Annotated in this window: 103 protein-coding genes and 1 tRNA gene (2 of these 104 only partly in view); 41 read left to right on the plus strand and 63 right to left on the minus strand. The window is 67.0% G+C overall.

From position 1 onward, the window contains the following. On the minus strand, positions 1-486 hold the 5' end (the start) of the coding sequence (locus QWG60_RS04575; RefSeq protein WP_146909448.1) for a TonB-dependent receptor. Its footprint begins 1,659 nt before the window's first position; the window shows 486 of its 2,145 coding nt (coding positions 1-486); it begins with the start codon at positions 484-486; its stop codon lies beyond the left edge, outside the window. 225 nt (positions 487-711) lie between these two features. Between QWG60_RS04575 and QWG60_RS04580 the strand changes: the two genes are divergently transcribed. Both QWG60_RS04580 and QWG60_RS04585 read left to right on the plus strand, forming a co-directional pair. Next, the gene (locus QWG60_RS04580; RefSeq protein ID WP_146909446.1) at positions 712-2,376 is read left to right on the plus strand and encodes a multidrug ABC transporter permease/ATP-binding protein; all 1,665 of its coding nucleotides are present in this window, start codon (positions 712-714) and stop codon (positions 2,374-2,376) included. A 132-nt stretch (positions 2,377-2,508) separates the two neighbouring features. Beyond that, positions 2,509-4,572: a TonB-dependent siderophore receptor gene (locus QWG60_RS04585; protein ID WP_146909444.1), complete on the plus strand. Its 2,064-nt coding sequence runs from the start codon at positions 2,509-2,511 to the stop codon at positions 4,570-4,572. Between the two features lie 91 nt (positions 4,573-4,663). Here the strand turns inward: QWG60_RS04585 and QWG60_RS04590 are convergent, their stop codons facing one another. The 5 genes from QWG60_RS04590 to QWG60_RS04610 form a co-directional block, all read right to left on the minus strand. Further along, positions 4,664-5,668: a nickel/cobalt transporter gene (locus QWG60_RS04590; RefSeq protein WP_246124700.1), complete on the minus strand. Its 1,005-nt coding sequence runs from the start codon at positions 5,666-5,668 to the stop codon at positions 4,664-4,666. Next, positions 5,653-6,351, minus strand: a complete 699-nt coding sequence (locus QWG60_RS04595; RefSeq protein WP_052719345.1) for a DUF1007 family protein — start codon at positions 6,349-6,351, stop codon at positions 5,653-5,655. The genes QWG60_RS04590 and QWG60_RS04595 overlap by 16 nt, the downstream gene beginning before the upstream one ends. Beyond that, positions 6,348-8,351, minus strand: a complete 2,004-nt coding sequence (fhuB, locus tag QWG60_RS04600) for a Fe(3+)-hydroxamate ABC transporter permease FhuB (RefSeq protein ID WP_146909442.1) — start codon at positions 8,349-8,351, stop codon at positions 6,348-6,350. The genes QWG60_RS04595 and fhuB overlap by 4 nt, the downstream gene beginning before the upstream one ends. Then, the gene (locus QWG60_RS04605) at positions 8,341-9,189 is read right to left on the minus strand and encodes an ABC transporter substrate-binding protein (RefSeq protein ID WP_246124698.1); all 849 of its coding nucleotides are present in this window, start codon (positions 9,187-9,189) and stop codon (positions 8,341-8,343) included. Before QWG60_RS04605 ends, fhuB begins: the two co-directional genes overlap by 11 nt. 98 nt (positions 9,190-9,287) lie before the next feature. Beyond that, positions 9,288-10,055: an ATP-binding cassette domain-containing protein gene (locus QWG60_RS04610; RefSeq protein WP_146909438.1), complete on the minus strand. Its 768-nt coding sequence runs from the start codon at positions 10,053-10,055 to the stop codon at positions 9,288-9,290. A gap of 259 nt (positions 10,056-10,314) precedes the next feature. Between QWG60_RS04610 and QWG60_RS04615 the strand changes: the two genes are divergently transcribed. The 3 genes from QWG60_RS04615 (at position 10,315) to QWG60_RS04625 (ending at position 15,264) form a co-directional block, all read left to right on the plus strand. Next, entirely contained in the window at positions 10,315-10,926 is a 612-nt protein-coding gene (locus QWG60_RS04615) for a superoxide dismutase (RefSeq protein WP_146909436.1), read from the plus strand. A 156-nt stretch (positions 10,927-11,082) separates the two neighbouring features. Beyond that, positions 11,083-12,882, plus strand: a complete 1,800-nt coding sequence (locus QWG60_RS04620) for an ABC transporter ATP-binding protein (RefSeq protein WP_146909434.1) — start codon at positions 11,083-11,085, stop codon at positions 12,880-12,882. A gap of 264 nt (positions 12,883-13,146) precedes the next feature. Continuing rightward, entirely contained in the window at positions 13,147-15,264 is a 2,118-nt protein-coding gene (locus QWG60_RS04625) for a TonB-dependent siderophore receptor (RefSeq protein ID WP_246124696.1), read from the plus strand. Positions 15,265-15,416: 152 nt separating this feature from the next. Here the strand turns inward: QWG60_RS04625 and QWG60_RS04630 are convergent, their stop codons facing one another. The 8 genes from QWG60_RS04630 to QWG60_RS04665 all read right to left on the minus strand — a co-directional run bounded on the left by QWG60_RS04630 (position 15,417) and on the right by QWG60_RS04665 (position 26,688). Continuing rightward, positions 15,417-17,516 (minus strand): TonB-dependent siderophore receptor, encoded by a 2,100-nt coding sequence (locus tag QWG60_RS04630; RefSeq protein WP_146909429.1) that lies wholly within the window; start codon positions 17,514-17,516, stop codon positions 15,417-15,419. Between the two features lie 106 nt (positions 17,517-17,622). Further along, on the minus strand, positions 17,623-18,561 hold the full coding sequence (locus QWG60_RS04635; RefSeq protein WP_146909416.1) for a helix-turn-helix transcriptional regulator: 939 nt from the start codon (positions 18,559-18,561) through the stop codon (positions 17,623-17,625). Next, positions 18,558-19,334, minus strand: coding sequence for a siderophore-iron reductase FhuF (gene fhuF, locus QWG60_RS04640; protein ID WP_290130924.1), 777 nt, complete (start codon positions 19,332-19,334; stop codon positions 18,558-18,560). The genes QWG60_RS04635 and fhuF overlap by 4 nt, the downstream gene beginning before the upstream one ends. Positions 19,335-19,404: 70 nt before the next feature. Further along, positions 19,405-19,941, minus strand: coding sequence for an RNA polymerase sigma factor (locus QWG60_RS04645; protein WP_146909414.1), 537 nt, complete (start codon positions 19,939-19,941; stop codon positions 19,405-19,407). A gap of 151 nt (positions 19,942-20,092) precedes the next feature. Beyond that, a complete protein-coding gene (locus tag QWG60_RS04650) occupies positions 20,093-22,597 on the minus strand; it encodes a GNAT family N-acetyltransferase (RefSeq protein WP_146909412.1) in 2,505 nt (834 codons plus the stop codon). A 3-nt stretch (positions 22,598-22,600) separates the two neighbouring features. Next, complete coding sequence (locus tag QWG60_RS04655) at positions 22,601-23,785, minus strand: MFS transporter (protein ID WP_146909410.1); 1,185 nt, start codon at positions 23,783-23,785, stop codon at positions 22,601-22,603. Further along, positions 23,782-25,110 carry a lysine N(6)-hydroxylase/L-ornithine N(5)-oxygenase family protein gene (locus tag QWG60_RS04660; protein ID WP_107181688.1) on the minus strand — a complete coding sequence of 443 codons (1,329 nt, stop codon included), beginning with the start codon at positions 25,108-25,110 and terminating at the stop codon, positions 23,782-23,784. The genes QWG60_RS04655 and QWG60_RS04660 overlap by 4 nt, the downstream gene beginning before the upstream one ends. 18 nt (positions 25,111-25,128) lie before the next feature. Beyond that, a complete protein-coding gene (locus QWG60_RS04665) occupies positions 25,129-26,688 on the minus strand; it encodes a pyridoxal phosphate-dependent decarboxylase family protein (protein WP_146909408.1) in 1,560 nt (519 codons plus the stop codon). A 334-nt stretch (positions 26,689-27,022) separates the two neighbouring features. Here QWG60_RS04665 and QWG60_RS04670 point away from each other — a divergent pair, with 334 nt between their 5' ends. Next, positions 27,023-28,060: a hypothetical protein gene (locus QWG60_RS04670; protein WP_146909406.1), complete on the plus strand. Its 1,038-nt coding sequence runs from the start codon at positions 27,023-27,025 to the stop codon at positions 28,058-28,060. A gap of 78 nt (positions 28,061-28,138) precedes the next feature. Then, positions 28,139-28,215 (plus strand) — tRNA-Ile (locus QWG60_RS04675). Positions 28,216-28,286: 71 nt separating this feature from the next. Here the strand turns inward: QWG60_RS04675 and QWG60_RS04680 are convergent. The 12 genes from QWG60_RS04680 to QWG60_RS04735 all read right to left on the minus strand — a co-directional run bounded on the left by QWG60_RS04680 (position 28,287) and on the right by QWG60_RS04735 (position 36,070). Beyond that, complete coding sequence (locus QWG60_RS04680) at positions 28,287-29,276, minus strand: phage integrase (RefSeq protein WP_146910393.1); 990 nt, start codon at positions 29,274-29,276, stop codon at positions 28,287-28,289. Continuing rightward, positions 29,273-30,493: a hypothetical protein gene (locus QWG60_RS04685; protein ID WP_290130925.1), complete on the minus strand. Its 1,221-nt coding sequence runs from the start codon at positions 30,491-30,493 to the stop codon at positions 29,273-29,275. The genes QWG60_RS04680 and QWG60_RS04685 overlap by 4 nt, the downstream gene beginning before the upstream one ends. Before the next feature lie 228 nt (positions 30,494-30,721). After that, positions 30,722-31,402 (minus strand): TraX family protein, encoded by a 681-nt coding sequence (locus tag QWG60_RS04690; RefSeq protein ID WP_290130926.1) that lies wholly within the window; start codon positions 31,400-31,402, stop codon positions 30,722-30,724. Next, complete coding sequence (locus tag QWG60_RS04695) at positions 31,399-32,238, minus strand: zonular occludens toxin domain-containing protein (protein ID WP_290130927.1); 840 nt, start codon at positions 32,236-32,238, stop codon at positions 31,399-31,401. Before QWG60_RS04695 ends, QWG60_RS04690 begins: the two co-directional genes overlap by 4 nt. Position 32,239: 1 nt before the next feature. Continuing rightward, a complete protein-coding gene (locus tag QWG60_RS04700) occupies positions 32,240-32,530 on the minus strand; it encodes a hypothetical protein (RefSeq protein WP_146910331.1) in 291 nt (96 codons plus the stop codon). 2 nt (positions 32,531-32,532) lie between these two features. Further along, positions 32,533-33,732: a virulence factor TspB C-terminal domain-related protein gene (locus tag QWG60_RS04705; protein ID WP_146910333.1), complete on the minus strand. Its 1,200-nt coding sequence runs from the start codon at positions 33,730-33,732 to the stop codon at positions 32,533-32,535. 66 nt (positions 33,733-33,798) lie between these two features. Beyond that, positions 33,799-34,020: a major capsid protein gene (locus QWG60_RS04710; protein WP_046079106.1), complete on the minus strand. Its 222-nt coding sequence runs from the start codon at positions 34,018-34,020 to the stop codon at positions 33,799-33,801. A gap of 5 nt (positions 34,021-34,025) precedes the next feature. Next, positions 34,026-34,241, minus strand: coding sequence for a hypothetical protein (locus QWG60_RS04715; protein ID WP_035593878.1), 216 nt, complete (start codon positions 34,239-34,241; stop codon positions 34,026-34,028). Further along, positions 34,238-34,570 (minus strand): hypothetical protein, encoded by a 333-nt coding sequence (locus QWG60_RS04720; RefSeq protein ID WP_146910335.1) that lies wholly within the window; start codon positions 34,568-34,570, stop codon positions 34,238-34,240. Before QWG60_RS04720 ends, QWG60_RS04715 begins: the two co-directional genes overlap by 4 nt. A gap of 376 nt (positions 34,571-34,946) precedes the next feature. Beyond that, positions 34,947-35,174, minus strand: a complete 228-nt coding sequence (locus QWG60_RS04725) for a hypothetical protein (RefSeq protein WP_146910338.1) — start codon at positions 35,172-35,174, stop codon at positions 34,947-34,949. Positions 35,175-35,282: 108 nt separating this feature from the next. Then, positions 35,283-35,867: a hypothetical protein gene (locus QWG60_RS04730; RefSeq protein ID WP_146910340.1), complete on the minus strand. Its 585-nt coding sequence runs from the start codon at positions 35,865-35,867 to the stop codon at positions 35,283-35,285. After that, positions 35,864-36,070, minus strand: a complete 207-nt coding sequence (locus tag QWG60_RS04735) for a MerR family transcriptional regulator (RefSeq protein ID WP_186810101.1) — start codon at positions 36,068-36,070, stop codon at positions 35,864-35,866. The genes QWG60_RS04730 and QWG60_RS04735 overlap by 4 nt, the downstream gene beginning before the upstream one ends. A 111-nt stretch (positions 36,071-36,181) precedes the next feature. On the opposite strand from QWG60_RS04735, the gene QWG60_RS04740 reads away from it, so the two are divergent. The 4 genes from QWG60_RS04740 (at position 36,182) to QWG60_RS04755 (ending at position 38,214) form a co-directional block, all read left to right on the plus strand. Further along, positions 36,182-36,466: a helix-turn-helix transcriptional regulator gene (locus tag QWG60_RS04740; protein ID WP_046079101.1), complete on the plus strand. Its 285-nt coding sequence runs from the start codon at positions 36,182-36,184 to the stop codon at positions 36,464-36,466. A gap of 94 nt (positions 36,467-36,560) precedes the next feature. Beyond that, the gene (locus tag QWG60_RS04745; protein ID WP_290130928.1) at positions 36,561-36,872 is read left to right on the plus strand and encodes a hypothetical protein; all 312 of its coding nucleotides are present in this window, start codon (positions 36,561-36,563) and stop codon (positions 36,870-36,872) included. A 60-nt stretch (positions 36,873-36,932) separates the two neighbouring features. Continuing rightward, the gene (locus QWG60_RS04750; protein WP_146910344.1) at positions 36,933-37,784 is read left to right on the plus strand and encodes a hypothetical protein; all 852 of its coding nucleotides are present in this window, start codon (positions 36,933-36,935) and stop codon (positions 37,782-37,784) included. Next, the gene (locus QWG60_RS04755; RefSeq protein ID WP_146910346.1) at positions 37,774-38,214 is read left to right on the plus strand and encodes a hypothetical protein; all 441 of its coding nucleotides are present in this window, start codon (positions 37,774-37,776) and stop codon (positions 38,212-38,214) included. The genes QWG60_RS04750 and QWG60_RS04755 overlap by 11 nt, the downstream gene beginning before the upstream one ends. 63 nt (positions 38,215-38,277) lie before the next feature. On the opposite strand, the gene QWG60_RS04760 is transcribed toward QWG60_RS04755, so the two are convergent. Beyond that, complete coding sequence (locus QWG60_RS04760; RefSeq protein WP_290130929.1) at positions 38,278-40,032, minus strand: retron Ec67 family RNA-directed DNA polymerase/endonuclease; 1,755 nt, start codon at positions 40,030-40,032, stop codon at positions 38,278-38,280. A 676-nt stretch (positions 40,033-40,708) separates the two neighbouring features. Between QWG60_RS04760 and QWG60_RS04765 the strand changes: the two genes are divergently transcribed. From QWG60_RS04765 to QWG60_RS04785, 5 genes are all read left to right on the plus strand, one after another. After that, a complete protein-coding gene (locus tag QWG60_RS04765) occupies positions 40,709-43,375 on the plus strand; it encodes a bifunctional acetate--CoA ligase family protein/GNAT family N-acetyltransferase (protein WP_146908283.1) in 2,667 nt (888 codons plus the stop codon). Positions 43,376-43,533: 158 nt separating this feature from the next. Next, positions 43,534-44,382, plus strand: a complete 849-nt coding sequence (locus QWG60_RS04770; protein ID WP_246124652.1) for an ATP-binding cassette domain-containing protein — start codon at positions 43,534-43,536, stop codon at positions 44,380-44,382. A 4-nt stretch (positions 44,383-44,386) separates the two neighbouring features. Next, positions 44,387-45,277, plus strand: a complete 891-nt coding sequence (locus QWG60_RS04775; RefSeq protein ID WP_046079099.1) for an ABC transporter ATP-binding protein — start codon at positions 44,387-44,389, stop codon at positions 45,275-45,277. Continuing rightward, on the plus strand, positions 45,274-46,830 hold the full coding sequence (locus tag QWG60_RS04780; RefSeq protein WP_246124653.1) for an ABC transporter substrate-binding protein: 1,557 nt from the start codon (positions 45,274-45,276) through the stop codon (positions 46,828-46,830). Before QWG60_RS04775 ends, QWG60_RS04780 begins: the two co-directional genes overlap by 4 nt. Before the next feature lie 10 nt (positions 46,831-46,840). Beyond that, positions 46,841-48,637 (plus strand): ABC transporter permease subunit, encoded by a 1,797-nt coding sequence (locus QWG60_RS04785; protein WP_146908287.1) that lies wholly within the window; start codon positions 46,841-46,843, stop codon positions 48,635-48,637. A 58-nt stretch (positions 48,638-48,695) separates the two neighbouring features. Here QWG60_RS04785 and QWG60_RS04790 read toward each other — a convergent pair whose 3' ends face one another. The 11 genes from QWG60_RS04790 to QWG60_RS04840 all read right to left on the minus strand — a co-directional run bounded on the left by QWG60_RS04790 (position 48,696) and on the right by QWG60_RS04840 (position 57,459). Beyond that, complete coding sequence (locus QWG60_RS04790; protein WP_046079098.1) at positions 48,696-49,127, minus strand: DUF7282 domain-containing protein; 432 nt, start codon at positions 49,125-49,127, stop codon at positions 48,696-48,698. A 111-nt stretch (positions 49,128-49,238) separates the two neighbouring features. Then, positions 49,239-49,991, minus strand: a complete 753-nt coding sequence (locus QWG60_RS04795) for an anti-sigma factor (RefSeq protein WP_046079097.1) — start codon at positions 49,989-49,991, stop codon at positions 49,239-49,241. Beyond that, positions 49,988-50,530 carry a sigma-70 family RNA polymerase sigma factor gene (locus QWG60_RS04800; protein ID WP_052719341.1) on the minus strand — a complete coding sequence of 181 codons (543 nt, stop codon included), beginning with the start codon at positions 50,528-50,530 and terminating at the stop codon, positions 49,988-49,990. The genes QWG60_RS04795 and QWG60_RS04800 overlap by 4 nt, the downstream gene beginning before the upstream one ends. 105 nt (positions 50,531-50,635) lie before the next feature. After that, a complete protein-coding gene (locus tag QWG60_RS04805; RefSeq protein ID WP_146908290.1) occupies positions 50,636-50,980 on the minus strand; it encodes an AzlD domain-containing protein in 345 nt (114 codons plus the stop codon). Then, positions 50,973-51,701 (minus strand): AzlC family ABC transporter permease, encoded by a 729-nt coding sequence (locus tag QWG60_RS04810; RefSeq protein WP_146908293.1) that lies wholly within the window; start codon positions 51,699-51,701, stop codon positions 50,973-50,975. Before QWG60_RS04810 ends, QWG60_RS04805 begins: the two co-directional genes overlap by 8 nt. After that, the gene (locus QWG60_RS04815) at positions 51,698-52,225 is read right to left on the minus strand and encodes a helix-turn-helix domain-containing protein (RefSeq protein WP_046079093.1); all 528 of its coding nucleotides are present in this window, start codon (positions 52,223-52,225) and stop codon (positions 51,698-51,700) included. The genes QWG60_RS04810 and QWG60_RS04815 overlap by 4 nt, the downstream gene beginning before the upstream one ends. A 368-nt stretch (positions 52,226-52,593) precedes the next feature. Further along, positions 52,594-53,820, minus strand: coding sequence for a serine/threonine transporter SstT (sstT, locus tag QWG60_RS04820; protein ID WP_046079092.1), 1,227 nt, complete (start codon positions 53,818-53,820; stop codon positions 52,594-52,596). A gap of 281 nt (positions 53,821-54,101) precedes the next feature. Next, positions 54,102-54,359 (minus strand): hypothetical protein, encoded by a 258-nt coding sequence (locus QWG60_RS04825; protein WP_146908296.1) that lies wholly within the window; start codon positions 54,357-54,359, stop codon positions 54,102-54,104. 276 nt (positions 54,360-54,635) lie between these two features. Beyond that, positions 54,636-54,962, minus strand: a complete 327-nt coding sequence (locus QWG60_RS04830) for a YnfA family protein (RefSeq protein WP_107181671.1) — start codon at positions 54,960-54,962, stop codon at positions 54,636-54,638. 46 nt (positions 54,963-55,008) lie between these two features. Beyond that, positions 55,009-56,748, minus strand: a complete 1,740-nt coding sequence (locus QWG60_RS04835) for an isocitrate/isopropylmalate family dehydrogenase (protein WP_146908299.1) — start codon at positions 56,746-56,748, stop codon at positions 55,009-55,011. A gap of 93 nt (positions 56,749-56,841) precedes the next feature. Beyond that, complete coding sequence (locus QWG60_RS04840; RefSeq protein ID WP_046079089.1) at positions 56,842-57,459, minus strand: gamma-glutamylcyclotransferase; 618 nt, start codon at positions 57,457-57,459, stop codon at positions 56,842-56,844. Positions 57,460-57,644: 185 nt separating this feature from the next. Between QWG60_RS04840 and QWG60_RS04845 the strand changes: the two genes are divergently transcribed. From QWG60_RS04845 to QWG60_RS04860, 4 genes are all read left to right on the plus strand, one after another. Then, positions 57,645-58,085 carry a YtoQ family protein gene (locus QWG60_RS04845; protein ID WP_046079088.1) on the plus strand — a complete coding sequence of 147 codons (441 nt, stop codon included), beginning with the start codon at positions 57,645-57,647 and terminating at the stop codon, positions 58,083-58,085. A gap of 27 nt (positions 58,086-58,112) precedes the next feature. Then, entirely contained in the window at positions 58,113-58,601 is a 489-nt protein-coding gene (locus QWG60_RS04850; protein WP_046079087.1) for a phosphatidylglycerophosphatase A family protein, read from the plus strand. A 109-nt stretch (positions 58,602-58,710) separates the two neighbouring features. Then, a complete protein-coding gene (locus tag QWG60_RS04855) occupies positions 58,711-59,106 on the plus strand; it encodes a DUF2946 domain-containing protein (protein ID WP_052719340.1) in 396 nt (131 codons plus the stop codon). Positions 59,107-59,200: 94 nt separating this feature from the next. Beyond that, entirely contained in the window at positions 59,201-60,574 is a 1,374-nt protein-coding gene (locus QWG60_RS04860; protein ID WP_046079086.1) for a PepSY-associated TM helix domain-containing protein, read from the plus strand. Between the two features lie 11 nt (positions 60,575-60,585). Here the strand turns inward: QWG60_RS04860 and QWG60_RS04865 are convergent, their stop codons facing one another. Further along, positions 60,586-62,547 carry an alkaline phosphatase D family protein gene (locus QWG60_RS04865; RefSeq protein WP_146908302.1) on the minus strand — a complete coding sequence of 654 codons (1,962 nt, stop codon included), beginning with the start codon at positions 62,545-62,547 and terminating at the stop codon, positions 60,586-60,588. 139 nt (positions 62,548-62,686) lie between these two features. Further along, on the minus strand, positions 62,687-63,214 hold the full coding sequence (locus QWG60_RS04870; protein ID WP_035592901.1) for an HPP family protein: 528 nt from the start codon (positions 63,212-63,214) through the stop codon (positions 62,687-62,689). A gap of 130 nt (positions 63,215-63,344) precedes the next feature. Here QWG60_RS04870 and QWG60_RS04875 point away from each other — a divergent pair, with 130 nt between their 5' ends. Then, on the plus strand, positions 63,345-64,301 hold the full coding sequence (locus QWG60_RS04875; RefSeq protein ID WP_146908305.1) for a cation diffusion facilitator family transporter: 957 nt from the start codon (positions 63,345-63,347) through the stop codon (positions 64,299-64,301). Between the two features lie 61 nt (positions 64,302-64,362). Here the strand turns inward: QWG60_RS04875 and mntP are convergent, their stop codons facing one another. Together mntP and QWG60_RS04885 are read right to left on the minus strand one after the other, a co-directional pair. Further along, entirely contained in the window at positions 64,363-64,941 is a 579-nt protein-coding gene (gene mntP, locus QWG60_RS04880; RefSeq protein WP_035592903.1) for a manganese efflux pump MntP, read from the minus strand. Positions 64,942-65,273: 332 nt separating this feature from the next. Beyond that, positions 65,274-66,926: an FMN-binding glutamate synthase family protein gene (locus QWG60_RS04885; RefSeq protein WP_146908308.1), complete on the minus strand. Its 1,653-nt coding sequence runs from the start codon at positions 66,924-66,926 to the stop codon at positions 65,274-65,276. 169 nt (positions 66,927-67,095) lie between these two features. Between QWG60_RS04885 and QWG60_RS04890 the strand changes: the two genes are divergently transcribed. From QWG60_RS04890 to QWG60_RS04915, 6 genes are all read left to right on the plus strand, one after another. After that, positions 67,096-67,695, plus strand: a complete 600-nt coding sequence (locus tag QWG60_RS04890; protein ID WP_046079082.1) for a CBS domain-containing protein — start codon at positions 67,096-67,098, stop codon at positions 67,693-67,695. Between the two features lie 93 nt (positions 67,696-67,788). Continuing rightward, positions 67,789-69,444, plus strand: coding sequence for a GMC family oxidoreductase (locus QWG60_RS04895; protein WP_246124654.1), 1,656 nt, complete (start codon positions 67,789-67,791; stop codon positions 69,442-69,444). A 121-nt stretch (positions 69,445-69,565) separates the two neighbouring features. Next, positions 69,566-69,772 carry a cold-shock protein gene (locus QWG60_RS04900; protein ID WP_035592907.1) on the plus strand — a complete coding sequence of 69 codons (207 nt, stop codon included), beginning with the start codon at positions 69,566-69,568 and terminating at the stop codon, positions 69,770-69,772. Between the two features lie 145 nt (positions 69,773-69,917). Then, positions 69,918-71,687, plus strand: coding sequence for an SLC13 family permease (locus QWG60_RS04905; RefSeq protein WP_035592908.1), 1,770 nt, complete (start codon positions 69,918-69,920; stop codon positions 71,685-71,687). Between the two features lie 72 nt (positions 71,688-71,759). Further along, on the plus strand, positions 71,760-72,428 hold the full coding sequence (locus QWG60_RS04910) for an alpha/beta hydrolase (RefSeq protein WP_107181665.1): 669 nt from the start codon (positions 71,760-71,762) through the stop codon (positions 72,426-72,428). A gap of 145 nt (positions 72,429-72,573) precedes the next feature. Then, positions 72,574-72,792, plus strand: a complete 219-nt coding sequence (locus tag QWG60_RS04915; protein ID WP_035592910.1) for a hypothetical protein — start codon at positions 72,574-72,576, stop codon at positions 72,790-72,792. A gap of 95 nt (positions 72,793-72,887) precedes the next feature. Here QWG60_RS04915 and QWG60_RS04920 read toward each other — a convergent pair whose 3' ends face one another. The 6 genes from QWG60_RS04920 to QWG60_RS04945 all read right to left on the minus strand — a co-directional run bounded on the left by QWG60_RS04920 (position 72,888) and on the right by QWG60_RS04945 (position 80,984). Next, a complete protein-coding gene (locus QWG60_RS04920; protein WP_107181664.1) occupies positions 72,888-74,303 on the minus strand; it encodes a PhoH family protein in 1,416 nt (471 codons plus the stop codon). Positions 74,304-74,590: 287 nt separating this feature from the next. Further along, positions 74,591-74,965 carry a nitrite reductase small subunit NirD gene (nirD, locus tag QWG60_RS04925; RefSeq protein WP_046079077.1) on the minus strand — a complete coding sequence of 125 codons (375 nt, stop codon included), beginning with the start codon at positions 74,963-74,965 and terminating at the stop codon, positions 74,591-74,593. 173 nt (positions 74,966-75,138) lie between these two features. Further along, entirely contained in the window at positions 75,139-77,679 is a 2,541-nt protein-coding gene (gene nirB / locus QWG60_RS04930; protein WP_146908315.1) for a nitrite reductase large subunit NirB, read from the minus strand. Continuing rightward, positions 77,676-79,079, minus strand: coding sequence for an NAD(P)/FAD-dependent oxidoreductase (locus tag QWG60_RS04935; RefSeq protein WP_146908366.1), 1,404 nt, complete (start codon positions 79,077-79,079; stop codon positions 77,676-77,678). Before QWG60_RS04935 ends, nirB begins: the two co-directional genes overlap by 4 nt. A 241-nt stretch (positions 79,080-79,320) precedes the next feature. Next, positions 79,321-80,352 (minus strand): CmpA/NrtA family ABC transporter substrate-binding protein, encoded by a 1,032-nt coding sequence (locus QWG60_RS04940; protein WP_146908318.1) that lies wholly within the window; start codon positions 80,350-80,352, stop codon positions 79,321-79,323. Beyond that, positions 80,349-80,984: an ANTAR domain-containing response regulator gene (locus tag QWG60_RS04945; RefSeq protein WP_307725200.1), complete on the minus strand. Its 636-nt coding sequence runs from the start codon at positions 80,982-80,984 to the stop codon at positions 80,349-80,351. The genes QWG60_RS04940 and QWG60_RS04945 overlap by 4 nt, the downstream gene beginning before the upstream one ends. Positions 80,985-81,303: 319 nt before the next feature. On the opposite strand from QWG60_RS04945, the gene QWG60_RS04950 reads away from it, so the two are divergent. The 3 genes from QWG60_RS04950 (at position 81,304) to QWG60_RS04960 (ending at position 87,278) form a co-directional block, all read left to right on the plus strand. Next, a complete protein-coding gene (locus tag QWG60_RS04950; RefSeq protein ID WP_146908321.1) occupies positions 81,304-84,114 on the plus strand; it encodes a nitrate reductase in 2,811 nt (936 codons plus the stop codon). A gap of 25 nt (positions 84,115-84,139) precedes the next feature. Continuing rightward, positions 84,140-85,066, plus strand: a complete 927-nt coding sequence (gene cobA, locus QWG60_RS04955; RefSeq protein ID WP_290130938.1) for a uroporphyrinogen-III C-methyltransferase — start codon at positions 84,140-84,142, stop codon at positions 85,064-85,066. Between the two features lie 79 nt (positions 85,067-85,145). After that, positions 85,146-87,278: a PhoX family protein gene (locus tag QWG60_RS04960; RefSeq protein ID WP_146908323.1), complete on the plus strand. Its 2,133-nt coding sequence runs from the start codon at positions 85,146-85,148 to the stop codon at positions 87,276-87,278. 120 nt (positions 87,279-87,398) lie between these two features. On the opposite strand, the gene QWG60_RS04965 is transcribed toward QWG60_RS04960, so the two are convergent. The 5 genes from QWG60_RS04965 to QWG60_RS04985 form a co-directional block, all read right to left on the minus strand. Further along, the gene (locus QWG60_RS04965; RefSeq protein WP_035592917.1) at positions 87,399-87,827 is read right to left on the minus strand and encodes a GFA family protein; all 429 of its coding nucleotides are present in this window, start codon (positions 87,825-87,827) and stop codon (positions 87,399-87,401) included. 21 nt (positions 87,828-87,848) lie between these two features. Further along, positions 87,849-88,337 carry a peroxiredoxin gene (locus tag QWG60_RS04970; protein WP_046079069.1) on the minus strand — a complete coding sequence of 163 codons (489 nt, stop codon included), beginning with the start codon at positions 88,335-88,337 and terminating at the stop codon, positions 87,849-87,851. Positions 88,338-88,370: 33 nt separating this feature from the next. Further along, the gene (locus tag QWG60_RS04975; RefSeq protein ID WP_107181658.1) at positions 88,371-89,060 is read right to left on the minus strand and encodes an SDR family oxidoreductase; all 690 of its coding nucleotides are present in this window, start codon (positions 89,058-89,060) and stop codon (positions 88,371-88,373) included. Between the two features lie 130 nt (positions 89,061-89,190). Continuing rightward, the gene (locus QWG60_RS04980; RefSeq protein ID WP_035592921.1) at positions 89,191-90,540 is read right to left on the minus strand and encodes a NarK family nitrate/nitrite MFS transporter; all 1,350 of its coding nucleotides are present in this window, start codon (positions 90,538-90,540) and stop codon (positions 89,191-89,193) included. A 295-nt stretch (positions 90,541-90,835) separates the two neighbouring features. Next, positions 90,836-91,567: a murein L,D-transpeptidase catalytic domain family protein gene (locus tag QWG60_RS04985; protein WP_052052335.1), complete on the minus strand. Its 732-nt coding sequence runs from the start codon at positions 91,565-91,567 to the stop codon at positions 90,836-90,838. A gap of 198 nt (positions 91,568-91,765) precedes the next feature. On the opposite strand from QWG60_RS04985, the gene QWG60_RS04990 reads away from it, so the two are divergent. Beyond that, complete coding sequence (locus QWG60_RS04990; protein WP_246124656.1) at positions 91,766-93,418, plus strand: L,D-transpeptidase family protein; 1,653 nt, start codon at positions 91,766-91,768, stop codon at positions 93,416-93,418. On the opposite strand, the gene QWG60_RS04995 is transcribed toward QWG60_RS04990, so the two are convergent. Beyond that, the gene (locus QWG60_RS04995; RefSeq protein ID WP_046079066.1) at positions 93,407-94,357 is read right to left on the minus strand and encodes a LysR family transcriptional regulator; all 951 of its coding nucleotides are present in this window, start codon (positions 94,355-94,357) and stop codon (positions 93,407-93,409) included. The genes QWG60_RS04990 and QWG60_RS04995 overlap by 12 nt on opposite strands. A 245-nt stretch (positions 94,358-94,602) precedes the next feature. Here QWG60_RS04995 and rhmD point away from each other — a divergent pair, with 245 nt between their 5' ends. The 9 genes from rhmD (at position 94,603) to QWG60_RS05040 (ending at position 103,501) form a co-directional block, all read left to right on the plus strand. Then, positions 94,603-95,787 carry an L-rhamnonate dehydratase gene (rhmD, locus tag QWG60_RS05000; protein ID WP_046079065.1) on the plus strand — a complete coding sequence of 395 codons (1,185 nt, stop codon included), beginning with the start codon at positions 94,603-94,605 and terminating at the stop codon, positions 95,785-95,787. Between the two features lie 34 nt (positions 95,788-95,821). Continuing rightward, positions 95,822-96,148, plus strand: a complete 327-nt coding sequence (gene rhaM / locus QWG60_RS05005) for an L-rhamnose mutarotase (RefSeq protein WP_046079064.1) — start codon at positions 95,822-95,824, stop codon at positions 96,146-96,148. Beyond that, positions 96,148-97,038: an amidohydrolase family protein gene (locus tag QWG60_RS05010; RefSeq protein ID WP_046079063.1), complete on the plus strand. Its 891-nt coding sequence runs from the start codon at positions 96,148-96,150 to the stop codon at positions 97,036-97,038. The genes rhaM and QWG60_RS05010 overlap by 1 nt, the downstream gene beginning before the upstream one ends. Before the next feature lie 77 nt (positions 97,039-97,115). Continuing rightward, on the plus strand, positions 97,116-97,886 hold the full coding sequence (locus tag QWG60_RS05015) for an SDR family NAD(P)-dependent oxidoreductase (RefSeq protein WP_046079062.1): 771 nt from the start codon (positions 97,116-97,118) through the stop codon (positions 97,884-97,886). Between the two features lie 56 nt (positions 97,887-97,942). After that, positions 97,943-98,743: an HpcH/HpaI aldolase family protein gene (locus QWG60_RS05020; RefSeq protein ID WP_046079061.1), complete on the plus strand. Its 801-nt coding sequence runs from the start codon at positions 97,943-97,945 to the stop codon at positions 98,741-98,743. 47 nt (positions 98,744-98,790) lie between these two features. Then, entirely contained in the window at positions 98,791-100,230 is a 1,440-nt protein-coding gene (gene aldA / locus QWG60_RS05025) for an aldehyde dehydrogenase (protein ID WP_146908329.1), read from the plus strand. Between the two features lie 37 nt (positions 100,231-100,267). Then, entirely contained in the window at positions 100,268-101,803 is a 1,536-nt protein-coding gene (locus QWG60_RS05030; RefSeq protein WP_202020699.1) for a purine-cytosine permease family protein, read from the plus strand. Between the two features lie 4 nt (positions 101,804-101,807). Next, positions 101,808-102,011: a hypothetical protein gene (locus tag QWG60_RS05035; protein ID WP_146908332.1), complete on the plus strand. Its 204-nt coding sequence runs from the start codon at positions 101,808-101,810 to the stop codon at positions 102,009-102,011. Between the two features lie 134 nt (positions 102,012-102,145). Then, positions 102,146-103,501: a GntP family permease gene (locus tag QWG60_RS05040; protein ID WP_046079058.1), complete on the plus strand. Its 1,356-nt coding sequence runs from the start codon at positions 102,146-102,148 to the stop codon at positions 103,499-103,501. Between the two features lie 113 nt (positions 103,502-103,614). Here QWG60_RS05040 and QWG60_RS05045 read toward each other — a convergent pair whose 3' ends face one another. The 6 genes from QWG60_RS05045 to QWG60_RS05070 form a co-directional block, all read right to left on the minus strand. Then, positions 103,615-104,457: a sugar phosphate isomerase/epimerase family protein gene (locus QWG60_RS05045; protein ID WP_146908335.1), complete on the minus strand. Its 843-nt coding sequence runs from the start codon at positions 104,455-104,457 to the stop codon at positions 103,615-103,617. Positions 104,458-104,635: 178 nt separating this feature from the next. Further along, a complete protein-coding gene (locus QWG60_RS05050; RefSeq protein ID WP_046079056.1) occupies positions 104,636-105,637 on the minus strand; it encodes a TRAP transporter substrate-binding protein in 1,002 nt (333 codons plus the stop codon). A gap of 62 nt (positions 105,638-105,699) precedes the next feature. After that, positions 105,700-106,839 carry a beta-galactosidase BglB gene (gene bglB / locus QWG60_RS05055; protein WP_146908338.1) on the minus strand — a complete coding sequence of 380 codons (1,140 nt, stop codon included), beginning with the start codon at positions 106,837-106,839 and terminating at the stop codon, positions 105,700-105,702. Between the two features lie 35 nt (positions 106,840-106,874). After that, the gene (locus tag QWG60_RS05060; RefSeq protein WP_146908341.1) at positions 106,875-108,173 is read right to left on the minus strand and encodes a TRAP transporter large permease; all 1,299 of its coding nucleotides are present in this window, start codon (positions 108,171-108,173) and stop codon (positions 106,875-106,877) included. Between the two features lie 2 nt (positions 108,174-108,175). Then, entirely contained in the window at positions 108,176-108,661 is a 486-nt protein-coding gene (locus QWG60_RS05065) for a TRAP transporter small permease (RefSeq protein ID WP_046079053.1), read from the minus strand. 120 nt (positions 108,662-108,781) lie between these two features. Next, positions 108,782-109,591, minus strand: coding sequence for an oligogalacturonate-specific porin KdgM family protein (locus QWG60_RS05070; RefSeq protein ID WP_161796808.1), 810 nt, complete (start codon positions 109,589-109,591; stop codon positions 108,782-108,784). A gap of 195 nt (positions 109,592-109,786) precedes the next feature. Here QWG60_RS05070 and kdgR point away from each other — a divergent pair, with 195 nt between their 5' ends. Continuing rightward, a complete protein-coding gene (kdgR, locus tag QWG60_RS05075) occupies positions 109,787-110,596 on the plus strand; it encodes a DNA-binding transcriptional regulator KdgR (RefSeq protein WP_046079051.1) in 810 nt (269 codons plus the stop codon). A gap of 71 nt (positions 110,597-110,667) precedes the next feature. Here the strand turns inward: kdgR and kduD are convergent, their stop codons facing one another. The 3 genes from kduD to QWG60_RS05090 form a co-directional block, all read right to left on the minus strand. Further along, positions 110,668-111,429: a 2-dehydro-3-deoxy-D-gluconate 5-dehydrogenase KduD gene (gene kduD, locus QWG60_RS05080; protein WP_146908344.1), complete on the minus strand. Its 762-nt coding sequence runs from the start codon at positions 111,427-111,429 to the stop codon at positions 110,668-110,670. 16 nt (positions 111,430-111,445) lie between these two features. Beyond that, complete coding sequence (gene kduI, locus QWG60_RS05085; RefSeq protein ID WP_046079049.1) at positions 111,446-112,282, minus strand: 5-dehydro-4-deoxy-D-glucuronate isomerase; 837 nt, start codon at positions 112,280-112,282, stop codon at positions 111,446-111,448. A 222-nt stretch (positions 112,283-112,504) separates the two neighbouring features. After that, positions 112,505-113,674: the 3' portion of an ABC transporter ATP-binding protein gene (locus tag QWG60_RS05090; protein ID WP_146908371.1), read on the minus strand. The gene runs 630 nt beyond the window's last position; the window shows 1,170 of its 1,800 coding nt (coding positions 631-1,800); its start codon lies off the right edge, out of view; its stop codon occupies positions 112,505-112,507.

Raw genomic sequence — 113,674 nt, forward strand, 5'->3', positions numbered from 1 at the left:
GATGCCGCCGGTGGCGCCCAGGCCGTGCTCGGCGCTGGCGCCGTGGATGACCTCGATGCGCTCGACCATCGAGAGGTCGATGGTGTAGCTGTCACGCCCGCTGTCGCGCAGCGGGTTGGACTGGGGCACGCCGTCGACCAGGAACAGCGGCGCGCGGCCGCGGAAGGTCTCACCGGCGTTGGAGAGCTTCTGGCGGCTGGGCGAGTAGGAGGGAATCAGGTTGCTGAGCACCTGGCCCGGGTCCTGGGTGATCGCCAGCTGCTGCTCGATCTGTTCGCGGGTGATGACGGTGACCTTCTGGGGTGTCTCGTCCGCGCGGCTTTGATTACGCGTGGCGGTGATCACCAGCGGGTTCATTGCCTGGGCATCGGTCGCGCTCGGCGCCTCGCCGGTGGACTGGGCCAGTGCCGTGACGGGCAGGGCGGAACCGAGGACGAGCGGCAGCAGAGGCAGCCGCTTGAGGTGCGGTTGTCGGGGAGTGGGCATGTCGTGAAGATCCCTTGTTCGATCCGGGGGATGGTTATCGTTATGTGTCGAGGTCGGTAGACCGTCTCGATGTTGCAAACGATAATGCTTTTCATTGTGTTGCGCAATTCGGGAAAGTGCGTTTCGCGTGACGCAAGAGGGCGGCATCACCGAGCCCCGCATTGACGCATGCCCTCACAGGCGGACAATGCCTCCTTTCTTATCGCCCCAGAACAAGGATGCATCGTGGAACTGCTGCGCGTCGTCTATCGCCATTACCGCTGGCCCTTCCTCGGCGTGATGCTGCTCAGCCTGGCCAGCGCCGGGCTCGGCATCGGTGCCATCGCCTTCATCAACCGGCGGCTGATCGACACGGTCGGCGATCCGGCTGGCGTGCTGCCGGCCTTCCTCGGCGTGATCGTCGCGCTACTGGTGGTGACGCTGGCCTCGCAGCTGGCGCTGACCATCCTCGGCCACCATTTCGTCCACGGGCTGCGCGGGCGGCTGGTGAAGCAGATCCTCGATACCGATGTGGAGCGCCTCGAGCGCCTCGGCAGCGCCGAACTGCTGGCCAGCCTGTCGAGCGACATCCGCAACGTGACCATCGCCTTCGTGCGCCTGCCGGAGCTGATCCAGGGCCTGGTGCTGACCGCCGGCTCGGCGCTCTACCTGGGCTGGCTGTCGCCGGGCCTGCTGGCGGTCACGGCCGCCTGGCTGGCGGTCACCATCGCCGTCAGCTCGTGGCTGGTGAAGCGGGTCTATCGGCATCTCTCGCGGGTGCGCGAGAGCGAGGACCGGCTCTACCGCGACTACGAGGCGGTGATCCACGGGCGCAAGGAACTGGCGCTCAACCGCGGACGGGCGCGGCGCCTCTACGACGAGCGCTACGAGGTCGATGCCCGCGACTACCGCGGCCAGATCATCCGCGCCGACACCTATCACCTCAGCGCGATCAACTGGTCGAACATCATGATGCTCGGCGCCATTGGCGTGGTGTTCTTCCTTGCCAACGGCCTGGGCTGGGCCAGCACCTCGGTGGCGGCGACCTACTCGCTGACCCTGCTGTTCCTGCGCACGCCGCTGCTGCAGGCCATCGGCGCGCTGCCGACGCTGATGAGCGCCCAGGTGGCCTTCGACAAGATCGCAGCGCTGGAGCTGGCCGAGGCCGAGCGCGATTTCGCGGTGGCCGAGGCCGAGCCGGGCGACTGGCAGACCCTGAGCCTGCGCGGCGTGCGCTTCGCCTACACCGGCGCGGGCGGTGAGGCCGGCTTCGCCGTCGGCCCCCTGGACCTGACGCTGCGGCGTGGCGAGATGGTGTTCCTGATCGGCGGCAACGGCAGTGGCAAGTCGACCCTGGCCAAGCTGCTGACGGGCCTCTATCGGCCCCAGGAAGGCGAGCTGCTGCTGGACGGCGAGCCGCTGAGGGATGCCGCGTCCTACCGGCAGCGTTTCTCCGCGGTGTTCAGCGATTTTCACCAGTTCGCGGACCTGGTCGGGCCCGAGGGTGCCCAGGCCGACCCCGCCCTGGTCGAGGCGTGGCTGGAGGAGCTGGCGATGCGCGACAAGCTGGCCTTCGACGGCCAGAGCGTGACCAATCCCGAGCTCTCCCAGGGGCAGCGCAAGCGGCTGGCGCTGCTGATGGCGGTGGCGGAGGAGCGCGACCTGCTGCTGCTCGACGAGTGGGCCGCCGACCAGGACCCGCAGTTCCGCCGCGTCTTCTACCGCGACCTGCTGCCGCGGCTGCAGGCGATGGGCAAGACGGTGTTCGCCATCAGCCACGACGACCACTACTTCGATCACGCCGACCGGCTGCTGGAGATGCACGGCGGCAGGCTGAGCGAACTGACGGGCGACCAGCGGCTGAGCGTCAGCCGGGACGCGGTGGCCCGGCTCGACGAAGTGAGGGGCTAGCCGGTCGGAGGGACGGGATGCGTCATATTTGTTTTCGCGAATAAAAGCCATTAGCATCTGTGTGCCGCCGTCTCGAACGTGGCGTTCCGCGCTGGCGGCTCCCTTGTCCCCCGAATCGTAAGGCACACACCAATGACTCGCGTATCCCGCCGCTCGTGGCGGCTGTCCCCCCTGACCGCCGCCGTCCGCTATGGCCTCGGCTTCACCCTCATCGGCGCCGCCGGCGCGGCGCTGGCCCAGCAGGACGCCACGGAGGTCGAGACCGACACCGTCGTCGTCAGCGCCACCGCGCTGAAGGTCGCAACTCCGTTGGTGGAAACGCCGAGGGCCGTTTCCTCAGTGGATCGCGAGGAGCTGGAGACGCGTAACGTCCAGCGACTTGATGAGTCCTTTCGTTATCGTTCTGGTGTGCTTGCAGGGCACTACGGTGCCGATAACAACACCGATTGGTTCAAGGTGCGGGGATTCGATCAGTCGACCTATCAGGATGGCCTGCGCATCTACCGCACCGGTTATTACCAGTGGTTGCCCGAGCCCTATGGCCTGGATCGTGTCGAGGTTTTCAAGGGGCCAGCCTCGATCCTCTACGGGGAGGCGCCCTCCGGCGGCTTGATCAATGCGGTTAGCAAGCGTCCTACCGCGGAGCAGCAGGGTGAAATCCAATTGCAGGTGGGCAACCGGCATCATCGCCAGTTTGCCGTCGATACCTCGGGGCCGGCTACTGAGAGTGGCGACGTGCGCTACCGCCTGGTGGGGCTCTATAAGGAGCGCGACGGTGACCTGAACGACACTGAGAACGAGCGCTACTATTTCGCGCCGAGCCTCGAGTGGGACATCTCAGATGACACGCAACTGACACTGTTGGCCAGCTTTCAGAAGGATGACGGGGTTCCCGTTAACCCGTTCAAGCTGTCTTATGGGACCGTGCAGGACACGCCTTTCGGCAAGGTGGATCCGCAGACAAACTACGGTGCGCCATCCTACGACAAGGATGAGCATACACAGACGGCCATCGGCTATGAATTCCGCCATTTCCTTGATGACACCTGGAAGTTTGAGCAGGATTTCCGCTACAGCCAACTCGATCTGGACCTGCGCAGCACCTACATGATGTCGGGCACTGGTGACGGACGCACGGCTAATCGTGGCCACCTACAGCGTGACGGAGAAATCGACAGTTTCACCATCGACAATCGCATGGTGGGCCAGTGGTATACGGATCGCACCGAGAATACCTTGCTGTTCGGTGTGGACTATCAGGACCTGAGCCTCGATGGTAAAGAGTTCGATAGCTTTGGTTATGACACCGTAGACATCTTCGATCCTCCGGGCAGTATTACCCCAGTATCAGGCGATCAGTTGACTCGCCGTCAGATTGATAAAGAGCAGCTGGGTCTTTATCTGCAGAATCAACTGCGCATCGATAATCGCTGGGTGTTGCTGGGTGGTGTACGCTATGACAGCGCCGATGTTCGCAATGAGTCAGAGCTTAACGCAGTCACAGTCGACGAAACTCAGTCCGCCACGTCATGGACCGGGGGGGTAATGTATCTCGCCGACAACGGTCTGAGTCCATACCTCAGTTACACCGAGTCCTTCCAGCCCGTTGCTCAAACGGCGGCATCCGGTGCTGTCTTCGAGGAGATCGAAGGTGAACAGTGGGAGCTGGGCGTCAAGTATGCGCCTTCTCATTGGGATGGTTATGTGACGGCAGCTGTTTTCGATCTAGAGGAATCTAATTCCTTTGCGACCAGCCCGGCTGGCTATCAGAGCCAGGAAGGAGAAAAAACTTCTACCGGTTTTGAGCTAGAAGGTGTTGGCTATTTGACCGACGCGCTCAAGCTTACAGCGGCCTATACCTATACAGACACGCGTGATGCCGACGATAATCGTGCTGCCCTGATTCCGCGTCATATGGCATCCGCCTGGATGGACTATGACTTCGAGGGTACCGCACTAGACGGGCTGAGGATCGGTGCCGGAGTTCGTCATGTAGGCGAGTCGGTGGATGGTAGTATCACGGTGCCGGATTACACGGTGGGTGATGCTATGGCCAGCTACGAATTTGGCAACCAATGGACGGCCCAGGTCAACGTCAATAACGTGACCGATGAAGAGTACGTCGCCAGCTGCGATTTCTGGTGCTACTACGGCGAATCGCGCAGCGTGATCGGCAGCCTGAGCTACCGCTTCTGAGTCACGCCTTTCACCATGCCAAATGCACCGCGCCCGGCCATTTCAATGGCCGGGCGCGGTCGTTACGGGGCTGGCTGTCGTGCGCGAGGCGCTAGCCGCCGAACGGCGAGGGCGAGGTCGTGGGGGCGCCCTCGAGCAGAGGCGGCGCGTCGGGTGACTGGGCCGCGGCCACGAACAGTGAAAGCCCCAGCATCAGGATGAGGGCACCGCCTGCGAAGCCGGCCGCTCTCAGGCAGCGTTCCAGGGTCGCGCCACGCGTCGAACGCTGCAGGTGGCGCTCGGCCCAGCCCCGGGCCATCACGCTGGCCAGGGCCAGCGCCGAGACCGTCAGGGCGGTACCGGCAGCCATGGCCAGCACCGCCAGCACACCGCTCCAATAGTGCCCCAGCAGCGAGGCGGCGCCGACCAGCAGCACGCTGCCGCTGCAGGGACGCATGCCGATCGAGGCCACCACGGCCAGGGCACCGCGCCAGTCCGAGGCCTGTTGGGGCGTCAGATGGTGGGCGCAGTCACACTCGTGCGGGTCATGGTCATGGTCATGGTCATGGTCATGAGAGCCTGGCGCGTGCCGATGGCCGGCCAGGGCCCGCCAGCACAGCCAGAGCCCGAGTGCCGCGACGAGCAGGTAGCTGGCCTGCTCCAGCCATACCACCGAGCCCATGGCCTGGCGGGTCAGCCAGCCCAGCCCATGGACCAGCACCGTGACCAGGCCGATGGCCACCAGGGCCTGCAGCAACGAGGCCAGACAGGAGAGCAGCAGGGCCCGGCGCAGCGCGCCGCCCTGGCTGAGCAGGTAGGTGCCGAGCACCGCCTTGCCGTGGCCCGGGCCGGCGGCATGGAAGACCCCATAGCCGAAGCTGAGGCCCAGCAGGCCCCACCAGGCGGCCGCCGTCGGGGCGGCGTCGAGGGCCGCGATCGCCTCCGTCAGGGCGCGGTGAAGGTCGCGCTGCCAGGCGACCAGTCGCAGGCTGGCCTCCTGGCCCAGCGTGACCCAGGCCGCGGCGAGCAGCGCCAGGGCGAGTCCGCCAAGGACCGCGGGGCCGAGCCACCGGGGGCGAGGCCGAGCCCTGTCGGCTGGGTTCATGGATGATCGCATCGTATCTCTCCCGTTTCCGCGAAGAAGCGGCCGAGCCCTTCTTCCGCCTGTTCGCCGCGATCCAGCATGGCCGCCTCGGCGACCTTCGCCGGATCGGGATCGGCGGCGATGATCCGGGTACGGCAGCCGTCTTCTTCGACCGTCAGCGCGTCCGGCCTGGGCGTGTCGCCGTCCGCCTCGTGCACTACCTCGAGGTAGTAGGTCGGGTCATAGATGCGGTAGCGCACCGGCGACTCGTCCAACGGAAGGGGATTGGCCAGCGGTAGTCGAAACATCAGCTCGACGCGACCGCCGCGTGCCAGGGTGGTGAAGTCGTCGACGTCGCCGAGCTCGACCGGCTGGCCGGCCCGGGTCACGTGGGTGAAATAGCGCTTCGGGGCCAGGGTATTGCGGATCTCCACCCCCAGCTGGTCGAGGCGCGCCGCCATCGGTTCGTCGCCCTGGGCGGCGCGAAGTTCCTCCAACAGCAGCTGGCTGTAGAACGGATCCAGTCGCCAGCGCTGCTGAAGGGCCTCGGCACGTCCCTGGGTATCCGTTATCACCTTCACCGAGACGTCCACCCAGCCGTGGGGGTGCGCGGCCCCCGTCAGCGGGAAAAGCGCCAGGGCGCAGGCGATGCCACAGGCGAGCCGGCCTTGCCAGCGATCGGCCCATCGGCGGGCCCGGTTATCGAGATGGCTCATAGCCGTCGCATCCCCCACATGAAATAGGCGCCGCCGATCAGCGAAGCGGCCAGGCCGGCAGGAATCTCCTGGGGGAACAGTAACTGGCGGCCCAGCCAGTCCGCCAGCACCATCAGCAACGCGCCGGTCAGGGCGGCCCCGGCGAGATGCGTCCGGGCGCGGGTGAAGCCCAGCAGCCGTGCCATGTAGGGAGCGAGCAGGCCGACGAAGGACAGCGGCCCGACCACCAGGGTCGCGGCGGCGGTCAGCAGGGCGACCAGCAGCAGCAGGCCGAGCCGCGCCCGACGCAGCGGGATGCCGAGCGCGGCGGCGGTGGCGCCGCCCAGCGGCAGGATGTCCAGCCAGCGGGCGAGCGGCGCGGCGATGATCGCCAGCACCACGGCCGCGCCGGCGACCGTCACGGCGCTCGCCGCATCGACGTAGTAGGTGGAACCGGAGAGCCAGGCGATGACCTGCTGGCCGCGCGGATCGCCGCCGGCCAGCACCACGGCCTTGACCGCCTCGAACAGCGCCGTGATCGCCACCCCGGTGAGCAGCAGCCGTTCGGGCTGAAAGCCGCTCTTGCGGTTGACGATTACCAGCACCGCCAGGGCGGCGAGGGCGCCCAGCACCCCGGCGCCGACCAGTGCCAGGTTGCCCGGCGACGGCAGCAGGAAGATCGCCGCCATCAGGGCGATGGCGCTGCCGCCGCTGATGCCCAAGATCTCGGGGCTGGCCATGGGGTTGGCGGTGAGGCGCTGGATCAGGGTCCCGGCGACGGCCAGCATCAGCCCGCAGCCGGCGGCGGCGAGCAGCCTGGGCCAGCGCCACTCGAGCAGGTCGGTGTTCAGGGGTGAGGCCCACTGCCAGCCGTCGGCGCCCTGACCGGCCAGCACCGCCACCGTGGCCATCGCAACCAGGGCCAGGGACAGGCCGACGATCAGCCGTCGTGGGGCGGGATGCCGCATGGCGGGCGTGCCGGCGTGGCGCGGCGGCGCCGAGCCGTTGAGGCGCAGGCGCGGAATCAGCCACAGCAGCAGCGGCGCGCCCAGGGCAGCGGTGGTGGCGCCGGTGGGAATCAGCGTCGGCAGGGTGTCGGCGTAGCGCTGCAGCAGCTGGTCGGTGGTGGCCAGCAGCAGGGCGCCGAGCAGCGTCGACCACAGCAGCCGCGTGCCCAGCCGCCGGGCCCCGGCCAGGCGCACGATGTTGGGCGCCGCCAGGCCGATGAAGCCGATGACACCCACCGTGCTGACCACGCAGCCGGTGAGGAACACCGCCAGGCCGAGCCCGGCCAGGCGCAGCCACTTGAGCGACACGCCGAGGCTGCGGGCGCCGGCTTCGTCGAGCTCCAGCACCGCCAGCGGGCGCAGCAGCCAGAAGGCGCCGAGAGCGCCCAGCGCCAGGCGCGGCGCCAGGAAGGCGGCGTCGCTCCAGCCGTTCTGGGCCAGCGAGCCGGCGCCCCAGATCAGCAGGCCCTTGAGCGCCTCCTGATGGAACAGCAGCAGCACCATGGCCAGGGCGCCGAAGTAGAGGTTGACCACCAGCCCGCCGAGCACCACCACCACCGGCGACAGCCCGCGACGCCAGGCCAGGGCGAACACCAGGCCCATGGCCAGCCCGCCGCCGGCCAGCGCCACCCATTCGCGGCCCAGGGCCAGCAGCCCCGGCGCCAGCAGACTGGCGGCCATCAGCGCCAGGTTGGCGCCGCTGGCCACGCCCAGGGTGGTGGGCGCCGCCAGCGGGTTGCGCAGCACCTGCTGCATCAGCACCCCGGCCAGCGCCAGGCCACCGCCGGCCATCAGCGCCATGGCCAGCCGCGGCCACCAGGCGAAGTGCAGCACCAGGGCCTCCGACGAGGCGTCGGGAATCGTCACCAGCGACGACAGTCCGGTCACGAGCCCCGTGCTCGATGCCAGATGGGCCAGAGCGAGGCCCGCGGTGAGCAGGCCCAGCAGCAGGCAGGCGCGGCCCGGCGTCAGCCGGCGTGAAGGTGTGGCGTGGGCAAGCGCATCAGCGGACATCGTCGTTCTCCAGGGCGGTGGCCAGCTGTTCGGCGAAGCGCTGGGCGGAGGGCAGAGCGCCGAAGCTCCACACCGGGGGGAGGATCAGCGGCTCGCCGCGGCTGCGTTCGACCAGCCGCCGCCACAGGCCGCTGTCGGCCAGGGTCTCGCGCACGCCGGCCGGATAGGGTTCGACCACCACCAGCCGGGCGTCGAGGCCGGCCAGGGCCTCGATGCCGACCAGCGAGAAGCCCCAGGCGTTGGTGACGCCGTTCCAGGCGTTCTTGAGCCCCAGGCGGTCGAGCACCGCCTGATAGAGGCCGTTGTCGCCGAACACCCGTACGTGGCGGGCGTCCATGAACTGCACGACGAGCAGCGGTGGGGCGTCGTCGCCGAGGCGCTGCTCGAGGCGCGTCAGGCGCGACTCGGTGTCCTCGATCAGCCGCTCGCCGGCCTCGGGCCGTTCGACGATATCGGCGACGCGGCGCGTCAGCTCGCGCATCTCCGTCCAGGTGTCCCGGCCGGGGGTATAGAGCGTCAGGGTGTCCACCGGGGCGATCGCCTCGAGGCGCGGGGCGAGGTTGGCGAACATCGGCGAGATCAGGATGCGCTCGGGATCGAGGTCCGCCAGCAGCTCCAGGTTGGGCTGGGAGCGCAGGCCGAGGTCGATCACCGCGTCCGGCAGCGCCGGCTCGCCCACCCAGGCGTGATAGGCGTCGAGCTGGGCCAGCGCCGCGGGCGGAGCCTCGAGGGCGGCCAGGGTCTCGGCCAGGGTCCAGTCGAGGGTCGCCAGCCGCGGTGATGCCAGATGTGGTGAGTCGGCCAGCGCCGGCAGGGCGGTGAAGAGCGTGAGCAGCATGACGAGCGGGCCGGCGAGCCAGCGGCGGGCCCGTCGACGAAGGCGGCGCGGAGGAGACAAGCGGAACTCCATGAACGAGTGACGAGCGAGTGATGGAATCAGTGGGCGATGGCGACCCGATGCTCGCCGACGGGATGGTGCATCACGTGCATGGGAATGCCGTAGATCGCTTCCAGGGTGTCGCCGGTCATCAGCTCGGCCGGCGTGCCCTGGGCCAGCACCCGGCCGCCGTGCAGCGCCACCAGGCGGTCGCAGTAGCGTGAGGCCATGTTGATGTCGTGCAGCACGATGATCACGCCGAGGCCCAGTTCCTGGGAGAGCCGGCGGGTCAGGGCCAGCACCTCGACCTGGTGGGCGATGTCCAGCGCCGCCAGCGGTTCGTCGAGCAGCAGGAAGCGGCTGCCCTGGGCCAGCAGCATGGCGAGCCACACGCGCTGGCGCTCGCCGCCGGAGAGGGTGTCCACCAGGCGGTCGGCGAAGGCTTCGGTGTGGGTCAGGGCGATGGCGCGCTCGACCTGCTCACGATCCTCGCGGGTATGGCGCCCCAGCAGGCCGCGCCAGGGGTAGCGGCCGAAGGCGATCAGCTCGCGGCAGGTCAGGGTCTCGGCGCTGGGCAGGTGCTGGGGCAGGTAGGCCACCTGGCGGGCGAACTCGCGGTGGCCCCAGTCGCCGAGCGGCCGGCCGTCGAAGCGGATGACGCCCTGGCTGGCGGGCTGCTGCTGAGCCAGCAGCTTGAGCAGCGTCGACTTGCCGGAGCCGTTATGGCCGATCAGGCCGTGGACCCGGCCTTCCTCGAAGCGAAGATCGGTGGGATGCAGCAGGCGTTTGCCGTTGACCTCGAAGGTCGCGGTCTGGGCGTCGAACATGGTGGGCTCCGTGGATCGTCGGCGGCGCGAGGGCATCACGATGGGCGAGGGCTGCGCACCCGCGTGAGGTTACCTTCGATACGAATGGTTATCAAATCTCGTCGGGATGGAGCTGGCTATTTATTGATATTGGTTTTCATTTCGTTTTGTGAGGCGTAGTCTGAGGCTTGGTCGTTCGTTTCATCTCTCGTCTCTCTACGTCTCTCTACGACTCTCTACGACTCTCTCGACCGACCCTCTCGAAAAAGGAGCCGCCGCCATGCCGCATGCGTTGCCCGAACTGCCCTATGCCTACGATGCCCTCGAACCGCATCTCGATGCCCTGACCATGGAGATCCACCATGCCCGGCATCATCAGACCTACGTCAACAACCTCAACGCCGCCCTGGAAGGCACCGGCCTCGAGGACGTGCCGGTGGAGGCGCTGGTCGCCGATCTCGACCGGGTGCCCGCCGACAGGCGCCAGGCGGTGATCAACAACGGCGGCGGTCACGCCAACCACTCGCTGTTCTGGCGGGTGATGTCGCCCGAGGGCGGCGGGGCGCCGACCGGGCGGGTGGCGGCGGCCATCGAGCGAGAGCTGGGCGGCGTCGAGGCCTTCCAGCAGGCCTTCACCCAGGCCGCCGTCTCCCGCTTCGGCAGCGGCTGGGCCTGGCTCAGCGTGACCCCGCAGGGCGCGCTGGTGGTGGAGAGCACCGCCAATCAGGACAGCCCGCTGATGCACGGCAACACGCCGGTGCTGGGCCTGGATGTGTGGGAGCACGCCTACTATCTGAAATTCTGGAACAAGCGCCCCGAGTACATCGCCGCCTTCTACGAGGTGGTCGACTGGAGCGAGGTCGAGCGGCGCTATCTCGCCGCCATCGGCTGAGCGGCGATCCTTCCGCCATCTTGTCCTCCCGGGCCCTGCCGGGAGGACAGTCCCGCGACGACGGGGTATGGTAGCCGTCTCGTCCAGACCGCCGGGCCTCCCAGGGCCCGGCGGTCTCGTGTCGTTCACCGGACAGCCGCCACAGAGAGAGTCCCCATGTCGAATATGAGAAGCTTCGAGGCGCTGGGCCGCCTGCTTCGCTATGCCCGCGGACACCGGCGTCGGATCGTCGCCGCGACCGTCTGCTCGGTCATCAACAAGCTGTTCGATATCGCCCCGGAGATCCTGATCGGGGTGGCCATCGACGTGGTGGTCAACCAGGAGGACAGCTTCGTCGCCGGGCTGGGCTTCACCACCGCCCGCGAGCAGATCCTGATCCTCGGGGTGCTGACCTTCTTCATCTGGGCCGGCGAATCGCTGTTCGAGTATCTCTACCAGATCCTGTGGCGCAACCTGGCCCAGCGGCTCCAGGCCGAGCTGCGCCAGGACGCCTACGAGCACGTCCAGCGCCTGGACATGGGCTTCTTCGAGTCGACGAGCTCCGGGCAGCTGGTGGCGACCATGAACGACGACGTCAACCAGCTCGAGCGCTTCCTCGACGGCGGCGCCAATTCGATGATCCAGGTCGGCGTCACCGTGGTGGCGGTGGGCGCGGTGTTCTTCGTGCTCTCGCCGCTGATCGCGTTGCTGGCCTTCATGCCGATCCCGTTGATCGTGTGGGGCGCCTTCTACTTCCAGCGCAAGGCCGGGCCGCTGTACGCCGAGGTGCGCGAGCGGGTCGGCGAGCTCTCCAGCCGACTGGCCAACAACCTGGCGGGCATCGCCACCATCAAGAGCTTTACCGCCGAGGCGCGCGAGGCCGAGCGCCTCAAGGCCGCCAGCGAGGCCTACGTGCAGGCCAACCGTCGCGCGATCCGCATCAGCTCGGCGTTCATCCCGGTGATCCGCATGGCGATCCTCACCGGCTTCCTGGCCACCTTCACGGTGGGCGGCATGATGGCGCTGAACGGCGAGCTCAACGTCGGCGCCTACGGGGTGCTGGTGTTCCTCACCCAGCGGCTGCTGTGGCCCCTGACCGGCCTGGCTCAGGTGATCGACCTGTTCGAGCGCGCCATGGCCAGCACCCGACGCATCCTCGACCTGCTGGCCACGCCGATCCGGGTGCGCGACGACGCCGGCCAGCCCCTGGCAGAGCCGGTGCGCGGCGAGGTGCGCTTCGAGGGCGTGTCCTTCCGCTACGGCGAGTCCGGCGCCGGGGTCGAGGGCATCGATCTCTCGGTGCCGGCGGGCCACACCCTGGCGCTGGTGGGCGCCACCGGCTCCGGCAAGTCGACGCTGATCAAGCTGCTGCTGCGCTTCGTCGAGCCGGCCGCCGGGCGGGTGTGCGTCGATGGCCAGCCGCTCGACGAGGTGGCGCTGGCCTCGCTGCGGCGCTCGATCGGCCTGGTCAGCCAGGACGTCTACCTGTTCGAGGGCTCGATCCGCGACAACATCGCCTACGGCAAGCCCGATGCCGATGACGCCGAGATCGTCGAGGCGGCGCGCACCGCCGAGGCCTGGGACTTCATCCGGGCGCTGCCCGAGGGGCTCGACACCGCAGTGGGCGAGCGCGGCGTGCGCCTCTCCGGCGGCCAGCGCCAGCGGCTGTCACTGGCCCGGGCGCTGCTCAAGGACCCGCCGATCCTGGTGCTCGACGAGGCCACCAGCGCGGTGGACAACGAGACCGAAGCGGCCATCCAGCGCTCGCTGCGCCGCATCGGCCACGGCCGCACGGTGATCATGATCGCCCACCGGCTGTCGACCATCGTCCACGCCGACGAGATCGCGGTGATCGAGGCGGGCCGGGTGGCCGAGCGCGGCACCCACGCCGAGCTGCTGGCCCGCGCCGGGCGCTACGCCGCCCAGTGGCGGGTGCAGACCGGCGAGCTCGAGCCGGCCGACATGCGACTGGCCTGAGTCACCGCCTTCTTTCCTTACCCTTGATCCTGCCGGCGCCCTCTGGGCGCCGGCGTCGTTTCCGGATATCGCGAGCCGACCGGCATTCCTGGGCGGGTGCGGGAATGCTTACACGGCTAATCAAATGAGAGTCGTTATCATTGCCACAAATAATGCGAGTCATTACCATGCGCATTCCCGCACAACACAATAACCCAGAGGCTTGTTCACTCCATGTCCCATCCTGCATCCCGCCCGATCGGACTCCACCCGGTGACCCGTGCCGTGCGCCGTGCTCTCGGTCTGGCCACCGCCGGTTCACTGGCGCTGATCTCCCCCGCGCTGCTGGCCGACGAGGCCGAGTCCGCAGAGGCCCTCGAGACGGTGACCGTCGAGGCCGAGGCGCTGTCGCTGGTGACCGAGGGCAGCGACAACTACCGCGTTTCCCGCACCAGTACGGCGACCAAGCTCGACCTGACGCCCCGCGAGACGCCGCAATCCGTCTCGGTGGTCACCCGTGCCCAGCTCGAGGACTTCAACCTCGACACCATCAATGATGCCCTGGAGAGTGCGCCGGGCGTCACGGTGGAGCGAGTCGAGACGGACCGCACGTACTATTCGTCCCGCGGTTTCGAGATTTCCAACCTGCAGGTCGATGGCCTGCGCCTGCCCATGCCCTACAACAACGTGCATGGTGACATCGATACCGCCGTCTATGACCGGGTCGAGGTGGTGCGCGGTGCCACCGGCCTGATGTCCGGCTCCGGCAACCCGGCGGCCACCGTCAACTTCGTCCGCAAGCGGCCCACCGCGACGCCGCAGGCCTCCGTCAGCGGCACGCTGGGCAGCCACGAGCATCGTCGCCTGGCGGTGGACGTCTCCGGGCCCCTGGACGACGAGGGCCGGGTGCGTGGCCGCCTGGTGGCCGCGGGGCTGGATGCCGACGCCTACCTGGATCGACTGCATCGAGAGCGCGGCGTGCTCTATGGCGTGCTGGAAGCCGACCTCACCGACAGCACCCAGCTGGCGCTGGGGCATACCTGGCAGCGCAACGATACCGACAGCAACATGTGGGGGGCGCTGCCGCTCTACGACTCGGCCGGCAACCCCACCGACTATGATCGCTCGACCTCGTCGGCGCCCGACTGGTCCTACTGGAACGGCGAGACCCAGCGCAGCTTCGTCGAGCTGACCCAGCGGCTCTCCGACGACTGGTCGCTCAAGGGCACGGTGACCCATCTGGACATGGTCTCCGACACCGAGCTGTTCTACATCGGCAGCGTGCCGGATGCCGACACGGGGCGGATTCCCAACAGCTTCACTCTGAGCAAGTACGATCGGCACCTGGAGCAGTGGGTGGCGGACGTGCATGCCAAGGGTGATGTCGAGGCGTTCGGGCGCACCCATCAGCTGGTGCTGGGATCGGACTGGAGTCAGAGCCGCAACCAGCAGAGCTCGCTCTACGCGGCCGCATCCGAGGACCTGCCGCCCCTGGACGACTGGGACGGCGACTATCCGGAGCCCGAGTTCGGCGATCCCGACTTCGTCAACGATGCCACCATCAAGGAGCGCAGCCTCTACGGTGCCGGCAAGCTGGACCTGGCCGATCGCTGGACCGCCGTGGTGGGCGCGCGGATGAGCTGGCTGGATACCGTGGGCGAGCAGTACGGCAGCTCTCAGGACACCACCCTCGACAACGAGCTGACGCCCTATGCCGGCCTGATCTATGACCTCACCGATCAGGCCTCGCTGTATGCCAGCTATACCGAGATCTTCAATCCCCAGACCGAGATGGACCGCGGTGGACAATATCTCGACCCCATCGAGGGCAGCAGCTACGAGCTGGGGCTCAAGGCGGATGTCTTCGACGGGGGGGCCGATGCGTCACTTGCCGTGTTCCGCACCGAACAGGACAATGTCGCCCAGCCTGACGGCCAGGTGAATGGGCGGGATGTCTATCGGGCGGTTGATGGCATCACCAGCGAGGGCGTGGAGGTCACCCTGGCCGGCGAGCTCGCGCCGGGCTGGCAGGCCAGCGCCGGCTACACCTACCTGGAGATCGAGGACGCCGACGGCGAGGCCACCAATACCTATATTCCGCGCAACATGGTGAAGGTCGCCACCAGCTATCGGCCGGCGTCCCTGGAATCCCTGAAGGTCGGCGCCCGGCTGCGCTGGCAGGACGATATCGAGCGCGAACGCGACAACGCCGATGGCAGGACCCGTCAGGAGGCCTATGCGCTGGTCGACCTGATGGCGAGCTACGACTTCAGCGATAGCCTGACCGGCTCGCTGAACGTCAATAACGTCACCGACGAGAAGTACCTGACCAGCCTGAAGTGGGATCAGGGCTACTACGGCGCGTCGCGCCACGTGATGGCCAACCTGACCTGGCGTTACTGAATCGGTCGACGACCGAGCTGAGCGAACAGGGCCCATCCCGCTGACGGGATGGGCCCTTTGCGTCTGGGTGGCCCGGGCAATGGCGAGGCAGGAAACAAGAACACCGGCGGCCCTCGGGCCGCCGGTGTCGTCTTGCCGATGGTCGTGGCGGATCAGAAGTCGTAGCTGACGGTCGCCTTCACGCTGCGTTCGGCGCCGAAGTAGCAGTACTGCAGGGAGTTGCAGGAGGCCACGTAGTCCTTGTCGAGCAGGTTGTTGACGTTGAGGCGGGCGTTGACGCCGTCCAGGCCGAGCTGGCCGAGGTCGTAGCTGAGGGCGGCGTCGACCAGGGTGTAGTCCGGCACCTGCTCGGTGTTGGCGCGGTCGGCCTGGATGTCGGCGTGGTAGCGCACGCCGAGGCCGGCGCCGAGGCCCTCGAGGGCGCCGTCCTGGACCGCGTAGGAGCCCCACACGGAAGCGATGTGGCGCGGCGCGTAGATGGCGTGGCTGCCTTCCTCGCTGTCGTCGTCGCTCTTGGCGTAGGTGATGTCGGTGTAGCTGTAGCTGGCCTGGAGGCGCAGGCTGTCGGTCAGCTGGGTGCGGGCCTCGAGCTCGACGCCCTGGGATTCGATCTCGCCGATGGAGCGGTAGGGGTCGGTGGGCTGCTCCTTGGTGGCGACGTTGTCCTGCTCGATATGGAACAGCGACACGCTGTACTGGTCCTGGGTGCCGTTGGGCTGGTATTTCAGGCCGGCCTCGAGCTGTTCGCCTTCCATCGGTTCGAGCACTTCACCATTGGCATCGACGAAGCTGGTCGGGGTGAAGGCGGTGTTGTAGCTGATGTAGGGCGCCACGCCGTTGTCGAACAGGTAGAGCAGGCCGGCGCGGCCGCTGAAGTAGGTCTCGTCGAGGGTGTCGTCGTTGCCGGCCAGCTTCTGCTCGTTGGTGATCGAGACGCGGTCGTAGCGCCCGCCCAGGGTCAGGCGCCAGCGATCGTAGGCCATCTGGTCCTGCAGGTAGAAGCCGGTCTGGCTCAGCTCGTGGCGTTCGTCGCTGACGGTCGCGATGTCACCGATCGGCTCAGCACCGTACTCGGGGTGGAAGGCGTCGAGAGTCGGGAAGGTGCCCGAGGTCCACTTCACGTCGGTCTCGCGATGCTGGTAATCGGCGCCGACCAGCAGGGTGTGGTCCACCGGGCCGCTGCTCAGCTGTGCCTCGAGCTGGTTGTCGAGGGTCCAGGCCTCCATGGACTCCTCGCCGCCGGAGTAGTAGCGGTTGAGCTCGGTGTCGCTGGCCCAGCCGTAGCCGTAGACCTGGTTCATGGTCACGTCGGTATTGAGGTAGAGCAGCTTCTGGCGGCCCGTCCAGTCGTCGTTGAAGCGGTGCTCCAGGTCGTAGCCGAACAGCCGCTGGGTACGCTCGAACTTGTCGTAGTCTTCCTCGCCGTCGAAGAAGGTGTTGTCGATGTGGTGGCCATTGCGGCTGTCCACGGCGCCTTCATAGGGCACACCGGAGTGGTAGCCGCCCTCCGGGTCCTTCTGCAGGTAGGCATGCAGGGTCAGGCTGGTGTCGTCGGTGATGTCCCAAGTCAGCTGGGGCGCGATGGCATAGCGCTCCTCTTCCACATCGTCGAACTGGGTGTCGGCGCTCTCGGCCAGGCCGGTGACGCGATAGGCCACCCGGCGCTCGTCGTCCAGCGGGCCGGTGAGGTCGAAGGCGGCGCTGCGCTGGGCGTTGTTGCCGACGCCGAGCTGGACCTGGCCCGAGCGCTCGAACTCCGGACGCTTGCTGGTCATCGACACCAGGCCGCCGGGGGAGGCGCGGCCGTAGAGCACCGAGGCTGGTCCCTTGACCACCTCGATGCTCTCGAGGAAGTACGGATCGATGACCAGCGAGCTGTAGGAGTTGGCGTCTCCCATCAGCTTGAGGCCGTCGAGGAAGGTGTTGCTCAGGCTGCCGTCGGAGAAGCCGCGCAGCACGATGTAGTCATAGCGGTTGGAGGCGCCGACCTGGTTGGAATAGACCCCCGGCGTGTAGTTCAGGGCTCGCTGTACCGACTCGGCGCCGCGCTCTTCCCATTCCTCCCGTTCGACCCGCGAGGTGGCCTGGGGCGTCTCGTTGAACGGCGTCTCGGTCTTGGTGGCCGCCTGACCGGTGACGGTCACGGTGGAGAGGTTCTCGGTGTTCTGAGGCGCGTTCTGGGCCTGGGCGGAGAGAGCGACGCCGGCGGCGGCGAGGGCGATGGCCAGCGCCAGGGGACGTGGGGTCGGCATGCAGAAGTTCCTGTGACGATGATTTGACTCATTAACTAATGAGAATTATTGCTTTTTGTGTCACCGGCTGAGGTATGCGCAGCGCTCTCTCGTCTATGCGCAGCGCTCAGGAGGTTTTCGTCAGGGAACTCGGCGCGACGCCGTAGCGGCGGCGGAAGGCGGTGGCGAAGTTGCTGGCGTGGCGATAGCCGCAGAAGTGCGCGGCCTGCTGCACGCTGAAGCCGCGGCTCAGGTAGTCGTGGGCGAGGCCCAGCCGGCAGTCGCGCAGATAGTCGAAGACGCTCACGCCGAAGGCCGCACGGAACTTGCGGCGCAGGCTGGCGGGGCTCATGGCGGCGAGCTCGGCCAGGGCGCTCAGGCTGTGCTCCGCCGCGGGATCGTCTTCCAGGGCGGCGCGTACCCGCTCGAGGCGCCGCTGTTCCCGTGGCGGCAGGCGTGATGCGTTCGCGTCATCGAGCGTGTCCTGCGGCAGGCCGAAGGCCACCAGCTGCAGCCCCAGGCCCTCGAACAGCAGCCGCTGGGCCGGGGCGGGCAGTGGCGTGGTGAGCGCCTGCTCGAGCCCCTGCAGCAGCGAGATCGGCGGTCGCCAGGCGTGCATCCGCGAGCCGTCGTGGCCGGGCTGCGCCGGGCCCAGTTCGGCCAGCCGTGTCTCGCTGAGGCTCAATGTCAGCGCACGCAGGCGCTGGCCGGCGGGCTGGGTGGCCCGCAGGCCGTGGCGCGCATCGAGGCGCAGGCTCAGCGCCATGCCCGGGGTCAGCGTCAGGGTGCGTCCCTCGAGGCTGACGTCGGCGCAGCCTTCCAGCATCACCACGATCGACAGCGGTGAGGGCGCATGGGAGTGAGAGTCGTAGCGGTGCAGCACCTCCACGTCGGAGGCCACCAGCTCCATGCCCTGGCCCAGCGACAGCTCGCGTACCTCGCCGCGCACCACCGGTTCTTCCTCGCGGGAGGCGAGCGCCGGCACCCGGTAGTCGATGCCGTAGCGCCGCCCGTAGGCCTGCAGGTCGCGGGCGGAGTGCTGGCGCACGCCGGCCGCCGTGCTCACGAAGCCGCCCGTTCGAGTGTCGCTGCCTTCTCCGCCTTGGAAGCCTTGCCCTGGCGCCGGCATTCCAGCGGGCAGTTGGCGCAGTAGCCGAGCTCGTCGATCAGGTAGCGGATGCAGCACTGTCGCCGGACGCGGCTCGGGGCTTCAGGGGTGGCGGGCTCGACATAGCGCACCGGCTGGTAGAGCGGGTTGCGGCGCCCATCGGGCAGGTGGCGGCTCGTGATCAGGGCTCGGGCGGGATCGACCGTCCCCGCGGAGGCCATGGGATGGTCGGCGAGGGCGTTGGTGAAGTGTTCGATGTAGTTGCCGGCATTGCTCCAGAACACCTTGGGCGAGGCGCCGCTGATCGAGGCCAGCGCCTCGATCAGCGGCGCCAGGTGGTCGTCGACCAGGGTGGCGAAGCGCGACAGCCCGTCGAGATCACCGAGCGGGCGGCCGGCATGGCGCAGGCTGAAGCCGGCGGTCTGTCCCTCGTCCGTCTGGATCACATGCAGCGTGTCGATCCCCAGGGGCAGGTCACGTTCCAGCAGCAGATTGGCCGCCAGTCCGTGGGCGGCCAGGCCGGCGAAGTGCCACTTGGACCACAGCGAGGCCACCGCCCGGCGGTCGCCGTGACCGTACTGGGCGCCGAAACGCGTGAACAGCGCCTCCAGCCTGGCTGGGTCGAGAAGACGATGTGCGGGGAGGGTGTCCGCGCCGGGAGTGGCCTCGACGCGCGGTGGCGTCAGGAAGTCGAGGGGGCTGAGATAAAGCTGCGACAGCGCGAGGGTCATGGCGCATTCACCGGAAGAAGCGTTCGGGCATGGTAGATCAAATGGGAATCGTTATCAAAGTGGCGCGCTGTCAGATCGCCGGCGCGGTCAGCCGGTCGCGACAGTGCGAGATGGCCTGCCTGACGTAGCGCCCTGCCATGCGCTCCGAGACGCCGAGGCGACGGCCGATCTCGGCCTGGGAAAGCCCTTCCAGTCGATGCCAGACCAGTGCCTGGCGCAGGTGCGGTGGCAGGCCCGCCATGGCGCGCTCGAGGCCGCGACGGCACAGCCGGCGCTCGGCGGCGGCCTCGGGGTCCGAATAGCGGGCGGCATGGGGGCAGGCCAGACACGCGATGTCATCGTCCTCCGTCGGCCGGTCGCCGGGGCGTGCCTGGCGGCGGCGGTGATGGTCGATGAGCAGGTTGCGGGCGATGCGGAACAGGTAGGCACGGGGCTGTTCCAGTCGCGTGCCGGACGCGCTGGCGTCGAGTCGCTGCCGGCCGAGGCGCAGGAACACCTCCTGACACAGATCGTCGGCCAGGTCGGGGCAGGGCAGCTGGTGTCTGAGAAAGGCGGTGATGTCCCGGGCGTGGGCGCGGAACAGGGTGTCGAGGGTCGGGGAATCCATTCGTGGAACGCTCCGTACGTTGTGCCGGAACGGTGATTCTATTCAATAATGATTATTATTATCAAATATAATCGCCCAGGAACGCGGTTCCCGGGCGAAGCGTGTGCTCGCTGACGTCAGGCCGAGCATGATGCGCGGCGATACCGAGCGATCAGCTCGGTGTGGCCTCTGTCTCCTCACGGGCTCTCTCTCGATTTTCCTCACGATCTTCCTCACGATCTTCCTCACGCGCCGCGGCGGCGGGGCGGTAGTCGGCGATCGGGTTGTCGAGGGTACCGGCGAACTGCAGGTTCTTGGCCGGGTCGGCGAGGTCGATCATCTGCTGGTGGTTGTTGAGCTGAAGCCGGTTCAGGCAGGAGCGGGTGAACTCCGGGGCGAACAGGTCGTGACGGGCGAACTTGTCGGCGAACTCGGGATGGTCCCGCTGGTAGTCGATCACGCAGTCGGCCACCAGCGCCCAGAAGCGCGACTCGGTGATGTCGCCCTGTTCGACGAGGATCGACGACATGAAGCGCAGGAAGCAGTCGAAGACGTCGGTGAAGATCGACAGCACCTTGAGCGGCTCCGGCACGTCCACGGCGATGCGGGCGATGGCCTCGGGCAGCTCGGCCTCGACGTTCATGATGCCGATCTCCTCGGCGATGTCCTTCATGATCGCGCGTACCGGCACGCCGTCCTCGAGCTGCAGGATCAGGTTCTCGCCGTGGGGCATGAACACCAGGTCGTAGGCGAAGAAGCAGTGCAGCAGCGGGCGGAAGTAGGCCCGCAGGTAGCGCGACAGCCAGTCCTCGGTGGCGAGGCCCGAGCGTGCGATCAGCCGCGGCAGCAGCGCCCGCTCGTCGCCGTCGACGTGGAGCAGGGCGGCCATGGTCATCAGCCGCTGGCCGTTCTGCTGGTAGTGCACCGGGCTCTCGCGCCACAGGCAGGCGAGCATCTTCTTGTAGGCGCTGTAGGTGTCGAAGGCCGGCTCGACGGCGTCGCGGCGAACGCCGATGGCGGCCTCCTCGCGCAGCACCGTGAAGCCCTGGGCACGCAGTTCCGGGTCGCCGTCGACCAGGCGCTTGATCCAGTCGTTGATCGCCGGCGTGGCGCGCATGTAGCTCGGCGAGAGGCCGCGCATGAAGCCCATGTTGAGGATCGACAGCGCGGTCTTCACGTAGCGCCGGCTTGGCTGGCTGGTGTTGAACCAGGTGCGGATCGACTGCTGGGCACGATACTGGTCGCTGCCGTAGCCCAGGCAGACGATGCGGTGGCGGGCCACCTCGCCGGCGAAGGTGATGGCCAGCTTGTGGAACCACTGCCAGGGATGCGCCGGCATCAGCAGGTAGTCGGCGGGATCGAGCCCCCGGGCCTCGAGGCGGCGGTGGAAGTCGCCCAGCGTCGCCTCGCCGAGTTCGTCACGCAGCAGGGCCTCGTAGTCGAGCCCCTCGATGGCGCTGTAGTGGGCGTCCTCGCGGTGCACGGCGAGCCACACCAGGGTGATCGGCGCGGCGGCCTCCGGGGCATAGGCGTGATAGTCCACGGCGTCGAAGCCCATGCGGCCGTTGTTGGCCACGAACACCGGATGGCCCTCGGTCATGGCGGCCTCCAGGGTCTGGAAGTCGGCGTCGACCAGGCCCTCGGCGTCCGGGCGGGTGCCGTCGAGCTTGTAGGCGCCGCCGAACAGGGTGCTCGCCACTTCCTCCAGATAGAGCGGCAGCATCGCCTCGCCGATGCCGAGCGGGACGCGGAACTCGAGGATGAACTGCTGGGCGTCGAGCTCGGCGGGGACGCCGTCGACGCGCTTCTCCAGCGAGTCGAGCTCGATCGCCCAGTGGTCCAGCGCCCGGCGCCGGGCGCGGAAACGGTACTCGATACCGCCCTCGGGGGCGCTCAGTCGATAGTCGGCGGCCTCGTCGTCGCCTGTCGGGTCGGCGTTGACGGCCTCGGGTTCCAGCAGCCGCTCGTGGCTGAACTCGGCGATCGCCTTGCGGATCAGCCAGCGGTTGGCCCGGGCCCAGAGCTCGGGGCGCAGGTGGCCGGCGGCGCGGGCCGGATCGGAGGAGAGTGCCGGATCCAGGCGTGGACTCTGCCGGCTCACCGCCGCGGCGAAGCTCTGACGATCGCAGAAGGCCAGGTGGGCGGTCTTCTCCTCGAGTTCGACCTCGCGGTCGTAGACGAAGCCGACCCGGCGGTTGAGGGGATGAATCTGGCGGTTAGTGACGTCCGGTTCCACGACCACCCTTTGGGTGCCCACGTCTTCGAACATAAAGGCCAGGATGGCGGTGATCACCTGGGTGCTGAAGCCGGGCAGCGGCGTCTCGGCCGGGGCCACCAGGAAGTGCATGCCGCGGTCGCCCTCGGCGACGTCATAGTGGTGGCCGATGGGGTCGTGGCGCGGGTCGTAGCACTCGACCAGGAAGGCCGGCCGGCCGTCGAACAGCCCCAAGTAGCCCTGGGCGTGCTCGCTCTCCTGAAGCTCGCGATAGAAGGCCTGCACGCGCTCGAGCGAGTGGCCCTGCATGCCCCAGAAGTGGGCCCGCGGCGCGGTGACCCACTCGTGGATCAGCGCCAGGTCCTCGGGCAGGTGCAGCGGGCGCAGGCTGAAGGTGCCGAGCCCCTGGGCATGGCGCGAGTAGAGGGGCTTCGTGGTCGGCGTCGGTTGGAACAGGGTCATGGATCAGGTCCTTGCAGAAACGGAATCGGAAGGTGCGGCCGGGCGCGTTTCGGCGCCGGCCAGCAGCCGCCGGTAGGCCAGGGCGCACAGCGCCAGGCCGGTCGCAGCGACGAGGAAGGGGGCGGTCAGCCCGAAGGCCTCGACCAGGCGGCCGGCGCCCCAGGAGGCGACGAGCACGCCGAGGCCCTGGAAGACGTGGACCTTGCTGAAGTCGCTGGCGTAGCGGTCGGGCGTGCTGAGCAGGAACAGGCGCAGCTCCAGGCGCACGGTGACGCGGAACAGCGCCCAGCCGAACAGCACCCGGCCGGCCAGGATGGCGGCGACCTCGCCGCTGGCCTGCAGCAGCAGGCCGACGAGGCCAATGGCCAGCGGCAGCAGGATGGCCTGGCCGGCGGGGCGGCGCGCGAGCAGGTCGAGCGCCAGCAGGGCCACCGCCACGGCGCCGGGAATGGCGAACACCGCGCCGGCCAGCACCTCGCCGGGCAGCCCGGAGGCCAGCTCCCAGTAGCGGGCGAAGAACGGCCGTGCCAGATAGGCGCTGAAGTAGAACAGCAGCATCACCAGGCCCAGGCGCAGGATAGCGGCGCTGGAGGCCGGCGCCCGCTCGGTGGTGGGGGCCGCATGGGGTGTAGAGTGAGGCGCGCGGCCGCGGCGGATCAGCCAGGCGCAGACCGCGACCTGCAGGGCGTCGCCCAGCGCCATCACGCGAAACACCTGGGCCGCGGCCCAGTGCTCCAGCACCAGGCCGCCGACCATGGCGCCGAGGATGCCGCCGGCGTGCACCACCACCGAGAGGGTGCCGATCAGGGTCGCGTGGCGATCCTGGGGCTCGAAGTGCATCAGGTAGGGGTAGACCAGCAGGTAGCTGGCCTTGGCCACCAGCATCGCCAGCGACAGGCCCCAGAACCACGGCAGCGAGGTGACCACGGCGCAGGAGAGGCTGAGCCCGCCCGCCACCAGCTGGGTGACCAGCAGCAGCGGCAGGGTGCCGACCCGGCGCGCCAGGCGCGCCCAGCCGGGCAGTGCCACCAGTACCACCAGGCAGCTCATCGCCAGGTAGGCGCCGACGTGGGACGGGTCCGTCACGCCGAAGCGCGCGGCGAAGAACTGCGGGTAGAAGGGCAGCAGCATGGCATCGCTGATCACCGCCACCGCGGTCACCGCCACCAGCCAGGGCGTCGGGGTCATGCCGGCTCCGTGCGCTCGGGTTCGAAGACCGCCTCGTCGGGCGCGCCGAAGCGCTGATAGGCGATGCGTCGCTCCACCGGGTAGATCTCTTTCCCGGTCATGGCGCGGATCAGGCAGGCGTTGCGATAGGGGCCCATGCCCAGGTCCGGCGCCGCCAGGCTGTGGGTGTGCAGCTCGGCGTTCTGCACGAACAGCTGGCCCTTGCCGTCGTCGATGTCGTAGAAGCGGCCCACCGCGAAGCGCCCGGCCTCGTCGAAGGCGATGCGCGAGGCGATCGGTGCCAGGAAGTCCGGCATGTGGTAGCGGTAGCCGGTGGCCATGACCAGCGCCTGGGTGCGATGGCGATAGTGGCGCTGCTGCTCGGTGTGCCACAGGGTCAGGTCGTACTCGCCGCGCTCGGCATCGAAACGGCAGGTCTCGAGGCGGGCGTTGGTGAACAGTTCCGAGCGCACCTCGCCGATCAGCTCCTTGGCGTAGCGCAGGTCGTAGATGTCGTTGATCAGGTCCTCGTTGATGCCCTTGTAGAGGCCCTTCTGCTCCTGCGTCAGCACGTTGCGCGTCTCTTCCGGCAGGCCGTGGAAGTAGTCGATGTAGTCCGGCGAGGTCATCTCCAGGGTCAGCTTGGTGTATTCCAGCGGGAAGAAGCGCGGCGAGCGGGTGATCCAGTCGAGCCGGTAGCCGAAGCGGTCGATGTCGGCGAGCAGGTCGCGGTAGATCTCGGCCGCGCTCTGGCCGCTGCCGACCACGGTGATCGCCTGCTGGCGCTGCAGCTCGGCCTTGTGCGCGAGGTACTCGCCGGAGTGCACCGGGCGCGGTTCGACGTCGCGGCAGCCCTCGGGCAGCCAGGGCGTGGTGCCGGTTCCGAGCACCAGGTGGCGGGCCAGGTACTCGCGGGCCTCGCCGCTCCCGGTGTCGCGGCAGCTCACACGGTAGAGGCCGCTGGCGTCCTCGAACTCCACCCGCTCCACCTCGGTGGAGAAGCGCACGCTGTCGAGCTGTGCCACCGCCCACTGGCAGTAGCGGTTGTACTCGTTGCGCAGCAGGAAGAAGCTCTCGCGGATGTAGAAGTTGTACAGCCGGCCCTGCTGCTTCAGGTAGTTGAGCACGCTGAAGCGGCTGGTGGGGTCGGCCATGGTCACCAGGTCGGCGAGGAAGGGCGTCTGCAGGGTGGCGTCCTCCAGCAGCATGCCGGGGTGCCAGTCGAAGCCGTCGCGGCGTTCGAGGAACAGGCCGTCGAGCTCCTCGATGGGATCGGTCAGGCAGGCCAGCCCCAGGTTGAAGGGCCCGAGGCCGATGGCGATGAAGTCGTGAACGTGCTGGGTCATGGGGCAATCTCGCGAGTGTCAGGAGGCGGCGGCATGTGCCGGGGAGGTGGCGGCGCCGTCGCACCAGGCACGGCCGTGGGCGACGATGCGCTCGACGATGGCGGTGAGGTCGTCGACGCGGGTCTCCGGGTTGAGCAGGGTGAACTTCAGGTAGCGACGGCCCTGGACCCGGGTGGCGGCGATTACCGCCTCGCCGTGGCGCGACAGCGCGGTACGCACGTGGGCGTTGAGGGCGTCCAGCGACGCGTCGTCCAGGTCGATGTCCTCGGGCCGGTAGCGGAACACCAGGGTGCTGAGCGGCGGCTCGAGCAGCACCTCGATGTCCGGCCGGGCGGACAGCCGCGCGTGGGCCTCGCCGGCCAGGTCCATGACCCGCTCGAGCATCTCGCCCAGGGCGTCGGCGCCCATGATGCGCAGCGTCATCCACAGCTTGAGGGCGTCGAAGCGCTTGGTGGTCTGCAGGCTCTTGTTGACCTGGTCCGGGGTGCCGGCCAGCGCCTGGCACTCGGGGTTCAGGTAGTCGGCGTGATGGGTGACGTGGCGCAGGTCGCTGCCGCGGCGCACCAGGAAGGCGCTGCAGCTCACCGGCTGGAAAAAGGTCTTGTGGTAGTCGACGGTGACCGAGTCGGCGTGCTCGATGCCGGCCAGGCGGTGGCGCTCGCGGCGCGAGCACAGAAGGCCCCCGCCGTAGGCGGCGTCGACGTGCAGCCAGATGCCGTGCTCGCGGCACAGCGCGGCGATCTCCTCGAGCGGGTCGATGCTGCCGAAGTCGGTGGTGCCGGCGGTGGCCACTACCGCGATCGGGATCAGGTCCAGGGCGATGCACTCCTCGAGGCGCGCCTTGAGCGCCTGCGGGTCCATGCGGTAGTCCGCGTCGGTGGCCACCGGCATCACCGCCTGGTAGCCGAGCCCGAGGATCGCCGCCGACTTCTGCAGGCTGAAGTGGCCTAGCTCCGAGCCGAGGATGCGCAGCCGCTGATGGTCCGCCGGCAGGCCCTGCTGCTTGTTGCCGCCGGGGCGGTCCTGGTGCGCGCCGTGATGGTCGCGGGCGATCATCAGCGCCATCAGGTTCGACTGGGTGCCGCCGCTGGTGAACACGCCGTCGGCGTCCTCGCCGAGGCCTATGCGCTCCGCCGTCCAGTCGATCAGCGACTGCTCGATGAAGGTGCCGCCGGCGCTCTGGTCCCAGGTGTCCAGCGAGGAGTTGATCGGCGCCAGGATCGCCTCGGCTAGCACGCCCGGCAGCACCACCGGGCAGTTCAGGTGGGCCACGTAGCGCGGATGATGGAAGTAGACGGCGTCGTCCAGGTAGACGTGCTCCAGCTCCTCCAGGGCCGGGCGCAGCTCGCCGAGCGGCGCGTCGAGATCGATGGCCTCGAAGCGGCCGCGCAGCTCCTCGGGGCGCGCGCCGGTGAAGGGCCGCTCGACCTCGGCGACCTTGCGCCGCACCAGGTCGATGCAGCGGGTCGCCTGCTGCCAGTAGGCCTCGGCGTGCCGGGCGTTGAACAGCTGATGGGATTCCAGCGGGGCGGGCTCGGTACCGAGCCGCGGCCCGGGCGCTTCTATCCGTGATGTCATGGGCACCTCGTTCTGTCTGCCTGGCCGGGCCCACATGGCCCGGCACCTGATGCCTCGCGAGCACGAGACGATGCTCCCTTGCGAATAAAACTCTTTATCATTATTGGCGTGTGCAGGAGTGATGACGCAGGCGAAGCGCAGAACTGAACCGCGAATGAGAAATTTTTATATCGGGTGAGGGGTGAGGGGGAAGGAGCAAGGGGCGAGAGGCGAGAGGGCAGGCAAATGCGCAGCGAAGAAGGAGACGAACCGGCGTGGGTGGTGTCGTATCGCGTGCGGCCCGCCGGGCGTACTAGTCTGAGCGGGCTCGACATTTTCCGACGGAGATCGACCCATGGCCCAAGCCCGGATTCTTCAGCAAGGCACGATCCACTGCTTCCCCGCCGGCCTGCGCGACGAGGCCGGCGAGCTCGTCAACGCCGAGATCTCCGCCGTGCTGTACGACGGCGAGCGGCTCTTGATGGCCAGCGACAAGCCGGTGCCCGGCGACGAGCGCTCCGCGGTCTTCGCCCTGCCGCTGACGCCCGAGGGCCCGGACGACACGCAGCTGGAATACCTCGCCGCCGCGCGGCTGCAGCAGGCGGTGAAGTACGAGGACTTCGCGCTGACCACCGACGGCCGCCACGTGCTGGCGGTGACCGGCTTCGACCGCATCGAGGACCGGGGCCACGGGCTGAACGACTACAACCACCTGCTGATCTGGCCGCTCGGCGCCCCCGAGGAGGTGCAGGTGGTGGACCCGGACCCGCGCGACGGCGTGGAGGGCTCGCTGGAGCTTCGCCGCAAGCTCAATCTCGCCATCGGCTACCCCTACTACAAGCTCGAGGGGCTGGCCACGGTGCCCGGCGAGCGCGGCGACGGCCTGCTGCTGTTCGGCGTGCGCGAGCAGGGCAACGCCCACGACGACTTCGAGTACGTCAGCCGCGTGGTGGGCGCCCACTACCAGATCACCGACAGCGGCAACATCGAGTTCGTCGACGCCCTGCGCGAGCACTTCCGCTTCGTGCCCCACGAGCAGGACGGCGTGCGCTTCGAATGCGGGCTCTCGAGCCTGGAGTACGATCCCTACCACGCCAGGCTCTACTTTCTGACCAGCTTCGAGGTCGAGGAGGGCGGCGAGGAGCGCATCGGCGGCTACCTGTGGGAGCTCGGCCTGGAGGAGTTCCGCGACGGCGTGACGCCGCGGCTGGTGACCACGCCCGAAGGCGAACCGCTGGAGTTCGAGCACAAGGCCGAAGGCCTGGCCGTGCTCGACCGCGAGCGGCTGTTCGTCGCCTACGACAACGACCGCAACCTCGCGCTCGGCAGCGTGGACGAGCGCGACGAACGCCACGCCTGCGAGGCGCCCTACACCGTGCTCGGCCTGGTGTGACGCGCCGACGCCATATTCGACCCGGACAGCCGCTGGCCTCGGCCGGCGGCTTTCGCTATCATACGCAGCCGCTGATAAGGGCCTATAGCTCAGTTGGTTAGAGCAGGGGACTCATAATCCTTTGGTCGCAGGTTCGAGTCCTGCTGGGCCCACCATCATTTCAATGGGTTACGCCCACTTCCCTCCGAAATCCCCCCTGCACTTTTCTGTACTGTCTACATTCTGTCTACGGCGCTTTCGGACCGAATTTCACCGCTTCCGAGAGATGATCGGGCGACAGGTGCGCATAGCGCATGGTCATCTGAATCGACTGGTGGCCCAGGATCTTCTGCAGCGTGAGCAGGTTGCCGCCGTTCATCATGAAGTGGCTGGCGAAGGTATGCCGCAGGACGTGGGTTCGCTGGCCTTGGGGTAGCTCGATGCCGCTGCGTTCCAGGGCGCGAGTGAAGGCGAGATAGGCGTCACGCTGGAATAGCCGTCCCATTCTGGGACCATGCTCGAGGAGCTGCTGGTAGAGATCCTTGCCGATAGGCACCGTCCTGGTCCGGCCGTTCTTGGTGTTGGCGAAGGTGATGCGCTGCTGACGAACGTACTCGGCCCGCAGGGTCTGGGCTTCGCTCCAGCGAGCGCCGGTCGTGAGGCAGATTGAGGCGATCAGCACCACATCGTGGTTCCGGGACTGGCGCAGTTCGTGAAAGAGCGCGTCGATCTGTTCCGGCGTCAGGTAGGACGGGGCGCGCTCGGGGATCGGCAGGGCCTTGAGCTTGGCGAAGGGGTTGTCGCCGTGCCATTCGTCCATGCGGATGGCGAAGTTGAACACGGCCCGCAGGTAGCTGACATCGTGGTTGACGGTGTTCGGAGAGAGCCCTTGTTCCAGGCGCTGCTGACGGAATCGGGCGGCGTCGGAAGGGGTGATGCTGCTGGCGATGGGGTTGCCCATCTGGCCGGCGAGCTGGCGCAGCTTGTTCAGCCGTGAGTGATTATCGCGCAGGGTGGAGCCGTGCATGTCGTACCAGTACTGGACGAGATCCAGGAGCCGACGGCGATCCCGTTTCGGTGGCATGTAGGGCTCACCCATGGTCGCTTTGCCCTTCACGTAGTCCTCGAAGCGCTTGGCTTCGCCCTTCGACTTGAGGATCTTCCGCACGCGCTTGCCGTAGCGGCCCTCGGGCCACACATCGACCTGCCAGCCGGTGGGGACTTTCTTGATGCTCATGCCGCTTTCCCCAGCAATCGCCGCTCGATGAGCTTCTGTTCCACCAACTGCCGGAAGGCGCCGGCCTGGATGCCGCGTCGGCGGTAGTAGTGCTCGAGGTCCTGCCACATGCCGGAGTCCTTGAGGTATTCGATGGCCTGGCGGGTGGTGAAGCCCTGGCGGGCGTAGATCGAGATCAGGTTGCCGAAGGCGAGGCAGACGTTCTTCTCGTTGCCCAGGCCGGGTTCCTTGCGGGCGCGCTTGTACATGAACGCGGGTTCGTGGGCGTAGAAGCGTGGGTCGTCCTGGAGGCACTGCCACACGGGGTCGATCAGGTCGCGGGAGTGGTCGAGGCGGTAGCTCTGCATCGCGCTGCGCCAGATCCCGGTGAGGTGGGGTACGGTGTCGGTGAAGCGCTGGAAACCGTGGGCGTCGTCCAGCACCTCGCCGGTGTCGACGTTGCACGGGATCCCGCGAGCGAACTCGGCCAGCACCGACTGATGAAAGCGCATCTCGATGCGCCAGACGTCGCGCTCGGGATCGTAGACCGGGGCGAGGTCGTCGTCGGTGGCGTTGCGCCAGATCCCCTGCCAGAAGTGCAGCTTGTCGCGGTGGTGGGCTTCCTTGGTCTTGTTGTAGATCGCGCACTGGAGCGCCCCGGCGGTGCCGAACATGAGGGTTTCGGTGCGTCCGTAGCTGGTGGCAATGTTGCCGTGATCGAAGCTCAGGGTGTCGATGCCGTCGATCTTCATGACCTTCTTCGAGCGGGTGACGAAGCGGTCCATGAAGTCCTTGGGCGGTTCCCAGCCCTGGACGTCGAGGGCGAGGTGGATGGCACAGCCGGCGGGTTCGACGTGATCGAGCAGGCCGCAGGCGATCAGGGTCATGAAGCGCTGGCAGTCGTCGGGGCTGCGCTCGTGCAGGTAGTGGGGGGACAGCTCGATCTTGAGGTGCGTGCCGATGTTGTCGGTTTTCACGTGCCGGGCCTGAAAGAACACGATCACGCCGAGGTCGTTGTTCTGCAGGCGGTAGCGGAAGCCGGACCCCGACGCGCCGGCCCCGACGGCCCAGGTATAGCCCCAGAGGTCGATCATGGCTCCGCGACCCTCATGGTAGGCGCTGATGATCTTGTCGAACTGAGGCAGGCAGGGAAGCCCGCGATAGAGCTGACGCACCGTGTCGACGCCGGCATGCAGCAGGTGGAGTCCGTCGAGGTTCACCTGGCCCTTCGGACTCATGAACAGGTTGCCGGCGGGATCTTGCTGTCCCGTTGCCAACGATTCCCTTGAGTAGCGTTCCCAGCGTTCCATTTTGAAAATCACCTATTGGTCGTTATTGGCAGGTTTCGACACGCTTCGGTGTCATTCTGCGAGACGTGTTACAGGGGGGGTCTCGCCGGGCCGCGCGTGCGGCGCGGGGATGCGGGCGCAAGCGTCCTCTCCCGCGGCGCACGCTCGGCCCGGGAATCACACCAGCCACCGAAGCAGCCATATGCCCCCCAGATGCGCCGGGTAGAACCAGCGCGTGAGCCAGCGCGGCAGGTGGATCGGCGGTACGTGAGTGCTTACGAGGGCGAGCAGCAGACACACGCCAAGGAACGCCGAGACGCCGGACAGACTTGTGCCGTACTGAGCCAGCGGCCAGCCGATCAGCGGGACGATCCAGGTGATCGGATGGCGGATGGCCAGCATGAAGGCGAGGATCAGCCCCAGGGCGAGCGGGCCGTATTCGTTGAGCGCGGTGCCGCAGGCCAGAAGGGCGCCAGCCGCTAGGGCGACGTGATCGCGGTGCCGGTAATAGGCGGCGAGGTAGGCGGCGGCCGCGAGCGTGAAGCAGATGTTGCCCAAGGGCTGGCCATGCAGGGCCATGAACGGCAGTTGGGCGAGCAAGGCGATGGTGAGTATTCGGTCGGCGTAGCGGCGCGCGTCGGCCGTGTGCAGGGCGTGCCACGCGACCATGAAGCAGAACAGCGGCAGGGCGACCCGGCCCAGGGTGGCGCGCAGGATCGGAGAGACGTCGCCGGCCGGGAGCCACAGGCTGACGTGGTCGATGGCCATGGTGACGATGGCGATGCCCTGGACGAGCGGCAGCCAGCCAGGGATGACGCGGGCGGCGGCAGCCGGGGCGGCGATGGCGGTGGTGTTCATAGCTTCAACACCTCCACGTCGTACGGCAGGCCCAGTTCCATGGCGTTGAGGCAGTCGGGGATGGTGGTGCGGATCGGCTTGCCGTCCTGGTCGTACAGTTGGCAGTAGTCGTCCTTTCGCAAGCCGCCATGGGCGGTGACCGTTTCCGGTGGCGGCGCGACGGGGGCGGTCGACGAGGCGGGCGCGGCGTCCTCGGCCTCCGCTTGGCTGTCGACGCCCAGGAAGCCCGTCACCGAGTTGGCGGCATAGACCACGGCGCCGGCGGAGCCGAGGAACACGAAGGGGGCAATGATCAGGATGCGCGGCAGGCGCCGGGTGCCGGTGTGGATCGACGCCGAGGTGTATTCGGCGAAGACCTCCTTGGGGTGCTTCCAGACCGATACTTCACAGTCGGCGTCGCCCTTGTGGGCCATGGGGTTGGTGTGACACACGCCCTCGAAGCGGTAGACCAGGGCGCCGCCCATCTTGCCGCGCCGCATCAGGTGCTCGTGGACTTCGACCAGGGCGCGGACATCGCTGGTGACCTGGGACGGGTTCTGGCAGGTGAGGATGAAATCGATGCCCCGATGGCGGTGGGTTTCCAGTTCGGCGATCTCGGCGGGCGGCGTGCCGGTGTTGCGGTAGCGGCGCCATCGTTGCTGGCACTCGTCCAGGACGATGACCGAGCCGTCGGGGCAGTCCATCCATTCGTCGGGGATCGGGGCGGCCCGATTCCAGCCGTTGATGTTGGAGAACACCGGGCGGTCGGGGTGCTCGTCCATGAGCTTGAGCGTCATCCAGATGGCGCGCAGCGTCTTGCCGGCGCCGGGTACGGCGGTGATCAGGTGCAGGGACATGTCACTTGCCTCCGGTGATGGCGGCGCTGGGTTTGAGGCTCCAGGCGTTCATGGTCGCGCGGAGCATCAGCGCGGCGCCGATGGACGAGAGGCCGACGTTGAAGCCGGCGAGCTGGACGAACCACAGCACCTGGCCGGACTGGCCGAGGTAGGACGAGGCCTGGGACAGCAGGCCGTTGATGAGGGCGGTGCCGATGGTGGTGAAGACGACGAGGCCGGCGACGCGGGCGATCAGCGAACTGACCAGATAGGTGGCGAAGCCGGACAGGATGCTGACGAGGATGGCGGGCATGATCAGTTCCCCCTGAGCACGATGTAGAGCGAGAGGATCATGCAGACCCCGATGACGGCCCCGCGCAGCATGCTGGCGAGGTTGCAGGCCGGCTGCCAGTCGAGGGTGATGGAGCCGCCGAAGGGCACCGAGATCTGCGTAGCACCGGGGCAGCTACCGCCGCCGAGACCGATGCTGTAGCTGGGCAGCGAGTCGATGGTCTCGACCTGCCACTGGGTCTCGACCTCACCGAAGGCGGGAACGGCGGTATTGAGGTCTTCGAGGGATTGTTCGTAGGCCGCTTCGTCGGCCGTCTTGCCGTCTACGGCGTCGCTCTTGTTGCCCGACATGGCGTCGGACATGGCGTTGGCCCACTCGGAGACGCCTTCATAGACGGCCGGGGCGGCGGCGACGTCGGAGGTGATGGCGGCGGCGTCGGGGACGACGGAAATGGCCTCGGTCCAGGCGGGAATGAGCTCGGGGGCTTCGTCGGCGATGTCATCGACGATCTCGTCAGGAAGGTGTTCGTCGATGTCCTCAAGATCCTCTTCCGAGGCAGGCGTATCGACGGTGTCGCCATATTCAAAATCGGATGGGATGGGGTTGGCGGAAAATGTCTCGGTATTCGCCGACACATTGATCACATTGGAAGAGCATCGCTGAGTGCCTGACGAAGAATGAACATAGGTAACGCTAAAGCCATACTTCATATCGTTCAGTTGCGTGAAATAACAGACGTCCTTGCCAAAGCCAGAGGCATAGTCCTGGGCATACTCCAGTGGCGAAGAAAACGCCGTAGGCCCCCCCCAGGTATAAGTCCCCGTCGTATCATTGATGTTGTCCCAGTCGCTATAAAAGGCATTAGGGCTGGACTTCATGATGTCGCCCGACTCGGCAATGAAAAGACCGGCCGCTGTGACCGCGATGCCGAGTCCTGGCAATAGACGACCCGCCGACAATACGGCCAATGCCCCCTGACGTAGCTGGGCACGTGGAATCATCAGCGACAGGTTCTTGTAATACCGGGCGCTGCCGACGGCGTGGCGGTAGGCGGCATTGACCTTGGCGCCGATCGCGGCCGAGGTGGATGGGCCGGAGGCGCGGACGGTGAGGATTTCGGCACTGGCGCCGGGCGCGACGGCTAGTGATGGAACAGGAGCCAGAAGGCCCCCAATAAGGCCAGCAATACCAACATACCGGGCGAGAGTTCGAGCATGGGTCATGGCCTCGGTCCTGAATCGAAAAGGGCCCCCGAAGGGGCCCGGGGTGGGCGGAGTGTGCGGCGCCGATCAGCGCAGCACGCGGCGGATCAGGGTGAAGACCAGGATGCCGGCCAGCACGCCGAGCACGGCGACCCCCACGGCGTTCACCGGCCCGGAAGCGCTCTGGATGGTGCTGACCAGGGAACCGGTGTCGATGCCGCCGCCTTCGGTGGCCAGGGCGGAGCCGGAGACCAGGGCGACGGGGATCAGGGCGATGCGGCGGACCTTCTTGGAGATGAAGCGGGTCATGGCAGTTACCTCATATGCGCGTGGAGAGATTGGGCGAGAGCCCGAATGGCCCAGGCGGCGGCCCAGACCAGTCCGATGGCGAGGGCGACGGTGACGGCGTCCTCGCCACTCAGCCAAGGCTGGGTACCAGCCTCGACGAGTTCGACGGCGTCGACCCACTCAAGCGGCCCGGTGCAGGCGCCGATATCGGGGTCGAACGTCGGGCAGACCTGCACCTTCATGACTTGGCGGCCTGCTTAGTGTCAGCGGGGGCGGCCTGGGGATGGCCGCTGGCGGTGGGTTGGCGCACGGCGATGGCGTGCATCGTCATCTTGCCCTGGGAGGTGCGCATCTCGGCGTCGATCTCGAGGTTGCAGGGCATCTTGTCGGCCAGCGGGCGGAGCTGGTCGAGGATGTCGTAGGGGGCGGAGATGGTGGCGACCTCGAAGCCCACGCGGTTCTCGTTGCCGGCGTCGGCCTCGTTCATGAGCGTGAGCTTGGCGCCCTTGACGCCGTTGTCCATGGAGTAGCGCATGGCGCCGATCACGCGGGCTTGGATGGTGTTGATCATGGCTGTGTCCTTCCTGTTGTGGCGGCTTGGCTGATGCGCTGTTCGCAGTGTTCAGCAAGAGCCGCTAGCTCGGTGGTGAAGGGAGAGTCGCCGTCGATCTCCCGTTGCTGGTACTCGGCTTGGCGATAGAGGAGCGCGGCCTTGCCGACGTCCCGGCCGTGGAGGCAGCGGCTGGCCCGCTCCCTCAAGGCTCGGGGCTCCGGGCAGGGGGTTCCCTGCCGCGCCACCCTGCCCCTCGGTCGATCCGCACGGCAGTCGACGCCGTGGCCGCCGTCAAGGGCGCTCGCTGCGCTCGCCCCCTTGCCCTTGACGGGGCCCCGGACGCCGACTCGGGGCGCCGTGCGACCGATGGGCGACGGGTGACGGGCAGGGGACTTCATGAGTTGGCCCCGGTGCCTTGGGAGGCGGGCCGTTCGGTGCCCTGGCCGAGCGCCGAGAGGTCGCCGCGCTCCAGGCGGGCCAAGCCGTCCTGGATGAGCAGCTCGCCCAGGCCGGAGGGGGTGACGTGGTGCGTGCCGGCCTGGACGAGGTAGCGGCCGTATTCGGCGGCGTCCAGGAACACGCGGATCGGCTGTTTCTTGCCGGTGGCAGTGGCCGTACTCATGGGGTGTTCCTCGGTCAGTGGATCAACAGGCACTAACGCCCTTCGGTTGTTGGGCCCGCGACTCGAATGAATCGGAGATTCATCCTCGCTTGGGCCGGGGAAGGGGCCTTAGGGCGGTGTGTCACACCAGGGGCGAACCCCCGGTGGTGCAGAAAGCGGCGACGCGTCAAAAAAGGTGGCCCGCTCGGCCGGCCCGAGGGTGGGACGGGGCAGGGGGATCGGAGCGACGTTGCGGGCCAAAAGCGCAGGGACGCGACGGGAAACCGGGGTGAAGCAGGGGCGCTCAGGGGCCGCGTCAGCGGCCGGGGCGTCGGCCAGGGTGTAGGCGCCGAAGCCGAGATAGAACGCCTCATAGAAGGCTTCATAGAGGTGGACGACGACGCGCTTGGCGGCGTCCATGCTGGCGAAGCCTTGCAGGGAAATGGTGCCGCCGTGCTGAGGCAGGTGGACGGTGACGCCGGGGATCGCGAGGCCGTCGAGCTGGTCAGCGGTGATGCGCTCGCCGAGCGTGACGTCCCAGCCCAGCAGGTCCGAACCGTAGATGAAGCCGACGTCACGGCCGGACAGGGTCATCTGACGGGACTCGTCGTCGAGGTCGACGGGTTCCTGGTAGTTGGGGGCGTCGAAGAAGAAGTCGACGAAGGTGCAGGTGGTCGAGGTGCGCGGCTCGTCGAAGCGGATATCGAAGCTCATGACCAGTCCTCCTGTGTGAGGCACTGGGCCTGCAGGAGGGCCACGTTGACCATGCGGTACCGGCCGACTTTCACGGCGGGCAGGTGGCCGTTGCGAATCTGGCCGTAGACGACCCCTTGTTCGAGGCCGGAGAGCTCGGCGAAACGCTCGATGGTCATCAGAGGCACGTGGGCCGGGACCTGGGGCGCTTGTTGTTGTTCCATCGTCGTCACCTGCCTTTGGTTGGCTGTGTTAGGCTTCAGTCAGTAGTCAAAGCTGAAGGTATCCATATCTAGATACCGTATCTAAATTTGAATATATCCGGATATGAATTCATGTCAAGCGACCTTGGCAAAAAAGTTCGTGAGATCCGTGAAGCCGAGGGGCTAGGGCGGCAGGCTTTTTGTGACCTAATTGGCGTCCCAAAACAGACGCTTATAAACGTGGAGACAGGCAGGAGTAGCCCCTCAGGGAAGCTTCTGGCTGAGGTGAGCAAGTGCTTTAGCAAGTACACGCTTTGGCTGATGACTGATCAGGCTGATGAGACGTGTGGGCAGATAAGCCCGGAGATCGAGAAGGCGCGGAAGACGCTCAAGCAGACAGGGACGGATACCGACTAGCCGGGAAGGCAGCGGCAAAGTGGTACCAGGGCGGCAGGCTCCAGGGATAGGAGGTCGGCCTTGAGCATCGCAGGGCAACGCGGAGGGAGTCGTGATGGGGATGGAAGATCGGGACTACTACTGGGAAGATCGCAAGCGTCGAGAAAACAAGTTCGACAAGAAAGATACTTACTATCGCCCCAAAGAATTTAGAAAAAAAAGCAGCCAAACATACGGAAGATATCCTGACGATTGGAAGGTTCTTGGTGGCATTACACGTAAAAAATACATGATCTTTTCATCATTCTTTCTAGGGTGTTTTTTAACCTTTTGGGCTGTTATGGCTGTTCTTAATATAAATGCTGACTTGCTTTATTTTCCATATGAGGCAACAAGAAAGATAATTTCTGCATTGGGTTTTTTATAAAAAAAGACGCCAGCCCTTATTGGGCTTTTTTTGCGCAAGGGAAAGTGTAAGGGGTTAATTTTGAGTGCATCTCTTAGTATAAAATATGACTATCTGTGCGGACGAGAAAATCCAGATGAAGTTTTTGAAGCTATCAGTCTTTATATAAAAACTTATAGAGAGTTAGCTCAGTTGATGGCTGATGCTATAGGCTGTGAGGTGGATTATAAGTTTTCACTGGAATCAGTCACAGAGGGATCTATCTTTAGCAAGGTTGTTGCCTTGCGTGACACTATAAGTGCACATATTGAGGAAGCGCTTTATGTGTCTGGAAATGAGCTATTTGAAGATCTTTCAGAAGTCAATGAGACTAAATCAGAAGAGCAGGTGAATGATTTGGCGCTAAGTCTTGAAGACAGGCTATGGGAAAATGTGCCAGATCAGATAAGTTATCCTCATGTTGACAGAAGAAGGTTGGTTTATATATTAAGCTCATTTTCGAAAGCGAATAAGAAGGCCTTGGAAGGTGAAGAGGTGATGTTTGCTTCTGCCAATGACGCTGTTAATGCACAACCTGTAAATATTGAATGGAGGTTTACAGGCGACCCTAAGAGGATGTTTTTAGGGAAGATAGAGAACAAAACCAGCTTTTTGCGGATGTACGCCTCGGTTACAGTTTATGAAGGAAATGCAAATTGGAAATTTAACTGCATAACTTTGAAGCGTAAGTTTCATGCGAGAATTGTAGACAAGGAATGGCTGGAACGCTATCAGGCGGGAATCATCAAGCCTATTGGGCCTAATGATGTGCTTTATGCGGAAGTGCAATATGATATATATACTCCCCCTAATGGGAAGGAGGAAGTGAAGAATGCAAAAGTGTTAAGGGTTATTGAAATTAAGAGAAATGATGGTTATCAGCATGAGCTATAAATCATCCAACCCCGAATTGAAGAAGGTTATGGCTGACCTTAAGGCAGAATCCATATATTTGATCCTGCCTCTCTTTCTTTTGGTTGGAACCAAGATTTATTTTGATTCATGGCAGAGCATTTTTCTTGTTGCTGATTGGTCGTTAGCTTCGTGTATTATTTTTGGCAATATGACTTATAAGATATCAAGATCTGTCGCAAGGTTGGATGGAAGAAGTAATCATCATAATTATGGTTTTTATACTGCGAGAAGGTTTTTCATGGTTGTTTTGGCGATGTTCTTTTACTTTGGAATGCTCGTAAAACCGACTATGTTTTTAGGTGTACTTCAAGTGTTTCTTTTTATTTATGCTATTGTGCTGCACTTTGTAGATGGCGTCGCAGCTTCAAAGCTCGAGAATTTAGTAAATCGAGAAAAGTCGAAGCCTTAGAGCTTGAAAAGTGTTTGGCGCTACAAGAACAAAGGAACGCCTTGGAGCTGGCTCAACTAGTTTTTAGTGCTTCGGTTTTGACTTGTAGTCTTGTATTGCCAAACAAATCCGATCAAGGATTGGTTTGAAGTTAGAGAAGTCAATTGTTTGTGAGTTTGGGGCAACTACTTTGTTTGCGAAAACATGTTTTCCATAGTGTTGCTTTCCAACTGGACCATTGGTCGCCTTAAAAGTTTTTCCTCCAACTTTGATGTTCCATGTGCTGGCAGGAAAGTAATCCTCAATCATAGTGTCTTCTTTACTGTTTATCTTGGGAAGCACTACTGCATAAAGATTGTGACAAAGGTGATAAAAATTCTTGCTTCCGTCCATGTTTTCATTTAAGTGCTGTCTTATTGCCGAAAAAACTTTTTTACACCCTTCATCGTGGTCAACAACTATAATGACAGGGTGTATTTTTCCAGGTGCTGCTATTTCTTTCATAAAGCTTTTATAGTTTCCTATAAAGGTGCCTAAATCTCCCGTTCCTCCTTTTAGTAAAAGAAGTCGGCTCTTTTGACTGTCTCCTCCTTGCTCTCTCGAGTACTTAAAGAAGTCAATCTTCAAAGGAGCTTTACTATCTTTTGAGCTTGCTAGTTGCGGATAGCTTTTATGCAGCGATCTAATGGCGCACTTTAAGTAGATGGTGTCAGTCTTCCCCTCGCACAATATTATCGGCTTTATGGGAGCGTAGAAATATTTGTAAAACAAAAAGTTTGTGAAGTCTTTTTCAAAAGAGGATTTTTTATTGTCTTTTGGGTTTGATTCTGAATGTAAGTCTATAACATGGCCATTCCTGTTCACCAAGTTAACATGGTCAATATACGATAGCATTCCATGAAGCTGGTCGATGCTGCCATCATTTTTGCTTATCACTGTCTTTTCGAGTGATTCGTTATAGGTTTTTACAGGTATATGGAAACTACCTTTCATTATTAATGAGCGCACCATTGCTCTAACATTTTTTCTGTAGTCAGCAGGCACGTTTACCTTTTTGTTGACAACCAATCCGGTTACTTCTTGTTGGGATCGGCTGTACAGCATTCTAGTTTTTTTGTCGTTTATCGAAAATCCCGCCCTAGAAATAATTGATGAGATTTTATCTGATGGCTTCCAGTTGTGGCTTCCGTCTGAAGTTGCAATACTTTCGGGGAACTTCTTTTCGCTTGTAGAGAAAGTTATATCATCCGCGTATCGTGTGTAATAGCAGTTGTTTGCTTTTGCTACCCTCAGCATACGAATGTCAAGAATATGCCCAATTAAATTAGAGATTACAGGCGAGGTTGGAGCTCCTTGAGGGAGCATGTTCTCATAACAAGCTATTTGAGCAATTACTGTCGCCACTTTTGGATCTAACTCAAACTGGTAATTGCTGATAAAGTAGCCTCTGACGCGGCCAAAATTTATGCTGGGGAAGAAGTCTTTTATGTCTATATTGAAGACGTAGCGTTTCTTTCGGTGGTTTTTTGCATTAGTAATTGTCGAGAGGTTTTTTTTGAAGCCGTGGGAGAGGGTTTTAGAGTGGCCGTTTTGGGCTTCGATTTCTTTTAGGCACTCGTTTAGAGTGGCAGCTAATCTTTGTTGGAGAAGTTTTAGTCTTGAGTCTGGGCTGTATATTTCTCGCTCACCACCAGAAGCCTTTTTAATTGAAAATTTTTTGTACTTTGTTTCATCTGGAATTTTATATATAATAAAGGCTAATGCGCTTGGCTGGAAGCCAAGAAAAATCGCCAAGTCACTCAGGCTCGATAACTTCTTAAGTGAAGATAGTCTAGACATATAATATAGCCAGGTTGGTAAGTAAGCTTGCAGATACTCTTATGCGTTTAAGTATTACGATAATCCCACGCAATCTTTCAAGGGCAGCCAATCTGGCATTGATTTCAATTGTCACGAATCATGACAAAAAATCTATCTGCAAGCGTAAGGGTACGCTAATTTAACCATGCCTTAGTGTCAAGCAGGCGCCAGCAATAGTAGTTAATAGAGTCTGAGGTTGGTAGGTAAAAATGATGTTAAATTATTGATTTTGTTAGTAAAATTATGAGTGAGTATGCTTGGGCTTGTTCCTTAAATCAAACGGCAGCATGTCTACATGCTGTCGACGTCGTAGACACATAAAGGTCGGCATAGGAGGATAAGGATCTTTCTAAGGCATTGATATTGAGGGCATTGGCAAACAGTGGCACGCCTTGGAGCTAACTCATAACCCCTTGGCTGCAGGTTCAAGTCCTGCTGCGCCCACCATCCTCGAAGTCCTCGGGTGCATGACTCCGGTGCTTCAAGAAGTCTCTCGTTGTTATCGCGGCGTCTCACCGCTACGCCCTCCGCTTGACCTCCGTCACCTCGCCGTCGTCGGCGCTTCCTATACTCGGGGATGGCCCGCCGCCCGGCGGGCGCGTTCCGTGGCGTGCACCCCGCGCCCGGGCCCATCGCCGACCGAGCGGAGATATCGATGTCGATTCGCAACCTGGATGCGCTGTTCCACCCGTCTTCCATCGCCCTGATCGGGGCCAGCAACCGGCCGGGGTCCGTGGGTGCGGTGCTGGCTCAGAATCTCTACTCGTCGGGCTTCGAGGGGCCGATCCTCACAGTTAACCCGCACGAGCGGGCGATTCGTTCGAGCCTCAACTACCACAGCGTCGCCGAGCTGCCGCTGGCGCCGGACCTGGCCATCATCGCCACGCCGCCGAAGAGCGTGCCGGGGCTAGTGCATGAACTGGGCGAGCGCGGCTGCCGCGCGGCGGTGGTGATCACGGCGGGCTTCGGCGAGGGCGGCCACGCCGAGGGTCAGGCGCTGGAGCAGGCGGTGCTGGATGCCGCCAGGCCCTACCTGATGCGCATCGTCGGGCCCAACTGCCTGGGTATCCTGGCGCCGCACCGCGGCATCAACGCCAGCTTCGCCCATCTCACGCCGCCGCCGGGGGAGCTGGCCTTCGTCACCCAGTCCGGCGCGGTGGCCACCGCGATTCTCGACTGGGCCAAGACCCGCGACATCGGCTTCTCCCACGTGGCCTCGCTAGGCGCGATGAGCGACGTCGACTTCGGCGACATGCTCGACTACCTGGCCCTCGACCCGAAGACGCGGGCCATCCTGCTCTACGTCGAGGCGATCACCGACGTGCGCAAGTTCCTGTCGGCAGCGCGCACCGCCTCGCGCAACAAGCCGGTGGTGGTGGTCAAGGCCGGGCGCAGCGCCGCCGGCGCCAAGGCGGCGCTGTCGCACACCGGGGCGCTGGCCGGCTCCGATGCCGTCTACGATGCGGCCTTCCGCCGCGCGGGCATGCTGCGGGTCGACTCCCTCGACGAGCTGTTCCAGGCCGCGGGCACGCTGGCCACCGGCATCCGCATCCAGGGCGACCGGCTGGTCATTCTCACCAACGGCGGCGGCATCGGCGTGCTGGCGGCGGACGCGCTGGAGGGCCTGAACGGCCAGCTGGCCGAGCTCTCCGAGCCGGCGATGGCACGGCTGGACGAGGTGCTGCCCCAGGCCTGGTCGCGGGGCAATCCGCTCGACATTCTCGGCGACGCCCCGGGCGAGCGGTACGCCAAGGCCCTGGAGGCGCTGCACGATGCCGGCGATGCCAACGCGCTGCTGGTGATCAACTGCCCCACGGCGGTGGCCGACCGCATGGAGGCGGCGCGGGCGGTGGTCGCATCGCTCGGCCCGCGCCATCCGCCGATCCTGACCTGCTGGCTGGGCGACGCCTCGCCGACGGCGGCCCGGCGGCTGTTCGCCGAGCACCGGATTCCCACCTATGAGACGCCGGAGCAGGCCATTCGCGCCTTCTGGCACCTGCATCAGTACTGGCGCAGCCAGCAGGCGCTGATGGCCACGCCGCCGGCGATCACCGAGCGCGTGAGACTCGACCGGGCCAGGGCCGAGGCGGTCATCGAGGCCGTGCGCGCCGAGGGTCGTCGGGTGCTCTCCGAGCCCGAGGCGGCGGAGGTGCTCGCGGCCTACGACATTCCCACCGTGCCCGCGCGCCGGGTGGAAACGCCCGAGGAGGCCGGCGAGGCGGCTCGGGCGCTGGGCCTGCCGGCGGCGTTGAAGATCGTCTCGCGGGACATCTCGCACAAGTCCGACATGGGCGGCGTGCAGCTGAACCTGGCCTCGCCGGAGGCGGTGACCCAGGCCGCCGAGGACATGCTGGCGGCGATCCGCGACAAGGCGCCGGAGGCGCGGCTGGACGGCTTCAACGTGCAGCCGATGATCCGCCGCCCCGGCGCCCACGAGCTGATCCTCGGCATCGCCGAGGACCCGGTGTTCGGGCCGATCCTGATGTTCGGCCAGGGCGGCACGGCGGTGGAGGTGATCGGCGACCGGGTGATCGGCCTGCCGCCGCTTAACCCGCTGCTGGCCCGCGACATGATCGAGTCGACCCGGGTCTCGCGGCTGCTGCACGGCTATCGCGACCGGCCGGCGGTGGACCTCGAGGCGCTGACGCTGGCGCTGGTGAAGCTCTCCCAGCTGGTCGGCGACCTGGCGAGCGTGGCCGAGCTCGACATCAACCCGATGCTGGCCGACGCCGACGGGGTGATGGCGCTGGACGCGCGCATCGTGATCCGCCCGGCCGGCGAGGCGCGCCCGACGATGGCGATCCGGCCCTATCCGCAGCAGCTAGAGGAAACCATCGAGACCCGCGGCGGCACGCGCTACCGGCTGCGCCCCATCCGGCCCGAGGACGAGGCCGCGCTGGTCGAGATGCTGCGCCATTCCTCGGCGGACGACGTGCGGCTGCGCTTCTTCGCCGCCATCCGCCGCTTCGATCACGCCTTCGCCGCGCGGCTGACGCAGATCGACTACGACCGCGAGATGGCCTTCGTCGCGCTGCCGCCGGACGGCGCGGAGATCGCCGGGGTGGTGCGGCTGTCCGCCGACCCGGACAAGGAGCGCGCCGAGTTCGCGATCATGGTGCGCAGCGACATGAAGGGCACCGGGCTCGGCTACCGGCTGATGCAGCGCGTGCTCGACTACGCCCGCGAGATGGGCGTGCGCGAGGTCTTCGCCGACATCCTGCGCGTCAATCACGCCATGCGGAAGATGGCCGAGGAGCTGGGCTTCACCACCGAGGCCCGCGACGACGACGCGGAGACCGTGACCGTCTCGCTCACGCTCTGAGCATCATCGAGCGCTGCAAGGCATGTTCTGCCGACGCGACTGCCGGCGTTGCGGCATCGCGATGAAGGTGCGCGTCATGCGAGCTCGCTGATGGTGTTCACCAAAGACGTTATGTTATAACCTTCCGCCTTTCGCGAATGGCGAGACAGGAGCATGACGTGACATCACCGGCATACGACCCCGTCCTCAGGGTGGACGACCTGCGCATCCGGCTCGGCCAGCGGCCGGTGGTGGAGGGCCTGTCGTTCGACGTCGAGGCGGGCGAGCGGGTCTGCCTGATCGGCCCGTCGGGCTCCGGCAAGTCGCTCACCGCCGGGGCCATCCTCGGCCTGACGCCGCCCGCGGCCCGCATCGACGGTACCATCCGCCTCAACGGCCTCGAGGTCGGCGGGCTGCGCGCGACCCGGCGGCCGGCGCTGGCCCGCGCCGGCATGGTGTTCCAGAACACCCAGGCCGCGCTCAACCCGCTGGTCAGCGTGGGCGCTCAGCTGCGCGAGCCCTTCCTGCGCTTCCACGGGCTCTCGCGCCGTGAGGCGCAGCGAGCGGTCGTCGCGCTGCTGGGGCGGATGATGATCGCCGAGCCCGAGCGGGTCGTGCGGCGCTCGCCGGCGGAACTCTCCGGGGGGCAGCGCCAGCGGGTCTGTCTGGCGCTGGCGCTGGCCTGCCGGCCGTCGCTGATCGTCGCCGACGAGCCCACCACGGCGCTCGACGTGCTGACCCAGGCCGAGGTGCTGTCGCTGCTGCGCGAGACCACGGGCACTGCCGACACCCCCGCGCTGCTGTTCATCTCCCACGACATGGCCGCCGCCTCGCGGCTGTGCGAACGCGCACTGGTCCTCGACGGCGGCCGGCTGGTAGAGCAGGGGCCGTTGGCCGACATCATTGCCGCGCCGCAGCATCGCTTCTCCCGCGAGCTGGTCGCGGCGCTGGGCAACCGCGAGTTCCTCCCGGCGTCGGCCGAGCCCCAGCGTCAGATGGAAGAGCCGCGGCTGCGGGCCGTGGGATAACCCTATGACGACGATGCCCGAACTCAACGACGACGGCTCGCTGCTGCGGATCTCCGGGGTCAGCAAGCGAATGCCCGGGCCCCGCCGCTGGTGGGGCGGGCGGCAGTGGCGCCACACCCTGCGCGACATCGACTTTCGCCTGCACCCCGGCGAGCTGATCGGCCTGGCCGGGGTATCCGGCGCCGGCAAGTCGACGCTGCTGAACCTGATGCTCGGCCTGACCCGGGCCGACGGCGGCGAGATCGTCTGCCAGGGGCGGCGCATCGCCCCGGGCTCCGCGCGCTCGCTGCGCTGGTACCGTCGCGCGGTGCAATACATCCCTCAGGATCCGGCGGCCTCGCTGGACCCGCGCATGCGCGTCGGCGAGCTGGTCCGCGAGCCGCTGGTGCGGCTGGGCATCGAGGGCCCGCACGAGGCCCGGGTGGGCGAGGCGCTCGAGCAGGTCGGCCTGGACGGCGGTTATCTGATGCGCCGCCCGGCCGAGCTCTCCGGCGGCCAGGCCCAGCGGGTGGCCATCGCCCGCGCCATGGCCGTGCGCCCGCGGCTGCTGCTGGCCGATGAGCCACTCAGCGGCCTCGACCTGCCGCTCCAGGCCCAGGTGACCCGGGTGCTGAAGACGCTGCACCACGACGCCGGCATCGGCCTGCTGCTGATCTCCCATGACCTCTCGGTGGTCTGCCGGCTGTGCCAGCGCACCCTGGTGCTGGACGATGGCGCGATCATCGAGGATCGCCCCACCGAGGCGCTGTTCCGCGCGCCGGCGCACGAGCGTACGGCGGCGCTGATCCGAGCGGCGGCGATGCTGCCGGGCCAGGATCTTCCTCTCACTTCTTTACCTCCGAGTTCTCTTTCCGCCGCCACGCCGGCCCATCATTCCCAGGAGCTTGCCCCTTGAGCCTTCGTCCCTTGACCCTTCGCCACGCCCTGCCGCTTCCGTTCGCATTTCTCTCGCTGGCCCTGCTGGCCGGCTGCCAGCAGGAGGAATCGACCAATGATGAGCGCGCCAGTGAGAGCGCCGTCGAGACCGCCGATGCCGGCGATCGGCGCATCAAGGTCGCCATGCTGCAGCCGCCGCGCTCGGGGCTGAACCCGCTGACCGACGACGCCTTCAAGCTGTCGCGCTGGAGCACCGCCGAGACGCTGATCCGCCTCGATGACGACGGCAGCCCCGAGCCCTTCCTGGCCACCGAGTGGGAGCGGCTCGATCCACACAGCTGGCGCTTCACGATCCGCGATGACGTGACCTTCCACGACGGCACGCCGCTGACCGCCGAGCGCGTGGTGGCCTCGCTGACCGCCGCCACGAACGCCGCGCCCAAGCCGCGCATCCTCGACGGCGTGGACATGACGATCGAGGCCGACGGCGACGAGGCGGTGATCGTGCGCACCGCCGAGGCCGACCCGCTGGTGCCCAATCGGCTGTCCAGCCCGCAGCTGGCGATCCTGGCTGAGCGGGCCTATCGCGACAACGGCACCGTCAATCCGATCGAGGCCGGCACCGGGCCCTTCGTGCTCGAGGAGATCAACGGCACCCAGAGCGCGCGGCTCGACCGCTATGACGATTACTGGGGCGAGCGCGCCGAGCTTGCCGGCATCGACGCCGATTACGTGCCGGACGGCACGGCCCGGGGCGCGGCGCTGCGCACCGGCGAGGCCGACGTGGTCGAGGCGGTGCCGGTCTCCCAGGTCGCGCTGATCGACCCCGAGCTGATCCACGAGGTGCCGATGCCGCGCACCAACACGCTCTATCTCAACACCGAGTCCGGACCGCTTTCGGACCCCGCGCTGCGGGCGGCGGCCCGCGAGGCGCTCGATCCCGGCGCCGTCGTGCGTACCGTCTACGAGGGCCGCGCCGACATCGCCAACGGCCTGCTGGGCCCGGCGCTGCAGTGGGCCGACGGGCTGCGCACGCCGGTGGAGGGGCGGCCCGAGGCCGCGGCCCCGAACGGTGTCGCCATCAAGCTGGGCACCTTCACCGACCGGGCCGAGCTGCCCGAGGTCGCGGTGCTGCTGGAGCAGCAGCTCGAGGCGGCGGGCTTCGACGTCCAGCAGGAGGTGCGCCAGTACGCGCACATCGAGTCGGACATGCTGGCCGGCGAGTTCGATGCCTTCATCCTGTCCCGGGCGACCATGCTCGATTCCGGCGATCCGGTGGCCTACATGTTCAGCGACTTCGCCTGCGAGGGCTCCTTCAACATCGCCCAGCTGTGCGATGCCGAGGTCGACGCGGCGCTGGAGAAGGCCGCCGATCTGGAACCGGGGCCGGAGCGCCGTCAGGCGATCATCGACGCCGAGGCGGCGATCCTCGCCACCGACGCCGCGGTGCCGATGCTCCACGAGCGCGTCATCCAGGGCGAGGCCACGCACGTCGCCGGCGCCGTGCGCGACCCGCGCGAGCGCGAGCTGATCAACGAGCACACCCGGTTCATCGACGATGGCGCCGAGTAAGGTCGCGAGCATGCCGGCGCGGCGCTCGGTGCGGGGCCTGTCGCGGGGTTTGTCGATAGAGTGGGGGGCGCTGCTGCCGACCCTGTCGCGGCTGCTCACCCTCGGCGGCGTGGTGGTGCTGGTGGGCCTGCTGCCGTGGCTCTCGGGGCGCGACCCGGCGCTCAGCATCCTGCGCGCCCGGGCCGGCGATCAGAACCCGACCCCGGAAGCGCTCGCCGCCATCCGCGAACAGCTGGGCCTGGCCATGGGGCCGCTCGAGAAGTTGCAGCACTGGTTCACCGGCCTGCTGCACGGCGACGCCGGTACCTCCTGGATCTCCGGTACCCCGGTGCTGCCGGGCCTGCTCGAAGCGACGGGCGTCTCGCTGACGCTGATGGCGGCGGCGCTGGTCGTGGCGCTTTCCACCGCGCTGCTGATCTGCCTGCCGGCCCTGCGTCGCGGCCTCGACGGTCGTCCGGCGCCGACTTCGGGAGCGATGGCCGCGGCCATCACCGCGCTGCCGGAGTTCCTGCTCGCGGCGCTGCTGCTGGTGGTGTTCGCGGCCTGGCTGCGCTGGCTGCCGCCGTATGGCTGGGGCGAGTGGCGCCACCTGGTGCTGCCGGCGCTGTCGCTGGGGCTGCCGGCCGGCGGCCTGCTGGGGCGGCTGTTCAGTGATGGACTGACCTCGGCCTTCGCCGAGCGCTGGGTCGCGACCTGGCACATGGCGGGCTTTCCGCGGTGGCGCCTGGCGCTGGCCGCGCTCAAGCGCACCCTGCCGAGCCTGATGCCCCAGGTCGGGCTGGTGGTGGTGGGCCTGACCGGCGGGGCGATCGCCGTCGAGCAGGTGTTCTCGATTCCCGGCCTCGGTCGGGCCACGCTGGGCGCGGCCTCCGCCCAGGACCTGCCGGCGCTGCAGACCGGCATCCTGATCCTGCTGGCCATCGCGGTGGTGCTGGGCGGGCTCGCCAACCTCGGCCGCTCGCTGCTGCTGGGCCGGGCGATGCGGGCGGGCGCGGTGCCGATGGCGGCCCCGGTCGTCGGTGCCGGCCGCTGGCGCTGGCTCGTGCCGGCGGTGGCGGGCGCGCTGCTGCTTACGATCGTGCTGGCGGGGCTGTCTCGCGACCCGATGACCTCGGCCTACCTGCGCCTGCAGCCGCCGGGTCCGGGGCTGCCGCTGGGGGCCGACGGCATCGGTCGCGACATCCTCGCCCGAGTCAGCCACGGCGCGCTCTCGACCATGGGCATGGCGCTGGCCACGGTGCTGGTCACCTTCGTGCTGGGGCTCGCGATCGGGCTGATGCCGCGGCTGGCGGCCGGGCCCATCGAGGTCACCAACGCCACGCCGCCGGTGATCGCCGGGCTGATCGTGGCCGGCCTGATGGGGCCGAGCGCCGCCGGCGCGGTGATCGCGGTGACGGCCGTGAGCTGGGCGCCGCTGGCCGCGCATACCTCGGCGCTGGTCAGCGAGACCCTTGCCCAGCCCCACGTCCGCGTTACCCCGGTGCTCGGCGTCGGGCGCTGGCGGCTGCTGTCGCGCTACGTGCTGCCCGCGCTGGTCGGGCCGGTGTTCCGCCACGCCATGCTGCGCCTGCCGGGTACCGCGCTGGCGCTGGCCGCCCTCGGCTTCCTGGGGCTCGGCCCGCGGCCGCCGGCGCCGGAATGGGGGCTGTTGCTCGCCGACAGCATGCCCTACCTGGAGCGCGCACCTTGGGCGGTGCTGGTGCCATCGCTGGCGCTGGTGCTGATGTCGATCCTGGCGGTCTCGCTCTCCGGCCTGTGGCGCGGGCGCGAGGCCGGCGGAGCGGGCCAGGCGCCGCGGCCACACTGACGAAAAAAGGGGCCCCTCGGGGCCCCTTCGCCGTTTTCCGGCGGTCTTTTCGAGCGGCTTACTGTGCGGTGATGGTGGCCGTCACCAGGTTGCCGTCGATCTTGATCGGGCCGTCTTCCGAGGCGCCGAGGGTGTATTCGAAGATGCCGGTCTCCATGCCGCCTTCCTCGCCGTGGACCATCAGCATCAGCTGGTCGCCGGCGCTGACATCCTCGGTGAGGATCGCGGTGACGTCCATGTTCTCGCCTTCCTTGAGCGGGGCGTGACCGACCACGGGGCCCGGTGCCATGCTGTCATCGGTGCGGTGCACCACCAGCCAGCCGTTGCTGCCCGCCATGACCTTTTCCGCGGTGACCGTGCCGCCGGCGACGGACTGGTCATCGGCCCAGACTTCCGGATGCATGTCGCCGTGCATTTCTGCCTGGGCCAGGGAAGCGCCGGTGAGCAGAGCGGCGGATACGAATGCGCTTGCCATGAACTTGGTCATCATCATTCTCTCCTTGAGTTCCGAGCACGCCCCATCGAAGCAAAGGGATTGGGATGGGCGTGCTCGAAGTTACGAGAGAAGCGCGACGGCGGTTTCACCCCGGCACGAAAAAAATCACAGCCGCTGCGACGAGGCGTCCCGACCGGTGGGGTAGAGATAGCCGTGGATCGCCGGGCCGGTCGGCTGGCCGGTGGGCGAGCCGCCGGGCGGCTCGATGCTGATGCCGAAGGTGGCGCGCTTGAGCAGATCGGGAGAGAAGTCGCTCAGGGCATCGGTCGGCAGGCTCAGGTCGTCGTTGAGCACGCCCACCGAGCGCGGGTTCGGCCCCAGCGAGGCGTCCTTGATCCACAGCTGATAGGCGCGGTCCGGCAGCGGCTCGGCCGTGACCGGCCGCACGTTCAGGCGGCGGCTGTCGAGGTCCACGGAGAGCATGAAGGCGGGTTGCTGGTCGTCCTGCTGGAACACCGCCACGAAGGGCGAGTCGCTCGGCCCCCGGTCGAGGGGCGCGATCAGCACCGCGGCCAGCACCAGCGCCGCAGCGGAGGCGAGCCCGGTGCTCCAGCGCCAGATGCGCAGCCGGCGGCGCAGGACATCGAGCTGGGAGACCTTGCCCTCATGCACGCCGGTGCCCGGGATGGCTTCCAGCGCCTCGATGCGCCGCTCGATCCTCGCCAGCAGGTCCGGCCCCGGTGACACCGCGGCGATCTCGTCGCCGAGGGGCGCGAGGCGGGCCTCCCACTCGAGGATGCGGGCGTCCAGCTCGGGCTCGGCCTGGCGGCGCCTCGCCACCTTGGCGCGCTCTTCGGCGTCCAGGGTGCCGAGCACGAACTCGGCGGCCAGCATGTCGATGTCGTCGCGGTCTGTCATGACGCCAGACACCCCTTGAGTTGCTTGAGGGCTCGATGGAGCCAGGTCTTGACGGTGTTCACCGGCTGCTCGAAGTGGTCGGCCAGGTCGGCCCGGGACCAGCCATCCAGATAGGCCAGACGCACCATGTCACGGCGGCTGCCCTCCAGCTCGGCCAGGCAGGCATGCAGGCGGCGGGCATTCTCGTCGCGCTCCGCGTGCTCCCGGGCGCCGGGGGCGTCGGAGGGCGTCTGATCCAGGGCGTCGTCCGACTCATGGGGCGCCCGGGGCCGTCGGCGCAGCTCGTCGATGGCGGCGTGCCGGGCGATGCTCGCCATCCAGGCGATCGCCGAGGCCCGGCCGGCGTCGAACTGCTCGGCCTTCTGCCAGATGGTGACGTAGACCTCCTGCATGACGTCGTCCGTGCGGCCGCGCTCTTTCAGGATACGCAGCACGGTGCCGTAGAGTTTCGCCGAGGTGGCGTCATAGAGTTCGGCGAAGGCCTGTCGGTCGCGCTGCGTCACGCGCTGTAGCAGGTCGTGCAGGCGATCACTGGACATTCCACATTCCCTGTTTGATGTCGGCGAGGGGCGTCTTGCCAAGGCAGACTGCCGCCTCGACGTCGTGGCGGTCAAGATGGCGCCTTTCCACGCTGCGCCCGGGCGTCAGGCGAGGGTGGCCAGGACTTCTACCAGGCCGTAGGCGGTGACGCCGGCGACCACCGGCCAGCCCAGCGAGCGCAGCCGATACCACACGCCCAGGGTCGCCAGCACGCCGGTCGCGGTAGCCAGCCAGGTGAGCGGGCCGGGAACGGCGGGGACCAGTGACACGCCAAGCACGGCGGCGACCATCATCGGGCCGAGCAGCGCGAGCCACTGGGGCATGGCCTCGACGCCGTCCTCGCCGCCGAGGCGACGAAGGCGGCGCTGCATCCACAGCAGCGGCAGCAGGCGAATCAGCAGGGTGCCGAGGGCCGAGGCCAGCAGGGCCAGCCAGAGGGCGCTACTCATGGGGCGCCTCCTTGTGCGGCGTGAAGCGGACCAGGGTGAAGCACAGGGCGCCGCAGCCGGCGGCGACGGGAATACCGATGTTGGTGTAGCCGACCAGGCTGCAGAGCATCGCCACGCCGATGCTGATGGCCAGCGCCAGGCTCCAGCGCTTCGAGGTGAAGCGCGGCGCCACCAGCACCAGGAACAGCGCCGGCAGGGCGAAGGGCAGGATCTCGCCCAGCAGCGGCCAGCGGGCCATCAGCCAGTCGCCGGCCAGGGCGCCGAGCACGGTGCCGAGGATCCAGCTGGCCCAGGCCAGCAGCGCGGCGCCGGTGAACCAGCCGAGGCGCTGCGATTCCGGCAGCTGCGGGAAGCGGTGCTGGGCCAGGGCGAAGACCTGATCGGTCAGGCCGTGCATCAGCACGGGCCACCAGCGGCTGCGGTCCATCCAGGGGGCCAGGTTGGGGCCGTAGACCGCGTGCCGCACGTTGATCAGCAGCGTCATGGCCACCGCCAGCCACAGCGGCGCGCCGCCGGCGATCATGCCGACGAACAGGAACTGCGAGGCGCCGGCATAGACCAGCGTCGAGATCAGCGTCGCCTCCCAGGGCGTGAAGCCCGCCTGCACGGCGATCAGCCCGAAGGAGATCGCCACCGGCACATAGCCGCCGAGCAGCGGAAAGGCCTCGCGCACGCCGGACAGACAGGCGCGTGAGGGCGCCGAGGTCGCTTGATCGATCATGACGTCTTCCTCTCGGCGTAGACGATGGTCAGGATCAGCGTCGCCCACTGCTCGCCGGTGCGATAGCGATGGGGGCGGTCGGCGCTGAAGGCGAGGGTGTCGCCGGCGTGCAGCGTGCGCAGGTCGTCCTCGGGGCCGGCGTCGAGCTCGCCACTCAGCACGGTGAGCGATTCCGTGGCGCCTGGTGTGTGACCCTCGGCATGGCGATCGGTATGGGGCGCGCAGCGCATCCAGTAGGCGTCGACCTGGCGGCTCCCCTGGCCCTGGTCGATCAGCCGCACCTGCACGCCGTCCTCGCCGAGGGGCACGGTGATCGGCGCCACCAGGGTGCCGAAGGGCACGTTCAGCTGCACCGCCAGGCGCCAGATGGTGTCCAGCGTGGGGTTTCCGTTGCCCTGCTCGAGGCGCGACAGGTTCGACTTGGCGATGCCGGCGGCGGCGGCCAGCTGCGACAGCGACAGTCCACGCTCCTGGCGCAGGCGCTGAAGGTGCTGGCCCAGGGTGCCGAGGGCGAGGTGGTCCATGGGGTCTCCCGGCGTGAGGTAGCGTCCACGAATCGTTCGATAAAAAGAACGTTCTATAAAAGGAACGGGTGACTGTCAATAGCGACTGTTCAAGGCGGCCACTTGAGCCGGCGGGAGAGACGCGAGGAAAAAGGCCGGGAACGAAGCGCCCGGGAACGCCGTGAGGGCCCACGGTGACGCTAGGAAGCGAAGGTGAGTAGACGACGTCGAGAGACGCTGCGGTGAGTGGAGGAGAAGAAGGGGAAGAGGGGAAGAGGGGAAGAGGGGAAGAGGGGAAGAGGGGAAGAGGGGAAGAGGGGAAGAGGGGAAGAGGAAAGGGGATAAAGAAAAAAGGAACCCGGCCGCCGCAGCGGCCGGGCAGACGAGATTCAGGCCTCGTCGGTCCTGCCGTCGGCGCGGCAGGCCGCGGCGGTGAACAGCACATCGGTGGAAGAGTTCAGCGCGGTCTCGGTGGAGTCCTGTACCACGCTGATCACGAAGCCGATCGCCACCACCTGCATGGCCACGTCGGCGGAGATGCCGAACAGGCTGGCGGCCATCGGGATCAGCAGCAGCGAGCCGCCGGCCACGCCGGACACGCCGCAGGCGGCCAGCGCCGAGACGATGCACAGCAGCAGGGCGGTGACGAAGTCGACCTGGATGCCCAGGGTGTTGGCGGCGGCCAGGGTGATCACGGTGATGGTGATGGCGGCGCCGCACATGTTGATCGTCGCGCCCAGCGGGATCGAGATCGAGTAGGTGTCGGCGTGCAGCTTCAGGCGCTTGCACAGCTCCAGGTTGACCGGAATGTTGGCCGCCGAGCTGCGAGTGAAGAAGGCGGTGATGGCGCTGCCGCGCAGGCAGGTGAACACCAGCGGGTAGGGGTTGCGGCCGGTCTTCAGGAACACGATCAGCGGGTTGGTGACCAGCGCCACGAACGCCATGCAGCCGACGATCACCAGCAGCAGGCGGCCGTAGTCGAGCAGGGCGTCGAGGCCGGACTCGGCCAGGGTGTTGGCGACCAGGCCGAAGATGCCCAGCGGGGCGAAGCGGATCACCAGCTGGACGATGCCGGAGACGGCGTCGGACAGGTCCTTGAGCGCCGTGCGGGTGGTGTCGGCGGCGCGGCGCAGCAGCAGCCCGAGGCCCACGGCCCAGGCCAGGATGGCGATGAAGTTGGCCTCCATCAGCGCCTCGACAGGATTGGCCACGGCGTTGAGCAACAGGTTGCGCAGGATCTCGCTGACGCTGCCGGGGGGCGTGCCGCTGGCCGCCGGTGTGCTCAGCTCCAGGCTGGTGGGGAAGGCGAAGCTCGCCGCCACGGCCACCAGCGCCGCCACCAGGGTGCCGACGAGATAGAGCACCAGCACCGAGCGGATGTGGGTGGGCTGGCCCTGGCGGTGGTTGGCGATCGCCGCCGCCACCAGCACGAAGACCAGCACCGGCGCCACCGCCTTCAGCGCGGAGACGAAGACCTGGCCGAGCAGGGCGGCCGATTGGGCGGCATCGGGGGCGAGGGTGGCGAACAGGACGCCGGCGACGATGCCCAGCGCGATCTGGGGGATCAGCCCCAGCCGCAGCAGCGGGCGGCCCAGGGTGTTGAGGGTAGCGATCATGGGTGTCTCTTATGGAATCACGGGGTGCATGAACGTGTCGTGCGTCCGGCTCGCCGTCACACCATGGAGATCGCGCCGCGGGGATATGGCGGCGGTCGAGGCGCTGGATGGGAGGGCCTGGCGACGCCCTGCCCGGGGTCTCCGGGCAAGCGCGCGCATTCTACCATCGCGGCGAAGCGATGGGGGTTACGACCTTGGTTTCTCTTGAGGTCAGCAAGAAAGGATGAAATGGCAGAAATTGGCAGAGAGATGGACTGGGCTTGCCGGTGAGTGAGCGGGACTCAGAGCGTCCGAAAATGCCGGCGGGGATTGTCGTGGTAGCTCAGGGGGGACGTGGCCTCGCAGTCGAGGCAGCGGCAGGTGTCCTGCTCGAAATCCGGCTGGAACCGTTTCCAGGCCGCTTCGCCACGTATCACTTCCTGGTTACTGCACTCGCACAGCAGGATGCGGGTGTCGTGGGGGCCGGGAGAGTAGAGGATCTTGCTGTGTGGCGGTGCATCCATGAGTGTATTCGCGGTGGTGAAGATCGGATCGTTCATGCGGCGTGACTTCCCTTGGCGCTGTCCGTCATGGTCATGACGTTACGCACTTTCCACGGCGGCGAATGCAGACCTGGGGCGGTGTTGGCCGTTCGTGATGTCGCAGCGTCGCGTAGGAAAAAGCTCACGGTGTCGCAGGACGCAGGGTCGTGTCGCGCTCCTCCCGGGGCCGGTCTCGGATCGAGCGGCGGCTCATCGGGGGCGGTGTGAACAGACGGATTTTAAGTCAATTATCGGTGGCTGTCGCGCCGAGGATGTCAGGTGCGTCGTAACGGCTCAGCCGCCCCGCGGGGCCAGCAGGATGATGCCGGCGCCGGCCAGGCACAGCGCGGCGCCGAGCAGGTCCCAGCGATCGGGCAGGCGATGCTCCACCGCCCACAGCCAGGCGAGCGAGGCGACGATATAGACGCCACCGTAGGCGGCATAGGCCCGCCCGGCGTAGTCGGCGTCGCTCAGGCTGAGCAGCCAGGCGAACAGGACCAGGCTGGCCAGACCCGGCAGCAGCCACAGCGCCGAGGCGCCCTGGCGCCACCAGGCCCAGACGCTGAAGCAGCCGGCGATCTCGGCCAGGGCGGCCGCCACGTAGATCGGCAGCGTCAGCATGACGCCGCCGGGGCAGGTAAGTGCAGCATGAGGGAGGAAGGGGCGATCACGCGGTCAGGCGCGCCTCCACGGCGTCGAGGAAGCCGTGCATATCGACAACGGTTTCCTTGTCCGGCTCGGTGGTCTTGCCCTTGAGGTCGCCGGTGACGATGCCGTCGCCGATGGTGTCGATCAGAGCCGCCTTGAGGCGCGTGGCGTAGTCGGTGAGCGCCGCGTTGCCCTCGCGCTCGGCCAGGGTCTCCAGGGCGTTGCCCACGGCATAGATCAGCGCGGAGGAGTTGAAGTGCGCCTCCTGGCCGTCGCTCTCCAGGTATTTCAGGTAGAGGTCGTGGGCGGTGCCGTGGGGCGCCTCGAACAGCATGGTGCCGTTCTTGCTCTCGATGATGGAGCTGGCGGTGGCCAGGCTGCCACCGAGGGCGGCGGAGATGTCGGAGAAGATGTCGCCGTCCAGGTTCTGCGCCGGGTAGAGGGCGTTGCGGGGCGGGTCGGTGATCATCTTGATCAGCTGGCTGGAGGGCCGCATGATCATGAACGACGGCGGCGGGGTGTCATTGTGGGCCAGCTCGCGGCGAGCCTCGGTGATGACGTCGCTGAACACCTCGTCGTAGTCCATGTACTCGCGCTTGAGGCCGAAGTAGACCTCCTTGTCCTTGCGCGAGGCGTCGCGGAACACCTGCAGCACCCAGTCCTTGATCGCCTCGCGGTCGTTGGACATCAGCAGGATGGGGTCGCCCTTGTTGACGCGGCGGGCGTGCTTCTCCTCGCCGTCGACCACCACCTTGAGGATGCCGTCCTCCTCGGCGGGCAGGTTGAAGCTGCCGTATTGGTCGCCGCCACCGGCGCTCATGCGCGAGATCGACACCTGGGCCTTGCGGTCGGGAATGCCGTGTCGCTTGAGCTGCTCGACCAGCTTGTAGAGCTTGCGGCCGGTGTTGTTGTCCGGCACGCCCCACAGCGCGCGTTCGGGCGGGTTGGCGACCAGGCGCGCGGCCTGGGCGTCGATCAGCTCGTAGTGGTAGGCGAGCCCCAGCGATTCGGCCTCGGCCTGGTAGTGTTCGCGGTAGATCGCCTCGATGGCGGCGCGCATCACGCCGTCGTAGCCGGCGATCACGGTGTCCTTGAGGCCCAGATAGATGTCGCGCTTCTCGTCGAGGGCGCGCCGGAAGAAACGGTGGGCCCAGGCCTTGACGTCCTCGAGGTCGTTGGTGGCCAGCAGCCAGGGGTCGCCCTTGTGAACCTCGCGGCGGTGCAGTTCGACCGGGTCGCCGCTTTCGCCCACGAACAGCAGCTTGACCACGCCGGTGGCACCGGACAGGGCATTGTAGCTGTCCTTGATGCCGCCGTGTTCCATGGTCTCGACCTCGATGTCGCGGCCGACCCAGGCCGGGCGCTCGACCTTGAGGTTGCGAAACTCGATGTCCTCGCGGGTGATGTTGCCGCCGATGCCCTTGCGGATGGCGCCGTTGGGCGACTTGGTGGCCAGCGGGTGCAGGGTGGCGGCGTCGAGCTCGGGATGCTGGGCGAGCAGGGCGTCGCGCTGCTCGCGATTGACCGTCATGCCGGCGTTCTTGATCCCGACCTGGTGGCGGTTGAGCGCATCGATGGCGTCAAGAACTGCCTGGCCGTTGGTGACCAGCCGGTTCTCGGCGGTCAGGTCGATCTCGACCAGCTCGATGTCCAGCGGTCGGGTCACGAAGGTATCGATGATCTTCTCGAAGGCCACCTGGGCCATCTCGTCGCCGTGCAGGATGACCAGCGGGGCCGCCACCTGGATCTTGTCGCTCATCACTCTTCCCGTGTTCGTGCTCGTGGAGTCCACCAGCCTGGCGTCCCCGGGCGAGTTGGCCGGAAGGACGATGGCTGCCGTGCGATCAGGGTGTCATTGTACACGCAAAGTGTCGTCCTCGGGACGGCCGGTGTCGCAGCGATCGGGCTCGCCTGCCAGTCGGACCCGCCGGGCCAGCTCGCTGACGTGGGTCTCGGTCACGCCGAGCTCGGCCAGTGCCGTCTCCAGGTGCAGCAGGTAGTCGCGATTGGGGCCGCTCGGGCCCTCGGCCCCGGCGATCTGGCGGGCCATGTCGTCGAGCGGCGCCGCGCCCAGGAAGGCGGCGTTGTCGGCGGTGGCCAGGTAGGTCAGCCCCATGGCGGTGGTGCCGTCCTCGAAGTGTAGCGGGGTGAGCTCGCGCAGGTAGCCGTTCTTCTCGCGCACGTCGAGCGGGCGCAGGGTCTCCGGCGTGATGCGGTAGGCCATCCCCAGACAGGTGGCACCTTCCTCGGCGATCAGGGTCGCCACTCGACCCGGGGCCTCGGGCGTGCCGCGATGGTCGTGGGAGCCCTGCCAGAAGCGACGCACCCAGCCATGGATGCGCGCCGGCCGGCGCTCCAGGTAGGGGAAGTCGGCCTTCCAGATCAGCGAGCCGTAGCCGAACAGCCACAGGTCGTCGTGGTCGTCGAAGTGGGTCATGCGCCGGTTGAGTGCGGTGGTGTCGAGCGCCATGGGGGACTGTCTCGTCCTTCGTTGCCGTCGTGGGCGTCCCATGATGCGCGGCGAGGCGCGGCTTGTCGAAGCCCTCGACATGTATTCATTTCACCGTAACCTTGTGCACAAAGCGCGATGACGTAGGATTGACGATCCGACCGACAAGACCGGCCGTGAGCCGGCCCATGAGGAGAACTGACATCATGAGCTTCACCGTTTACCTGTCCGGCGAGATCCACACCGACTGGCGCGAGGAGATCCGCCGCGGCGCCGAGGCCGCGGGCCTGGATGTGGCCTTCACCGCGCCGGTCACCGACCACGACGCCAGCGATGCCGCCGGCGATCACCTCGGCCCGCAGAGCGAGGGCTTCTGGCGCGACCACAAGTCGTCCAAGGTCAACGCCATCCGCACCAAGACGCTGATCGAGCAGAGCGATCTGGTGGTGGTGCGCTTCGGCGACAAGTACAAGCAGTGGAACGCGGCCTTCGACGCCGGCTACTGCGCCGCCCTGGGCAAGCCCTACGTGACCCTGCACGGCGATGATATCGTTCACCCGCTCAAGGAAGTCGACGCCGCCGCCATGGCCTGGGCGAGCACCCCGGCCGAGGTGGTGGAGATCCTGCGCTACGTGCTGCGCGGCTGATTCCGCGGCCGCCACCGAGGAGGAGCGATGGAAGCGCTATGGATGTGGCCGGCCACCGGCTTCGGTCTCGGCCTGTCGCCCTGGGCCTCGGGTACCGTCGGCTCGCTGCTGGCGCTGCCGCTGGCCTGGTGGCTGCTGGGCCGCTCGCGTCGCTGGCGGCTGGGGCTGGCTGCCGCGCTGCTGGTGGCGGCGATGCCGCTGTGCCAGCTGGCCTCCGACACCCTGGGCGGCAAGGACGACGGGCGTATCGTGCTCGACGAGATCGTCGCCTTCCCGGTGGCGATGCTCGGGCAGGCCGCGCCTCGCCATCCGCTGACCCTGGCAGGTACCTTCGTGGCCTTCCGACTGTTCGATGCCACCAAGCCGCCGCCGGTGAGCCAGGTGGAGGCGATGCCCGGGGGAATCGGCATCGTGCTCGATGACCTGGTGGCGGCGTTCTACGCCTGGGCGCTGATGGGGCTCGTGTCCCCCGTCGCTGCGCGGTGGCGGCGCGGGCGCGACGAGGCCGGGCGATGAGCGGTATCGCATGTGTCACGACAGAACGGCCGCGGCACCCTGTCGCGGTGGCTGTCGTCCGCGGCCATCCGGGCTATCATGAGGGCCTTTGTTCCGGCCGGGCCCGCCCATGATCCGAACGCTCGTCACTCGCCGCTATCGCCGATCGGTCGCGCGCCTCGCGCTGCTGGCGATGTGGCTGGTGGTGGCCGGGCCGCTGATCGGCCAGTTCAGCGCCGCGGAGCGGGTCCAGCATGGTTCAGGCCATCACGGCATGGCGCATCACGAGGCGATGGGCCAGGTCGCGCCGTCGGTGGCGGACGAGGCGGAGCCGCACCGGCACGAGGCCTGCGGCTACTGCTCGCTGTTCCAGCGGATGCCGGTGCTATCGGCGCTGCTTCCGGGCGTCGTTCCCTTGCCCTCCCATGCCATCACCGCCCCGGTGGTGGCGACCCGCGCGGCCCATGGCGGGCCCGCGGTCTTTCCTCAGGCGCCGACCCGTGCGCCACCCCGATATCGCTCGTGATCCCCCGATGTGAATCGCATCGCCTTCGTTCGCCGACGTCGACAGGACGCGCGGCGAGGGCGTGCGTCGTCATGACTCTTCGAGCGAGACTTCCATGAGCCACCCTTCCGCAAGCCGTCCTGCCATGCGCCACAGGGCGCAGGACCTCTATCGCGCCGTCTGGCGCTGGCACTTCTATGCCGGCCTGATCGTCCTCCCGTTTCTGATCTCCCTGGCGATCACCGGTGCCCTTTATCTCTTCCACGACGACATCGATCGCTGGTGGCACGCCGACCTGATGACGGTTGAGGCCCGCCAGACGGCCACGGTCGCCCCCAGCGCCCAGCGCGACGCGGCACTGGCCGCGGTCGACGGCGAGGCGTTCCGCTACGTGCCGCCGGCCAGCGAGACCCGGGCCGCCGAGGTCGACGTGACCCGCCCGGACGGCAGCCGGGTGGCGGTGTTCGTCGATCCCCATGACGGCGAGGTGACCGGCCAGATGCCCTACCGCGGCACCGTGATGTGGTGGGTCCGCCACCTGCACAGCCTCAGCCTGTTCGGCAGTGGGGCCAGCATGCTGATCGAGATCGTCGGCGGCTGGACCATCCTGCTGGTGCTGACCGGCATCTATCTGTGGTGGCCGCGGGGCCGGCGCGGCGGCGTGGTGTCGGTGCGCGCCCGGCCCGGCAAGCGGGTGTTCTGGCGCGACCTGCACGCGGTGACCGGGCTCTTCGTCGGTGGCTTCATCCTGTTCCTGGCCGTGACCGGCATGCCCTGGTCGACGGTGTGGGGCAGCAAGGTCAACGAACTGGCCAACGGCCACAACTTCGGCTACCCGGACGGCGTGCGGGTCAACGTGCCGATGTCCGACGAACGCCTGGCCGAGCGCGAGACCACCACCTGGTCGCTGGAGCAGGCCCGGCTGCCGACTTCCGAGGCCATGACGGATGCCGGCGCGGCGGCGCCCATCGGCCTCGACCGGGCGGTGGCGATCTTCGATGACATGGGGCTGGCGCCGGGTTATGCGGTCAACCTGCCGAGCGGGCCTGCGGGCGTCTACACCGGTTCCGCCTATCCGGACGACCTGAGCCGACAGCGCGTCGTGCACCTCGACCAGTACCGCGGCGAGACGCTGCTCGACATGCGCTACGCCGACTACGGCCCGCTGGGGCGCGGCCTGGAGTGGGGCATCAACGTGCACATGGGCCAGCAGTACGGGCTGGCCAACAAGCTGATCCTGGCCCTGGCCTGCGCCGGCATCGTGCTGCTGTGCGTCTCCGCGGCGGCGATGTGGTGGAAGCGCCGCCCGGCCGGGAAGCTCGGCGTGCCGCCGGCGCCAGCCGACCCGCGCCGGCTGCGCGGTGTGCTGGCGCTGCTGGCCATCGGCGGGGCGATCTTCCCGCTGGTCGGCGCCTCGATGATCGTGATGGCCGTGGTGGATGCGCTGGTCAGGCGCCGCGGGGCAGCACGGCGCGCGGCCACCGCCTAGTCCTTTTCCGGCTAGCCCTTCTTGGGAGGAGGCGGCGGGAAGCGCACGTCGAATCCCCGGGCATCCAGCTGGAGAATGTCGCTGGGGCGGCCCTGGTCGTCGAGTTCCACCAGGCCGATGCCGGCGCCGTTCCACAGCCGTTCGCCGGCCTTGGCGCGGTCGGGGTCGCGGGGGCGGATGTGCATCGGCCGGCGCTGGGTGAACCAGTTGAGCGGCGAGCGCGGCGCGTAGAGCCAGCGGTTGGCGCGGTCGAAGGCGTCGAGCAGGGTGTCGGGGAAGGCGTTCTTGAGCCCGCTGGAGGTGATCTGCCACAGCCGCGGGCCGCCGCGTCGGTGGCGGATGCGGATGTCGTAGGCGAAGGAGTAGTGCACGTCGCCGGAGAGGATGACGTAGTGCCCCGGGGTACGCGAGTGGCGGAAGATGTTGAGCATCACGCTGGCCGCGCCGCGGTGGGCCATCCAGTTCTCGGCGTCCACCAGCAGCGGCTTGCCGGCCAGGGTGAACAGCTTCTGGATGCCTTCGATCAGCTTGACGCCGAACATCGGCGCCGGCGAGACGATGATCGCCGAGGGCGCGTCGAGCAGCTGCTGCTGGAAGTCCGACAGTGCCTCCCAGTCCATCAGCCCCGAGGGCCGGCGCGGGCTGCGCTCGCTGCGCCAGCGGCGGGTGCGGGTGTCGAGCACCACCAGCCGCGGCGTGCCCGGGACCTGGAATTCCCAGCCCTCGAAGCGCTGCAGGCGGTGCAGGCAGGCGTCGTGGGCCTCGGCGGGCAGCCAGCCGTCGCTTTCCTGGGCGGCGTCCAGCAGTGCCGCCGCCTCGTCCAGTGGATCGGCCAGCCGCTCCGGGTCGTTGCCCCAGCCCTGACACAGCAGGTAGCCCAGCAGGGCGTTGCCGAGGATGCGCCGCGAGAAGGGATGGCCGTAGGCGCAGGCCTCCCAGTCGGCGGTCAGGTTCCAGTCGTCGGTGACGTCGTGGTCGTCGAAGATCATCAGCGACGGCACATGGGCCAGCAGCCGGGCGGCGGCGGGCAGGCCCGCGACGAAGCGCTCGAGGATCGCGGCCTCGTCGTCGAAGGCCGCGGCGTCGTCCGCGCCGAGTTCGGGCTTGTAGACCGTCACCAGCCGCCAGGGCACCGGCGACCATACTAGCAGGTACATGGCCATGACCTCGGCGAAGGTCATCAGGTGGTTGCGGGCGTGGGCCGAGGTGAACACCGGCTTGCGGGCGCCGGCGAAGACGCGCTCGCGCAGGTTGGCGTTGCTCTCCACGTCGGGCAGCAGTTCCTCGCGGCGATAGTAGGTCGACTCGGCGGCGTAGAGGCCCTGGCTGTCGGCCACGGTGGCGCCCTCGAGCGGCTCGTCGAACAGGCCCAGGCGGCGGATCAGCTCGTGGATCGCCACCAGGGTGGGGCCGGCCACGTCGTCGGCGTAGATCTGATCGCCGGTCATCAGCAGCCAGGCCGGCCAGGCCTCGGCGTCGTCGCGGCGCTCGGCCAGCCAGCCGTCGGCGCGCACCAGGGCATCGGGGCCGTCGTGGTGGGGGCGGCGGCAGGAGCCGTGCAGCAGGCGCTGGTGGCTCCCGGCCAGCACGAAGCGCGGGCGTCGGGCGCCCTCGTGCAGCAGGTGCGGGGCCCAGTCGGCGATGCCGGCCTCCTTGCCGCCGTCGCCGGCCAGCCGCAGGTCGTAGTCGATGGCCACGCCGGTGGGGAGCGGCGTCTCCAGTGCCACGTCGATCAGGTGCAGCACCGCGTGACGGCCCAGCGGCAGCCGGCGCACCCGGCGCTCGTTCAGCGCCAGCCGGCGCGGGCCATGGCCCTCCGGGTGCAGCAGCAGCTTGCCCGTCAGCGGCTTCGAGCCCACCAGCCAGATCCGCACGCGGTCCGGGGCGAGGCGGCGCAGGATCGGGCCGGCGAGCACGTCAGGCAGCTCGGCGGAGGCGGCAGTATCGGGGCGGGCGGTATCGGCTGACGTCATTGTCGAGGCGCTCCCTGAAGGTGCTGATGAGGTCGGGAGGCGTGAATGAGCGACACGCCAGGCCCTGCTCGGGTCAGCCCATGGTAGCCGACAACGCGCCACGTAAGGGAGTCGCCGCCCGCCGACGCCTGGCCAACGCCTACCAGTGCAGGGGATAGCGGCGGTGGCGGGCCAGATTGTTGACCAGGATGGCGACCAGCAGCATCACCGTGCAACCGAGCCCGATCGGCACCAGCGGGAAGAGCCAGCCCAGCGCATGGACCTCGGGGCCGCCGATCACCGCGATCAGCGCCGAGGCCGCGCCCGGAGGGTGCACGGTTTCGGTCAGCTGCATGGCCAGCACCGACAGCGAGACCGCCAGGGCGACGGCCATCGCCGTGGCGCCCAGCCACTGGAAACAGGCCACGCCGATCACCGCCGACAGCATGCTGCCCAGCACCACGTTGCGGGGTTGCGCGAAGGGGCTCGCCGGGGCGGCGTAGATCAGTACCGAGGTGGCGCCGAAGGAGCCGACGACCAGCAGGTGGACGTCCAGCCACTGCTCGCTGAGCCAGGCCACCGCGCTCATGCCGGCGAAGGCGCCGAGCCATGACCAGCAGGCGTCGCGCCAGTCGACGTCGCCGCGTCGATAGCGGCTTCCGCGCATCTTGTTGAAGTAGGTCTTCATCGTCGTTGTCGTGCACAAAAAGGGCGCATTAAGGTGCCAAAATGCACCAGAAAGGTAAAGGTGCGCCCGCGCGACGGGCCTCGGGTTATGCTGGAAGGGCGCATTCAAGGACGACCAGGAGATAGGACCGATGGCTCACCATCACGACCATGCTCACTCGCATGCCCACCCCCATGGGCACGGCCATCATCACGCCGGGGCCGACAGCCAGCGTCGCCTGGCCTGGGCGGTGGCGCTCACCGGCGGCTTCATGGTCGCCGAGGTGGCCGGCGGTATCCTGTCCGGCTCATTGGCGCTGCTGGCCGATGCCGGTCATATGCTCACCGACACCGCGGCGCTGGCCCTGGCCTGGTTCGCCGCCCGGCTCAGCCGGCGCCCGGCGGATCACCGCCGCACCTACGGCTACGACCGGGTGCAGATCCTGGCCGCCTTCGTCAACGGCCTGACGCTGATCGCCATCGTGGTCTGGATCGCCATCGAGGCGGTGCGACGCTTCCTCTCGCCGGTCGAGGTAGCCGGCACCCCGATGCTGGTCATCGCCGCGCTGGGATTCGTGGTCAACCTGGCGGTGTTCGCCATCCTCCACCTGGGCGACCGCGACAACCTCAACGTCCGCGGGGCGGCGTTGCACGTGCTGGGCGATCTGCTGGGCTCGGTGGCGGCCGTCGTCGCCGCGCTGGTGATCCTGGCCACCGGCTGGACACCGATCGACCCGTTGCTGTCGTTGCTGGTGGCGGCGCTGATCCTGCGCAGCGCCTGGCGGCTGACTCGCGAGTCCGGGCATATCCTGCTGGAGGGCGCGCCGGCCTCGCTGGACGTGGCGCGCATCGAGCAGGAGCTCCCCGAGCGGCTGGACGGCGTGCATGACGTGCACCACGTCCACGCCTGGTCGATGACGCCGGGGCGCCATCTGCTGTCGCTGCACGCCGCCGTGGAGGAGGAGGCCGACCGCGAGGCGACCCTGATGGCGATCAAGGCGGTGCTGCTCGAGCGCTTCGACGTGGCCCACGCGACCATCCAGCTCGAGTCTCGCGGCCGCTGTGCCGACGCCCCGGGCCCCGCGGCGGCTGACGATCATCGCCACTGAGGCGGCTCGTCACGGTCCTCTTGTCGCAGATCTCTTGCCACAGATCCCCTGCCGCAGATCCTTACCACAGTCCCAGGTGTTCGGTGAGGATGGCGGTGCCGATGCCGATCAGGATCACCCCGCCGAGCACTTCGGCGCGCTGGCCGATCATCACGCCGAGGCGGCGACCCAGCATCACGCCCAGGGTGGCCATCAGGGTGGTGGCGGCGCCGATCGCCAGGGCGGTCAGCAGGATATTGACGTCCATGAAGGCCAGGCCGATCCCCACGGTGAGGGCGTCGAGGCTGGTGATCACGGCGGTGGCGGCGATCAGCCACCAGGCCTGACACCCCGGCTTGGCGGCGGGGGCGTCCTCGTCGGGTTCGGGGGTCTCGAGGCCGGCGCGGATCATGCGCACGCCGAGGACGGACAGCAGCACGAAGACGATCCAGTGGTCCCAGCGGGAGATGTACTCATGGGCGCTCTGGCCCAGGGCCCAGCCGATCAGCGGGGTCAGGCCTTCGATCACGCCGAAGATCAGGCCGGTGCGCAGGGCTTCGCGGAAACGCGGATGGTCGACGGCGGCACCCTTGCCGATGGCGGCGGCGAAGGCGTCGGTGGACATCGAGAAGGCCAGCAGGGTGGTGGACAGCGGGGTCATGGCAACGATCATACCGGCCGGGCGATTCACCACGACGATACGACACGCCCGGCCTTGGGCGCCGTACCGTCGATGGTCTCGCCGACCTGGCGCGTGGCGCTCCCACGACAGGCGTGTGGAACGACGCGCCGGCTCACCTGCCACGGCGTTGGCCGACTATGTTGACAGGCGATCTCGCGCGGTGGGCGCGAGCCAGCTACTCCCCAGCGAGGGTCGTCCGGTCGCGATGATGGGGCGACGATAGCGTCCGCCCATGACCGGGATCGACGTAGCCTATCATCGTCGTGGGGCGGTTGCATCCCGGGCGTCGTCGAGGAATGCCCGGGCGTCGCTCACACCAGCTTGCTCTCGCGCAGCCGCAGCAGGCTGGCCGGCGCCGACCAGCTGTCGGCGCTGGCGAAGTCCCAGTAGTCGGCGAAGATCGCATGGCGAGCCGCATCGCCCTCGATCAGGGCATCGGGGGCCACGAAGTCGAACAGGGTCGCCAGGGTGCGAACCTCGTGGCGCGAGACGCGGCGGATGATGTGCTCCGGGCCCAGCTCTCCGGGGTGGCGGAGTCCGGCGGCGGCCAGCATCTCGGCCAGGGCCTCGCGGGTACCGGCCTGGAAGCGCGCGACCCGGTCGGCCTTGAGCGGCACGTCGAGCCGGCTGCCGCGCAGCGGGTTCTGGGTCGCCACGCCACTGGGGCAGCGATCGTTGTGGCAGCTTCGGGCCTGGATGCAGCCCAGCGAGAACATGAAGCCTCGCGCCGAGTTGCACCAGTCGGCGCCCAGCGCGATGGTGCGGGCGATGTCGAAGGCGCTGATCACCTTGCCCGCGGCGGCGATGCGCACTCGCTCGCGCAGGCCCGCGCCGACCAGGGCGTTGTGCACCAGCAGCAGGGCGTCGGTGAGAGGCATGCCCAGCCGATTGGCGAACTCCAGCGGCGCGGCGCCGGTGCCGCCCTGGCCGCCGTCCACCACCACGAAGTCGGGGTGTTCGCCTTCCTCGCGCATCGCCTTGACCAGCGCGAACCACTCCCAGGGATGGCCGATGGCCAGCTTGATGCCCACCGGCTTGCCGCCGGAAAGCTCGCGCAGCCGGCAGATGAAGCCGATCAGCTCCCGGGGCGTGGAGAAGGCGCTGTGGGCGGGTGGCGAGACCACGCTCTCGCCCTCGGGCACGTCGCGGGTCGCGGCGATCTCGGCGGTGACCTTGGCCGCCGGCAGGATGCCGCCGTGCCCCGGTTTGGCGCCCTGGGAGAGCTTGATCTCGATCATCTTCACGGCGTCATCGCCGGCGCGCTCGGCGAAGCGGTCGGGGTCGAAGCGCCCCTCGGCGTCGCGGCAGCCGAAGTAGCCGGAGCCGATCTCCCACACCAGGTCGCCGCCGCGGCGATGGTAGGGCGAGATGCCGCCCTCGCCGGTGTCGTGGTAGAAGCCGCCGCGACGGGCGCCGTCGTTGAGCGCGCTGATGGCGTTGGGCGACAGGGCACCGAAGCTCATCGCCGAGACGTTGAGCACGCTGACGTCATAGGGCCGTGCCCGGCCGGCGCCGACGGTCACGCGGAAATCGTCGTCGTCGATGGTCGTCGGGGCCAGCGATGGGTTCATCCATTCGTAGCCGGGGGCCTGCATGTCCTCGAGGGAGCCGAAGGGCTGCTTGTCGATGGTGCCCTTGGCGCGCCGATAGACCAGGCTGCGCTGCTCGCGGGAGAAGGGGACCTCCTCGGTGTCGCGCTGGATGAAGTACTGGCGGATCTCGGGGCCGAAGGACTCCAGCAGATAGCGCAGGTGGGCGGTGACCGGATAGTTGCGGCTGACGGTGTGTCGGCGCTGAAGGATGTCGTGGGTGCCCATTGCCGCCAGCACGGCAAGGATCAGGGCACCCAGTGCCCAGCCCCAGCCCCAGCCCCAGCCCGGGGCCAGCGCCAGGCCGAGCAGACAGGCGGCGAGGCCGGCAAGCGTCAGCCCGTAGACGAGAAAACGGCGGGGCGGTCGAGACATCTTCGCACTCCATTGCGATGGGGAAAGGCCTATTGCAAGCCGCGGCCGGGCGAGTGTCAACGCCGGGCCGCCGCGGGACATCCCTTAAGGTTCTCTTAATCCGGGCGGGCGCAGGGTGGAGGCATCCGGCGTCGATCGCCGGCTCGACCAGAAAAGGAGACCACTCCCCATGCCTACCCTGACCGCCACTCCCGATCGCCTCGACGTGCTGCCGGCCCACACCCCGATCGTCAAGCCGATGCCGCCGAGGCTCTCCCCCGACAGCCCGGCGCTGACGGTGCTGACCGACTTCCAGCATGTCGTGCCGCTGAGCGTGCCCGCCGATACTTCCATCGTCGATGCCCGCAAGGTCATGGAGCACGGTGGCGTACGCCTGCTGCTGGTGGTCGACAACGACGGCGATTGCGTCGGCGTGCTCAACGCCCGTGACGTGATCGGCGGCCGCCTCATCACCCAGGCCATGCAGCGTCGCGGCATCGACCGCGAGGACGTGACCGTGCGCATGGTGCACACCCCCTGCGCCGAGCTGCACGCGCTGTCGATGGAGCGCCTGGCGGCCCTGTCCATCGGTCAGCTGGTGCGCGAGCTGGAAGCCTATGGCGATCAGCACCTGCTGGTGACCGAAGCCGACCGCCTGGGCCAGCAGCGCATCCGCGGCGTGATCTCGGCCGCCGACATCGGTCGCGCGCTGGGTACCGACGTGGCCACGCTGCCGGAGGCGCGCAGCTTCTCCGATATCTGCCGCGTGGTGCTGGGTCACGAGCTCTGAGGCCTCGATCCGCTCCCTCGACCAAGGCCGCAGTGACAGCTGCCGGAGGTCGCGCGACGCTGGATGCCGGACTCGACAAGGAGAACGTTGCCCGTGAGCGTCGTCGCGACCTTCGATTACATCATCGTGGGGGCCGGTACCGCCGGCTGCCTGCTCGCCAATCGCCTGAGCGCCGATCCCGGGGTCAGGGTGCTGCTGATTGAGGCCGGCGGTCGCGATCGCCACCCCTGGATCCACATTCCGGTGGGGTATCTCTATTGCATCGACAACCCGCGCACCGACTGGTGCTTTCGCACCGAGCCGGCGCCGGGGCTCAACGGCCGCTCGCTGATCTATCCCCGCGGTCGGACCCTGGGCGGCTGCTCGAGCATCAACGGCATGATCTATATGCGCGGCCAGGCCCGGGACTACGACCACTGGGCCGAGCATACCGGCGACGACGCCTGGCGCTGGGAGCGCTGCCTGCCGGACTTCATGCGTCACGAGGATCACTACCGGCTGGACCCCGGCGGCGATGGCGACGCCGCGCATCGCGACTTCCACGGCCACGGCGGCGAATGGCGGGTGGAACGCCAGCGCCTCAAGTGGCCGGTGCTGGACGACTTCGCCGAAGCCGCCGTGCAGGCCGGCATTCCCCGCACCGACGACTTCAATCGTGGCTGCAACGCCGGCGTCGACTACTTCGAGGTCAACCAGCGCGGGGGCTGGCGCTGGAACACCGCCAAGGCCTTCCTGCGCGAGGCCGAGGCGCGCGACGGCCTGACCCTGTGGCACTCCAGCCAGGTACAGCGGCTGACCTTCGGCGCGGGGCAGGGCGGGCGGCCGCGCTGCGAGGGCGTGCGGGTCGCCCGCCAGGGCGAGCTCGTCGAGGCCCGGGCACGCCACAGCGTGGTGCTGTGCGCCGGGGCCGTCGGCTCGCCGCAGCTGCTGCAGCTCTCCGGCATCGGGCCGGCGGGACTGCTCGCCGAGCACGGCATCCCGAGGATTCACGCGCTGCCGGGCGTGGGCGAGAACCTGCAGGACCACCTGCAGATCCGAGCCGTCTATCGGGTCACCGGGGCCAGCACGCTCAATACCCTGGCCGCCAGCTGGGGCGGCAAGGCCCGCATCGGTCTGGAGTACCTGCTGAAGCGTTCGGGGCCGATGAGCATGGCGCCCTCCCAGCTCGGCGCCTTCGCCCGCAGTTCGCCGGAGCGTCCTCATCCGAACCTTCAGTACCATGTCCAGCCGTTGAGCCTCGAAGCCTTCGGCCAGCCGCTGCACGACTTCCCGGCGATCACCGCCAGCGTGTGCAACCTCAATCCCACCAGTCGCGGCTCGGTACGCATCGCCGCCGATAATCCGGCCACGGCGCCGCGCATCGCGCCGAACTACCTGGATACCGAGGAGGATCGCCGTGTGGCCGCCGACTCGCTGCGCCTGACCCGGCGGATCGTTGCCCAGCTGGCCTTCGCCCGCTATGCACCGGAGGAGGTCAAGCCCGGCGCGCACTACCGGAGCGACGAGGACCTGGCGCGGCTGGCCGGCGAGATCGGCACGACCATCTTCCATCCGGTGGGCACCACCGCCATGGGGCGTGACGACGACCCCATGGCGGTGGTCGATTCGCGCCTGCGGGTGCGCGGCGTGGACGGCCTCAGGGTGGTGGATGCCGGCGTCATGCCGACCATCACCAGCGGCAACACCAATTCACCGACGCTGATGATCGCCGAGAAGGCCGCCGCCTGGCTGCGCGACAAAACGTTGTAACGGGGCCGTCATGACTGAGGTATAGTGTCAGGTCTGCGCTCATCGGGGCGCAGGCCGCGTGACGTGGAGCGGCGAAACGCCTTCACCGCGCGGATTCAACAGGCAATGCGAGGCATGCAAAATGGCGACCGGTACCGTCAAGTGGTTTAACGACACCAAGGGCTTCGGCTTCATTTCTCCGGACGACGGCGGGGACGACCTGTTCGCCCACTTCTCCGAGATTCAGGCCGATGGCTTCAAGTCTCTCCAGGAAGGCCAGAAGGTCTCCTTCGACGTCACCCAGGGCAAGAAAGGCCTGCAGGCGTCCAACATCAAGGCCATCGGCTGAGACGTTGCGTAACGGTTGGCCCCGTCGCCGAGGCGGGGCGAGCCATCATTCACTTTTCATCTAAGTGAATTTCTAAAAATAACTTTTTAGAATATGTGGCGACCGGCACAATAGGGCAGTTCGTACTCTCCCTGGAATGCCCGCCATGTCCCCGGACGCCTGGATCTCGCTCATCGTCGTCGCCGCCGTCTTTCCGATGATGGCGTTGACCCGCATCGGCCCCGACATGGTGCTGATGGGGGCGCTGGTCTTGCTGATCGGCCTCGGCGCGGTCTCCCCCGACCAGGCGCTGGCCGGCTTCTCCAGCAGCGGACTGTTCACCGTCGCCTTCATGTACGTGCTGGTCGCGAGCATTCGCGAGACCGGCGGCATCGATCTGATCATCCGCTACGTGCTGGGACGTCCCAAGGGCGAGCAACGTGCCCTGGCGCGGCTGGTGCTGCCCGTGGCCGGGCTGAGCGGCTTTCTCAACAACACTCCCGTGGTGGCCACCTTCATCCCCGCGGTGCTGAGCTGGAGCCGACGCCTCGGCCTGCCGGCCCATCGCCTGCTGATGCCGCTCAGCTTCGCCTCCATCCTCGGCGGCACCATCACCCTGATGGGCACCAGCACCAACCTGGTGGTGCACGGCCTGATGATCGAGCGCTATCCCTCGTTGTCCATGGAGCTGTTCGACATTGCCTGGGTCGGCGTGCCCGTGGCGGCGGTCGGCCTGGCCTATCTGCTGCTGGTGGGGCGGCGTCTGCTGCCGCCGCGCATCGGCGCCGGCGACGTGTTCGAGAACCCCCGCGAGTTCACCATCGAGATGGAGGTGGCCCCGAGCGGCCCGCTGGTCGACAAGAGCGTCGAGGAGGCCGGGCTTCGCCACCTGCAGGAGCTGTTCCTGGTCGAGATCGAGCGCGACGGCAACGTGGTCAGCGTGGTCGGTCCAGGCGAGCGCCTCAAGGGCGGCGACCGGCTGGTGTTCGCCGGCACCTCGGCGGGCGCCGTTGAGCTGCAGCAGATCCGCGGGCTGGTGCCCTCGCATCCCGCCGAGTCGAGCCTGCAGAAGGACTTCAAGGAGCGCCGCCTGGTGGAGGCGGTGGTCTCGGATCAGTGCCAGTTCATCGGCCAGCGCATCCGCGACGGCCACTTCCGCACCCTCTACGGCGCCGCGGTGCTGGCGGTCTGCCGCGGCGGCGAACGGGTGGCGGGGAACCTGGGGCAGATCCGCCTGCAGCCGGCCGACGTGCTGCTGCTGGAGGCACGCCCACCGTTCATCGAGCGCCACCGCCAGTCCCGGGACTTCCTGCTGATCAGCCAGGTCAACGGTTCGGCGCGGCCGGTCCACGAGCGCGCCTGGCTGGCCTGGAGCATCCTTGCCCTGGTGGTGCTGCTCGCCGCCACCGGTATCACCAGCCTGCTCAGCGCGGCCATGCTGGGGGCGGCGGCCGCGGTGCTCTCCGGCTGCTGCTCGATCGGTGCCGCCAAGCGCGGCATGGACACCCAGGTGCTGCTGACCATCGCCGCCTCTTTCGGCCTTGGCCACGCGCTGGAGGCCAACGGCGCGGCCTCGGCGCTGGCCCAGACAGCGCTGGGCTGGGCCGACGGCAATCCTTGGTGGCTGCTGATCGGCACCTACCTGCTGGTGGCGCTGCTGACCGAGCTGGTGACCAACAACGCCGCGGCGGTGATCAGCTTCCCGGTGGTGGTCGCCGCGGCCGAGCACCTGGGCGTGAGCCCGATGCCCTTCGTGGTGGCGGTGATGTTCGCCGCCTCGGCCAGCTTCCTGACCCCGGTCGGCTATCAGACCAACCTGATGGTCTACGGCCCTGGTGGCTACCGGGTCAGTGACTACCTGCGGGTGGGCGCGCCCCTCAACCTGCTGACCGCGGCGGTGGCGCTGGGGCTGATTCCCCTCGTCTGGCCGTTCTAGTTCGCCGCCTGACGCCTCTCGCCGACGCGGACGCTTTGCGCTAGGGTGGCGCTTTTGTGCTGGAGACGAGCCATGAGCGCACCCGACGAGCTGATCATCGAGCCACGCAGCGGACGACCCGCCGACGCCTGCGTGTTCATCCTCCACGGCCTCGGCGCCGACGGCCACGACTTCGAGCCGCTGGTGCCGGCCCTGGGGCTGCCGGACGATCTCGACGTCCGCTTCATCCTGCCCCACGCGCCGCGCCTGCCGGTGACCATCAACGGCGGCATGACCATGCCGGCCTGGTACGACATTCTCGAGGCCAGTCTCGATCGCCGCGTGGATGAGGCGCAGCTCAAGGCCTCCGCCGAGCGCATTCAGGGCCTGATGCACGAGCAGATCGCCCAGGGCGTACCCGCCGAGCGCATCATCGTCGCCGGCTTCTCCCAGGGGGGCGCCGTGGCCTATCAGGCAGCGCTGACCTTTCCCGAGCGGCTGGGCGGCCTGCTGGCCATGTCCACCTACCTGGCCACCGTCGACAGCCTCGAGCCCGCCGCGGCCAACCGAGACCTGCCCATCGAGATCCACCACGGCAACGCCGACCCGGTGGTGCCGGAGGCGCTGGGTCAGGCCGCCCGCGACCGTCTCGAGGCGTTGGGCTACCCGGTCCGCTACCGTCAGTACCCGATGCCCCATGCCGTCTGCCCACAGCAGGTAGCCGATATCGGTCCCTGGATCGCCGCACGGCTGGGCCGCTGAAAGTGGGGCGGCGCGTTCGGCGTCGCCACCGCGGCGCCTTGCCGAGCGGCGTGTTCAATCGCGTGATCGGACTCTGAACCTGTGGCACACGCGCGGCGAGTGCGTCAGGATGTCGTTCACGGAATCCCGAGGAAAGGAGAAGCCGATGACCCTGTCCGAAGACCTTCGCCTACCGGTGGCCTGCCCGGCCTGTGGTAGCCATGTGATGAGGGTGTCCAGCATCAAGAACCCTGACGATCGCGTTCACTGCGCATCCTGCCAGCGTTTCGTCTGCCTCTATCACGAGGCCTGCACGGTGCTCCGGAAGGGGGCCGGCAGCGAGAGCGAGGCGCTGATCGAGAAGGCCTTCAACCGCGGGCACTGATGCGGCTCTCGTCGCGGCGCCAGACGCCGTCTGCATGACAATGGGCCGGCACCGAGAGGTGCCGGCCCGGGTCGTTCAGGCGAGACGTTCGGGGGTCAGAGCAGCTCCTCGCCGGCCAGGGCCAGACGCGAGCGCTCGACGCTCTTCAGGGTGACGTGGCCGGCGTGGGGCCAGTCGCGGAAGCGCTGGACCACCGCCGCCATGCCGCAGGTGTTGGCGGTGAGGTAGGGCGTGTCGATCTGGCCCACGTTGCCCAGGCAGACGATCTTGGTGTTGCGCCCGGCCCGGGTCAGCAGCGACTTGAGCTGCTTGGGCGTGAAGTTCTGTGCCTCGTCGATGATCAGGAAGGTGTCGTTGAGGGTGCGGCCGCGCATGAAGCCGGGGGCGCGGATCTGCACCCGCGATCCCAGCAGCTGGCGCGTGGCCTCCTGGTTCCAGGTGGTGCTGCCGTCGTGCTCGTCGCGCAGCAGGTTGTCCATGTTGTCGTGGAAGGCCCCCATCCAGGGCGACATCTTCTCCTCCTCGGTGCCGGGCAGGTAGCCGATGTCCTCGCTCATCGAGATCGGCGCCCGGGTGAACACGATGCGCTCGAAGCGTTTGGTATCGAGGGTCTGCTGGAAAGCGGCGGCGAGGGTCATGTAGGTCTTGCCGGTGCCGGCGCTGCCGGCGATGGTGACCAGATCGATATCGTCGTCCATCAGCAGGTTCAGGGTGAAGTTCTGCCGGCTGTCGTGGGCGTGAACGCCCCACACGCTGGCGCCGTGGCGATAGTTGGTGAGCAGCTCCAGATGAGCGTTTTTCGGCCCCAGCTCGCGCACCACGGCCTCGAAGCCGGCCTCGTCGTCGCTGTCGGAGACCAGCATGCCCAGGTGCCAGTCGGCGGGAATCTCGCCTTTCAGGCGATACACCACCTTGCCGCTGTCGTCGCGGTCGACCTTCACGTCGGCCTTGAAGTTCTCCCACAGGCCTCGGCCGTCGTGGCCCGCTTCGGGGTAGACCCGGGCGCCGCCGAGCATGGCGTCGCTGTCGTCGAAGGCGCGGTCGGTGAGGTAGTCCTCCACCGGCACGCCCACCGCGGCGGCCTTGACCCGCAGGTTGATGTCCTTGGTGACCAGGATCACCGAGGCGTCGGCGCGCTCGTCGCGCAGCCGGCAGGTCTCGGTGAGCAGGCGGTTGTCGGGGCTGTTCTCCAGGTGATCCGGGGTTTCGAGGTCGTCGTAGCAGAGCAGCCGCAGCCGGCCTTCGGGGCCGTTGAGACGCGGGATGGGAATGCCTTCGCGGATCTGGCTGAGATCGACGTTGGCGGTGAGGTCCGAGAGGGTCCGGCTGACCTGCCGGGCGGTGCGGGCGATCTCGCGGATGCCGTTCTTGTGCTTGTCGAGCTCCTCGAGCACGGTCATGGGGATGACCACTTCGTGCTCATCGAACTGGTAGAGGGCGGCGGGGTCGTGGATCAGGACATTGGTGTCCAGCACGTAAAGCCGGGTGGCTTTCTTGTCGATGCGTACCATCGGCGCGGCTCTCCTGATTGTCACCGGGACGACGTCACAACAGATGACGCCTCGATGTCGACACTGTCAGCGCGGGATGTCGGTTCCGTGACAGACGCGACGTGCAGGCCTGGGCTCCGGGCTCACCTCCTCGTTTGATGGCAGCGATCTCTTCATCAGACCGTCATAGGCGGGTTTCGATTCCAGCATGGGTCAAATCTGCTGATGCACAATCGACGTTTTCTCAACGTACCAACGAGAACGACCGGCGCCCCCGGCGCCGGTCGTCGTCATTCGTGCGGTCAGCGTCAGGCCAGGATCTGCACCGCGTCGCCTTCGAGGCGCAACGGCCAGGTGCGCAGGCGGACCGTTTCGTCCTCCAGGCACTGGCCGTCCTTGAGACGGAAGTGCTGCTTGTAGAGCGGCGAGGCCACCACCGGCTCGCCCCGTGCATCGCCGACGATGCCGCGGGCGATGACGTTGGCGCCGGAGAAGGGATCGCGGTGATCCACGGCGTAGAGCTCGGTGGCGTGGCCGGGAAGGTAGAAGAGGGCCACCTGGGCCGTTCCCACGGTGGTCTCGATCCAGGCGGCGACGCCGGAGTGGGCCACCAGGTCGGCTCGGGTGCACAGGGTCTGCCAGGTCTGGGTCATGGTCGGGGCTGCTGCGGTTGCGGTGGTCATGGATATTCCTCGGGAGCGAATGGCCAGGTATCAATGGCGGTCGACTCTCCGGCGACAAGCCACGCGAGGGCGCTATGAACCCATCCCTGGGCGCTACTTTGGCCATCCATGGCCAAAAACCCCTCGCTTGGGCTTGTCCCCGGCGTCGATCCAGCTATCGGAAGCGCGATGCCTTACGCGGGTCTCAGCTGGCCGCGCTCTTCGGTGACGATGATGTCCGGATCGGGCCGTGCATCGTTGACGAAGCTGCGGAAGCGCTTGAGCTTCTCCGGGTCGTTGATGGCGCCCGCCCATTCGCACTCATAGTTGTCGATCACGGTCTGCATCTGCGCCTCGAGCTCCTCATTGATCCCCAGGCTGTCTTCGAGCACCACGGCCTTGAGGTAGTCCAGGCCACCCTCCAGGTTCTCACGCCACACCGAGGTGCGCTGCAGGCGGTCGGCGGTGCGCACGTAGAACATCAGCAGGCGGTCGATGATCGTGATCAGCTGCGCGTCGTCGAGATCGGTGGCGAAGAGCTCGGCGTGGCGCGGACGCATGCCGCCGTTGCCGCAGACGTACAGGTTCCAGCCGTGCTCGGTGGCGATCACGCCGATGTCCTTGCTCTGGGCCTCGGCGCACTCGCGGGTGCAGCCGGAGACCGCGAACTTGAGCTTGTGCGGCGAGCGCAGGCCCTTGTAGCGATGCTCGAGCCGGATCGCCATGCCCACGCTGTCCTGCACCCCGAAGCGGCACCAGGTGCTGCCGACGCAGGACTTCACGGTGCGCAGCGACTTGCCGTAGGCGTGGCCGGTCTCGAAGCCGGCCGCGATCAGCTCGCCCCAGATGTCGGGCAGGTCCTCCAGCCGGGCGCCGAACAGGTCGATGCGCTGGCCGCCGGTGACCTTGGTGTAGAGCGCGTACTTCTGCGCCACCTGGCCCAGCACCATCAGCTTGTCCGGGGTGATCTCGCCGCCCGGCACACGCGGCACCACCGAGTAGGTGCCGTTCTTCTGCATGTTGGCCATGAAGGTGTCGTTGGTGTCCTGCAGCGGGATGTGCGCGGCGTCGGTGATCGGCTCGTTGAAGCAGGAGGCCAGGATCGAGGCCACCGCCGGCTTGCAGATATCGCAGCCGAGTGTCGGGGTTGATGAAGCGCCAGGGCGATGGGTGTGGGAAGCACCGTGCTTGTCGATCAGCTCGCCGAAGGTCCGGATGCCCTCGACCCGCACGATGTCGTAGAGCGCCTGGCGGGTGTGGGCGAAGTGTTCGCAGATCGACTGATCGACCTCCACGCCGCGGGCCTCGAGCTCGTGGTCGACCACGTTCTTGAGCAGCGCCGCACAGCCGCCGCAGCCGGTGCTGGCCTTCGTCTCGGCCTTGATCGCGCCGAGGTCCATGGCGCCGGCGTCGAGGCTTTCGCAGATCGCGGCCTTGGTGACGTTGTGACACGAGCAGATGGTGGCGTCGTCGGGCAGGGCGTCGGCGCCGAGCGTCGGCGCCCCCTCGGAGGACGGCACGATCAGTGCCGCCGGATCCTCGGGCAGATCGAGGCCGTTGGCGTAGACCTGCATCAGGGTGTCGTAGGCGTCGTTGTTGCCCACCAGCATGGCGCCGAGCAGCTTCCTGCCGTCGCCGGAGACCACCAGCTTGCGGTATTCCTGCTTGATCTCGTCAAGGTAGCGGAAGGTCCGGGCGCCGGGGCTGCGATTGCCGTGGGCGTCGCCGATGGCGCCCACGTCGACGCCGAGCAGCTTGAGCTTGGTGCTCATGTCGGCGCCCTCGAAGGTCAGCTCGCCGCCCAGCAGGGTGTCGGCGGCGACCTTGGCCATCTGATAGCCGGGGGCCACCAGGCCGAAGATGCTGTTCTGCCACAGCGCCACCTCGCCGACGGCGAGGATCGCCGGGTCGCTGGTCAGGCAGCGGTCGTCGATCACCACGCCGCCGCGCTCGCCGATGTCCAGCGCACAGTCGCGGGCCAGCTGGTCGCGGGGGCGAATACCGGCGGAGAACACGATCAGGTCGGTCTCCAGCACCTTGTCGTCCTGGAACACCATGCGGTGGCGGCTGGCCCGGCCGTCCTCGATGTGCTGGGTGGCGCGGTCGGTGAGCACCTGCACGCCCAGCGCCTCGATCTTCTCGCGCAGCAGCTCGCCGCCCTCGGCGTCGACCTGCATCGGCATCAGTCGGGGAGCAAACTCGACCACGGCGGTGTCGAGATCCAGGCCGCGCAGGGCGTTGGCCGCCTCCAGGCCCAGCAGGCCACCGCCGACCACCACGCCGGTGGTGGCGTCTTCGGCCGCCGCGCGGATGGCGTCGAGGTCGTCGAGGGTGCGATAGACCAGGCAGTTGTCGCGCTCATGGCCGGGAATCGGTGGCACGAAGGGGAAGGAGCCGGTGGCCAGCACCAGTCGCGCATAGGGATAGCGGCCCCGGTCGGTGATCACCTCGCTGGCGTCGCGGTCGATGGCGGTGACTTCCTCGGCCAGGCGCAGCTCGATGCCGTGCTCGGCGTAGAAGTCGGCGTCGCACAGGGCCAGGGACTGGGCGTCCCGGCCGGTGAAGTACTCGGACAGGTGGACGCGGTCGTAGGCGCGGTGGCGCTCCTCGCCGAACACCGTGATGCGGTAGTGCTCGGTGGCGCCGCGTTCGATGAGCTGCTCGACCAGATGATGGCCGACCATGCCGTTGCCGATGATGATCAGCGGGGGATTCGCTTGGCTGGGCGTGTTCATGCGGCTTCCTCCTGCGGGGAGCGGTCCTGGGCGTGGGGCGTGGCGGGATTCGGTGTCGCGGCATTCGTGGCGTCGAGCAGGGCCCTGGCATCGGCCGGGCCGAACAGCAGCGCCTGACGGCAGGCGTCGAGATTGCGGCCGGCCAGCGCCTCGGCGAAGTACCAGGGGCCGGCGGCGGTATCGCCGTAGAGCACGGCGCCCTCGAGGCGGCCGTCGCGCAGCAGCAGCCGGCGATAGTCGCCGTGTTCGGGGTCGTGGTAGGTCAGCACCTCGTGGTCGTCGTCGGGCTCGATGGGGCCGAAGGCGTACAGCGAGATGCCGCTGACCTTGAGCTTGGTGGCACATGGCCGTTCGACGTAGCGCGGCGTCTCGTCGTCGGGCGTCGTGTTGCTGGAATGAGGTGACAGGTGGGCGGCCAGCACCTCGACCTGACGCCAGATCGGCTCGACCAGGCCATAGGTGCGGCCCTCGAACTCGCAGCATTCGCCCAGGGCGTGGATGGCCGGGTCGCTGCTGGTCAGGCTGTCGTCGACGACGATGCCGCGGTGGACCTCGAGACCGGCCCGGCGACCCAGTTCGACGCTGGGCGCGATGCCGATGGCCAGCACCACGCAGTCGGCGGCCAGCCGCCGGCCGTCGGCCAGGCGCACGGCGCAGACGCGACCCCGGCCGTCGTCCTCCAGGCGTTCCAGGTCGGCGCCGGTGACGATCTCGAGGCCGCGGCCCTCGAGCTCGGCCTCGAGCAGGCCGGCGGCGGTGGCGTCGAGCTGGCGGTTCATCAGCCGCGAGGCGCGCTGGAGCACGTTCACCGACATGCCGTCCTGTTCTCGGGCGCGCTTGTGAAGCGCTCTTTTACGTAATCCCTCGGCGGCCTCCAGGCCCAGCAGGCCGCCGCCGATCACCACCGCGCGGCCACCCCGCTCGGCGACGCGGGTCAGGGCGGCGGCGTCGTCCAGATCGCGAAAGGCGTGGACGCCGTCGAGCTCAAGGCCATCGACCGGCGGCAGGGCGGGGGTGGAGCCGGTGGCCAGCACCAGGCGGTCGTAGGCGATCTCGCGGCCGCCGGCGGTGGTCAGGCGGCGCGCGGCGCGGTCGATGCGCTCGACCCGCTCGCCGAGCACCAGCTCGACGCCGTGCTCGGCGTACCAGTCGGCGCCGCGCAGAGTCAGCGCCTCGCGTTCCATCTCGCCGGCCAGCAGCGGCGACAGCAGGATGCGGTTGTAGGCGGGGCAGGCCTCCGCGCCGATCAGGGTGATGCGGCGCGGCGCGCCCTCGCGCTGGACCAGCGCCTCGACCAGCCGCTGGCCGGCCATGCCGCTGCCGACGATCACCAGGTGATCGATGGTCGGAGGCCCCTCGTCGCGCGACGGGGCATCGGGTGTCGGGTCATCGGAGTGCATCACGGACTCCCTCCATAAACGCAGAAGACGCCTCGACGCTCCCCGGCATTGGGGAGCGTGGAGACGTCTTCGTCTGATACTTCGAGGTGCGATCGCCGTTGACCGCCGGGGGCCTGGGCCCGCCGTTCTGACCTGTTCCTATCAAGGATCGGGCCAGTCGCCAGTAAAGAACCGCAATGTCAGTGAGTTGGGTGAAATCTCCCGGGCGATGGCCGGCGCGGGACGGATGAAGTCGCGGTCGTCATGCACGCTCCTGGTGCGTCGCGGCATCGATATGCACGGGGCTGTAGCAGGTCTCGACCGCGGCACGGTCGAGCGGCTCGCCGAGCTGGCGGGCCAGATGCTCCACCACCCGGGCCAGCTCGTCGGCCCCGGGGCGCAGCCCGGTGAGGCGCTGCTCGATCGGCGGCTCGTCCAGCGGCAGCGTCGGCAGATGATCCATGGCGCGGTCCAGGTAGGGCGGCAGGGCCAGCCAGTCGCGCGCCAGGCGCCGGTGCTCGGGCGCCTCGGACAGCCAGTCGGCGGCGGCGATCAGGGCGCGGATCAGGGCCGCGAGGGTGGCCGGGTGGCGCTCGGCCCAGTCATGGGTCACGCCGAGCACCTTCTCGGGATGGCCCGGCCACAGCTGGGCGCCGGTGGCGACGATGCGCCCGCCGCCGCGCTGTGCGGCCTGACTGCCCCAGGGCTCGCCGACGCAGAAGCCGTCGATGCGGCCCTGTTCGAGGGCCTCGACCATGCGCGACGGCGGCAGGGCGACCAGTTCGACGTCGGTGTCGGGGTCGAGGCCACCCAGGGCCAGCCAGTCGCGCAGCTGGTAGTGGTGGCTGGAGAAGGGATGCACCATGGCCAGCCGTGGGCGTGTGGTGCCGCGCCGGCGCAGCCGTTCGGCGAAGTCGCGGGCGTTGACGGCCGGGTCGCGGCCGCCGGGGGAGTCGTCCAGGGGCGCGGCCATGCCCTCCGACCAGTAGGGGGACAGCACCAGCGTATTGCCGTGGCGGCCAAGTACCAGCGGCGCCAGGACGTCGCAGGGCGTGCCGGAGGCGCCGAGGCTCATGGCCAGCGGCAGCGGGGCCAGCAGCTGGGCACCGTCGAGCAGCCCGGCGGCGAGCTTGTCGCGCAGGGTCGACCAGGCGCTCTCCCGCGACAGCGTGACCTCGAGCCCCTCGGCGGCGAAGAAGCCGCCTTCCCGGGCGACGATCGGCAGGGCGGCGTCCAGCAGTGGCACGATGCCCAGGGTCAGGCGGGAAAGCTCGGGGGCTTGGGACATGCTCATAGGCCTTTCTCCAGTCCTTCGAGGATATCGATCACGTTGCCGGCCACCTCGCCGATGCGCTGGCCCCGGTCCATGGCCAGCTTGCGCAGCGTCTGATAGGCCTGGGGCTCGTCGCAGTCCTGGTGCTTCATCAGCATTCCCTTGGCCTTCTCGATGCGCTTGCGGTCGGCCAGCTGGGTGCGGGTGCGGTCGAGCTCCTGGCGCATCGACTGGAAGGCGTCGAAGCGGGCCACGGCGACCTCGAGGATCGCCCGGACCCGGGTCGGCACCAGGCCGTCGACGACGTAGGCGCTGACGCCGGCCTTGAGGGCGGCCTGCATGGAGTCGGGGTCGTGCTGGTCGGCGAAGAACACCACCGGCCGCGGGTTCTGGCGGTGCAGCTGCGACATGCTGTCGAGGGTGTCGCGGTCGGGGGATTCCATGTCGATGATCACCACGTCGGGGGCGTGGCGCTCGACCATGTCGTTGAGGCTGGCCGGGCTCTGCAGGTGGCAGATCACTTCGTGCCCCTCCTGGCCGAGGGCCTCCTCGACCATGGCGGCGCGGACGCTCTCGTCGTCGACCAGCAGGATTCGCAAGGGCTGGGGCATGGCATAGGGCTCGTGATGGCGGAAACGGTCAACCCTGGTCATGCAAGAGACGTTCCAGCATCTGCGTCGCCAATGCCCGGGCGGCGAGGCGTCCTCGTTGTGTCGAATCCTGCACCATGAGGGCGCGGAGTGCGGTGGAAAACGCGGCAGTCTGGTGCAGGCGACGTCGATACCCCGGACGCGCCGGTCTGAGAAGCGGCGCTTTTCGTCCGTCTGGCACACCGATTGCTTCTATCGGGGAAAGAGACTCCCGGATCGCCATGGCGGCGATCCACGGCAACGACGCCCACCCCCGCGCTTACCCGGCGCGGCGGTGGGCGTCGTCGTTTCGGGACCTGCGATCGCGATCGAGGAGAGCACCATGCAACAGGCGCGCACCACTTGCCCCTACTGCGGCGTCGGCTGCGGCGTGACCGCCGACATCGAGGGCGGACGAATCACCGACGTGGAGGGCGACGGCGACCACCCGGCCAACCACGGGCGGTTGTGCGTCAAGGGGGCGGCGCTGGCCGAGACCCTGGGCGATCATGGCCGCCTGACGCGGCCACGGGTCGATGGCGTCGAGGTCGACTGGGACACCGCGCTCGATGCGGTGGCCAGCCGCCTCCAGGCCACCCGAGCATCCGCCGGCGATCACGCCGTGGCGGCCTATCTCTCCGGCCAGCTGCTGACCGAGGACTATTACGTCGCCAACAAGCTGTTCAAGGGCTTTCTCGGCACGCCGCACCTGGATACCAACTCGCGGCTGTGCATGGCCTCGGCGGTGGCCGCCTACAAGCGTTCGCTGGGCGCCGATGCCGTGCCCTGCAGCTACGAGGACCTGGAGGAGGCCGAGCTGGTGGTACTGGTGGGCTCCAACCTGGCCTGGAACCACCCGGTGCTCTACCAGCGGCTGCGCACCGCCAAGAGCCGCAACCCGCTGATGCGGGTGGTTGTGATCGACCCGCGGGTCACCGACAGCTGCGAGATCGCCGACCTGTATCTGGGACTCAGGCCCGGCACTGATGCCCGGCTGTTCACCGGCCTGCTGGCGTGGATGGCCGACAAGGGCCGGCTCGACGACGTCTATCTGGTGCAGCATACCGCCGGGCTCGACGAGGCCCTGGCCGCGGCCCGCGAGGACGACGTGTCCATCTCGGCCATCGCCGCCGACTGCGACGTCGACGCCGAGCGCCTGGAGACCTTCTTCTACTGGTTCGCCAGCCAGCTGCACGTGGTGACCCTCTATTCCCAGGGCATCAACCAGTCGTCCAGCGGCACCGACAAGTGCCAGGCGATCATCAACTGCCACCTGGCCGGCGGCAAGATCGGCCTGCCCGGCGCCGGGCCCTTCTCGATCACCGGCCAGCCCAACGCCATGGGCGGCCGCGAGGTGGGCGGGCTGGCCAACCAGCTCGCCGCCCACATGGACTACGACTCGGTCGGCGCCCCCGACCGCGTGACGCGCTTCTGGGCCACCGAGCATCTGACGCCGAGCCTGCCCGAGGCGCCGGGGCACAAGGCGGTGGCGCTGTTCGAGGCCATCGAGCGCGGCGAGATCCAGGCGCTGTGGGTGATGGCCACCAACCCGGCGGTCAGCCTGCCCGACGCCAATCGGGTGCGGGCGGCGCTCGAGAAGTGCCCGCTGGTGATCGTCTCCGAATGCATGGCCGACACCGACCTGCTGCCCTATGCCGATATCGTGCTGCCGGCGTCGTCGTGGTCGGAGAAGGATGGCACCATGACCAACTCCGAGCGGCGCATCTCGCGCCAGCGCGGCATGCTGCCGCCGCCCGGGGAGGCGCGCCACGACTGGTGGATCGTCTGCGAGGCGGCGCGCCGGCTGGGCTTCGGCGAGGCCTTCGACTACAGCCACCCCGGCGATATCTTCGCCGAGCACGCGCGGCTCTCCGGCTTCGAGAACGCCCCCGGCGTCCCGGGCAGCGAGGCGCGGCTGTTCGACATCTCGGCGCTGGCGGAGCTCGACCGCGCCGGTTATGACGCCCTGGCGCCGATCCAGTGGCCGGTGACCGCCGCATCGCCCCGTGGCACCGCACGGCTGTTCGAGGACGGCCGCTTCGCCACCGCGGACGGCCGGGCACGACTGCTGCCGGTGCGACCGCGCGGCCCCGAGCAGGCGCTCAGCGCCGAGCGCCCGCTGCGCCTCAACACCGGCCGGGTGCGCGACCAGTGGCACACCATGACCCGCACCGCCCGGGCGCCGCGGCTGATGAATCACCGCGCCGAGCCCTTCATCGAGATCACTCCGGAAGACGCGGCGGCGTTCGGCGTGGGCGACCAGCAGCTGGCGAAGCTGACCGGCGCCGGCGGCGAGTATAGCGCCCGGGTAAGACTGACCAAGGGCCAGCGCCGCGGCGAGGCCTTCGTGCCCATGCACTGGACCGACCGCTTCAGCGGCGCGGCGCGCACCGGCAGCCTGCTCGCCGCCCATCTCGACCCGATCTCCGGCCAGCCTGAATCGAAGCACGGCGCGGTGAGCCTGGCGCCGCTGGCGGTGGGCTGGGAGGCGACCCTGCTGATCGCCCCCGGCGAATCCGGCGAGGCCGGCGACTTCGAGGGCCGCGACGACGGCGCCTACTGGGCGCGCATCCCGCTGGCCCACTGCCAGCGCTGGCAGCTGGCCGGGGGCGAGCCTGGCGACCAGAGAGACTGGCTGGCCTGGGCACGCCACTGGCTGCCTACGGCGCCGACCCTGTGGAGCGACGATCCGGCCGGCGGCCGGCTGCGCGCCGCGGGCCTCGAGGGCGGCCGGCTGCGCTGGTGGCTGATGGTGGCGCCGCCCGCCGAACTGCCGGGTCTGGCCTGGCTCGACGCGCGCTTCGCCGAGGACGCGCTCGAGGGCGACGCGCGCCGTCGGCTGCTGGCCGGCTGCGACGCCGGCGAGGCCGATGTCGGCCCGCTGGTGTGCAGCTGCCATCAGGTGGGCCAGACGACCATCGTCGAGGCCATCCGCGCCGGCGACGCCAGCGTCGAGGCGCTGGGTGCGCGGCTCGCCTGCGGCACCCAGTGCGGCAGCTGCATTCCCGAGCTCAAGTCGCTGCTAGAGGAGCATGCTTCGGACACCGTCGACGCCGGCGCCGATACCGATTCCCAGACGCCCGATGCCAATACACAAGAGGAGAGTGGCCATGCGCGCTCCGAGCAAGCCAAGACCCCCGTTCGCGTCGCCTGACGCCCTGCGCCGCGGTTTCTCTGCCCTGGCACGGCTGGGTTCGGCTAGGTTGGGGCTGGGCCTGTCGCCCCGCTGGAGGTCCGGTCGCGTCGGCGAAGCGGAGGATGATGCCGCGCGTCTCTCGCTGCGCGGCGAGTGTCGCCCCGGGCGGGTCTATCTGGTCGGCGCCGGCAGCGGCGACGTCGAGCTGCTGACGCTGAAGGCCGCGCGGCTGCTGGCTCAGGCCGATGCCGTGGTCTACGACCGGCTGGTCGGCAAGGAGGTGCTGGCGCTGATTCCCGCCGGCCGCGAGCGCTACTATGTCGGCAAGGCCAGCGGCCACCACAGCGTGCCCCAGGACGAGATCGGCGCGCTGCTGGTGACGCTGGCGGGGCAGGGCAAGTCGGTGGTGCGTCTCAAGGGCGGCGATCCCGGGGTGTTCGGCCGCATGGGCGAGGAGCTCGCCGCCCTGGCCGAGGCCGGCGTCTCGGCGGAGATCGTCCCCGGCATCACCGCCGCCTCGGCGGCCTGCGCCTCGATGGGCATCCCGCTGACCGATCGCGCCCATGCCCAGCAGCTGCGCTTCATCACCGCGCAGCTGTGCCGCGAGGGCGGGGCGCCGGATTGGCAGGCGCTGGCCCGCCGCGACGAGACCCTGGTGTTCTACATGGGCCTGGCCAAGGTCGAGGCGATCTGCGCCGGGCTGCGTGGCGCGGGGCTGCCCGACGACTGGCCGATCATGCTGGTGGCCAACGCCAGCCAGCCCGAGCAGGCCGCGCTGGTCGGCACCCTGGGCGACATGCCGGCGCGCCTCGCCGAGACGCCGCTGCCGTCCCCCTGCCTGATCGTGGTGGGCAGCGTGGTGCGCATGGCCGATTGGACGCCGGCCCCGTGGCCGCCGGCGTGGGCCTCGCCGCTGGCCCAGCGTGCGTCATCTTCCTGTCACGCCCGTGGCGCATCATCCCGAGTCTGACTCGATGCCGACGATGCGGTGCAGGAAGGCGTCTCATCGTCGGCCGGATAAGAAGACGTCTGACCGTGAGGAGACCAGGATGAGCAAGGAAATCGAAGATCATCGCCTGTTGAACCCGAGCAGCAACGAGCCGTTCTCCTCGGTGCTGGAGAAGCATGTCTCGCGCCGTCGCGTGATGCAGGGCGGACTCGGCATGGCGGCCATGGCGATGCTGGGCGGCTTCGGCATGGGCGGTCTGGCCGGGCGTGCCGAGGCCGCGGGCGCCGAGAAGACGCCGCTGTCGCTGGCCTTCGAGGCCATTCGTGGTTCACGTACCGACGCCGTGGTCGTGCCGGCCGGCTATACCGCTCAGGTGCTGATTCCCTGGGGGACGCCGCTCAACGGCCAGGCCCCGGCCTGGCGCGAGGACCTGGCCTTTACCGCCGACATCCAGGCCAACAGCGTCGGCATGCACCACGACGGCATGCACCACTTCGCCCTGGACGAGGGCTCTGCCTCGCGCCGCTTCCTGCTGGCGATGAACAACGAGTACATCGACCAGGCCGCCCTCTGGGCGCCCAAGGGCGGGCCCACCAACGCCGAGCAAGGCAAGCGTCCGGCCGAGGAGGTGCGCACCGAGATCAACGCCCATGGCGTGACCGTGGTCGAGCTGCAGAAGATGGACGGCGGTCGCTGGGGCCACGTGGCGGATTCCTCCTATAACCGCCGCTATACCAGCGCCACCGAGATGGCGCTGAGTGGCCCGGTGGCGGGCAGCGACTACGTCAAGACCAAGTACTCCCCTGACGGCACCCTGACGCGCGGTACCAACAACAACTGCGCCAACGGCTATACCCCCTGGGGGACCTACCTGACCTGCGAGGAGAACTGGCCGGGCTACTTCATCAAGGATGCCGACCGCCAGCTCGACGACGATCGCCTCGGGATTTCCACCGGGCGTGGCCGCTACGGCTGGGAAACCGCCGCCGGCGATGCCAGCGAGCGCAACGACGAGTTCGCTCGCTTCAATGCCACCCCGACGGGCGACTCGGCCCTCGACGACTATCGCAACGAGCCGCGCACCTTCGGCTACATCGTCGAGATCGATCCCTACACCGGCGAACGCGCCGTCAAGCGCACCGCCCTGGGGCGCTTCCGTCACGAGGGCTGCTGGCCGGGCAAGCTGGTCGCCGGCGAGCCAGTGGTGTTCTACACCGGTCACGACTCGCGCAACGAGTACATCTACAAGTTCGTCTCCGAGGCCCTCTGGGACCCGGCGGATGCCAACCGCCCGGGCGCCGACGTCGATCGCCTGGCGCTCGGCGCCAAGTACATGGACGCGGGCACCCTCTACGTGGCCCGCTTCGATGCCGACGGCTCCGGCGAGTGGTTGCCGCTGACCCCGGACGCCGAGACCCGCGACGGGCGCACCCTCGCCGAGGCCCTGGGCCTGGCCGCGGACGATCAGGCCGGCGTGATCATCCACACCTGCGACGCCGCCGACCTGATGGGCGCCACGCCCATGGACCGCCCGGAGTGGGGCGCGGTGGACCCGGCCTCCGGCGAGGTCTACATGACCCTGACCAACAACTCCCAGCGCACCGAGGAAGGTACTGCCGCGACCTACACCAACGACGGCGACGATATTCAGGAAACGGGTGTGGGCTATGCCACGGCGCCGACCAACGCCGCCAATCCGCGGGCCGAGAACGAGGGCGGCCAGGTGATTCGCTGGCGCGAGCATGCCGGCTCGACGCGCTTCGACTGGGAGGTGTTCGTGTTCGGCGCGGCGGCCGGCGATGCCGATAACCTCTCCGGGCTGACCGAGCTCAACCAGTTCGCCAGCCCCGACGGTCTGCACTACGACGATCGCGGCGACGGCCAGGGCATCCTGTGGATCGAGACCGACAACGGCTACACCAACGTGACGGAGTACACCAACGACCAGGTGCTGGCGGTGGTGCCCCAGAACGTCAGCCAGGCCGAGGGCGATGCCTCGGTGGTCGGCGGCGGTGACCAGGCCCGGCTCAAGCGCTTCGCGGTCGGTCCCAACGGCTGCGAGGTGACCGGCATCTGCTTCACGCCGGACAAGACGGCGATGTTCATCAACATCCAGCACCCCGGGAACTGGCCGGCCGGCGATGACGCCACCGCCGAGACCCAGGGCAGCGTGCGGCCGCGGGCCTCCACGGTGGTGATCCAGCGCGAGGACGGTGGCCGCATCGGCGTCTGATCGCGCCGCCTCTTCCATGCCCCTTTCCTTGTCCCAATGCGAAGCGCCCCCGGCATCTGCCGGGGGCGCTTCGTTTCGTCGAGCAGGCGGCTGGGGCCGAAACCTAGCCGAGGCACGGCTTCAGTCGTCGCCTCGCTCGAAGGCCTCGAACACCTCGCGACCGGTGAGGTCGCGGGTGTCGTTGGCGAAGGCGTACCAGGGGGGCTTCTCGTCGATGAAGATCTGGCTGTCGAAGGTCCAGGCCTGGCCTACATCGACCAGCCCCGCCGGCACCGCATAGTGCTCGCCGGTCTTGAGGCGATAGAACAGATGCGTGCCGCAGTGGCGGCAGAAGGCGCGTTCGGCCCAGTCCGAGGAGGCGAAGACGGTGACGTTGTCCTCGCCCTCGAGATGGACGCTCGAGACTGATTCCAGCGCCAGCAGCGGCCCGCCGCCCCAGGTGCGACACATCTGGCAGTGGCAGGCGCCGATGTTCTGGCGCGAGGCCTGCACCTCGAGGGCCACGGCGCCGCACAGGCAGCTTCCGGTCAGGGTCATGGCGTCGTGCATGGCATGCCTCCTCGGGCCGGCTCAGCCCTTGAGATGGGCCAGGATGGCGTCGGCGCTGCTGGCCTCGATCACGCCCTTCTGGGTGTCGACGCCCAGATATTCCACCACGCCGTCGTTGGCGACCAGCGCGAAGCGCTTGCTGCGCGTGCCCATGCCGCCGCCGCTGGCGTCCATGTCGAGGCCCAGGGCGCGGGTGAACTCGGCGTTGCCGTCGGCCAGCATGGTCATCGCCTGGGCGTTCTGGTCCTTCTGCCAGGCATCCATCACGAAGGCGTCATTGACCGCCATGCAGGCGATGGCATCGGCGCCGGCGGCGAGGATGTCATCGGCGTGCACCACGAAGCCCGGCATGTGGGTGTTGGAGCAGCCCGGGGTGAAGGCGCCGGGCACGGCGAACAGCACGACCTTGCGGCCGGCGAAGAAGTCGCCGATGGCGAGGTCCTCGGGGCCCTTGGGACCGTTGGTCTTGATCGTGACGTCGGGGAGGCGGTCACCGGTGGCGATCGTCATGGGGTAGCTCCTTGTGATGAGGGGAAATCGGGATCACGCGTCGGACAGCGGCGGCGTGGGGCGAACCAGGATCTCGTTGACGTCCACGTGTGCCGGCTGGCCGAGTGCATAGAGCGCGGCCGCCGCGATATCGCGGGCCGCCAGGGCATGCTCGGGGGGCTCGTCGAAGAAGGGCGTGTCGACCATGCCCGGCTCGATCAGGGTCACGCGAATGCCGCTGCCACGCAACTCTTCCCGCAGGTTATAGCCGAGACCTGTCACCGCCCACTTGGTGGCGCCGTACATCGAGCCTGGGATGGTGGCGCGACCCGCGGCCGAGCCGGTGAGCAGCATGTGGCCGCGCGTCCTTCGCAGCGCCGGCAGGGTGGCCTGCACGGTGAGCCCCAGGCCATAGACGTTGGTCAGCAGCATCTCTCGCCAGGCCTCGTGATCGGCGCCGCTGAAGCCGCCGGGCGAGCCGCCGCGGCCGGCATTGGCGAAGACTGCGTCGAGGCGTCCGAAGCGCTCGAGGATCTGTTCCACCATGGCCTGCTGGGCGGCCATGTCGGTCACGTCCAGGGCCACGCTCAGCACGTTCTCCGGCCCCAGCTCCTGGGTCAGGGGCTCGAGGCGCTCGCGCGCCCGGGCCGTCAGCACCAGCTTGTAGCCCTCGCGCGATGCCGCGCGGGCCGTGGCCGCACCGATGCCGCTGGAGGCGCCGGTGATCAACAGTACCTGTTCCATTCCGCTCTCCTTGCCGGGGCACAGTGTCTTCCAGAATGGCCATATCCCTCGGGGTCTGCAAACCCGTGGCCTGCCAACGATGATGCCCCCGTCGCGGAACGACGGGGGCGCCGGCGGGACGAGACAGGGCTCAGCGCAGCGACAGCGCGCCTTCTTCCGCACCGCTGGCGGCCTCGCGGTAGGCGGCCTGTTCCTCGGCCTCGACCTCGGGCGAGAAGCGCACCACCAGGGCGCACAGGGAGGCGAGGATCACGGCGATGCCGAGATAGAACAGCCCCTGCTGGTAGGAGAGCGACTCGGCGCGGAACAGGAAACCGGCGGCGACCGCTCCGGCGTTGCCGCCGGCGCCGACGATGCCTGCCACCGCGCCCAGCGCCTTCTTGTTGATGAAGGGCACCACGCCGAAGGTCGCGCCCTCGGCCATCTGCACGAACAGGCTGAACACCAGCATGATGCCGATAGCCAGCGCCAGCACATGCATCTGCGAGAAGAACATCAGTGCCACGCCTTCGCACAGCATGGCGATGAACAGCCAGCGGACCCGGCCCTTGAGCCCGCCCTGGCGGGCGAACAGGTCGGAGAAGATGCCGCCCAGGGTGCGCGCGAAGAGATTCATCAGCCCGAACAGGCCGGCGATCATGCCGGCGGTGGCCAGGCTCAGGTCGAAGTTGTCGAAGTAATAGATGGCGGCGATGTTGTTGATGGTCAGCTCGACGCCGAAGCAGGCGGCGTAGACCACGAACAGGGCCCAGACGCGCACGTCCTTGGCGGCGGCCTTGAAGCTGGCGCCCATGCCGTGCTCGCCGCTGGCCGGCGGCAGCTCGCCGCGGGCGCGCAGCTCATCGAAGTTGCCGTCCGGGGCATCCTGGGTGAAGCGGTAGTAGGCGATGCCGGTGAGCAGCATCACGATCCCCGGCACGACCATCGCCAGGCGCCAGCCGAGGGTCTCGCTGACGCCGAGCATCAGGATGCCGGAGAAGATCAGCGGCATCACGATCTGGGTGGTGCCGCCGCCGAGGTTGCCCCAGCCGGCGGAGGTGGCGTTGGCGGTGCCCACCACGTTGGGGGCGAACATCACCGAGGTGTGGTACTGGGTGATCACGAAGGAGGCGCCGATGGCGCCGATGGCCAGGCGCGCCAGCAGGAAGGTCTCGAAGCTGTCGGCCAGGCCGATGCTCATCACCGGCAGCGCCCCCAGGCACAGCAGCCAGGTATAGGCGCGGCGCGGGCCGATGCGGTCGCACAGTACGCCGATGACCAGGCGCACCACGATGGTGATGGCCACCGAGGCGATGATGGTGTTGCCGATCTGGGTCTTGGTCAGCCCGAGGTCGTCTCGCACCACCGCCATCAGCGGGGCGATGCCGAACCAGCCGAAGAAGCAGAGGTGGAAGGCGAACCACGAGAAGTGGAAGGCACGCATCTGCGGCATCTTCCCGTTGAGCAGACGGATCCTGTTGGCCTTGTTGCGGATTTCCATGGGGGTACCTCGTCGAATGACGTTCGAACACGCGATCTCTTGGGCCTTCGCCGTTGAAGGTCGGGTCCGACGCACTCGTACCCCGAGGGGCCTGGTCCACGTCTGGCGCTTACTGCCGATACTTATGCATAAGCATTGCCAGGGTGTCGGGAATTCCGCTTATTCAGCACGTTAGATATTTTTCCGGGAGAGCGGGGGGCGCCGAGGACGGCGCGGTATGGCGCATGACCGGGCCGGTCTGGCCCGGTCATGCGCCGATGTGGTGCTTGTGGCAGCGAGACGTGGCTGGGAGACGTCAGCGCGTCACGGACGCCAGCTGACGGTCGTCTCGGGGGCAGCGCAGGAAGGCCGAGTCGGCCAGCCACTCGGGATCGGGGTAGTAGGTGAAGAGGTACTGGCTTTCCTTGAGGCTGTCGATCAGCGGTACGGCGATCTCCTCGCGCACCGCCGGACAGCCGTGGCTGCGCCCCAGGCGGCCGGTGCGCTCGATGAATGCCTCGCTGACGTAGTCGGCGCCGTGCATGACGATGGCGCGCTGGAAGGCCTGGTCGTTGATGCCGGGCTCCAGGCCCTCGAGGCGCAGCGAGTAGCCGTTGCTGCCCTCGTAGCTGTTGAGGGTGCGGAACAGGCCGATGCTCGATTGATGGCTCTCCGGCACGTTGGAGAACTCGCTGGCCATGGCGTCACCGGAGCCCTGGCCGTGAGAGACCAGCTCGCGGAACATCAGCCGGTCTCGGACCAGGTCGAAGACCCACAGCCGCTGCTCGGTGGAGGGCAGCGAGAAGTCGATCACCGCCAGCCGCTCGGCGCCGGGATCGGCGCAGGAGAGGGCCTGGGCCGCCAGGCGCAGGACCTGCGGGTCGGCGGTGGGGGCGAGGTGCGTCAGGCGGTTCGCCAGCGGGGAAGGCGGTGCCAGCGGCGTGATCGCCCGGGAGAGGAAGTCCCGCGCCGAGGCGGGCGTGGCCAGCAGCAGGGCGGCGGCCAGCAGCGGGGCCAGGCGTCGGCCCCTTGAACGCGGCAAGGGCATACGGCGTCTCATGTCGTAAGGTGAAAGCTCATCTGTCGGTGTTCGGGGCCTCGCCGATCGGTCTTGTCGGGCGTAGAGGCGTCAGTTTGTCGTATTATGGACAAGGCGGTCAGGAAGACCAGTCTCGTCAGCCGAATGCCAGGAGGCCATATCATGCGAGTCGCGAACGTCCTACCACGATATCTGCGCCGAGGCGGCATGATCATGCTGGTGGCGTTGTTGCCGATCACGGCGAACGCGGAGACGGCGTCGGAGGCTGACGCCGATGCCGTCGACGAGTCGGCCGCCCCGGCGTCTCTACTGGACGAGCGTCTCGAAGCGGCTTCGCCGCGGCTGGCGCGTTTCTATGCGCTGCACGGCGGGCTGCCAGTCTGGCAAGATCGTGCGGCGGTGACCACCCTGGTCGAGCTGCTCGAGGCCCTGGAGGGCGACGGTCTCGACCCCGCCGACTACCGCCCCGAGCGCCTGGCGCGCGAGGCCGAGGCCGCGCTCGACCCGGCGGCCTCGGAGGCTGCCCGGGTGCGCTTCGATCTGGACGCCAGCCGCACCCTGCTCGACGCCCTGACCCAGCTGCAGCGTGGGCGCCTCGACCCGCGCGATGTCTACCCCGACTGGGAGATTCCGGTGGCCCCGCCGCGCCTGGACCTGGTCGGCATCGAACGGGCCATCGCCGATGGCGACGTGGAGACGGCGCTGGCCCTGGCGCGCCCCGAAGGGGAGGAGTACGCCGGCCTCAAGCGGGCGCTGACGCGCTATCGCCATATCGCCGGGCTGGGCGGCTGGCCGATGCTGCCGGCGCGCCAGGCGCCGCTGCGTCCGGGCCACGTCGACGAGGACGTGGCCCTGCTGCGCCGACGCCTGGCGATGATCGGCGAGCTCGAGGTGATGGCCGCCGATGTCACGCACTATCTGCCCAACCATCCCGACATCGCCCTGGAGTCGCCGGGCCAGCATCGCTACGACGATACCCTGGCGGCGGCGGTGAGGCGTTTCCAGCGCCGGCACATGCTGGCGGAGGACGGCGTGATCGGGCCGAATACCCGGGCGGCGCTCAACGTGCCGGCCCGGGTGCGGATCGAGGCCCTGCGTGCCAATCTGGAGCGGGCCCGCTGGCTCTCCGGCGAGCGCTCCGGGTGGCGGCTGGAGGTCGATCTGGCCGGACAGCGTCTCGACTACCATCGCCCGAATGGCGAGCGCTGGGGCGCGCGGGTCATCGTCGGCCAGCCCGGCCGCGCCTCGCCGGTGCTGCGCTCCGAGATCACCTACCTGACCCTGAACCCCACCTGGACGGTGCCACCGACCATCATGCGCGAGGACGTGCTGCCCGCGGTGCGTCGGGACCTCGACTATCTGGCCGAGCACGACATGGAGGCGATCGATCCGCAGGGCCGACGCCTGGACCCCGAGGCCATCGACTGGCAGCGGCCGGGCGCGGTGATGCTGCGCCAGCGCGCCGGCCCGCGCAACCCGCTCGGACGGCTGGTGCTGCGTTTCCCCAACGACCATCTGGTCTATCTGCACGATACGCCGGCCCGGGGGCTCTTCCATCGCCCGCAGCGGGCGCTGAGCTCCGGCTGCATCCGCGTGGAAGGCGTCGCCGACCTGACCCGGCTGCTGATCGCCGACAGCCGCTCCGCGATCGACCTTGGCGGGCTGCTCGCCACCGGCGAGACCCGCAATGTCTCCCTGGCCCGGCCGGTGCCGCTGGCCCTCCACTACCGGACCGCCCAGGGCGACGCGAGCGGCCTGGCGAGCTTCCGGCCGGACATCTACGATCGCGACCCGGCGCTGATCGCCGCTCTGGCCGGGCCGCCGACGGCACGGCGAGTCGTCGATCCGTCAGACCGCTGATCCGCGATGCCAGTCGGCGGCGGTGCGGCGCAGGATCTCGCAGAAGCCACTGACTGGCTCGCCCTGGAACGTATCCTTGCGGGTCAGTAGGCCGAAGGGGGCCAGGGCGCGTCCCAACGACAGCGGCAGGGGGGTGATCAGGCCTGCATCGAGGTGGTCGCGCAGCACGGTTTCCGCCATCACCATCAGGCAGTCGCTCTGCTGCACCAGCTGCAGGGCGGCGAAGATCGAGCCGCACTCGATGATGTCGCGGGGCGAGACCAGCCCCGCCGACTCGAACTCCTTCTCCAGCGCCTGGCGGGCCGGCGTGGCCATGGGCTGCAATAGCCAGGGCCATTCCTCCAGCAGTTGTGCCAGCGGCGGCAGCGGTGCTTGGCACAGCGGATGATCGCGACGCACCACGGTGACCAGGGTCTCGTTACCCAGCGGTTCGAAGTCGAACTGGTTGTGCTGGATAGAGGTAGCGTAGCGGGCGATGGCGATGTCGATCTTGCCCTGTTCGAGCAGCTCGACGAGCTGGTCGCTGGTCTCGCCCATCAGGCGGATCTGCAGCATCGGGCGCTCGCGCTTCAGCTGGATCACCGCCTGGGCGACCAGATCGGGGGCCGCGCCCATGATGGTGCCCACGGTCAACTGGCCGCGGCCGCCGAGCTGGTAGCGGTGGATCTCCTCGGCGCAGCGGTCGAGGCGGGTCAGGGCATTGTCGGCGAAGTCGATGAGCATCTCGCCCACGGTGGTGGGCGTCATGCCGCGCGCGGTGCGCTCGAACAGCCGGCAGCCGAACACCTTCTCGATCTCTCCCAGCATGCGCGTGGCCGCCGGCTGCGACATGTGCATGGCCGCCGAGGTCTGGTGCAGGTTGCGCAACCGCCCCAGCGTCGCCACCAGCAGCAGGTGTTTGTAGCGCAGGCGGCTCAATAGCGCCTGATAGCCCTCCATCGTGCGACCTCTTCGATACCTGGAAATTATGGAGTGTCACTCGTCTTTTCGGCTACGACATTGGTCGAATGCCGAATAAAGCGGAGTCTTGTGGCAATCAGCCTCAGCCAGCCTAGCATGCGGGCTACGGCTTTCCGATAACGAAAAGGTATCAAAAGGGCCGTGATTCTCATTGGTCGCCCTCGACACCCTTGGGTAGAACTTCCCCCAGCACCTACTTGCGTCCAACTCCAGAGGGGAAGCCCATGAGCGAGGTCACCATCAAGCAGGTTCGCGCCTACACCGTTCGCGGTGGCGGGGCGGACTACCACGACCAGGCCGAGGGCCACTGGATCGACTCCCAGATCGCCACGCCGATGAGCAAGTATCCGGAGTACCGCATGAATCGCCGTAGCTTCGGCCTCAACGTGCTCGGCACCCTGGTGGTGGAGCTGGAGGCCAGCGACGGGACCACCGGCTTCGCGGTGACCACCGGCGGCGAGATCGGTGCCTGGATCGTCGAGAAGCACCTGACGCGCTTCATCGAGGGTCAGCGGGTCACCGACATCGAGAAGATCTGGGACCAGATGTTCAATGCCACGCTGTTCTACGGCCGCAAGGGGGTGGTGATCAACACCATCTCCTGCGTCGACTTGGCGCTGTGGGACCTGCTGGGCAAGGTGCGCGGCGAGCCGGTGCACCAGTTGCTGGGCGGCCCGGTGCGCGACGAGCTGACCTTCTATGCCACCGGGGCGCGGCCCGATCTGGCCAAGGACATGGGCTTCATCGGCGGCAAGATGCCGCTGGTCCATGGCCCCGCCGAGGGCGAGGAGGGGCTCCGCCGCAACCTCGAGCACCTGGCCGAGATGCGCAGCGCCGTGGGCGATGACTTCTGGCTGATGTACGACTGCTGGATGAGTCTCGATGTGAACTACGCGACCCGCCTGGCCCAGGGCGCCCGGGAGTACGGCCTGAAGTGGATCGAGGAGGCGCTGCCGCCCGATGACTACTGGGGCTATGCCCAGCTCAAGCGGGACGTGCCCAAGGGCATGCTGGTCAACACCGGCGAGCACGAGGCGACGCGTTGGGGCTTCCGGTTGCTGATGGAGATGGACTGCTGCGACGTCATCCAGCCCGACGTCGGCTGGTGCGGGGGCATCACCGAGCTGATCAAGATCTCGGCGCTGGCGGATGCCCACAACAAGCTGGTGGTGCCGCACGGCTCCTCGGTCTACAGCTACCACTTCGTGATCACCCGCCACAACAGCCCCTTCGCCGAGTTCCTGATGATGGCGCCCAAGGCGGACGAGGTGGTGCCGATGTTCAATCCGCTGCTGCTCGACGAGCCGGTGCCCGAGAACGGCCGAATGGCGGCCTCGAAGCTCGACAAGCCCGGCTTCGGCGTGCGCCTGAACCCCGACTGCGAGCTGGCGCGGCCCTACACCCACTGAGCCGCCATGACAACGACGAGCAGGAGAGGACGACATGCCGATCCACGCCTTTCGCATGACCCTGCATCCCGGCCAGGAAGCCGAGTACCGGCGTCGGCATGATGCCCTGTGGCCGGAGCTCGCCGCGGCGCTGGGCGACGCCGGCATCGAGGACTATCGCATCTTCCTCGATGCCGAGACGCACCGACTGTTCGCCATCATGGTGCTGCGCGAGGATCACCGTGTCGAGTCGCTGCAGGCGCTGCCGGTGATGCGCCGCTGGTGGGACTACATGGCCGACATCATGGACACTCATGAGGACAACGCCCCCGTCAGCGTGCCGCTCGACGAGCTGTTCGCGTTCCGGCCCGGAGACCAATGATGCAAGTGATCGACCCCCATGTGCACTTCTGGGACCTCGCCCAGGGCAACCAGCCCTGGCTCGAGCATCCGTCTCCCAACCTGCTCGGTGACTACTCGCCCATGGCCCGTGACTATGGCCTGCGGGAGCTGCTGGCCGACGCCGGCGACATCGAGCTGCTCGGCGCCGTTCACGTCGAGGCCGATGCCGTCGATCCGCTGGCCGAGACCCGCTGGCTGGCCGGGCTGGCCGACGAGGGCACCGCGCCGGGGCTGCCCAACGCCCTGGTGGTGGGGGCCGACCTGTCCCGGCCGGACGCCGGCGAACGGCTCGCGGCCCAGTGTCTGGCGTCCGAGCGGGTGCGCGGCGTGCGCCAGATCCTCAACGTCCATGCCGACCCGCTGTATGACTATGTTGGCCGCCACTATATGGGCGAGTCGACCTGGCGCGACAACTTCGCCCTGCTGGCGCGTCATGAGCTGTCCTTCGACCTGCAGCTCTACCCGTCGCAGATGCCGCAGGCGGCGCGCCTGGCCGAAACCCATCCCGAGATCCCGCTGGTGATCAATCATGCCGGCATGTACGTGGATCGCCATGGAGTGGCCGGCTGGCGCGAGTGGCGCGACGGCCTGCGCCGGCTGGCTGAGCACGATCACGTCAGTCTCAAGCTCAGCGGTTTCGGCATGCTCGATCACCACTGGACGGAGGGCAGCATCCGCCCGCTGATCCTCGAGGCGCTCGATGCCTTCGGGGTGGAGCGCTGCATGTTCGCTTCCAACTTTCCGGTGGACGGCCTCTATGCCCGCTATCCGGCGATCTGGCGGGCCTATGCCGAGATCGTCGCCGATGGCTCGCCGGACGAGAAGCGGGCCCTGTTCGTGGACAACGCCCGACGCCTCTATCGCCTGTAGGAACGACAACCCCCTTGCATCCGGTTCTGTCCCCGAGGGGCGGGACCGGCCTCAACCGCCAGTTTCAGGAGCCCGTCATGCTGCTCAACGATAAATCCGTCATCATCACCGGCGCCTCACGTGGCATCGGGCGGGCCGCCGCCCTGGAGTGCGCCCGCCAGGGCGCCAACGTGGTCATCGGCTACAGCGGCAGCGCCTCCAGCCGTCCTGCCGTCGAGGAACTGATCGCCGAGATCGAGGCGCTGGGCCGCCGCGCCTGTGCCGTCGGTGCTCCGGCCGGCGATCCGGATACCGGCGACAGGCTCGTCGAGGCGGCGGTGGAGCACTTCGGCGGCGTCGACGTCTTCGTCAACAACGCCGGCATCTGCCCCTTCCACGCCTTTCTCGACATGCCGAAGGAACTCTACCTGGAGACGGTCAACACCAACCTCAACGGCGCCTTCTTCGCCGTTCAGGCGGCCGCCAACCAGATGAAGCGACAGGGGCGCGGTGGTGCGATCATCGCCGTGAGCTCGATCAGCGCCCTGGTGGGCGGCGGCATGCAGACGCATTACACGCCGACCAAGGCCGGCCTGCTGTCGCTGATGCAATCCTGCGCCATCGCCCTGGGGCCCTACGGCATCCGCTGCAACGCGCTGCTGCCCGGCACCATCGAGACCGACATCAACAAGGACGACCTGGCCGACGTCGAGAAGCGCGAGTACATGGCCAGCCGCACCCCGCTGGGGCGCCTGGGGCGCCCGGACGACTTGGCCGGGCCCATCGTCTTCCTGGCCTCCGACATGTCGCAGTACGTCACCGGCGCCTCGCTGCTGGTCGACGGCGGGATGTTCGTCAACCTGCAGTAAGCCTGTCGACACGTCTTACCTTTGCTCATTCGCTGGCCGCGCGCCGAGGACACCCGATGCAGATGCCCCCCAACGCTTTCAAGGCCGCCCTGACCCGGGCGGACACCCAGTTCGGCCTGTGGGCCGGTTTCGGCACCGGCTATGCCGCCGAGATCTGTGCCACCACCGGCTACGACTGGCTGCTGATCGACGGCGAACATGCCCCCAACAGCGTGCCGTCCGTCCTCGCCCAGCTGCAGGCCGTGGCGCCCTATGACACGTCGCCGGTGGTGCGGACCGTCAGCCAGGATCCCGCGCTGATCAAGCAACTGCTCGACATCGGGGCCCAGACCCTGATGGTGCCGATGGTCGAGAGCGCCGAGCAGGCCGAGGCGCTGGTGCGCGCCATGCGCTACCCGCCCCACGGCATCCGCGGCGTCGGCGGCGGCCTGGCGCGGGCGACACGCTGGGACGGGGTCGCCGACTACCTGGCCACCGCCCACGAGGAGCTGTGCCTGATCGTCCAGGTGGAGTCGCGGCTCGGCGTCGAGAACGCCGAGGCGATCGCCGCCGTGGAGGGCGTCGACGCGGTGTTCGTCGGTCCCGCCGACCTGTCCATCAACCTCGGTTATCCCGGTGATCCGGGGCATCCGGCGGTGCAGGAGCAGATCGCCCATGTCATTCGCGTGGGCCAGGCCGCCGGCAAGGCGGTGGGCATCCTGGCGCCCCAGGAGGACGACGCTCGCCACTACGCCTCTCAGGGCTGTCGTTTCATCGCCGTGGGCATCGACATCAGCCTGCTGCGCCAGGCCGCCATCGCCAACCTGGGACGCTACCGGGAGCAGGGCGAGGCCGCTGCGCCTTCGCGCCTGTACTGAGGCCGACACGCATCACATCCGCCAACAACGCCAACGGAGACTCCGTCATGTCCAGCCAGCAACCGGTCTACCAGAACTACATCAACGGCACCTTCGAGTCGGCCAGCGAGCACCTCGAGGTCCTCAACCCCGCGACCGGCGAGACGCTGTCGCGGGTACCCGAGTCGCGCGGTGAGGACGTCGAGCGTGCCCTGGCCGCGGCCCGTGGCGCCCAGAAGGCCTGGGCGGCCAGGCCCGCCGTCGAGCGCGCCGCCTACCTGCGCCAGATCGCCGCGAAGATACGCGAGGACGTGCCGCGCCTGGCGCGCATCATCACCCAGGAGCAGGGCAAGGTCACGGCGCTGGCCGAGACCGAGGTCAACTTCACCGCCGACTACCTCGACTACATGGCCGAATGGGCGCGGCGCATCGAGGGCGAGATCATCGAGAGCGATCGCCCCAACGAGAACATCTTCCTGTTCCGCAAGCCGCTCGGCGTGGTGGCCGGCATCCTGCCCTGGAACTTCCCGTTCTTCCTCATCGCCCGCAAGATGGCGCCGGCGCTGGTGACCGGCAACACCATCGTCATCAAGCCCAGCGAGGAAACCCCCAACAACTGCTTCGAGTTCGCCAGGCTGCTCGACACGGTCGGCCTGCCGGCGGGGGTGTTCAACGTGGTCAGCGGCAGCGGTGCCACCACCGGCAATGCCCTGACCGCCAGCCCCGAGGTCGACATGATCAGCTTCACCGGCAGCGTCACCACCGGTTCGCGGATCATGACCAGCGCCGCCGACAACATCACCAAGCTCAATCTCGAGCTGGGCGGCAAGGCGCCGGCCATCGTCCTCGACGATGCCGATATCGGCCAGGCGGTCCGAGCGATCCGTGGCTCGCGCATCATCAACAGCGGCCAGGTCTGCAACTGTGCCGAGCGGGTCTACGTGCAGCGCGGCGTCGCCGACGAGTTCATCGAACGCATGGCCAAGGCGATGGGGGCGACCACCTATGGCGATCCGCTGGCCCAGCCCGACGTCGAGATGGGCCCGCTGATCAACCAGGCAGGCCTCGACAAGGTCGGTGCCATGGTCAAGACCGCGCTGGCCGACGGCGCCGAGTTGGTCACCGGCGGCGGCCTCGGCGACCAACCCCGCGGCTACCACTACCAGCCCACCGTGCTGACCGGCTGCCGGCAGGACATGCAGATCATGCGCCAGGAGGTGTTCGGCCCGGTGCTGCCGATCCAGGTGGTCGAGGACATGGACGAGGCCATCGCCCTGGCCAACGACTCCGACTACGGCCTGACCTCGTCGATCTACACCCGGAACCTGGCCAGTGCCATGCGAGCCTGCCGCGAGATCGACTACGGCGAGACCTACATCAACCGCGAGAACTTCGAGGCCATGCAGGGCTTCCACGCCGGGGTGCGCAAGTCGGGCATCGGCGGTGCCGACGGCAAGCACGGCCTCTACGAGTACACCCACAGCCATGTGGTCTACCTCGAGACCTGAGGGCCCGCCTTCCCAACAATAACGAGAGGTGCACGCCATGAGTGACGACATGCAGGCGTCGGCGGCGGGGGAGACCCCCGCCGTCGGCGGCGAATACGAACGACATCCCGTCCCCGGCCAGGCGCGGATGGGCTTCAAGAGCTTTCTCGGCATGTACGCCGGCGAGCATACCGCCGGCACCGAGCTGATGATCGGGCCGCTGTTCGTGCTGGCGGGCGTGGCCGCCTTCGACGTGGTCATGGGGCTGCTGATCGGCAATGCCCTGGCGGTGCTGAGCTGGCTGCTGCTTACCGCACCCATCGCCACGCGAGTACGCCTGACGCTCTACTATCAGCTCGAGAAGATCGCCGGTCGCTATACCGTGATCCTCTACAACCTGGCCAACGGCCTGGCCTTCTGCTTCCTGGCCGGGGCCATGATCACGGTGTCCGCCACGGCCGTGGGGGTGTGGTTCGGCTTCCCGCTGCCGACGCTCTCGGATCTGATGCCCAACAGCGTCGGCTGGGTGCTGAGCGTGCTCGGTGTAGGCATCGTCATCACCCTGGTGGCCGCTTACGGCTATCGTTTCGTCTCCTGGTTCGCCAATATCGCCGCACCCTGGATGGTGCTGATCTTCCTGGGCTTCGGCATCGTCTCGCTGAAGTGGTTCATCGATGCCACGGGCACCGGGGGGGGATCTCCCGCCGACCTGTGGGCGCTGGCCGAGACGGCGATCTGGACCGGGGTGCAGGTGCCCGGGCAGCCGGATTTCTCGATCTGGCATGTGATCTTCTTCGCCTGGTTCGCCAACATGGCCATGCACGTCGGCATGTCCGACCTCTCGGTGCTGCGCTTCGCCCGCAAGAGCTGGTACAGCATCGCCTCGGCGGCGGGTATGTACGTCGGCCACTTCATGGCCTGGCTGGCCGCTTCCATGCTGTTCGCGTTCCAGATGTATGAGGCGGGGCTGACCTCCGACAGCGCCATGATCGCCGCGGCAGAGGCCGGGCAGATCCCCAATCCGTTGCCCGGGCCCCTGGCCGATCAGGCGTTGGGCGTTGCGGGACTGATCTGCGTGATCATCGCCGGTTGGACCACCGCCAACCCGACCATCTACCGCGCCGGGCTGGCCTTCCAGGCGGTGATTCCCCGGGTCTCCCGCTTCAAGGTGACCATCGGCACCGGCCTGTTGACCACCTTCGTGGCGATGTTCCCGGGCGTGGCGATGCAGCTGCTGGGGTTCGTGGCGCTCTATGGCCTGCTGCTGATGCCGATCGGCGCGGTGATCTTCATCGACTTCTGGGTGCTGCCGAAGCTGGGGCTCAAGAGCTTCTATGCCGAGTATGCCGGTCGCCGGATCACCTATCCGGTGCTAGGCACCTGGCTGATCACCCTGGCGATCTGCCTGTTCTTGGTGAAGTTCGCCGAGATCGAGATCTTCTTCGTCGCCCTGCCGGGCTGGTTCATCGCCGCGGCGCTGTTCATCGGCCTGAGCCTGATGGCTCAGCGATCGAGCGCTCACCCTGCCAGCGAGGGAATCCGGGTGGCCGGCAGCGCGTCTCCCATCGCCACGAACGCCTCGAGCAAGGAGTAACCCCATGCGCAAGCTGCTTCAGACCATCTCGATCGCGATGCCGGTATTGACCGTGTTGTTCCCCGTGCTCTACCTGGTCGACGCCATGGGTGAAACGGCGATGAAGTGGGCCATGCTGGTGGTCACGGTCGTCTGGTTCGCGGTCACGCCGCTGTGGATGGGCAGGGAAGACCACGCCGCCGCGGCCGGAGCGCCTACCGCAGAATAACCGCCCCGGGATCGCCGGCATCGCGGCACTTCCCGATCACTCGATACACGTTCTCATGCCCTCGCCAGTCCGGCGAGGGCGGGATTCCCTGTTGCCATGGGACGCCAATAACGCATCACTGGAGCACCACGGATATGGAAATATTGCATTTGGCGATCGCCATCGCCCTGATCCTGCTACTGATCCTTTACCTCAGGCTGAATGCCGCCATCAGCCTGATCATCGGCAGCCTTTATCTGGGGCTCGCCATGCAGCTGGGCATGACCGGCACGGTCGATGCCATCAGCAGTGGTTTCGGCGGCATCATGGCCGGAATCGGGCTACCGATCGGCTTCGGCGTGATCATCGGCCAGCTGATGAGCGACTCGGGCTCGGCCCACAAGATCGCCCACACTCTGGTGGCGAGTGCGCCGCGCAGTGCGGGGCTCTATGTGCTGGGGCTGACGGGCTTCCTGCTGTCGATCCCGGTATTCTTCGACGTCACCTTCGTGATCCTGGTACCGCTCGGGGTGGCATTGGCCCGAACGCTGGGCAAGCCGCTGCCTTATGCCATCGGTGCCCTGGTCATCGGGGCCGCGACGTCGCATACCATCGTGCCGCCCACGCCCAACCCTCTTGCCGCCGCCACGATCCTGGACTTCGATATCGGGGTCATGACCTTCGCCGGCCTGGGCGTTGGACTCATCACCTCGTTGATCGTGATGAAACTCTATTTCCTGCTGCTGGACTGCGGGATCTGGAATCAGCGCAAGGATGAGATGGGCGTGGCCCAGCAGGCGCCGGAAGACGACAGCCGTCGGGAGATCCCCGATATCCCGCTGTGGATGGCCCTCACGCCGGTGGCCCTGCCCATCCTGTTGATCCTCAGTGGCACCGTCTACGACTACTGTCAGCAACTGGGCCTGGTGGCGGGCGACGAACTGCCCGCGTTCATCGCCTTTCTGAGTGACCGTATCGTCGCCCTGATGGCCGGCGCCCTGGCGGCCTATGCGGTTGCGGCGCGAGACATGGGACGTCAGGCCCGGGACGATTCGGCCTCGCGCGGTCTGCAGACCGCCGGCGTCGTGTTGCTGGTCACCGGCGCGGGCGGCTCTCTGGGCAAGGTGATCGAGACCACCCAGATCGGCCAGATGCTGGTCGACAGCCTCTTCCAGGAGACCCAGTCGGCGCTCGGGATGGTCCTGCTGACCTACGCCCTTGCCGCCATTTTCCGCATCGCCCAGGGATCGGGGACCGTCGCCGGCATCACCGCCATGACCATCATGGCTGGCGCGGCATCGACGGGCGTCGTTGACCCGTTGTGGATCGCGCTGGCTGCCTTGTCCGGTGGCATCAGCATCGGCCACGTCAACGACAGTGGCTTCTGGATCACCACCCAGCTTGCCGGTTTCAGCGTCCGCGGTGGCTTCAAGACCTACACCCTGGGCGAGGCGCTGGTCTCGCTGATGATCCTGGCGTTGACGCTGGTCGGCGCCACGCTCTGGTCTTGAGCCTGCCCGACCGTCGTCGAGCCCAGACTGGGGCGCAGAAGTGCTCCAGTCTGGGGCTCCCTTGGCGTCGCGTCAGGGGGCAATGACAAGACAGTGGCCGCCTCCACCTTCGATTACAGTCGGGCGAAGTCGGGTTGGAAGCGATTCAGGAAAGCCATGACGTCCTCGAGATCGACAAGCTCGACCTCATCCAGGATGACGTTGAGATTCGGCTTGCGAGGGGCCAGCCACTCGAACAGGAAGGCATAATCGAGCAAGCCCTGGCCGACGGCAGCGGGTCGTAGAGCGCCATCCGATATGCGAACGTCCTTGGCATGCATCACGGCAATTCTATCCCCCCATGAGTCGAGCGCCTCGCGGAAGATATCCCGCTGCCGTGCGTAGTTATCGATGGTGAGGAAGTTGACCGGATCGAAGATGATCTGCAGGTTGGGAGAATCCACGCTGTCCAGCAGTCGCGTCACGGTCTCGGGAGAGTAGACGGGGTGGTTGACCCCAGGCTCGATGCCGACGATCACGCCGAAGCATTCCGCCTCCTCGACCAGCTCCCTGACACTCTCGATGACCGCTTGCAAGGGAGCCTCGCGAAAATTGTCCTCGGTATAGACGATATCGGCATTGACGTTGCCGGTCTCCGTGCCCACGATGCCGCAGCCGAAGTCACGGGCGTGGCGCAGGTGTTCCTTGAAGCGAGTCAAGGCGCTGCGTCTCTCATCCGGGTCGGGATGAATGATATTGACATAACATCCCAGCACGGCGATCTGCACATCCTGGCGACGAAAGGCACTGGCGATACGATGAGCCAGGCCGGGGGTGAGGCTGCCGGGTGGGGTGGGAATGTCGAATGACTTGCTCGGCGCCAACTGGACCGAACCGAGCCCGCGTCGCGCGATGTCCGCGACCAGATCGTCAAGGGGCTGTGTCTCCAGATCGTGTGCCCTAATGCCAATGTTCACGTTTTCCTCCTGTTGGCTTGTGACTAGGTGGCTAGCGATGCCTGCGGTCGAAGTGAGCCCATACGTTGTCGCATCGACTGACGGCATTCTCGACAGCTATGCATGACTCAAAGTGAGCCCATGCCATGGAAAGTGACCGAGGGCTGCCGAGTGGAACGGGCCGCCCTCGGTCGTGGGGTTACTTGTCGCTCAACTCTTTGATCTGTTGATAGAGCGCATATTTCTCTGGCTCATCCTGAAGACGGTCGTACATCGGTTGAACGGCCTCCTGGAAGGGTGCAATATCGACGTCATTGATTTCGACGCCGAAGTCGTTGCGGATCCGATCACGCGCCGCCGCGACGGCCTCCGACCAGCGCTCGGTCTGGAACTCGGTCGATGCCTCGATAGCCTCCATGACGGCGGCACGCTGGGTATCCGACAGCCTGGAGAGAGTGTTGCTGTTGAACAGGATGATATCGGGAATACGGGTGTGACCATCCAGGGAGTAATGACCGACTACCTCGCCATGACGCGCCGTGGTAAGAGCGAATTCGTTGTTTTCGGCACCATCCAGAATGCCCTGCTGGAGGGCCGTATAAACTTCTTCCTGAGCCATCACGACAGGTGAGGCTCCCAGCAGCTCCATGGTGTCGACCGCGGTCTGGCTCTGCATCACCCGTATCTTCTTGCCCGCTAGATCCGAAACTTCATCGACCGGGGTCTCCGCGGTGTAGAAGTTGCGCTGGCCAGAGTCGTACCAGCCCACACCGACGAAGCCTTGGTCCTGGGTGGACTGATAGACGTCACCCATGATGGCCTCTCTCTTCATGACTCTGTAGAAGTGATCCTGGTCATCGAACAAGTAAGGCATGGAGAAGACCTCATAGAGAGGAGAGAAACTTCCCATCAGGCCCCCAGATACCTTGGTCATATCGATGGCGCCCGTCTGTAACATCTCGACCAGTTCGCTCTCTCCCCCAAGCTGGCTGTCCGGGAAATAAGTGACCGTGATAGAGCCATCCGATTTCTCCTCCACGAGTTCGCCGAACCTGGCCAAGGCATCCTTGACAGGTTGAGAGTTCTGAGAATAGGCCAGCTTGAGATTGACGTTGTCATCGGCCTGTGACGAGACGGACACCAGCGACAGGGTAGCGATGGCTGCAGCCAGGATGGTCTTGGCGTGATGTGGCGTGTTCATGGTCGACTCTTTGGTTTTGTCTTGTTGGTTCGAGCATCATTTCTCTCCAATCGAAGAGAAAATCAGAGATACGTTCTCATGTATTCGGAAAGGCATAGGATGGCCATGGCCTGTCCGTAGGGCATGGATGTCAGTGGGATATCCCGGTAGTAGTCAAGGTCGTCGCCCATGGCAGTGCCGAACGAGACCTGCGCTATCTCCCCGTCCTCATTGACGTTGTCGATTACCCCTTGAACGGCCTTTTCCGCCATTTCGTAGTAGGTGGCATCGAGGTATCTCATCCGAATACCCTTGAGGATGCCGTAGGCGAAACCGGCCGTGGCCGACGCCTCCTGATAAGAGGAGGGGTCATCGAGCAGTGTGTGCCAGAGACCAGAATCTTCTTGCCATGTGGCGAGCGATTCGACCTGTGATTCCAGGACCTGAATCAGGTAGCGACGAAAGGGATCTCGGGCCGGTAGATCGAGGAGCTCAAGGAACTCGGGGATGACGATGGTCAGCCAGCTATTGCCACGCGCCCAACGGGCTTTGGCGAAATTATGGTGACCGTCGAATGTCCAGCCATGGAACCAGGCTCCTGTCTCGCGATCCATCAGATACTGCACATGGATCAGGAACTGGTACTTTGCCTCCTCGACGTAGTCTTCACGGCCGAGCAGTCGTCCAATCTTGGCCAGGGGAAGCACGCTCATCATCAGGGTGTCATCCCACAGCTGCTGGTGGTTTTCGCTGTTGTAGACGACGTGTTGAAGGCCACCCTTGTCGGTGCGAGGCATATCATGCATGACCCAGTCGGCCCAGGCTTGCAGGTACGGCAACCACTCCTTGCGACCCGTTTCCTCGTATCGGTAGGCGAGGGTCAGAAATGGGCACACAGTATTGACGTTTTTGGTAGCCAAGCGCTCCTGGAACCGGTCATGGAACCAGTCGTCGATGATGGATAATGCCTCGGTGTCGCCGGTCTGCTCATAGTATCTGTAGATGCCATACAGGCCGATGCCATGAGTCCACTCCCAGCCGGCCCACCCCTTGGTATCGATCGTACGCCCATCGTCAAGGTGGAGCAGGAATTCTCCTGTGTCATCTTGGATGTTGACCAAGTTGTCGATGGTCCGCTTGATCAGTCTTTTTACGTCACCTTGACTGATGAAGCGTTCTTCCTGCCTGAGCAGTGGGCTATGGCTAACGCTGAATGTTTTCATGTCTTTCTCACGTATGGGTGTGGATTTGATGTGTTTCAAAGCCCCATGGCGCGGGGAAGGAACATCGTGATCGATGGGATGTAGGTGATCAGTAGCAGCGTCACCAGGATCACCAAATAGAATGGAAGAAGTGGGAGTAATAAATTTTCGACTTTTTCTTTGGCGATTCCGGCGCCGATGAAGAGTCCCGTTCCCACGGGTGGGGTGATGGTGCCGATGCAGAGGTTGAATACCATGATGATGCCGAAGTGTATCGGGTCGATGCCGATTGCCGAGGTGATCGGCAGCAGGATTGGCGTGAAGATCAATATCGCCGGCCCGATGTCCATGAAGCAGCCGATGATCAGCAACATGGCCGTGATGATTAGCAGGACGATGACCGGGTTGTCGGAGAGTCCAAGGATCGCGTCGCTCAGGGCGGCGGGTAGGCCGGTGATGGACATGGCGAACGACATCGCGGAGGACGCGGCGAGAAGAAACATGATGACGCCGGTAGTCTCGGTTGCCTTGATCAACGAGACCAGGAGGCCTCTGAGGTCGATGGTCCGATAGACGACCATCGTCAGAAACATGGTGTAGATGACCGAGATGGCCGATGCCTCGACCGCGGTGAAGATGCCGAAGACGATGCCGCCGATGATGATTGCGATCAGCATCAGACTGGGCATGGCCTGAGCGATAACCGCCTGCACCGAGCTATCCCGCAGGTTCAGCTTCGTCGTATAATTCCGGGACTTGGCGATCAGGTAGGCCACCAGGATACAACCACCACCCCATAGACAACCCGCGACGAGTCCCCCGGCAAAAAGGGCGGATATAGAGGTGCCACCGCTGGCCAGGGCGTAAAGAATGAAGGCGGTCGTCGGAGGAATTAACATGCCTGTCGGTGCCGAGGCGATATTGGCAGATGCCGAGAAGGGCCGGCTATAGCCTTCTTTCTCCCCCATGGGAACCATGACGCCACCGATGGATGTCGAGGCGGCGATTGCCGAGCCAGAGATGGCCCCGAACATCATGTTGCCCACGATATTGGTATGGGCCAGTGAGCCAGGAATTCTTCCACTAAACAACTTGGCGAAATTGACCAGTCTTAGGGCTATGCCACCATTATTCATCAGCACACCCGAGAGTATGAAGAAGGGCACCGCCAGCAAGGTGAAGCTGTCGAGGCTGGAGACCATCTTCTGTGCCGTGGTGAAGATGGCGACATCGACAGGAAGTGCCAGGAGAACCGTTACCGCTGATGAGGCAGCGATGCAGATTCCGATGGGAACTCCGGCGATCAGGAGTCCGAGAAACGATAAGATCAATACTAAACCGGCATCCAAGATCATGATTATTGACTCCTGGATAGGTGGCAGGCGTGAAAAAGATCAAGGCAGTTCATCAGGCAGTAAGTCACGATAATGGAGCCAGAAGCTGGTAGCGATAGATAGAGGAAACCTTTGGGTATTTCCAGCATGGGATAGATTTGGCTCATGGTGTTGGAGGCCGCCTGTGCACCGCCATATATCATCACCAAACCGGCGAACGCGATGAACAGGATCTCGATGGACATATCCAGAGTGGCTTTCCAGATTCCACTTAGCCTATCCGTCAGCAAGGTCAGGCTCACATGCTCACGTCGCCCCGCTACATACGCGATGGCGATCATTGATAGCCATACCAGCGAGAAGCGAAGGAAGGCTTCCGATATCGTGCTGGGACTGTTGAGGGCATAACGGCTGATGACTTGCCAGCTTGCCGCTACCACCATGACGATAAAAAGTCCACAGCAAACGGCCTGAATGAACCTGTCAAGAAGGCTGCGCATGTGTACCATTCTGACTTCCTCATTGAGCGGAGGATTTAAAGTGATTCATGTCTCGTATCATGTCACCTTCCTCTCGTCCATCTCATGAATTTCAGGGAAGGGGATACCCCTTCCCTGGCTCGATTGAGATCAGAACTTGTATTGGTAGCCGATTAGCCATGAGTTGACTCGCTGGTTAGGGTCGGTGGCGGACTGGCTGCTGTTCCGGGCGCGACGAATATAGCCACCGAAGACGGTGTTGTGGTCATTCAGCTTATGAAAGGCCAGGAACTCGTGTTCCATATAATCGCGGTCACCGCTGCCGAAATCGGGAGAGTCGCTTTCCTGCTTGAAGTGGTAGTGGGGGTTATAGAGCAGCGTCCAGTCGTCAGCGATAGCATAACTGGCGTAGAGGTCGATACGCCCAGCGCGTCCTTCGACGGCTGTTTCGTGAGTCGTCTCGTGCTCGTAACGGTATCGGCCCGACAGGCTCCAGCCCTCTCCCCGATAGCCGAGCTTGAGAGCGGCCAGGGCGCGTGTCACGTTGGAGCGAAACTTGGCGCCAATCTGTGGCGTCAGCGACCATTGCTCCTGGCTGCCAAATGTCCATCGGGGCAGGGAATAGTTGACGAAACCTTCATCATGCTTAGGCCAGCCGCTCTCGTGAACGTCTTCCTGCCAGAACCAGGATTTTTCCAGGGTAAGCGACGAAGTGTCGTCGAACACGCGAGTTATGGCGATCTTGGGCAAGGTCAGCGCATGGTCATTGGTCGTGTGCTCGAGTTTCATCGTCAGGATGTTCTCGGCGGCTACGGCAGGCCCCGTCATGGTTAGTGCCAAACAGGTCGCGGCGGCACCGGTGACGCGTTTCGACGTGTGGGTGGCTCGCATGTCGTCTCCATTGTTGTTTCTTGTGGGTTGTCCGAGCAGGCGCTCCTGGCGTACCAGCGTGGGCGCCATCTTCTTTTCGGCATGTTGCTCCAAATAAAATGTATCGAAGTGCCAATAAAATTGAAACGCCGTTCCTAATAGACTTTGGTCGATAGTCGTTTGGTGTCTTGGGGGCCGAAGCATGGGAGGGAGTAGCGAGGGAAGACGTTTTGCGTTAAATTTAGACCGATATTCCGATTTTTATGAAACGAGGTGCTGAGGGTTATGGCTACATCGCAAAAACCCGACAATGTGGCGGCCGTCATGAAGGTGTTCTCGATCCTCGAGGGGCTGGCCGAGCAGCGAGATATCGGTCTTTCGGAGCTTTCCCAGCGCACCTTCATGTCGAAGAGCACCGCCTATCGCTTTCTGCAGACCATGAAGGAGTTGGGCTATGTGACCCAGGAGGAGGAGTCCGAGAAGTATGCGCTGACTCTCAAGCTCTTCGAGTTGGGAGCCACTGCGCTGCAGAATGTGGACCTGACCCGTTTGGCCGATGCCGAGATGCGCAATCTCTCCGAAGCGACCCACGAGGCTATCCACCTGGGGGTTCTTGATGACGATCCCCGGCAGATCATGTACATCCATAAGTACAATTCTCAGTACAACCTGTGCATGCAGTCGCGCATCGGTCGTCGTAACCCTGTCTACTCCACCGCCATGGGCAAGACCCTGTTGGCCTGGATGGAGCCGGAGCGCGCGAGAGGGGTGTTGGAGACGATCGACTTCGTGCCGCATACCCAGCACACTCTGGCCAGCGTCGAGGCCGTCATGGACGAGCTGCCGTCGATTCGTGAGGAAGGGGTTGCCGAGGACCGTGAGGAGGCCGAGCTCGGCGTACGCTGCCTGTCGGTACCGGTGTTCGACCGTTTCGGCCATGCGGTGGCGGCGCTCAGCCTGTCGTTCCCGGTGGTGCGCTATGACGAGCAGAAACGGGCGGAATACGTGCGCCTGTTGCACCGGGCTGGCATGCGTATCTCCGATGGTCTGGGATTCCACGATTATGCCTTTGCCGGTGTCGCCGAGACGGCCTGAGTCGTCTTCCTCCGTGCAACGCATGACGCGGCCTTCGGGCCGCGTCATGCGTTGGTGACGGGGCATGGCGTTTACCGTGCCAGCCAGCCGCCGTCCACGGCGAGGGTATGGCCATGGACGTAATCCGCGGCGGAGGAGGCCAGGAAGACCGCGGCGCCGGCCAGGTCCTCGGGATCTCCCCAGCGCCCGGCCGGGATGCGACCCAGGATCTCGCGGCTGCGCTCGGGGTCGTGGCGCAGGGCCTCGGTATTGTTGGTGGCCATGTAGCCGGGGGCGATGGCATTGACGTTGATGCCGCGGGCCGCCCACTCGTTGGCCATCAGACGGGTCAGCCCCAGTACGCCGCTCTTGGAGGCGGTGTAGGAGGGCACCCGGATGCCACCCTGGAATGACAGCATGGAGGCGATATTGATGACCTTGCCCCGACGCCGGCCGTCGATGCAGCGGCGGGCGAAGGCCTGGGAGAGGAAGAACAGGCTCTTGAGGTTGACGTCGAGGACCTCGTCCCAGTCCTGCTCGGTGAACTCCAGGCTGTCGGCGCGGCGGATGATGCCGGCGTTGTTGACCAGGATGTCGGCGCCGCCGAAGCGCGCCTCGATCTGGGCGAGGATGTCGTCGATCGGTGCCGTGCTGGCCAGGTCGGCGTCCACGGCCAGGAAGCCCACGCCCAGTGCCTCGACGCGGCGCTGGGTCTCCTCGGGGGCGCGGCGGTTGACCGCGACGATGTTGCAGCCGGCAGCGGCCAGTCCCAGCGCCATGCCCTGGCCGAGGCCGGTGTTGCAGCCGGTGATGATGGCGGTCTTGCCGCTCAGGTCGAAAAGCGATGCACTCATGGGTCCTCCTCGCGGTTCAGCGCAGGTCCGCCATGGCGACATGGTCCATGTCGGGGAAGGTCTGGTTCTCGCCGACCATGGCCCAGATGAAGGTGTAGCTGCCGGTGCCGACGCCGGAGTGCAGCGACCAGCTCGGCGACAGCACGGCCTGGCGGTTGCGCACCACCAGGTGCCGGGTCTCCTGGGGCTCGCCCATCATGTGGAAGACCAGGTTGTCGTCGGCCATGTCGAAGTAGAAGTAGGCCTCCATGCGCCGCTCATGGGTATGGCAAGGCATGGTGTTCCACAGGCTGCCTTCCTCGAGCCGAGTCATGCCCATCAGCAGCTGGCAGGTGGGCAGCACGTCCGGCACCAGGAACTTGTAGATGGTGCGCCTGTTGCTGTTGGCGGTGTCGCCGAGGGTCTGGGGCGAGGCATCCTCCAGGGTCACCTTGCGTGTCGGGTGAGCCTGGTGAGCCGGGGCGCAGGCCATGTAGAAGGCCGCCGGGGTGGCTGGGTCCGTGCTCTCGAACTGGACATCCCGGCTTTCCTTGCCGATGTAGAGTCCTTCGTGGGTGCCGATCTCGTGGCGGGTGCCGTCGACGACGACCGCCCCGGGGCCGCCGATGTTGATGGTGCCGAGCTCGCGGCGCTCGAGGAAGTAGTCGGTGCCGGTCTGCTTGCCCAGCGAAGCGGGCACTACCACCGGCTCCTCGACGGGCTGTGCGCCGCCGACAATGATGCGGTCGATATGGCTGTACACCAGCTTGAGCTGGTTGTTGACGAACAACTCCTCGATCAGGAATTGGTCGCGCAGGCCCTGGGTATCCAGGGTCTTGGCATGTTCGCTGTGAATCGCCTGACGAATCTCCATGCGTCCTCCAGAACCGTTGGTTTTATAAAATCAAAACGAAGGTTCAAAATATCACCTGCACGTGTCTGCTTCAAGCGCGCTGCTGACGCGTCAAGGTTCTTCTTGCGGAAACGGCTAGGCGGCGTAGCAGGTCGCAGAATGGGCCTGACATGACGCGTGGAGGGGGAGGCGGGGGCGACACAGGTGCCATGAAAGCCTGGGCTGATACCCCGAGAAGGCCGCTCAGCGATACCCCTGAGCCTGCAGCCGGAACAGCCCGGCATAGCGGCCGTCGAGTTCCATCAGGCTCGCGTGGTCGCCGCGCTCGAGGATGCGTCCTCCGTCGATGACCAGTATCTGGTCGGCGGCGCGCACGGTGGAGAAACGGTGCGAGATCAGTACCGTCATCTTGTCCCGGGCATGGTCGCGGAAGTCGGCGTAAACCGCGGCTTCGGCGGCGGCGTCCATGGCCGCGGTGGGCTCGTCGAGCACCAGGATGTCGGCCTCCTCGCGCATGTAGGCGCGGGCCAGGGCGATCTTCTGCCACTGACCGCCGGAGAGCTCCTGCCCGCCCTTGAACCAGCGCCCCAGCTGGGTGTGGTAGCCGCCCGGCATGTCGGCGATGAAGTCCTCGGCGAGCCCGCGGTGGGCGGCCTCCTGCCAGCGGGTCTCGTCCTCGAAGGCGGCCACGTCGCCGGCGCCGAGGTTCTCGCCGACCTTGAGCTGGTAGCGCACGAAGTCCTGGAAGATCACCCCGATGCGCCGGCGCAGGGTCGCCCGGTCCCAGTCGCGCAGGTCGCTGCCGTCGAGTAGGATGCGCCCCTCGGTGGGATCGTAGAGGCGGGTCAGTAGCTTGATCAGGGTCGTCTTGCCCGAACCGTTGACGCCGACCAGCGCCAGACTGCCCCCGGGGACCAAGTGAAGGTCGATGCCTGAGAGCGCCGCCGTCTCGGCCCCGGGATAGGTGAAGCCCACGCCCTCGAAGCGGATGCCGTCGCCGGGTCGGACGCCCTTGGTGAGATGCCCGGTCTCTTCGGGCACCGGCTGCTCCAGGTACTCGTAGAGGTTGGAGAGGTAGAGGTTGTCCTCGTACATGCCGCCGATGGCGGTCAGGCTTGCCGATAGCGCCGCCTGGCCCTGCTTGAAGACCATCAGATACATGGTCATCTCGCCCAGCGTCAGCCGGCCGGCCACGGTGTCCGCCACCACCCAGGCGTAGGCGGCGTAGAAGGCCAGGGTGCCCAGCAGGCCGAGCAGGAAGCCCCAGGTCTCGCGGCGGATCGTCAGCCGCCGGTCCTCGGCATAGAGCGTCTCGAAGATGCGCCGGTAGCGGTCGAGCAGCAGCGGCTCGAGGCCGAACAGCTTGACCTCCTTGATGCTGTCCTCCCGAGCCAGCACGGTTTCCAGGTACAT

It is taken from the genome of Halomonas halophila, from assembly GCF_030406665.1.
Taxonomy (GTDB): domain Bacteria; phylum Pseudomonadota; class Gammaproteobacteria; order Pseudomonadales; family Halomonadaceae; genus Halomonas; species Halomonas halophila.

Coding starts and splice junctions, on each gene's coding strand:
- QWG60_RS04585 (WP_146909444.1), top strand. CDS start 2,509: ATGACTCGCGTATCCCGCCGCTCGTGGCGGCTGTCCCCCCTGACCGCC.
- QWG60_RS04590 (WP_246124700.1), bottom strand. CDS start 5,668: ATGCGATCATCCATGAACCCAGCCGACAGGGCTCGGCCTCGCCCCCGG.
- QWG60_RS04595 (WP_052719345.1), bottom strand. CDS start 6,351: ATGAGCCATCTCGATAACCGGGCCCGCCGATGGGCCGATCGCTGGCAA.
- fhuB (WP_146909442.1), bottom strand. CDS start 8,351: ATGTCCGCTGATGCGCTTGCCCACGCCACACCTTCACGCCGGCTGACG.
- QWG60_RS04605 (WP_246124698.1), bottom strand. CDS start 9,189: ATGCTGCTCACGCTCTTCACCGCCCTGCCGGCGCTGGCCGACTCACCA.
- QWG60_RS04610 (WP_146909438.1), bottom strand. CDS start 10,055: ATGTTCGACGCCCAGACCGCGACCTTCGAGGTCAACGGCAAACGCCTG.
- QWG60_RS04615 (WP_146909436.1), top strand. CDS start 10,315: ATGCCGCATGCGTTGCCCGAACTGCCCTATGCCTACGATGCCCTCGAA.
- QWG60_RS04620 (WP_146909434.1), top strand. CDS start 11,083: ATGTCGAATATGAGAAGCTTCGAGGCGCTGGGCCGCCTGCTTCGCTAT.
- QWG60_RS04630 (WP_146909429.1), bottom strand. CDS start 17,516: ATGCCGACCCCACGTCCCCTGGCGCTGGCCATCGCCCTCGCCGCCGCC.
- fhuF (WP_290130924.1), bottom strand. CDS start 19,334: ATGACCCTCGCGCTGTCGCAGCTTTATCTCAGCCCCCTCGACTTCCTG.
- QWG60_RS04645 (WP_146909414.1), bottom strand. CDS start 19,941: ATGGATTCCCCGACCCTCGACACCCTGTTCCGCGCCCACGCCCGGGAC.
- QWG60_RS04650 (WP_146909412.1), bottom strand. CDS start 22,597: ATGACCCTGTTCCAACCGACGCCGACCACGAAGCCCCTCTACTCGCGC.
- QWG60_RS04655 (WP_146909410.1), bottom strand. CDS start 23,785: ATGACCCCGACGCCCTGGCTGGTGGCGGTGACCGCGGTGGCGGTGATC.
- QWG60_RS04660 (WP_107181688.1), bottom strand. CDS start 25,110: ATGACCCAGCACGTTCACGACTTCATCGCCATCGGCCTCGGGCCCTTC.
- QWG60_RS04665 (WP_146909408.1), bottom strand. CDS start 26,688: ATGACATCACGGATAGAAGCGCCCGGGCCGCGGCTCGGTACCGAGCCC.
- QWG60_RS04670 (WP_146909406.1), top strand. CDS start 27,023: ATGGCCCAAGCCCGGATTCTTCAGCAAGGCACGATCCACTGCTTCCCC.
- QWG60_RS04680 (WP_146910393.1), bottom strand. CDS start 29,276: ATGAGCATCAAGAAAGTCCCCACCGGCTGGCAGGTCGATGTGTGGCCC.
- QWG60_RS04685 (WP_290130925.1), bottom strand. CDS start 30,493: ATGAGTCCGAAGGGCCAGGTGAACCTCGACGGACTCCACCTGCTGCAT.
- QWG60_RS04690 (WP_290130926.1), bottom strand. CDS start 31,402: ATGAACACCACCGCCATCGCCGCCCCGGCTGCCGCCGCCCGCGTCATC.
- QWG60_RS04695 (WP_290130927.1), bottom strand. CDS start 32,238: ATGTCCCTGCACCTGATCACCGCCGTACCCGGCGCCGGCAAGACGCTG.
- QWG60_RS04700 (WP_146910331.1), bottom strand. CDS start 32,530: ATGCCCGCCATCCTCGTCAGCATCCTGTCCGGCTTCGCCACCTATCTG.
- QWG60_RS04705 (WP_146910333.1), bottom strand. CDS start 33,732: ATGACCCATGCTCGAACTCTCGCCCGGTATGTTGGTATTGCTGGCCTT.
- QWG60_RS04710 (WP_046079106.1), bottom strand. CDS start 34,020: ATGACCCGCTTCATCTCCAAGAAGGTCCGCCGCATCGCCCTGATCCCC.
- QWG60_RS04715 (WP_035593878.1), bottom strand. CDS start 34,241: ATGAAGGTGCAGGTCTGCCCGACGTTCGACCCCGATATCGGCGCCTGC.
- QWG60_RS04720 (WP_146910335.1), bottom strand. CDS start 34,570: ATGATCAACACCATCCAAGCCCGCGTGATCGGCGCCATGCGCTACTCC.
- QWG60_RS04725 (WP_146910338.1), bottom strand. CDS start 35,174: ATGAGTACGGCCACTGCCACCGGCAAGAAACAGCCGATCCGCGTGTTC.
- QWG60_RS04730 (WP_146910340.1), bottom strand. CDS start 35,867: ATGAGCTTCGATATCCGCTTCGACGAGCCGCGCACCTCGACCACCTGC.
- QWG60_RS04735 (WP_186810101.1), bottom strand. CDS start 36,070: ATGGAACAACAACAAGCGCCCCAGGTCCCGGCCCACGTGCCTCTGATG.
- QWG60_RS04740 (WP_046079101.1), top strand. CDS start 36,182: ATGTCAAGCGACCTTGGCAAAAAAGTTCGTGAGATCCGTGAAGCCGAG.
- QWG60_RS04745 (WP_290130928.1), top strand. CDS start 36,561: ATGGGGATGGAAGATCGGGACTACTACTGGGAAGATCGCAAGCGTCGA.
- QWG60_RS04755 (WP_146910346.1), top strand. CDS start 37,774: ATGAGCTATAAATCATCCAACCCCGAATTGAAGAAGGTTATGGCTGAC.
- QWG60_RS04760 (WP_290130929.1), bottom strand. CDS start 40,032: ATGTCTAGACTATCTTCACTTAAGAAGTTATCGAGCCTGAGTGACTTG.
- QWG60_RS04765 (WP_146908283.1), top strand. CDS start 40,709: ATGTCGATTCGCAACCTGGATGCGCTGTTCCACCCGTCTTCCATCGCC.
- QWG60_RS04775 (WP_046079099.1), top strand. CDS start 44,387: ATGACGACGATGCCCGAACTCAACGACGACGGCTCGCTGCTGCGGATC.
- QWG60_RS04785 (WP_146908287.1), top strand. CDS start 46,841: ATGCCGGCGCGGCGCTCGGTGCGGGGCCTGTCGCGGGGTTTGTCGATA.
- QWG60_RS04790 (WP_046079098.1), bottom strand. CDS start 49,127: ATGATGACCAAGTTCATGGCAAGCGCATTCGTATCCGCCGCTCTGCTC.
- QWG60_RS04795 (WP_046079097.1), bottom strand. CDS start 49,991: ATGACAGACCGCGACGACATCGACATGCTGGCCGCCGAGTTCGTGCTC.
- QWG60_RS04800 (WP_052719341.1), bottom strand. CDS start 50,530: ATGTCCAGTGATCGCCTGCACGACCTGCTACAGCGCGTGACGCAGCGC.
- QWG60_RS04805 (WP_146908290.1), bottom strand. CDS start 50,980: ATGAGTAGCGCCCTCTGGCTGGCCCTGCTGGCCTCGGCCCTCGGCACC.
- QWG60_RS04810 (WP_146908293.1), bottom strand. CDS start 51,701: ATGATCGATCAAGCGACCTCGGCGCCCTCACGCGCCTGTCTGTCCGGC.
- QWG60_RS04815 (WP_046079093.1), bottom strand. CDS start 52,225: ATGGACCACCTCGCCCTCGGCACCCTGGGCCAGCACCTTCAGCGCCTG.
- sstT (WP_046079092.1), bottom strand. CDS start 53,820: ATGATCGCTACCCTCAACACCCTGGGCCGCCCGCTGCTGCGGCTGGGG.
- QWG60_RS04825 (WP_146908296.1), bottom strand. CDS start 54,359: ATGAACGATCCGATCTTCACCACCGCGAATACACTCATGGATGCACCG.
- QWG60_RS04830 (WP_107181671.1), bottom strand. CDS start 54,962: ATGCTGACGCTGCCGATCTACGTGGCGGCCGCCCTGGCCGAGATCGCC.
- QWG60_RS04835 (WP_146908299.1), bottom strand. CDS start 56,748: ATGAGCGACAAGATCCAGGTGGCGGCCCCGCTGGTCATCCTGCACGGC.
- QWG60_RS04840 (WP_046079089.1), bottom strand. CDS start 57,459: ATGGCGCTCGACACCACCGCACTCAACCGGCGCATGACCCACTTCGAC.
- QWG60_RS04845 (WP_046079088.1), top strand. CDS start 57,645: ATGAGCTTCACCGTTTACCTGTCCGGCGAGATCCACACCGACTGGCGC.
- QWG60_RS04850 (WP_046079087.1), top strand. CDS start 58,113: ATGGAAGCGCTATGGATGTGGCCGGCCACCGGCTTCGGTCTCGGCCTG.
- QWG60_RS04855 (WP_052719340.1), top strand. CDS start 58,711: ATGATCCGAACGCTCGTCACTCGCCGCTATCGCCGATCGGTCGCGCGC.
- QWG60_RS04860 (WP_046079086.1), top strand. CDS start 59,201: ATGAGCCACCCTTCCGCAAGCCGTCCTGCCATGCGCCACAGGGCGCAG.
- QWG60_RS04865 (WP_146908302.1), bottom strand. CDS start 62,547: ATGACGTCAGCCGATACCGCCCGCCCCGATACTGCCGCCTCCGCCGAG.
- QWG60_RS04870 (WP_035592901.1), bottom strand. CDS start 63,214: ATGAAGACCTACTTCAACAAGATGCGCGGAAGCCGCTATCGACGCGGC.
- QWG60_RS04875 (WP_146908305.1), top strand. CDS start 63,345: ATGGCTCACCATCACGACCATGCTCACTCGCATGCCCACCCCCATGGG.
- mntP (WP_035592903.1), bottom strand. CDS start 64,941: ATGACCCCGCTGTCCACCACCCTGCTGGCCTTCTCGATGTCCACCGAC.
- QWG60_RS04885 (WP_146908308.1), bottom strand. CDS start 66,926: ATGTCTCGACCGCCCCGCCGTTTTCTCGTCTACGGGCTGACGCTTGCC.
- QWG60_RS04890 (WP_046079082.1), top strand. CDS start 67,096: ATGCCTACCCTGACCGCCACTCCCGATCGCCTCGACGTGCTGCCGGCC.
- QWG60_RS04900 (WP_035592907.1), top strand. CDS start 69,566: ATGGCGACCGGTACCGTCAAGTGGTTTAACGACACCAAGGGCTTCGGC.
- QWG60_RS04905 (WP_035592908.1), top strand. CDS start 69,918: ATGTCCCCGGACGCCTGGATCTCGCTCATCGTCGTCGCCGCCGTCTTT.
- QWG60_RS04910 (WP_107181665.1), top strand. CDS start 71,760: ATGAGCGCACCCGACGAGCTGATCATCGAGCCACGCAGCGGACGACCC.
- QWG60_RS04915 (WP_035592910.1), top strand. CDS start 72,574: ATGACCCTGTCCGAAGACCTTCGCCTACCGGTGGCCTGCCCGGCCTGT.
- QWG60_RS04920 (WP_107181664.1), bottom strand. CDS start 74,303: ATGGTACGCATCGACAAGAAAGCCACCCGGCTTTACGTGCTGGACACC.
- nirD (WP_046079077.1), bottom strand. CDS start 74,965: ATGACCACCGCAACCGCAGCAGCCCCGACCATGACCCAGACCTGGCAG.
- nirB (WP_146908315.1), bottom strand. CDS start 77,679: ATGAACACGCCCAGCCAAGCGAATCCCCCGCTGATCATCATCGGCAAC.
- QWG60_RS04935 (WP_146908366.1), bottom strand. CDS start 79,079: ATGCACTCCGATGACCCGACACCCGATGCCCCGTCGCGCGACGAGGGG.
- QWG60_RS04940 (WP_146908318.1), bottom strand. CDS start 80,352: ATGAGCATGTCCCAAGCCCCCGAGCTTTCCCGCCTGACCCTGGGCATC.
- QWG60_RS04945 (WP_307725200.1), bottom strand. CDS start 80,984: ATGACCAGGGTTGACCGTTTCCGCCATCACGAGCCCTATGCCATGCCC.
- QWG60_RS04950 (WP_146908321.1), top strand. CDS start 81,304: ATGCAACAGGCGCGCACCACTTGCCCCTACTGCGGCGTCGGCTGCGGC.
- QWG60_RS04960 (WP_146908323.1), top strand. CDS start 85,146: ATGAGCAAGGAAATCGAAGATCATCGCCTGTTGAACCCGAGCAGCAAC.
- QWG60_RS04965 (WP_035592917.1), bottom strand. CDS start 87,827: ATGCACGACGCCATGACCCTGACCGGAAGCTGCCTGTGCGGCGCCGTG.
- QWG60_RS04970 (WP_046079069.1), bottom strand. CDS start 88,337: ATGACGATCGCCACCGGTGACCGCCTCCCCGACGTCACGATCAAGACC.
- QWG60_RS04975 (WP_107181658.1), bottom strand. CDS start 89,060: ATGGAACAGGTACTGTTGATCACCGGCGCCTCCAGCGGCATCGGTGCG.
- QWG60_RS04980 (WP_035592921.1), bottom strand. CDS start 90,540: ATGGAAATCCGCAACAAGGCCAACAGGATCCGTCTGCTCAACGGGAAG.
- QWG60_RS04985 (WP_052052335.1), bottom strand. CDS start 91,567: ATGCCCTTGCCGCGTTCAAGGGGCCGACGCCTGGCCCCGCTGCTGGCC.
- QWG60_RS04990 (WP_246124656.1), top strand. CDS start 91,766: ATGATCATGCTGGTGGCGTTGTTGCCGATCACGGCGAACGCGGAGACG.
- QWG60_RS04995 (WP_046079066.1), bottom strand. CDS start 94,357: ATGGAGGGCTATCAGGCGCTATTGAGCCGCCTGCGCTACAAACACCTG.
- rhmD (WP_046079065.1), top strand. CDS start 94,603: ATGAGCGAGGTCACCATCAAGCAGGTTCGCGCCTACACCGTTCGCGGT.
- rhaM (WP_046079064.1), top strand. CDS start 95,822: ATGCCGATCCACGCCTTTCGCATGACCCTGCATCCCGGCCAGGAAGCC.
- QWG60_RS05010 (WP_046079063.1), top strand. CDS start 96,148: ATGCAAGTGATCGACCCCCATGTGCACTTCTGGGACCTCGCCCAGGGC.
- QWG60_RS05015 (WP_046079062.1), top strand. CDS start 97,116: ATGCTGCTCAACGATAAATCCGTCATCATCACCGGCGCCTCACGTGGC.
- QWG60_RS05020 (WP_046079061.1), top strand. CDS start 97,943: ATGCAGATGCCCCCCAACGCTTTCAAGGCCGCCCTGACCCGGGCGGAC.
- aldA (WP_146908329.1), top strand. CDS start 98,791: ATGTCCAGCCAGCAACCGGTCTACCAGAACTACATCAACGGCACCTTC.
- QWG60_RS05030 (WP_202020699.1), top strand. CDS start 100,268: ATGAGTGACGACATGCAGGCGTCGGCGGCGGGGGAGACCCCCGCCGTC.
- QWG60_RS05035 (WP_146908332.1), top strand. CDS start 101,808: ATGCGCAAGCTGCTTCAGACCATCTCGATCGCGATGCCGGTATTGACC.
- QWG60_RS05040 (WP_046079058.1), top strand. CDS start 102,146: ATGGAAATATTGCATTTGGCGATCGCCATCGCCCTGATCCTGCTACTG.
- QWG60_RS05050 (WP_046079056.1), bottom strand. CDS start 105,637: ATGAACACGCCACATCACGCCAAGACCATCCTGGCTGCAGCCATCGCT.
- bglB (WP_146908338.1), bottom strand. CDS start 106,839: ATGAAAACATTCAGCGTTAGCCATAGCCCACTGCTCAGGCAGGAAGAA.
- QWG60_RS05060 (WP_146908341.1), bottom strand. CDS start 108,173: ATGATCTTGGATGCCGGTTTAGTATTGATCTTATCGTTTCTCGGACTC.
- QWG60_RS05065 (WP_046079053.1), bottom strand. CDS start 108,661: ATGGTACACATGCGCAGCCTTCTTGACAGGTTCATTCAGGCCGTTTGC.
- QWG60_RS05070 (WP_161796808.1), bottom strand. CDS start 109,591: ATGGCGCCCACGCTGGTACGCCAGGAGCGCCTGCTCGGACAACCCACA.
- kdgR (WP_046079051.1), top strand. CDS start 109,787: ATGGCTACATCGCAAAAACCCGACAATGTGGCGGCCGTCATGAAGGTG.
- kduD (WP_146908344.1), bottom strand. CDS start 111,429: ATGAGTGCATCGCTTTTCGACCTGAGCGGCAAGACCGCCATCATCACC.
- kduI (WP_046079049.1), bottom strand. CDS start 112,282: ATGGAGATTCGTCAGGCGATTCACAGCGAACATGCCAAGACCCTGGAT.